This is a genomic window from Epibacterium sp. ABZ3_068, assembly GCF_056159265.1.
This window is the reverse complement of sequence record NZ_JBSWUV010000001.1, coordinates 2,517,070-2,632,412: the sequence shown is the minus strand read 5'-3', so window position 1 is coordinate 2,632,412 and position 115,343 is coordinate 2,517,070. Positions and strand designations below refer to the sequence as shown.

Genomic DNA, 115,343 nt, shown 5'->3' with positions numbered 1-115,343 from the left:
ACCGCGCAGCAGGCCAAACCAAAGGTCATCCAGTGCAGGGACCCGGTACGGGCCCAGTTGATGATGTCTTCCGAGGAGGTCAGGAGAAACCCCTTGTCCTGCAACTCGGTGTTCAGGGCCTGGGTGACGACTTCCTTGTCGACGCCAGCGGTATTGGCTCCGGTCATCACTCCCATTCCAGGGCTCCCTTCTTCCACTCATAGGCAAAGCCGATGGTCAAAACGCCCAGGAACACCATCATCGACCAAAAGCCGACATCGCTGATGTCCTTGAACCCGACGGCCCAGGGAAACAGGAAAGCGATTTCCAGGTCAAAAATGATGAACAGGATGGACACCAGATAAAACCGAACGTCGAATTTCATCCGGGCATCATCGAATGCGTTGAAACCACATTCATAAGCACTGACTTTTTCAGGGTCCGGGTTGCGAACGGCCAAAACAACCGCTGCTAGAATAAGTACAATTCCAAGCCCGACCGCAATGGCCAGAAACACGAGGATCGGGAGGTACTCCCGCAACATCTCTTCCACGAGTGGCTCCTTTCCGCGCACGCAGTTTCTTGCGCACCGTCAATTGGCGTGTTGACTTGGGCAGTGTCTACTCCCCTGCCACATGAGCGTCAACCAACGCATGGTTAATAGCTAACCGTTCTTTTAACAGCGCGACCGGGATGCGTCGCTTTTGATATTTCTGAGTATTTTCATAAGATTAGACAAATCAGCCATTCGCGCCTTGGGAGCCTCAAAAAAGGTGCTGAATTTCAACCTCTTACCGTCTCCAGGAGGGGGCTTCCTTGGCAAAGAACGCTGTGATCCCATCGGCCGCTTCGCCGTTTTCCCAACATTGCGTTAAAGCGTCAATTGTGCGCGATATCATAGCTTCCTGAACGTCCAAACCCATCTCACGGATCGTTTTCTTGGCCAGAGCAACCGCATTTGGGGCGCATTGCAGCAAAAGACTCACTTCATGTTCGACGGCATCGGACAAAGAGTCGCCGGACACCGCTTCAGAGAGCAGGTTGAGGCTAACCGCTTCCCGCGCCTCAAATATTCGAGCAGACAAAATGACCCGTCTGGCCTGCGACTCACCAATTTTGGCAACAACATAGGGTCCGATGGTGGCTGGGATTAATCCCAGCCGTGTTTCACTGAGGGACAGTTTGATGCCCTCCACACCAATTGCAACGTCGCAGATCGCAATCAAGCCCACACCGCCGCCAAATGCGTTGCCCTGGACCGCTCCAACAACCGGTTTTGACAGGCGGTCCCACTGCAACAGCATCAACGCCAAAGCGCGGGCCTCCTTTTGCCGCGTTTCGGCGTCGGCTTCCACCTGCGCTTGCATCCAGGTCAGATCCGCTCCGGCGCAGAAACTTTTCCCTGCACCCGTCAGCACGACAACCCTGACGGACTCATCCTGATCCAGAGCTTCGGCCAGATGTGCAAGCTCCCGGATCATCTGAGCCGACATGGCGTTGTGTTTGTCAGGGCGGTTCAGCGTGACGCGCACGACACCGCGATCATCGAGGTCAACTTTCAGGGTGTCGTACATGGGGACCTCCTCCTCTTTTTAAGAACTGCGCAGACTGCGGGCCTGCTCTGCCGCTTGTTGCAAAATCCCTGCGTCCAATCCGGTCTCAAACCCCAGGCGGACCAGATGTGCGTTTAATGTCTCAGTTGCCACATTCCCTGCTGAGCCGGGCGCATATGGACATCCGCCCAACCCTGCGACGGCACCATCAAAGACGCGCACACCCAGCGCCAGGGCGCAATCGACATTCTCCAGAGCATGGCCATTTGTATCGTGGAAATGCCCGGCCAGACGCCCTACGGGTACATGCTCGCGCACCGCCAGCAGCATCTTGGAGACGCTATCCGCCGTCCCCTTGCCAATCGTGTCCCCCAGTGAAATCTCGTAACAGCCCATGGCAAACAGCTGATCCGCCACTTGCGCCACCTGTGCCGGGTCGACGGCCCCGTCATAGGGGCAATCGGTCACGCAGGAGACATAGCCACGCACTGGTAAATCCACATGACGCGCCTCCTCCAGGATCGGGCGAAACCGGTCCAGTGTTTCCGAAATTGAGGCATTTACATTGGCTTTTGAAAACCCTTCCGATGCAGAGGCAAAGACGGCAATTTCATCCGCCCGGGAGGCAATGGCCGCAACGTAACCTTGCATATTGGGCACCAGAGCCGAATAGCGCACGTTGGGGGCGCGGGTGATCCCGGCAAGCACCTTGTCACTTTCGGCCATCTGCGGCACCCATTTCGGAGACACAAAGCTGCCCGCCTCAATCCGGCGGAAGCCAGCCCCCGACAGAAGGTTCACAAGAGCGATTTTGTCCTGCGCGGCAATGGCCTGCCCCTCGTTTTGCAACCCGTCTCGCGGCCCAACTTCAAAGATTTCTACCCGTTCGCCCATGGCGTCCTCCTATGATGTCTCCTGCGGGCGGATGAGCTGGATCAACGGTGCACCCACCGCAACCTGATCATCAACCGCCACCAGAACATCTTCGACCACACCATCCCGCGCTGCCAAGAGGGCATGTTCCATTTTCATAGCTTCCAGTATCGCAAGGCGCTCTCCTTCCGAGACCGCCTGCCCCGGTTTGGCAAAGACCGCCTTGACCAGCCCCGGCATGGGCGCGGTGATCGTGGATTCATCCCCGCCCGACGCGCCTTGCCGTGCCAATGGGTCGGCATACTCCAGAACAACTGAGGTTTCGCCAAAAACGGTGATCCGCCCGTCATGATGAGACACGGACGGCAGCGCCCGCCCGTTGCAGGTCCAGCGGTCGTGTTGCAGATGCAAATCCAGGCTCTTGCCCTCTACTACCCAGCGCTGATGGGTCGGCGACAGGACCATGACCTGCACGTCAAAGAACTGCTCGGCGTGGGTCAATTGCAGGCTTCGCTGCAAAGGGTCCCAAAGGGTAAAACCTGCAAACTGTGTCGCCTCTCGCAAGCCAAGCACCACCTGCCCCGCCGCCGCCAGCTGCACAGGCAGTGGTGCGTTCTGTTGTGTGAGATGCGCGGCATCCCGTTCGATCAGGCCGGTGTCCACCTCTCCCCTGGCAAACCCTTTGTGCCGACAAAGCGCTGTGAGAAAGTTGAGGTTGGTGGTCACGCCGGCAATCTGTGTGTCAGACAGAGCCTTGCGCAACTGAGCCAGCGCCATGTCACGCGTGGCGGCATGGGTGGTGAGCTTACTCACCATCGGGTCATACCATGGGCTGATGTCATCGCCTGCGCGCACCCCCGTATCTACCCGCGCGGCGTCTGGAAAGCTGGCACATGTCAAATGGCCGGTTGCAGGCAGGAACCCCGCAGGCACGTCTTCGGCATAGATCCGCGCCTCAAACGCATGGCCATTTATGTGCAACTCATCCTGCGCCATGGGCAACGTTTCTCCCGCTGCCACGCGCAATTGCCACTCAACCAGATCAACACCTGTAATCGCCTCGGTCACCGGGTGCTCGACCTGAAGACGCGTGTTCATTTCCATGAACCAAAACCGGTCAGGCCGCAGCCCGTCCGAGGCATCCACGATGAATTCGACCGTCCCCGCCCCTTTATAGCCAATGGTTTCAGCCGCACGGACGGCGGCCGAACCCATCGCCGCGCGCATGTCTGCCGTCATTCCAGGGGCTGGCGCTTCTTCGATCACCTTCTGATGGCGCCGTTGCAACGAACAATCCCGTTCGAACAGGTGAACCGCGCGGCTGCCGTCCCCAAAGATCTGCACCTCGATATGACGGGGGTAGGAAACGAATTTCTCGATCAAAACCGACGGGTTGCCAAAGGCGCTCTGCGCCTCACGCTGCGCACTTGCAAGCGCCTCCTGAAACGCGTCGGCCCCGTCAACACGGCGCATCCCCTTACCGCCGCCGCCTGCAACCGCCTTGATCAACACAGGGTATCCGATCTCGGCTGCGGCGCGGGCTAATGTTTCGACATCCTGCGACACACCATGATAGCCCGGCACCACAGGAACACCGGCGGCCTCCATCTCGGCTTTGGCGGCGTCTTTCAGCCCCATGGTGCGAATGGCTGAGGCAGAGGGGCCGATAAATATGAGCCCTGCCGCCTCCACCGCATCCACAAACGCAGGGTTTTCCGACAGAAAGCCATAGCCCGGGTGGATGGCCTGCGCTCCGCTGGCCTGCGCGGCCCCAATGATACGGTCGCCCAACAGATAGCTGTCTGCCGGGGCCGCGCCACCGATGTGAACAGCCTCATCGGCCAAATCCACATGCCGCGCCTCCCGATCCGCATCCGAGTAGACAGCTACGCAGGCGATCCCCATCCGGCGCGCGGTCTCAATGATCCGGCAGGCAATTTCGCCGCGATTTGCGATCAGAATTTTATCAAACATAGGCGACAGTCCTTGTTTGTGGAAACCTTGCCGGGGGCCAGCCCCCGGACCCCCGAAGTATTTATTAAAAAGATGAAACAGCGGGGCTTACATGCGGAACAAGCCAAAGCGGGTCTCCTCGATCGGCGCGTTGAGCGCCGCGCGTAAGGAAAGCGACAGCACCTCGCGCGATTTGCGGGGATCAATGATGCCGTCATCCCAAAGCCGGGCCGAGGCATAGAGCGGATGACTTTGACGTTCGAACATATCAAGCGTGGGCTGTTTGAACGCGGCTTCCTCCGCCGCACTCCAGGTCTCCCCGGCGCGCTCCAGCGCATCCCGTTTCACCGTGGCCAGTACGCCTGCGGCCTGTGGCCCGCCCATAACCGAGATCCGGCTGTTGGGCCAGGTCCACAGGAACCGGGGCGAATAGGCACGTCCCGCCATACCATAGTTACCAGCCCCAAATGAGCCACCGATCAGCAGGGTGACCTTGGGAACGGAGGTGGTGGCAACAGCTGTCACCAGTTTGGCCCCATGGCGCGCGATGCCTTCGTTCTCATACTTTCGCCCCACCATAAAACCGGTGATATTCTGCAAGAACACCAGTGGTATGCGGCGCTGTGAGCAGAGCTCGACAAAATGCGCGCCCTTCTGCGCTGCCTCTGAAAACAGCACACCGTTGTTGGCAAGAATCCCGACCGGGCAGCCGTCTATATGTGCAAAACCAGTAACCAGTGTTTCCCCAAAGCGCGCCTTGAACTCGTCCAAGCGCGAGCCATCCACCAATCGCGTGATCACTTCGCGCGCGTCATAGGGCGTGCGCAGATCGGCAGGCACAACCCCCAGGATTTCCGCCGGATCATAGGCGGGGGGTTCCGGGGTCTGCCAGGCAACGGTCTGCGGGCGACTGCGATTGAGCGCGCCGACCGCGCGACGGGCAAGCGCCAGCGCATGGGCGTCATCCTCGGCCAGATAATCCGCAACGCCCGACAGGCGCGTGTGCACATCCCCGCCTCCCAGATCTTCGGCCGAGACAATCTCTCCTGTTGCGGCTTTGACCAGGGGCGGGCCTGCCAGAAAAATCGTGCCCTGATCGCGTACAATGATCGAGACATCCGACATGGCCGGCACATAGGCGCCGCCTGCGGTGCAGGATCCCATCACGACGGAAATCTGAGCAATCCCCTTCGCGCTCATCCGCGCCTGATTGTAGAAAATCCGGCCAAAGTGGTTTCGGTCGGGAAAGACCTCATCCTGATTGGGCAGGTTTGCCCCACCGCTGTCGACCAGATAGACACATGGCAGGTGGTTCTCTTCGGCAATTTCCTGCGCGCGCAGATGTTTCTTGACGGTCATCGGGTAATAGGTGCCGCCTTTGACCGTGGCATCATTGCAGACCACCATGACATCCTGACCATGGATACGTCCGATCCCGGCGATTACCCCCGCACACGGCGCAGCACCTTCATACATCTCATGGGCTGCCGTTGCGCCAATTTCCAGAAAAGGCGCGCCGGGATCCAGCAGTTCTGCCACCCGGTGGCGCGGCAGCATCTTGCCCCGCGCCTCATGGCGGTCACGGGACTTTGCCCCTCCTCCCATCTGCGCCTGTTGCGCAGCTTTGCTGACCTCGGCCAGCATTGCCAAATGAACGTCCTGATTCTCGCGGAACTCCTGCGCCCCCGCATTGATCTGGGAATGTAGCTTCATAGCCCCCTCCTGCCCGCGCCCCGGCGCCGGCCAAATAGGTTCACCAAATTCACATGTTTTATTTCTTCAAAACATGAACTTAAGACAGATTTCTGTTGATCTAGATCAGTGTCGACCCGGGCTATCGGTACAAGTTTACGCTCATCAAAAGAACAAGAGGGATTAGACCCATGACCCGTATGATGACCGCGCTGTGCCTTGGTGTTGCCAGCCTGGCCCTCGCCGCTCCTGCATTTGCCCAATCCAAAGGGGACTGGACCCTTGGTGTTGGTGTTGTGAACGTGAACCCGAAATCTGACAACGGCACTCTGGCCGGCTTGGCTGCCGATGTGGACGATGCGACTGCGCTTCAGTTCACCGCCGAGTATTTTATTGCCGACAACATCGGTATCGAACTGCTGGCTGCATCGCCGTTTGAGCATGACGTCAATCTGGCCGGTGTCGGCTTCGCCGGTTCCGTGAAGCAGCTGCCGCCCACCCTGTCGGTCAAATACCACTTCCCGACCCAATCGAACTTCAAACCGTTTGTTGGCCTCGGCGTCAACTACACAACTTTCTTTGAAGAAGAATCCTCGCTTGGCACTCTGGAGCTGGATGACAGTTTTGGTCTGGCTGCGACCTTCGGTGCAGAATGGTTGGTGGGTGATCGCGGCGCGATCCGTCTGGACGTCCGTTACATCAACATTGAATCCGACGTCAGCCTGAACGGCAGCGAAATCGGCACCGCCGAAATCGACCCGGTTACCGTGGGTGTGGCCTACGTCCATCGTTTCTGATCTCTCCTGAGATGAGGTTCCAGACGGGCTCACCCTGCGGTGGGCCCGTTTTTTGATGCGCCTATTGCAGTGACGTCAATTCGCGACCAATCAGCATGCGGCGGATCTCGCTTGTGCCCGCGCCGATTTCCATGAGCTTGGCATCACGGAAAAGACGTCCCACCGGGTTGTCGTTCAGGTATCCGGCCCCACCCAAAGCCTGCACGGCCTGATGCGCCTGTGTCATCGCCACTTCGGACGCATAAAGACAGCAGGCCGCCGCATCCTGGCGTGTTACCGTACCGGCGTCACAGGCTTTTGCGACCTCATAGGTATAAGAACGGGCCGTATTCAGCGCGGTGTACATATCCGCTATCTTGGCCTGCATCAGTTGAAAATTCCCGATCGGCTGACCAAACTGCCTGCGCTCTTTTACATAGGGCATCACCTCATCCAGGCAGGCGGCCATGATACCGGTGCCGATGCCTGCCAGAACGACGCGTTCATAGTCCAACCCCGACATCAGAACAGCTACACCGCGTCCTTCCTGCCCCAACACGTTTTCAAACGGAACTTCCACATCGTCAAAGATCAGTTCCGCAGTGTTTGATCCGCGCATTCCCAGCTTGTCGAAATGCGCAGAGGTCGAAAACCCGGCCATGGCACTTTCAACAATAAAGGCGGTAATGCCGCGTTTCCCAGCCTCAGGGTCAGTTTTGGCATAGACGACCAAAGTGTGCGCATCAGGGCCGTTGGTGATCCAGTATTTGTTGCCGTTCAGGACATAGCGATCATTTCTAATTTCAGCCTTTAACGACATAGAGACCACGTCAGAGCCCGCCCCTGCTTCAGACATGGCCAGAGCACCGACATGGGTACCTGCGCAAAGGCCCGGCAGGTATTTGGACTTCTGCTCCGGCGTACCGTTCAGTTTAATCTGGTTAACGCAGAGGTTTGAATGCGCCCCATAGGACAGCGCAACCGAGGCACTGGCGCGCGCGATCTCCTCCACAGCAATCACATGCGCCAGATAGCTCATGGCTGATCCGCCGTACTCTTCGGAAACCGTCACACCCAAAAGACCCAGATCTCCCATCTCAGTCCAAAGCGCTGCAGGAAAACTATTGGTACGGTCGACTTCAGCAGCCATGGGCTTTACGCGCTCCCGCGCCCAGCGATGCACAACATCACGCAGGGCATTGACGTCCTCTCCCAAGTCAAATCGCATGCTTGCGGTAAACATTGGCCTCTCCTCCAAACCAAAGGGCACATCGCCGCCATTATTGAACGAATGTTCATTTATTTGTCAGAACAGGCGATCCGGTCAAGCCTTTCTTGGAAGAAGACGTGAGGTCACATTGGAATGGAAACGTGTGGCACACACCACACCGCCCAAAGAGCTCCCGCGCGTCGAGGCTGCAATGAATTGCAACGCCCTCCCCTTGGGCCGGGCAGCCCGCGCCAAAGGCGCGGGCTGCCCCACCGCGATGCGCAAAGCGCAGCGCAAAACCTGAGCGGGGCGCAAGCCCCGCACCGCAAGCTAATAAAGCAAAATGCCCGCTCAGCCGGACTGGTGGACAGCACCAACTTCGGCACGGATGATCCGCGCAATCTGTGCACAATCGTCAAGACTAAAGGTCAACGGCACCCGCATATCTATGATCCCACGTAAGATACGGTCGCTCGCGGGCAACTCCGGCACATCAGCATAGCGCCAGCTGTCATAGCGCGAGGTAAAGGCTGTTGGTTCCGGCACCCCAAACCACTTCAACTCAACCCCCCGATCCGCACAACGCGCGAGAACTGACTGCACCGCGTCCTCACTCCAATCCAAGAGCAGGAACTGGATGGATGAGCCCACATAGGTTTCCGCCTCCGGGCGTTCAATCACAGTCAGACCCGGAACATCGCTAAGCCCCGCCTCAATCACCTGGTAGCGTGCATTCCAGCGCGCCACCTGCTGCTCCAGATTGCGCAACTGCGGGCGCAGGATGGCAGCGCGCAGGTTGTCCATCCGGCCAGAGATATTCGGTGTCTCATATTTCACCCGCTCAAACACATCGGGCCCTGGTGCCGCAAGATGCCGTTCATACAGCATATAGGAGCCTGAGAGCATCACCATGCGCGCGGCCAACTCTTCGTCGTCGGTGATGATCAACCCACCTTCGCCCGAATTCACATGTTTATAGGTCTGACAGCTATAGCAACCAATCACCCCTTGCCGACCGGACAGAACCCCATTCCAGCGCGCACCCATTGTATGTGCGCAATCCTCGATCACCGCGACACCAGCCGCGTCGCAAAGCTCCACTAACAGGTCCATATCACAAAGGCGCCCCCGCATATGAGAGAGCATCAGCACCTTGGCACCACTCAGTTTTTTCCGCAGATCATCCAGATCGATGGTCAGAGCCTCATTTACATCGACATAAAGCGGACGCCCCCCAACCGCTGCGATGGCCCCAGGCACAGGCGCCAGGGTAAAGGCATTGGTCAATACCGGATCGCCAGGCTTTACCCCAACCGCGCGCAGGGCGGTTGCCAGAGCATACCCGCCAGAGGCCACCGCCAGCGCATATTTCGATCCCATCTGCGCTGCAAATTCCTGCTCCAGAAGGGCAGTTTCGCCCAATTCGCCCTCCGCCACGTTATACCGGTGCAAGCGTCCGCTGCGCATAACGGCCACTGCGGCCTCAATCGCCTCTTCGGGAATGGGTTCTTGTTGGGTGAAATTGCCTGTGAAACGCTCGCTCATATCAAACCTTCCGCTTATATTGACAGATGCGCCGCCATGACCTGATCGACCCGGTCAGGCAGCTCATCAAAATGGCCAATCAACCCTTCGGGTTTCAGCGCCGCCATATCCGCGCCTGATGGGCCAAACTCCACCAGGATCGAGGGCACCCCTGCATTGGCCGATGTATTACGATCCGTGTCGCTGTCCCCGATCAGAACCGTTTTTGCGGGATCGCCGCCCAAACGATTGGCTGCTTCGATCAGTGGCGCAGGATCCGGCTTGCGCACCGGCAACGTATCCGCCCCCACCAAAGAGCCGAACACATCACGCACGCCAAGCGCCTGCATCAGCTGTTCTGCCAGAGTTTCGGGTTTATTGGTACAAATACCGATCCCATAACCTCTCGCCTTAAGCACTTCGATGGCCTCCAACACGCCGGGATAAAGCACGGTATGTGTCGCGATTGCCTCTCGATACGCATCCAGCAAGACCGGGTAAAATTCATCCAGCAGCGGTTCTGCAAAGGCGTCAACACGCTTTAGCCCTACTGTCAGCATCCGCCGCCCCCCCCGCAAAGCAACACCTGCATCCTGCGGGTGGCTCAGCACATCGCCATGCCCCATTTTGCGAAAACAATGATTGGCCGCCGCCAAAAGATCGCCCGACGTATCCGCGAGCGTCCCGTCCAGATCAAAAATCACTGTTCGCATTTCTGCCCCTTTCGGCGTATTCCCGCCACTGGATGTTGCAGGTCGCAACCATGTTTGATGGCGCAAACGCTTGCGCCCTGTCCTCCAGCGGATAAAACGGTCGAAACCAAAACACAAAGAGAAATCGCGCATGAGCACCGCCCTTATCATCCTTGCCGCAGGCAAAGGCACTCGGATGAACTCTGACCTGCCAAAAGTGCTGCATCCGATTGCGCAGGCTCCGATGCTGGAACACGCTATGGCCGCAGGTCAAGCGCTTGTCCCGGAAAAGACCATTGTGGTTGCCGGACACGGCGCAGATCTGGTCCGCGCGGCAGTTGCCGGGATCGATGAAGAGGCGCAGGTCGTTCTGCAAGAAGAGCAGCTGGGCACCGGCCATGCCGTCCTGCAAGCGCGAGAGGCGTTGGACGGGTTCGCGGGCGATGCGGTGGTTCTGTACGGCGACACGCCTTTTGTGTCCGCTGAAACCATCGAACGGATGGTAGAAGCGCGCAGCCGCGCCGATCTGGTAATCCTCGGGTTTGAGGCGGCAGACCCGGCACGGTATGGTCGCTTGGTCATGCGGGGCGAGAGCCTGGAAAAGATTGTCGAATTCAAAGACGCCTCGGAAGCGGAGCGCGCCATCAACTTCTGCAACTCTGGTCTGATGGCCTGCAACGCAGAGCGTATGTTCGCGCTGCTCGACAAGGTTGGAAACGATAATGCCTCGGGTGAATTCTATCTGACCGATCTGGTGGAGATTGCGCGCGCTGAGGGGCTGACCGTAACGGCCATCTCCTGTGACGAGGCAGAAACGCTCGGCATCAACTCCCGTGCGGATCTGGCCCAGGCGGATGCAGTATTTCAGGCCAAAGCGCGTGCCGAACTGCTGGACCTGGGCGTGACCCTGATGGCACCGGACACCGTATACCTTGCGTTTGATACATATATCGGGCGGGACACGGTGATTGAGCCCAATGTTGTCTTTGGCCCCGGTGTGACCGTTGAAAGCGGTGCGCTGATCCGGGCGTTCTCGCATCTTGAAGGCTGCCATGTCAGCCGCGGGGCCAAAGTTGGCCCCTATGCCCGTTTGCGTCCCGGCGCAGAACTGGCGGAGGACACCCATATCGGCAACTTTGTCGAGATCAAGAACGCCGAGATCGGCGAAGGCGCCAAGGTCAACCATCTGAGCTATATCGGCGATGCGTCGGTGGGCCGGAAAACCAACATCGGTGCTGGCACGATCACCTGCAACTATGACGGGTTCATGAAACACCGGACCGAAATTGGCGCAGGTGCCTTTATTGGCTCCAACACCATGCTGGTGGCACCGGTCAAAATTGGGAATGAGGCCATGACCGCAACAGGTGCGGTGGTGACCAAAGATGTGGATGACGGCGATTTGGCCATTGGCCGCGCCCCGCAGGAAAACAAGCCCGGCCGGGCGCGTAAGCTGATGGACATGCTGCGCGCAAAAAAGGCCCGGATCACCAACAAGAGCTAAGAACAAAGGAGCCGAACCATGTGTGGAATCATCGGTGTACTAGGCAACCACGAGGCTGCTCCGATTTTGGTCGAAGGGCTGAAGCGGCTGGAATATCGCGGCTATGACAGTGCCGGGATCGCAACCGTGAACAACGGCACCTTGGGGCGCCGTCGCGCTGTTGGCAAACTGGTGAACCTGTCGGATGCTCTGGTTCATGATCCGCTGGCGGGGAAATCCGGCATTGGTCACACCCGCTGGGCCACCCATGGTGCGCCCACCGTGACCAACGCCCACCCGCACCGCTCCGGCTGTGTGGCTGTTGTTCACAACGGGATTATCGAAAACTACAAGGAACTGCGTGAGGAGCTGGCCGCAAAAGGGCTTGCCTATGAAACCGAAACCGATTCCGAAACCGTCGCCCTGCTGGCGGAGAGTTTTGCCCGCGAGGGGTTGTCCCCGGTGGATGCCGCAGCAAAGACCGTTGAGCGGCTGCATGGAGCCTTTGCGCTGGCCTTCCTGTTCGACGGCGAACAGGATCTGATGATCGCCGCCCGCAAAGGCTCTCCGCTGGCAATCGGCCACGGCGACGGAGAGATGTTCGTGGGATCGGACGCCATGGCGCTGGCGCCGTTTACGGACCAGATCACCTATCTGGAAGAGGGTGATTTTGCTGTCCTGACACGCACCTCTCTGGAGATCCGCAACAGCGAAGGCAAACTGGCAAACCGTGAAAAACGTCAGATCCAGCTGGATATGGCGCGGATCGAAAAGGACGGCCACAAGCACTTTATGGCCAAGGAAATCGCCGAACAGCCCACAGCCATCGACCGGGCGCTGGCGCATTACCTGACAGAAGACAACACACTCTCCCTGCCGGAGAACCTGGACTTTACCCAGGTTGAACGGCTGACCCTCGTGGCCTGTGGCACCGGGTATTACTCGTGCCTGGTGGCCAAATACTGGTTCGAACAGATCGCCCGCATGCCGGTTGAGGTCGACGTGGCCTCTGAATTCCGCTATCGCGAGCCGCCGATCAGCCCGGACACGCTGGCGGTGTTTGTCAGCCAATCCGGAGAAACGGCCGACACGCTGGCAGCGTTGCGTTATACCAGCGGCAAGGCCAAGCAAATTGCAGGTCTGGTCAACGTTCCCGAAAGCTCCATCGCGCGGGAAAGCGACATTGTCCTGCCGATCAAGGCGGGACCGGAAATCAGCGTCGCCTCCACCAAGGCCTTTACCTGCCAGTTGACCGTGCTTTTGCTGATGGCTCTGAAAGCTGCGGAACAGCGCGGGCTGAGCCTGCCCAACACTCTGCTTGATGATATGCGCGCCCTGCCCGGTCTGGTGCATCAGGCCATCGCAGCCGAGAACAACATTCAGGCCCTGGCCCGGGATCTGGCCAGCGCGCGGGATGTGATCTTCCTGGGGCGCGGCGCGCTTTACCCGATTGCCCTTGAGGGGGCACTGAAGCTCAAAGAGCTGAGCTATATCCATGCAGAGGGCTATGCCAGCGGAGAGCTGAAACACGGTCCAATCGCGCTGATCGACGAAACCGTTCCTGTGGTTGTTCTCGCCCCGCGGGACGCTCTGTTTGAAAAGACCGTTTCCAACATGCAGGAAGTCATGGCACGCGGCGGCAAGGTTATTCTGGTCACCGATGCCGAAGGCGCGCGTTTGGCAGGAGATGGCGTTCATGAGACCATCATCATGCCGCCTTTGTCAGATGTATTGGCACCGGTGCTCTATGCAATCCCGGCCCAGCAGATTGCCTATTTCACCGCCGTGGCCAAAGGCACCGATGTGGACCAACCGCGCAACCTCGCGAAATCCGTGACGGTGGAATAGGCGATGCAGTTCAGCGAAGCGCTGGCCGCCCTGGAAGCCCATATCGAGCCTGGCCGTGCGGAACAGATGTCCAGCTATCACAAGCAGTCGCGCGTGGTGCTGGGCATTTCCAACGGCGCGATCAATGATCTGACCAAGGGCTGGCGGCAGGCGCTGGATCTGGACGCACGCGTCGCTCTGGCCGATGCGCTGTGGCAGAGTGATATCTTTGAGGCACGCATTGCGGCGGGAAAACTCCTGACCCAGTCGCGGATCAAGGAGGATGATCCGGTCTGGGATCTGTTGCAGAGCTGGGTGACGGACTTCGACAGCTGGGCGATTGCGGATCACGCCTGTTCGGCCATTGGCAAACGTCTGGTCGCCGCTCCGGATCGTTTGGATCAGGTCGAACGCTGGACCGGGTCAGATCACATGTGGACCCGGCGCGCAGCCTTGGTGTCCACTCTGCCCTGGGCCAAACTGCCAAACCCGAAATCCGCGGATGATGCGGTGCGCGCCCGTGTTCTGGGCTGGGCCGCAGGGTATGTCGCAGACCGGGAGTGGTTCATCCAAAAGGCCATCGCCTGGTGGCTGCGCGATCTCAGCAAACATGCGCCCGATCTCACCCGCGCCTTTCTGGACGAACACGGTGCCGGTATGAAACCCTTTGCCCGCAAGGAAGCGGGCAAATATCTGAAAGAGACCTAGCCCAACGGCTGAACCGTCAACTCGACAAGCTCGGTCAGCGGCACGCCAAGGGCGCGCATTGCGTCAATCGACAGGCGGCTGCCCCCCTCTCCGGACAAAGGTTTCAGGGTCAGAACCAAAGAGGATCCATTGGCGGTGCGCACGCGGCCAGATCCGGCCTGGCTGACAAGCGCCGTTTCCAGCCACAATCCCGGAACTCCCGGATCGCCGAGGCTTGCAACGATTGTGCCACTGTTTCCAACCGCACCTTGCTGCGGCACGGCCGGGGTGAGAGGTTCAAGCGCTGCGCCAGCGTTTCCGCCCCCGGTGGCATCCAGTGGCGCATTATCCACCGACTGCCGAGGAGCCGGATCAGACGGGCGATCAAAGAGCCCGCCCCCGGACGTGCCATTCAGGATATCTGAATTCCATGCCACCCCGTTACATCCTGCGCAAACCAAACCTGCAGCCGCAGCAACAATCAGAAATCTCATACCCGTACCTCAAATTTCGGTAAAATTATTTTTCTCAGCATAACCCTATCGCTCCCCTTGTCGGAAGCTCTATTGCGATTTACCTAATTGTACATGACAGCGCCCCTCATTGATCCTTTCGCCCGCGCGATAACCTACCTGCGTGTATCCGTAACCGACCGGTGCGATTTCCGTTGCGTCTATTGCATGTCGGAAGACATGACCTTTTTGCCGAAAAAGGACCTGTTGACGCTGGAAGAGCTGGACCGCATGTGTTCCACCTTCATTGGCATGGGCGTAGAGAAGCTGCGGATCACCGGCGGAGAGCCGCTAGTGCGGCGTGGCATCATGACGTTTTTCCAAAGCATGAGCCGTCATCTTGAAAGCGGTGCCTTAAAAGAGCTGACGCTGACCACCAATGGTTCGCAACTCGGAAAATACGCTCAGGATCTTTATGACGCGGGCGTGCGACGGGTAAATGTCTCCCTGGACACGCTGGATGACGAGAAGTTCAAACAAGTGACCCGCTGGGGACGTCTTGCACAGGTGTTGGACGGGATTGATGCCGCGCAGAAAGCAGGCCTGAAGATCAAGATCAACGCAGTGGCCCTCAAAGGGTTCAATGAACCGGAATTGGCCACCATCACCAAATGGTGTGCAGAACGGGACATGGACCTGACGTGGATTGAAGTCATGCCCATGGGAGACATGGGAGCCTATGACAGGATCGGCCAGTATTGGTCCCTGAAAGAGGTGCGCCGCGCCTATGAGGATCACTATACTGTCACCGACCTGACAGAACGCACCGGAGGTCCTGCGCGCTATGTCCGGTTGGAGGAAACAGGCCAGAAGATCGGTTTCATCACGCCTTTGTCCCATAACTTCTGCGAAAGCTGCAACCGGGTGCGCCTGACCTGCACCGGCCAGCTGTACATGTGTCTGGGTCAGGAAGACATGGCGGATCTTCGTGCACCGCTGCGAGCTGAGGAACAGGATAACACCCTGCTACAAGAGGCGATCCGGGCCGCGATCAATTTGAAACCCAAAGGGCATGACTTTGACTATTCACGCCAGCGCGTGGATGGGCAGATGTCTCGCCATATGAGCCATACCGGCGGCTGATCCCATGCCCACATCCCTGCCTCCCGCCACCAAGGCGACGCCGCTTTTTGCGGCATATAGTGTTGCCTCTCGCCTGTTGGCCCCCATCGCCTGGCGCAAGGTCTCGGCCAAGCTGCGGGCCTATGGCCTGCCGGAACCGCGTGTGCGCGAACGTCTGGGTCATGCCTCCCTGCCACGCCCCAAAGGCCGGGTGATCTGGTTTCACGCGGCTTCTGTCGGAGAAAGCCTTTCGATCCTGACCCTGGTCAACCGATTGGGAGAGCGTGATCCGGCGCTTGAATTCCTCATCACCTCCGGCACGCCTACCTCAGCCGAGCTGATCGCAAAACGCATGCCACCGCGGTGCCGACATCAGTTCCCGCCGTTGGACCATCCGACCTATGTGCGCCGGTTTCTGCGCCATTGGCAGCCCGATCTGGCGGTTCTGGTCGAAAGCGAGCTGTGGCCCAACCTGATTGTAAAGACCCGCACCTTCGGCTGCCCGCTTGTGTTGCTGAACGCACGTCTGTCTCCAAAATCCGTGGCCAGCTGGCAAAAACGCCGACGCACCGCCAGCTTTTTGTTGTCGCAGTTTTCACAGTTTATCACCCAGAACCAAAACACCGCTGACAACCTCCGCAGCATTGGCGCGCCCGCTGACCGCATCCGCCCCGGCAGCAACCTCAAGGCGCTTGCGGCACCGCCCCCCGTGGATGCAGCCTTGCTTGCGGAACTGCAAAATGCACTGGGTGACCGCCGCACCTGGACCGCCTCTTCCACCCACCGTGGAGAGGAAGCCCCTGTGATTGCGGCCCATCTGGAGCTTTTGAAAACCCACCCTGATCTTTGCATGATCCTGATCCCCCGCCATCCCGAACGGGGGGACGAAGTCGAACAGATGTGCCGCGATGCTGGCCTGACACTGGCCCGCCGTTCCCGCGGGGAGGTATTGGAGCAAAACAGCCAAGTGTACCTTGCCGACACCTTGGGAGAAACCGGCACATGGTATGCGCTGTGCCCGCGCGTGTTTCTTGGCGGCTCGTTTCTGGACATCGGGGGCCACAACCCGTTTGAACCGGCCCACCATGGATGTGCGGTGACCACCGGACCCGGCTATTTCAATTTTGCCGAGACCTATTCCGACATGATTGCCGAGGGTGCGGCAACCGAAGTGGCAACCTCAGACGCACTGGCCCGCCAGATGACGGTATGGCTGACGGATGACACCAGGCTTGCAACCACGCGGGACGCTGCGCGCACTTTCATTTCCCGCCAGTCTGACCTATTGGATCAAACAGCAGATATGCTGCTGTCCCAGCTTTAGACCCAGACAATCGAGGCGCGAATGCCCCCTAAGAACTTCCGCGACATTGATGTCATCGCGCCCAGCTTCAAAAAACGCTACTCCGGCGTGACCTCTACCGTGATCCGGTTGGTGCCAATTCAGGCGCGTGAGATTGCAATCACCGCAACTTCACCACTTCTTCCGGCCGAGGTTCCAAATGTGCCGCCCAAGGCGCTCTTGACAATGTCCCGCTCAGGTCCGTCTGGTGCACGTGTCTGGCACGCCCGGCGCAACCTGGAAATGGTCGCGGGGCTCGCACTCAAATACCTGCTGCGCAAACGCCTGCGCCTGCTGTTTACGTCGGCCGCGCAACGGCGCCACACCGGCTTTACCCGCTGGCTGATCCGCCGGATGGACCATGTGATCGCAACCTCCGGCAAATCCGCAAGCTATCTGGAGCGCCAGGCAACGGTGATCCGCCACGGAGTGGATTGTGATCTGTTCCAGCCTGTCGCCGACAAAGCTGACCTGCGTACAGCACTGGATCTGCCCACAGATGGGCTTCTGGTGGGTTGTTTTGGCCGTATCCGCCATCAAAAAGGCAACGATCTTTTTGTGCAGGCCATGATCGAAGTCTGCAAAAGTCGGCCCGATGTGCGTGCCCTGATGATGGGCCGCGCCACAGCCGATAATGCTGAGTTTCTGCAGGGGCTGAAGGATCAGGTCGCTGCCGCCGGTCTAACAGAGCAGATCCTCTTTCGCGATGAAGTTCCTGTCGAAGATGTGCCGCGCCATTTCCAGGCGCTCGACCTCTATGTGGCTCCGCAACGCTGGGAAGGCTTCGGCCTCACCCCTCTGGAGGCAATGGCCTGTGGCGCGCCGGCAGTGGCAACGAAGGTCGGCGCGTTTGAAGAACTTTTGGTGCCCGGCAAGACCGGCACATTGTGCGAGATCGAGGATGTGAAGAAGATCACATCAGACGTCGCACATTGCCTTGCTGACCCTGCGCGCCTGGCTGCTATGTCCGACGCCAGCCGGTCGCATGTGGTGGAAAACTTCCGCCTCGAGGGAGAGGCTGCGGCCATCATAGAGATCTACCGCAATCTGCTCAGCCGATAACTGCGAGACCTGTCAGACATAACGCCCACCGGGATCCGGAACGGATCCCGGCCACGCCCAACTGTGTCGCCCTGCCTCTGGCAGGGCGTAAACAGGCGGGAGCCCCCCCGCCTGCTACAACAGGAAATCACGCCGCAGGCATACGCTGCTCAACGATTTCCGCCCACCAGCTGCATCCTGCCGGAATGGCGTCGTCGTTAAAGTTATATTCCGGGTGGTGCACAGGCGCAGTGTCACCATTGCCAACCAGGATATAAGCGCCCGGACGGGCTTCCAGCATATAGGCAAAGTCCTCGCCGCCCATAATCAAGGGCGCATCCTCGCAATGGCCCGAAACTTCCTGCGCAACTTTGGCGGCAAATTCGGTCTGTTCTTCAGAGTTCACCATCACCGGATAGCCGCGCATGTAGTTCACATCCGCCGTGCCACCAAATGTCGCGGCAACACCAGCGCAGATCTCCTGAATACGTTTCTCAGCGAGGTCGCGAATACCGGGATCCATTGTGCGCACGGTCCCTTTGATCTGAACCCTTTGTGGGATCACGTTGAACGCTTTTGACGACGTTTCAAACGACGTGACCGAAACCACAATCTGCTCGACCGGATCCGCGCTACGAGACGCAACGGTCTGCAACGCGATCACCGCCTGCGCCGCCATAACCGTTGTGTCGATCGTTTCATGTGGTTTGGCGGCGTGGCCTCCGCGGCCCTCAAAGGTGATATCAAACTGGTCCGTGGCTGCAAAGAACGCACCCGGCCGGATGGAGAAAGCCCCCACTGGACCGCCAGGCCAATTGTGCATGCCATAAACTTCCTGGATGTTCCAACGATCCATCATACCATCGTCGCACATCTCTTTGCCGCCCGCACCACCTTCTTCGGCAGGCTGGAAGATCACCACCGCGGTGCCGTCAAAATTACGCGTTTCAGCCAGATATTTGGCAGCCCCCAGCAACATAGCCGTATGCCCATCATGCCCACAGGCATGCATCGCACCCGGCGTCTTGGACGCATAGGAAAGCCCTGTCGCTTCCATGATCGGCAACGCGTCCATATCAGCGCGCAGGCCGATCACCTTGCCCTTGGTGTCCGTCTTGCCCTTGATCACCCCCACAACCCCTGTGCGACCAATACCGGTTACAATCTCGTCGCAGCCAAATTCCTTGAGCTTCTCCGCCACCAGCGCGCTGGTGCGATGCGTGTCATACAGGATTTCAGGGTTTTCATGGATATCCCGTCGCCAGGCGGTGATTTCCTCTTGCAGCTCCGCAAAACGATTTTTGACGGGCATGATAGGCTCCTTCTCAACGTCCAATGTCAATCTTTGGTCAGCTCCATTTCAGCGCTGACCGCCAAGGTCGGTTCCCTGCTCCCAGCAAGAAGCGCCCGAACCCCTCTTTCATCGTCGCGCAAACGCAGCAACGCAAAGATCGCATCTACACAAACGAATTGATAACAGATGAAGTAATCTCTTCTGAGAGGGTTGCAAGCCTAGCGCCACCCAATCCGTGAACCGGATCGGAGAACGCCAATAATTTAATCAATAACCGCAGTCAGTTGTCAGCACAAAATGACCCGGCTCAAGTTCGATATATTCCGATTTCTCGGGCCGATACCCAAGCTCGTGGATCGGCGACGGGATCGGTTTGAAGTTCAGCTCACGCTCTGATTTACGCTTCGTCGGGTCCGCAATCGGCACCGCACGCATCAGGGCTTGCGTATAGGCATGAAGCGGATTCGCAAAGACACGTTCACGCGGACCAATTTCAACCAGCCGTCCAAGGTACATGACACCGACCTGATGACTGACCCGTTCCACAACGGCCATGTCATGGCTGATAAAAAGGAATGACAGACCAAGATCCGCCTGCAACTCCATCATCAAATTCAGAACCTGCGCCTGAACTGAAACATCAAGTGCAGAAACAGCTTCGTCAGCAACAATCAACTTGGGATTGAGCGCCAAAGCCCGCGCAATGGCAATCCGCTGGCGCTGGCCGCCTGACATTTCATGTGGGTATCGTCGCATGAAGCTGCGTGGCAGCTGCACCCGGTCGAAGAGTTCTGCAACACGATCCTGAAGCGCGGATCCCGAAACAAGGCCATAATTGCGCAAAGGTTCAGCTACTTGGTCCAACAGCTGCATCTGTGGATTCAAAGAGGCAAAGGGGTCCTGAAAGATCATCTGCATCTGCTGCCGTGTCTTGTGCATTTTGCTGGCGGAATAGCCAAGGATATCCCCGCCCTCAAACTCCACTTTCCCGGCCATCGGCTCCACAAGGCGAAGCAGCGACCGCCCGACAGTGGATTTACCGCAGCCCGACTCACCCACAAGCGACAGGGTCTGTCCTTCGAACACCTTAAAAGACACATCTTCGACCGCATGAACATTTGACACGGTGCGTCGCAGCAACCCGCCTTTGACCGGGAAGCGGGCCACCAGGTTTTCGACATTCAGAAGCACCTTATCCGTGCCGACAATCGGTTGCGGCGTGACTTGTTCCTGCCCCATCAGGCGCATCGGTTCAGGATATTGCTTGTCCGCCATTTCCCCCAGCTTTGGCACAGCTGCCAACAGAGCCTTGGTGTATTCATGCTGCGGGTTTTCAAAGATCTGCTGAACCGGCCCTTCTTCGACCTTGTTGCCACGGAACATGACAACCACGCGATCAGCCATCTGCGCAACCACGGCCATGTCATGAGTGATAAACAAAACAGCCGTTCCGGTTTCCCGCTTCAGACGGTCCATCAATGCCAATATTTCCGCCTGGATGGTCACGTCCAAAGCTGTGGTCGGCTCATCCGCGATCAGGAGGCGCGGCTCGCAGGCCATCGCCATCGCAATCACGACCCGCTGTCGCATACCGCCGGACAGCTCATGTGGATACTGTTTCAGACGGCGCTCAGGCTCCGGGATCCGCACCTGGGTCAACAGCTCCAGCGCACGTGCCGCTGCCTGTTTTTTGGTCATGCCCTTGTGGACACGCAGCCCTTCGGTAAGCTGGCGCCCCACGGTGAACACCGGGTTCAGGGCGGTCATCGGCTCTTGAAAGATCATCCCGATTTCATTGCCACGGATCTGTTTCATCATGGCTTGCTCGGCCTTGGCCAGATCGGCTACGCCATGATCTTTGCGATCGAATTCAAGGCTCCCGCCGATGATTTCGCCACCGCCGAATTCAACCAGACGCATAAGGGACAGAGAGGAAACCGACTTGCCCGATCCGGACTCGCCAACCACACAGACCGTCTCTCCGGGCTGCACATCAAAGGAAACATCCTTGACCCCCAATACCGGACCGTCTTTGGTTTGAAATTCGACTTTTAGCCCTTTGATCCGGGCAATCGGTTGATCCAGCACGTTTTTTTCCCTGCTTTTTTATCCGGACTTATGCTGCCCGGGTGATTTCCATCGACTATGCCAATCTCTTTGGCGATTTCAACCAAATGATCAAATTTACGTCTCGTATGGGTTGCTTTTTCCAAAAACTCTGCTTTCGATGGCTGCACGGCACCACATGTGTCCGTCATTTAGGCAGCTTTGATACACGTTCAGCCCGTGTCGCTACCGCTCGCACCGGTATCGATACCAAGTGCGAACGGGAGATGTATCGAGGCGCCAAACATAAACAGGGCGGAAGCCCCAGCTTTAGAAAATAAAGCGGGACAAACAACGTCTGACAAGGAGAGTGCAATGAAAATCAAAAGCCTTCTGCTGGGTGCAGTAACTGCCACAGCTTTGGCCCCCGCAGCCTTTGCCGAACGCGGCAGCGACGGCCAGGTCAATATCATCTATTGGCAAGCGCCATCCATCCTGAACCCGTTCCTGTCAAGCGGCACCAAGGATACCGAGGCCTCCTCGCTGGTTCTGGAACCCTTGGCCCGATACAACCCACAAGGTGAACTGGTTCCGTGGCTCGCAACTGAAATCCCAACTGTGGACAATGGTGGCGTCAGCGAAGATCTGACAACCATCACTTGGAAGATCAAGCCAGGCCTGAAATGGTCCGATGGCAGCGATCTGACCTCTGCCGATGTGAAATTCACCTATGAATATTGCACCCATCCGGAAGGCGGCTGCGCGCAGCTGACAAAATTTGTCGGTGTGACATCTGTTGATACACCGGACGACCTGACCGTTGTTGTCACCTTCGAAGGTCCGACCCCGTCGCCTTATGGCCCGTTTGTTGGCGTCGAAAACCCGATCATTCAAGCCGCACAATTCAAAGACTGCCTGGGCGCAAAAGCACCTGAGTGCACCGATGCAAACTTTGGTCCAGTCGGCACCGGCCCCTTTGTGGTTGAAGAGTTCAAGCCGAACGACGTGATCACTTTCGTCGCCAATGAAAACTACCGTGACCCTGCAAAACCTGCCTTTGGTCGGGTATTGTTTAAAGGTGGCGGCGACGCAGCAGCGGCTGGTCGTGCAGTTATGGAAACAGGCGAATTTGACTACGCCTGGAACCTGCAGTTGGCTCCAGATGTCATTGCGCAGATGGAAGCTGGTGGTAAAGGCGCAGCTGTTGCTGGTTTTGGTCCGCTGCTTGAGCGCATCATGATCAACAGTACCAACCCTGATCCTGCACTTGGCCCGGATGAGCGTGCCGTTGTTCGCCCACACCCCTTTTTGAGTGACCCGGCGGTCTTTAAGGCACTGTCCATGGCCATTGACCGTCCACTGTTGGTGGAGATCGGGTACGGCAAAGCAGGTAAACCGAGTTGTTCTTGGGTTCCCGCCCCTGAAGCCTACGCCATCAACCCCGAAGGTTGTGACGTGCAGGATATAGTGAGCGCCAACAAACTACTGGATGATGCAGGCATCGTTGACACCGACGGCGATGGTATTCGTGAAAAAGACGGCGTGCCGCTATCCATGGTGTACCAAACATCAACCAACGCAGTGCGTCAGGACTTCCAAGCGCTGATCAAACAGTGGTGGAGCGAGATCGGTGTTGAAACCGAACTGCGCAATATCAACGCGTCCGTGTTCTTTGGTGGTGATCCCGGCTCTCCTGACACGTTCCAGAAGTTCTATGCAGACGTGGAAATGTACGCCAACACCTTTGCTGGTACTGACCCACAGACCTATTTCGGCCATGGCCTGTGTGATCAGGCTCCGTCGCCTGCGAACCAGTGGCAGGGTGAAAACATCTCTCGTTTCTGTGACGAAGAGTATGACGCGCTGCATTTGGAGCTGACCAAAACGGCGGACTTCGAAAAACGTGTGGAAATCGGCCAACAGCTGAACACCATGGTCTTCGAAAAAGGTGGTATGATCCCGCTGGTTCATCGCGGCCGTTTGTCTGGCGTGTCCAACACCCTCGGTGGTGTTGATCTGAACGTCTGGGACAGCGAGCTGTGGAACATCGCAGACTGGTACCGCATCAAGTAACATATGTTGTTTCATTCGGCCCCGGCTTTTGACCGGGGCCGAATGTTATTCGGACGTTACATTCTCGGCCTCTGCTAGGCATTGTGGTGTTTCGCCTGACTGACTAACAACAATAACCATAACAAAAATAAAGGCGTCCCCTCCGATGCTGACGTTTACGATTCGACGGCTGATCATTGCAGTACCAACGTTACTGTTTATCAGCCTGGCAATCTTTTTGCTTCTTGAGCTCGCCCCTGGCGACCCAATGGCTCAGGTTCCGTTGACCGTGCCTGCCGAAGTCAAAGAGAAAATGCGCCTTGCCCTGGGATTGGGCGAGCCCATGCACATCCGGTTCTGGAAATGGATTGTGCAATTCTTTTGGATAGAACCACAGGTTCTGATGGACTCGTTGTTTGGCACGTCCTTTTCCGAAGGCAAACTGCGGGTGATCTCCTGGCAGACCCGTTCGCCGGTGATGGACATCGTTGTGCAGCGCCTGCCCCAGACGCTGTGGGTTGTGGGCACCGCCTATGTGGTTGCTATCCTGATCGCGCTTCCCATCGGCATCTATTCGGCCTATCGCCAATACAGTTGGTTCGATCAGATGGGCACCTTTGTGTCGATGGTCGGCTTTTCAGTGCCGCCTTTCTTCTCGGGCGTTTTGGTGATTGTGATTTTCTCGGTCCAGCTGGGCTGGTTCCCGTCCATCTATGACACCACACATAAGGTCACAGATTGGGACAGTTTCCTGTATCAGCTGCAGCAGATGATCATGCCTGTCATGGTTTTGGCGCTGCAGATCACCGCGCAGCTCAGCCGGTTTATGCGGGCCTCCATGTTGGACAACCTGAACCAGGACTATGTGCGCACGGCGCGCGCCAAGGGTCTGGGTGAATATGTCGTGGTCATGGTACACGTCCTTCGCAACTCCATGATCCCCGTGGTCACCGTGATTGCATTGGGCATCCCTTCCATCTTTGGCGGCGCAATCATCACCGAACAGGTGTTCAAGGTGAATGGTATCGGCCAGCTTCTGATTGGTGCGATCCAGGCCAATGACCTGCCGATGGTGCAAACCCTGACCTTTATCTTTGCCGTTCTCATCGTGCTGTTTAACCTGATTGCCGATGTGCTGTATGGCATTCTCGATCCGAGGATCCGCTATGACTGAGTTGAGCAACCCCGTCCCCACCGCGCCACCGCGCAGCCAGTGGCTGGATATCTGGGACCAGTTCAAATCCCACCGAGGGGCCTTGATGGGGGGCCTCCTGTTTGCCTTCATTTTGCTGGCGGTGCTGGTCGGTCCGTTTGTCTATTGGAACGACGCGAAATTTGTCCCCACGGGACGTGATTTCTTGAAACTGCGGGACATGCGCCCGATCTACACAGCGCTTTGGGACAGCGGCGCCAAGATGGACTGGGCCTATCCGCTCGGCACCGACAACTTGGGGCGCGATACGCTGGCGCGTCTGATGTTCGGAGGCCGTGTGTCCATTGCTGTTGGCATGGCAGCCATGGTGCTGGCACTTGTTCTTGGCACGCTGGTGGGAGTGGTAGCAGGCTATTTCAAAAGGCTTGACGGCGTTTTGATGCGCCTGACCGACCTGTTTCTCGCGCTGCCGCTTCTGCCGATGATCCTGGTGGCCGCGGTTCTGTTCCGTGAGGCGCTGTCTCAGGCGATTGGCCCTGAGGGCGGTATCTTTGTCCTGATTGTTTGCCTGATCGGGATTACCAGCTGGATGCCAACAGCCCGGATCGTACGCGGCGATGTGCTGGCGCTGAAAGAACGCGAATTTGTGCTGGCTGCGCGTTCTGTCGGCACCACAAGCACCAAGATGGTGCTGCGTCACATCCTGCCAAATGTCCTGTCGCCCATCATGGTTTCAGCAACACTGGGCATTGCAACGGCGATTATCGCAGAAAGCTCGCTGTCGTTCCTTGGCTTTGGCTTCCCACCAGATTTCCCGACATGGGGGCGCTTGCTGAACGACTCCGTTGATAGGATGATCCTTTACCCAGAGCGGGTGATTTTTCCAGGGTTGCTGATCTCACTCACGGTGCTGAGCGTGAATTATCTTGGCGACGGGCTGCGCGACGCGCTTGATCCCCGCATCCGCGGCCGATAACACCCGCGCCAAGGACATGACAACGGCCCTCATTCAGCGAGAATGGGGGCCGTGTTTGTTTCCTCTTCCGTGTCTTTCAGACTGATCGCCAAAGCGTAGGGCAGCGTGTCCATCCGGCCCAGATAAATGTAATCCAACGAGATCCCGAACCGCGCGCAGATTGAAAGGGCGCCGTCCAGGGAGATCCGAAAATCACCGGATTCCCACTGCGAATAAGACTTTACCGAAACGCCTGCCTGTTCTGCAAAGCGTTTGCTTGAGAGATCGTAAAAACTTCGAACCAATCGCAGCCGGTTGGCAATCTCTGAAAAACGACCGTCCACTTTTTTGAGTGACATGGGTTTCACCGTTATTCTGACCAAACTCCGGTCAGAATAACCCAATAAGTTGACATCTAAGAATGACGCACATCACATAAGGTGAAATCAATGTAAACTTTTCTTGATCCGCTGAACCATCAACCAAACAATAAAAATAACAGGCAGTGTGACAACTGCGGTCAACGTCCCCTTGGAAATATCCAGCGCCTTGGTCAGCGGATACAAGGCATAGGACGCCAGAGAGACCGCATAGTAGCTGATCGCCACCACCGAAAGGCCTTCGACTGTGTGCTGCAGGCGTAACGCCAGATCAGCGCGGCGGTCCATACTTTCAAGCAAGGCCTGGTTTTGCGCACTGCGCTCAACATCGACACGGGTTCGCAACAACTCGCCCGCTCGCCTTGCCCGATCCGCCAACGCCGCCAACCGCGACTCAGTCGACTTCACGGTGCGCATTGCTGGCTCATACCGGCGCAGCATAAACTCTGCAAAGGTCTGATAGCCCTGAAACCGTTCCTCTCGTAGCAACTCGACCCGCTGAGAAACCAACGCCTGATAGGCTCCGGTTGCGCCAAAACGGAACGCAGATCGCGCGCCAAGGGATTCAAGCTCGGCAGCGACGGTCAGAAGCTGGTTCAACGTCGCCTCTGCCTTGACCGACTGTCCGGTCATCTGCTGCATCATCTCGCTCAGATGCGTGTCGAGCGCGCCGATGGTTGGGGCCAATCCACGCGCGCGCGAAAAACCCAGCATCGACATGGCGCGATAGGTCTCCACTTCGCACAGTCTCTGGACCACACGACCAATCCGTTTGGGTCCCGTGCCCTCACTCACGTAGACCGCAAATCGCATGTGGCCTGCGACATCGATACGGAAATCCCCCGCCAGAACCGCACTATCACCCAGAACGCGCGACACGGTTAAGCTTTCGGGGACCATCCAATGTTCCAGACTTTTGCGGATCTCCGCTTCCTCTGGCCGCTCCACCACCCGGATCATCGCGGATGCAATAACCTGCCCCGGCGCTTTGGCCATCCAATCGCTTGGAAACGCCTCAAAATCTGCAGGATCATACGGGCGATCCCCGACGCCTTCGCAATAGAGCATATAGCTGACAAATTCTGTGTGCTGCTCCCATTTGAGCTGGTACCGCCCAAGGGTCGCCGAATGATGCGTGGCACCCGGCACCGGGTGAGACACGCCGTAACGATCTAGAAGCTCCACCAGATGCTCCACGTCCTTTGTCCGGTCCCGCGCCACCGCTTCGGTCGGTTGCTTCACTGCAAAATAGATCACAGTGCTGGGCGCGCTGATCGCCGGGAAAGGGCGCGCGTGAAGCTCATTCGCCAATTGATAGCGCAGCGGGTGGTCCTGAATCGTGGTCATTGGCGGCTCCTTCGTCATTTCCGAACCCTAGTGCAGCCAAAATGATTTGTAAATAATACCTTTTGTTTCAATGAGTTAAGGGGATGCAAAAGTATACACAATGACAACACAGCGACACCCCATCTTCGACAGAGAAGTATAGGAAACCGACATCGCAGCTTTCACAACAACAGATCTCCCCCGCAGTTTTCCCAAGTAACGCATTGGAGAGAAACAAAAAGGGGGCGCAGCGGATATGTGCTACGCCCTCTCGGCTGATCCAAACCTACGGCCGGCTTTTCTGGTCAGGACGCAACCACCCTGGCCGCTGCAAACCCTGCAACACGCGCGCCATAGTCATAGGCCGACTTCAGATCCCCCGCACGCGGTGCTTGTTCAGGAGACGAATCCGCGGGTGAGGTTGCAAAGGCGCCGGCGCTTCCGCCCGCCCAGTTTCGGTCTTCCGGGGTGCTGTCCAACAGGTTTGCAGGCTTCTGGTTCAAAGACACCCACAACATCCCATGCTGGCCGGACAGGACGCGGAAATAGTTCATCGTCTCCCCTTTGTCGCCAAGATTGCTTCCGGAGTTGGTAAAGCCGCCTGCAAATTTATCGGCCCAAGCTTCTTCGTACCAGCGTTTGGACGTTTCATCAGCAAAGCGCTTAAACTGCCAGGGAACCCCACCCATGTAAGTTGGCGCGCCAAAGATCAGCGCATCTGCTGCATCTGCGGCTTCCCAGACCTCTGCTGAGACGACGCCGTCTTCGGGGATCGCCCACAGACGGGCCTCGCCTTTGGTTTTAGCGCCTTCCAGTACCGCTTCGGCCTGTTTTGCGGTGTGGCCGTAGCCCGAGAAATAAATGATTTCGATCCGTGCCATTTGCACTCTCCTTCTTGGTTGAAAAGAAGAGATGGCAGCCCTACTTTCAGAAAGTAAGTAATTACCAAAGAGTAACCGGTTACCAAAATGAAAGTAAAAGGCGCATCCTGTATCTCTTGCCCGATGGACCCGGTCTTGAAGGCCGTCACTGGGCGATGGACCACCACCATTCTGTGGCACCTGTCCAGCGAAGGCCCCTTGCGGTTTGGCGCACTGATGGGGCTGATGCCGGAAATTTCCGCCAAGGTTCTGACCGACCGGCTGAAAATGCTAGAGAGGAACGGCATCGTCCTGCGCACGCAAAAACCGACGATCCCTCCGGAAGTCAGCTACGAGATGACGGAACACGGGCGCGATCTGCATCAGGCCCTGCGGTCTTTGCATGAGGTGGCGCTGAAATGGGATGCGGAAGGCTGGAAACCCGGCGAAGGCTTCCCCGAAGACCCTCTGCCCCGCGCGGCGGAATAGGCTGCAAAAACAAAAAACCCCACCAGCCCGGCGGGGTTCTTTGTTTCGATTTTTGACCTCTTAGCTGATGAGCGTCAGCAGGCTGTCCAGCGAGGCCTTTGCGTCGCCGTAGAACATGCGGGTGTTCTCTTTGTAGAACAACGGGTTCTCGATGCCGGAGTAGCCTGTGCCCTGCCCCCGTTTGGAGACAAACACCTGTTTCGCTTTCCAGCATTCCAGAACCGGCATGCCGGCGATAGGCGAGTTCGGATCTTCCTGCGCCGCCGGGTTCACGATGTCATTGGAGCCAATCACAATCGCCACGTCGGTTTCCGGGAAGTCGTCGTTGATCTCTTCCATCTCCAGCACGATGTCATAGGGCACTTTGGCCTCGGCCAAGAGAACATTCATATGGCCTGGCAGACGCCCCGCAACCGGGTGGATCGCAAAGCGCACGTTCTTGCCTTTGGCGCGCAGACGACGGGTCAACTCCGCCACATTCTGCTGGGCCTGCGCAACCGCCATACCGTAGCCCGGAATGATGACAACGCTGTCGGCCTCTTCCAGAGCTGCGGCAACACCGTCCGCGTCAATGGCAATCTGCTCCCCTTCGACTTCCATCGCCGGACCTGTCGTGCCGCCAAAGCCGCCCAGGATCACGGACACGAACGACCGGTTCATCGCCTTACACATGATGTAGGACAGGATCGCACCTGACGAGCCCACCAGCGCGCCGACCACAATCAGCAGGTCGTTGCCCAGCGAGAAACCAATCGCTGCAGCCGCCCAACCCGAATAGGAGTTCAGCATGGAGACAACAACCGGCATATCCGCGCCACCGATGCCCATGATCAGGTGATACCCGATGAACAGCGCCGCCAGGGTCATGATGAACAGCGGGAAGAAGCCGCCGGTGCTCATGTACCAGATCAGCGCAATAACCGAGATTGCAGCCGCCGCGATGTTCAGCAGATGCCCACCCGGCAGTTTGGTCGCAGCCGAGGTCACCTTGCCCGACAGTTTGCCATAGGCGATCACGGACCCGGTAAAGGTCACCGCACCGATAAAGACGCCCAGGAACAGTTCAACCCGCAGGATGCCGATTTCCACGCCGTCTTTCTTGGCCAGAAGGGCTGCAAAGCCTTCCAGTGCCTTCTTGGCGCTGTCGTCCATCGCCAGAACACGGCCCAGCTCGATATGGGCGTTAAAGCCCACGAACACCGCCGCAAGACCAACCAGCGCGTGCATGCCGGCCACCAGTTCCGGCATCTGGGTCATTTCGACCTTGGACGCCAGCATATAGCCGATCAGGCCGCCACCTGCGATCAGCAGAACCGACAGAACCCACAGGCCCGATCCCGGACCGATGAGGGTTGCAAACACCGCCAGCGCCATGCCGACAATGCCATACCATACAGCGCGCTTTGCGCTTTCCTGACCAGAGAGACCACCCAAGGACAGGATGAAGAGAACAGCAGCCACAACATAGGCCGCAGTGGTAAATCCGAATTCCATCTACCCGTACTCCTTAGGATTTCTGGAACATGGCGAGCATACGCCGTGTCACGAGGAAGCCGCCAAAGATGTTGATCCCGGCCATAAAGACGGACAATGCGCCCAAGAGGATCACCAGGAAGGAGCCCGATCCGATCTGCATCAGCGCCCCTAGAATGATGATCGAAGAGATCGCATTGGTGACAGCCATCAGCGGTGTGTGCAAGCTGTGCGACACGTTCCAGATCACCTGGAACCCGATGAAAACAGACAGAACAAACACGATGAAGTGCTGCATAAAGCTGGCCGGCGCGATCAGGCCGACCCCCAGCAGAAGGGCCGCACCAACCGCCAACAGGGTCACCTGCTGTTTGGTCTGCGCCTTGAAGTCTGCCACTTCCTTGGCACGTTTCTCTTCAGGCGTCAGCTCGGGCACAACTTCCTTGGGCTTGGCCGCGATTGCCTTCACTTTTGGCGGCGGCGGCGGGAAGGTGATGTCACCTTCAAAGGTAACGGTCGCGCCACGGATCACGTCGTCTTCCATGTTGTGATTGATCTGACCGTCTTTTTCAGGGGTCAGATCGGTCATCATGTGACGGATGTTTGTTGCGTAAAGGTTGGAGGACTGGGTCGCCATCCGGCTTGGGAAGTCGGTATAGCCGATGATGGTCACGCCATTGTCGGTGACAACCTTCTGATCCTTGATGGTGCCTTCGACGTTGCCACCGCGTTCAGCGGCAAGGTCGACAATGACCGAACCCGGCTTCATCGCCTGAACCATATCTTCCAGCCACAGTTTCGGAGCCGGACGGTTCGGGATCAGCGCGGTGGTGATGACGATGTCGATGTCTGGTGCAATCTCGCGGAACTTGGCAAGCTGTGCGTTGCGGAATTCCTCAGACTGAACAGAAGCATAACCGCCGGTGGCTGCGCCATCCTGCTGCTCTTCTTCGAAATCCAGATAGACGAATTCAGCGCCCATGCTTTCGACCTGCTCCGCCACTTCGGGACGCACGTCAAACGCATAGGTGATCGCGCCCAGCGAGGTGGATGTCCCGATTGCGGCCAGACCAGCCACACCGGCGCCGACGATCAGAACCTTGGCCGGGGGAACCTTACCCGCCGCAGTCACCTGACCGGTGAAGAAGCGACCAAAGTTGTTGCCCGCTTCGATCACCGCACGGTAGCCCGCGATATTGGCCATGGAGGACAGCGCGTCCATCTTCTGTGCGCGCGAAATACGGGGCACCATTTCCATGGCGATGACATTTGCGCCCGAGGTTTTAGCAGCCTCCATACCCGCTTCATTCCCGGCTGGGTTGAAGAAGGAGATCAGCGTCTTACCCTTGTCCAGGTAGGTGAGTTCGGACTCATCTGGTTCGCGAACCTTGGCGACGATATCAACGGCCTTCCACAGTTCGGCTGCCCCGTCGATCACTTCGACACCGGCCTCTTTGTAGAGGTCATCGCTGAAACCCGCTGCCACACCGGCACCACTTTCAATTGCGCATTCATACCCCAGCTTCTGCAGCTGGCGCGCCGAGTCCGGGGTCATCGCAACCCGCGCCTCCCCGGCGAAAGATTCTTTTGGCGTACCTAATTTCACGTACGTTCCCCTTCGTTTGTCACGTCCTCACCCACTCCGGTTTGGATCGTAATTTTGAAATCCAGACCGCGAAACTCGACTTGCAAGTTCGCCGTATTCTTGGTGCAAGTCCAGCACCACTCTAAAAGGCCGCTAGATCCATCGTCGCGTCCTTTTCCTATATTTCGCCCAATCGTCCGGGAACTGAGACTTTAGCCGCAGCTCTTCCGCTCGAATAAACCTGTGTTGCAACACCCAAATGAACAGTGCCACGATGGCCAAAGACGCCCAGGTTCCAACCCAGACAACAACGCCAAGCAATACCAAAACATCGGATACATAGATCGGATTTCTGGTTAGCCTGAAAACACCGTTGGTCACAAGATAGGTAGCGTTATCATGGGGATGGACCGTTGTATGAAAGCGTCGCATCTGGAGGATCGCCGCCAATGTCACAGCCGCCGCAGCCCCCCACAGCAGCCAGATCATCGCCGAAGGAAACCAATGGCGCATCGGCGCGCCCAAGGGCAACCAACCACCTTGAACCCAGACAATTGCCATCGCCAACAAGAGCCAAACCGGAGGTATATCCAGCCACCGCTTTGCTAAATTTCCACTCACAATCGGACTCTTCCCCTATTCTCCACGCAATATAGTTTCGCGAACAAATGCAAATTGGTCTTGCGACAAGCTGTCACAGATTAGGGGAAAAGGAACAAAAACAGCTAAAAAGCGGCATGCGAAAGACGATTTCCGCAATGCAGCATTTTTGGCGACCAATATTCTGTTCTCGTCGAGCCTTAGCGCAGTTTTCACTTTCCGAAAAGCTCATGCATACACTGGTACACCAAAAATCATCCCCTGGCCACGCCAATTGCCCCGTTTTTCATCGCTTTGCAGAGATTTAACATAAGCCAGATTCAGGCGGTGCCCCGGTCGCCGACAGGCACCCCACCGCGAGTCGGGCAGCGCCATCGGCGGAGAATTGCGGAGCAAGACAGATGCCATCACACCGTAAAACAGCACGGCACATGGGCAAGCGGTTTAAGGGGGGTGTGGCACCATAGGATGGCAGGCGTGAAACACGCATCGCCCCGGGGCACACGACGACATCAGATCGCATTAGCGCTCTGGATCGAACAATGCAGCCGGGGCATTCAAACCGCTCAGGTTGAACGCACTTGCCCACAAACCCACCTGTCACATCTCCCAAGAGGTGGCCACAACACTATGTTTTGCGCAGCAAAGGACAGCTGATCCCCGCTACAGAAGGGGAAGCCTGACAGGGTTAGCGGCCTGCCCAACTGTGAACGGCCTCGCCGAAGGCCTCGAACAAGGGGCGTGAGACAGGATCGGTTGGCGCGCGGTATTCCGGGTGCCACTGGACCGCCATGGTAAATCCAGGCGCGTCCTTGATATAGATTGCTTCCGGCGTACCGTCTTCGGCCTGACCATCCACAACCACACGCTGCCCCGGCTCCTTAATGCCCTGCCCGTGCAAAGTATTTGTCATCACCTTGTCGCATCCGAACAGACGGGCAAACGGACCATCCGGCTGGAACATCACATGGTGACGCAGGGCAAATTTCTCTTCCAGGGTGCCATTCGGCGGCATCCTATGGTTCATCCGGCCCGGCAAATCGCGAATTTCAGGATAGAGCGTGCCGCCCATGGCCACGTTGACCTCTTGGAAACCGCGGCAGATGCCCAAAAACGGCTGACCGCGCTCCACACAGGCGCGCACCAAAGGCAAGGTGATCGCATCGCGCGCCCGGTCAAAGGCACCATGCGCCTCGGTCTCGGGCTCGCCATATTCACTGGGGTGAACATTGGGCCGTCCACCGGTCAACAAAAACCCGTCAAAAGTGTCCAGCAATTCCTCGACAGAGACAAATCGCGGATCCGACGGGATCATCAGAGGAAGGCAACCGGCCACATCGGCAACCGCCTCGGAATTCATGGTGCCGCCGGCATGTACCGGGTAGCTCTCATCCAGAAGGTAGGCGTTTCCAATAATCCCGACGCGCGGACGCGACATGTGGCACCTCTTTTTTGTCATTCCGTACTGCGTGCATCCTTTCACGCATGAGAGTTTTCCTACAGCTTTGGTGCGCTGTTTGACAACTCCACAGACCAGCGCAGGCGACTGTGGACAGGCGCACAAAATTAGCTGCGGCAGAATGCGTAATAAATTAGCATGACCCACCTCTATTGTCGCAGGTCTTTCTTAAAGACTGGCTAAACAGCCTTTCCACGTCGGTGTCAGGTTTCCGGAACAAAGCCAGCCGCTTCGATACCTGCGGCACCTGCGATGGCATCATTGTCGGACGTGTCGCCAGTGACCCCGACAGCGCCGATGATCTCTCCGGCGCTGTCACGCACCAGAACTCCGCCCGGAACCGGTACAACCTGCCCGCCGTAAACGCCGTTTACAGCCGCCATAAAATAGGCCTGTTGTTCGGCACGTGCCATCTGCGCGCTGCCAGACAGACCAAGCATCACCGCGCCATAAGCCTTGCCCTGTGCAATGCCGAAACGCCCCGGCGCGGCACCATCTTCGCGTTCGAATGCAAGGACATGCCCGCCCGCATCCAGAACCACAACCGAGAGCGGCTTTAACCCGATCTCGCGCCCTTTGGCACGTGTGGCGTCAATGATGGTTTTGGCCTGCGCTAATGAAATCGCCATGGTTCTCTCTCTGGTTCTGACGTGCAAAAGGGGCAAAATATGCGCTGCCCCTTCGGTTTGGTTTGAAAATCTCAGAGCTCAGCCTTCAACTGAAGGCGGCGTTTGTGCAGCACCGGCTCGGTATAGCCTGAAGGTTGCACACGGCCTTTGAACACAAGATCGCAGGCCGCCTGAAAGGCAATTCCGTCGAACCCCGGTGCCATCGGTGTATAAGACGGATCATGCGCATTCTGGCCATCCACTACGACGGCCATCTTTTGCATGGCAGCCATCACCCGCTCTTTGTTTACGACACCGTGGTGCAGCCAGTTCGCCAGCGCCTGGGAGGATATCCGGCAGGTCGCGCGGTCTTCCATCAGGCCCACATTGTTGATGTCCGGCACTTTGGAGCAGCCAACCCCCTGATCCACCCAGCGCACCACATAGCCCAAGATCCCCTGAGCGTTGTTTTCGATCTCTTTTGCGATGGTCTCGTCGCTCAGGTTTTCACCATGCATCACCGGGATGGTCAGCAAATCGGACAGGCGACCGCGCGCGCCGCCTGCTTTGATGTCCTCCTGAACGGCTGAAACTTCCACCGCATGGTAATGCATCACATGCAGCGTGGCGGCAGTGGGGGATGGCACCCAGGCACATGTAGCACCGGATTGCGGGTGACCGATCTTGGCCTCCAACATTTCCGCCATGCGATCCGGCATGGCCCACATGCCCTTGCCGATTTGCGCGCGCCCTTTCAGCCCACAGGCCAGTCCGATATCCACGTTGCGATCTTCATAAGAGGCAATCCAGGGCGTCGACTTCATCTCTCCCTTGGGCAGCATCGGCCCCGCTTCCATAGATGTGTGGATCTCATCTCCGGTGCGATCAAGGAAGCCGGTGTTGATAAAGGCGACACGCGATTTCGCCGCGCGGATACATTCCTTGAGGTTCACGCTGGTGCGGCGTTCCTCGTCCATGATCCCGATCTTGACGGTATTGCGCGGCAGGCCAAGCGCGTCTTCAACGTGATCAAAGATCTTGACGGCAAAGGCCACTTCATCGGGGCCGTGCATCTTGGGCTTCACCACATAAACCGAGCCGGTGTCGGAATTTCCGCCCTCTGCTTTCAGGTCGTGCATGGCAATCATCACAGTCACCATCGCATCCAGCAGACCTTCGCCGGCCTCACGCCCTTGTGCATCCAGGACGGCGGGTGTGGTCATCAAATGGCCCACATTGCGCACCAGCAACAGCGAACGGCATTTAACCGGGATCGCGGAGCCATCCGCTGCGGTATAGTGCACATCCTCATAGAGTTTGCGGGTAACGATCCGGCCGCCCTTGTCAAAGGTCTCGGTCAGATCGCGCTTCATCAAACCCAACCAGTTGGAATAGGCGACAACCTTATCGGCTGCATCAACACAGGCCACAGAATCCTCGCAGTCCATAATCGTTGACAGCGCGGATTCCAGGTTCACCGCCGCGATATGGGCCGGGTCGGTCTGGCCGATTTCGTTTTCTGCATTGATCAGAATTTCAATCTTCAACCCGTTATTCTGAAACAGGAAGCCTTTCCAATCACCCTGCTCCATATGGCCCAGATACTGATTTGTATCTTTCAGCGGGGCTTTGGCGACATCCGTCACCTCGGCCCAGCGGGTACCCGCCAACGGCAGGGCTTCATCCAGGAAGGCTTTGGCACGCGCAATCACCCGCGCCCCACGGTCCCGATCATAACCTGTGCCCGTTGGCAGGTCGCCCAGCGCGTCCGTACCATAGAGCGCATCATACAGATTGCCCCAACGCGCGTTGGCAGCGTTCAGCGCAAAGCGCGCATTGGTAATCGGCACCACCAGCTGCGGTCCGGACATCTGCGCGATCTCAGGATCTACATGCGTTGTCTCGATCTCAAAATCTTCACCTTCGGGCAGAAGATAGCCGATCTCACGCAGGAAAGCCTCATAGGCCGCCCCGTCATGAGGCTGACCTTTGTGTTCTACATGCCACGCGTCAATCTTGCCCTGTAATTCAGCACGTCTGGCAAGAAGCGCGCGGTTTTCACCCCCCATCCCGTTGACCAGTGCATCAAGCCCAGCCCAGAATGCCTCAGCCGTTACATCTGTGCCCGGCAACGCCCGGGTTTCAATAAAGCTGGCCAGTTCTTCTGCAACCTGCAAACCATTGATCGCGCGCATATCATTCTCCCCGCCATTCATGCTGTTCACCCAGATTTATGGGAAGTCGCCCCATCATTGCAATTAAACTGGTAAAGTAATTTTACCAATTCGCAAATAGGCTTTTCAAAAATATCAGATCTATGGGGCGCGGATCTGGTCGACCACAAGGGTAAGAGCCATCAAATCCTCGCCATACCCTTGCTGCGCCCGGCTATCGCTCCTACTGATAGAAAAACCGGCACGTGCCACGCAGAAACGACCACAGAACAGGATCCGACGCGATGAAAGACGCTTCCCCCGCCAGCGCTCCGCAGACCTTCTACCTCAAGGACTACACGCCCTTTGGGTTTGATGTGGAAGAGGTCGCACTGACCTTTCAACTGGCACCCGAAGCCACGCGGGTCATAAGCAAAATCCGCTTTGCCCCCAAAGCAGACGCAGCCGACCCACGCTTCTTTCTGCACGGCGAAGAGCTGAAACTGATCTGGGCCAAGGTAGACGGCACTGATGTTTCGCCCAGTTTGATCGACGGCGGTTTGGAATGCGCTGTGCCGGATCAGCCCTTCACCTGGGAAGCCGAGGTGGAAATCAACCCCAAGGGCAACACCGCTCTGGAGGGGCTTTATATGTCAAACGGCATGTATTGCACCCAATGTGAGGCCGAGGGCTTCCGCAAAATCACCTATTACCCAGACCGACCGGATGTGATGTCCACCTTTACCGTGCGTATCGAAGGTCGCGAACCTGTGCTTCTGTCCAATGGCAACCCCGGCGCCACGGGGGATGGCTTTGCGGAGTGGCATGATCCCTGGCCGAAACCGGCCTATCTGTTCGCGCTGGTGGCGGGTGATCTGGTCAATCATCCCGATCGCTTCACCACAAAATCCAGCAAGGATGTCGAACTGAATATCTGGGTTCGTCCAGGGGATGAGGGTAAATGCGCCTTTGGCATGGAAGCGCTGAAAAAATCCATGACCTGGGATGAAGAGGTCTATGGGCGCGAATATGACCTGGACATTTTCAACATTGTGGCCGTGGATGACTTCAATATGGGCGCAATGGAGAACAAAGGGTTGAACATTTTCAACTCTTCCTGCGTTTTAGCCTCTCCCGAGACGTCGACAGATGCGAATTTCGAACGGATCGAGGCGATCATCGCCCATGAGTATTTTCACAATTGGACCGGCAACCGGATCACCTGCCGCGATTGGTTCCAGCTGTGCCTGAAAGAGGGGCTGACCGTCTACCGTGACGCCCAATTCACGTCGGACATGCGCTCTGCCCCGGTAAAGCGCATCGACGACGTCATTACCCTGCGCGCGCGCCAGTTCCCCGAAGACGGCGGCCCGCTGGCGCATCCACCGCGCCCGGAAGAGTTTCAGGAGATCAACAACTTCTATACCGCTACGGTTTACGAAAAAGGAGCCGAGGTCATCGGCATGCTGAAGCGGCTGGTTGGCGATGACGCCTATTACAGGGCGCTGGACCTCTATTTCGACCGTCACGACGGGCAGGCCTGCACCATCGAAGACTGGCTGAAAGTCTTTGAGGACGCGACCGGTCGCGATATGGCTCAGTTCAAACTGTGGTACAGTCAGGCTGGCACGCCGCGGGTCAAAGTCACCGAAGCCTTTGAAGGGAACACGCTGACCCTCACCTTCGAACAGGCAACGCCCCCCACCCCCGGCCAGCCAGATAAAGCCCCGCGGGTCATCCCGATTGCAGTCGGCCTGCTGGGCGACAATGGCGATGAGATCCAGCCAACCAAAGTGCTTGAGCTGACCGGGACCAAACAGAGCTTTACCTTTGACGGGCTGGCCGCAAAACCCGTTGCGTCGATCCTGCGCGAGTTTTCAGCACCCGTTATCCTGGAACGCCAGATCTCCAATTCCGAACGCGCCTTCCTACTGGCCCATGACACCGACCCGTTTAACCGCTGGGAGGCGGGCAATGCGCTGGCCACTGACACGCGGTTGCGGATGGTTCTGGACGGGGCTGCGCCGGATGCGGACTATCTGGATGCGCTGATAAAACTGGTGCGCGACGACAGCCAGGATCCGGCTTTCCGCGCCCTGGTGCTGCAACCTCCAAGCCAAGCACAGATTGCGCAGATCCTGTTTGAACAGGGCCACACACCGGATCCCGACAAGATCTACGATGCGGCAGAGACATTCACCCAAAGCCTTGCCCAGGCTCTGTCGGACAGCCTGCCGCGCCTTTATGCGGACACAACTGTGGACGGCCCCTATAAACCCGACGCCGAAGGATCCGGCAAACGCGCGCTCAATGGGGCAATCCTCTCCCTGCTGACCCGGATGGACGCAGGTGCAGCAGCGGCGCGGCAGTTTGAATCCGCCGACAATATGACCCTTCAGTATGCAGCTCTTGCCTGCCTCCTACGTGCGGAAAAAGGCGACAGCCAATCCCAGGCGTTTTTTGACCAATGGAAAGACGACCGTCTGGTCATGGACAAATGGTTCGCCCTGCAGGTTGCAACCACCAAACCAGGGAAAACTGCAGACACCGCGCGTGCCCTATGTGCCCACCCGCTCTTTACCATCAAGAACCCGAACCGGTTCCGCGCGGTGATGGGGGCATTGGCCGGCCACCACGCGGGTTTCCATGCCATCAGCGGTGCTGGCTATGATCTCTTGGCAGAGAAACTTGCAGAGCTGGATGCCCTGAACCCGCAGACCACGGCCCGCATGTGCGCAGCCTTCCAAACCTGGACCAGATATGACTCCACACGTCAGGACCTCATTCGTGCAGCGCTTGAACGGATCAAAGCGATCAACGGCCTGAGCCGCGACACCAACGAAATGGTCAGCCGCATTCTGGAAGCCTAAGACATTGAACTGCGTCGCAATTTTGCGGCGCAGTTTCCACATCTTGGACAATCACCGCACTTCGGCCGAGATCGTTAAAATAGAAAGTACATTTTTTGCGCTGACGCTCCGGGAAATCCCCACAAAGGCCATTTTTGCGCCCCAAATTCCAAAGATCTTGAGCGGACCCATGATGCTGCCAATCTGCGGAAAAACTGCATGCTCAAAACACCTCGCCCTGCGGCGGCTACGCTGCTGCGTACCCTTGCTCCCCTGTCCAAGGCAACCTGCCCGATACGCGCACGCTTGCGTAAACTTTCGGGATTGGGACTGACTGCCAAACACAGAGCGGAGCTCTCGGAGACCGAAGATCTGTCAGACCGAGTGACGATCCCGGTGCAGACCCAAAGCGAGGATGAACGTCAAAGCCAGGAAGCGCGCGACACCGGACTGTTTCTGGCGCGTCAGGAACGCTGGGACGATGTCGTGTCGGCCATCAAAGACGCAGATCGCACCCGCGCGGCAACAGGTGCGGGCCTGCCGATTGCCGATCTTCTGGCATTTGGGGCGCGATCTGATGTGGTTCACGGCGTCGAACAGGCGCTCGAAATGTGCCTCTCCCCCGAAGCCCAACCGTTATTGGCTGGCGTCATGGCGCTGGAAGAGGCGCGTCTGGACATTGGAAGCGATGCGTTCATGGTCGCCTTGGTCGCATTGACCCATATGGACATCGGTTGGGCTTGGCGCAGCGAGGCTGCAATTACCCTTGCCGCCAGCACCTTTGAAAACCGGGCACAGGCCCATTTCAAACGCGCATGGGCTTTGATGCACCCCCTGGCCGAAGTGGCACAGGACAGCCCCTTTTTGCAGGGGGCTTATTGCGCTGCGATGGCGACGCAGGAGTTTCCCCCTGTAAAAGTGGCGGATGCCTTTGCCCGTTTGATCGACCTGGATCCTCTGAACTATCGCAATATGCGCGCGCTTGGGGCTGCCATGTCTCCGACCCGTTTGGGCCAGGCCAAAACGCTCGAGCTGGAGGCGCGCCGCACGGCTGCGCTGACCCAGTCGATTTGGGGCGCTGGTGGATATACATGGACCTACTTCGACGCGCTTGCCTCGCAGGATCAGGCCTGCTTGTCCTTGGATGTGCCGTTCTTCATGGAAGGGTTACGTGATATCGTCGAAAACCGCCCCTCACAAGAGACGGTCAACCTGTTGGTTGCCTTCTGCGCCATTGGTCTTGAGCATAAATGCGAAGCCACACCCCAAGCCGATACGGTGCGTCGTCAGATCGCCAAGGCGTCAGACTGGCTGGTGCGCAACCATTTGCAAGAAATCCACCCGTTTCACTGGGCCCATGCGTCCCTCGGGTTTGCCAACAATGCCGCCATCCCGTCTCCACGTCGGTTTTCGGCACGGGGCAAAGCCGACGCGCATCGTTTCCTGCAACAGTGCTTCCGCGAAGAACTGGCGCAAGGGCATCAGATTGAATTCTCGCCCACCGGACTGGAAGTGCACCCGACATAAGGGTCGGGTGCAAAGGGGCGCTGTTTCTATTTCTTTTTGAACGCATCCAAAAGAGCGGCTCCCAAAGCCCCGGTGTCAGAGCCCCCGTTTCGGGATTTTCCCGTGCTCCCTTTGGGCGGATGTGCAGACATCTGCCCGGATCGTCCCTGCCCCGAAAGAGCCTGTCCCGAAAGAGCCTGCCCCGCAGATCGACCCTGGCCGCGCGGCGCGGCACCGGTGCTGCGCCCGCCCCTGTCGGAACGTGCGTCACGTTCCTGTTTGGCCGAGGCTCCGCCATCCTTGCGCATTGTCAGCCCGATACGTTTGCGCGCAACGTCGACCTCCGTCACCGTGACCTTGACCACCTGCCCGGTTTTTACCACCTCATGCGGGTCTTTGACAAAGCGATCCGCAAGCTGGCTCACATGGACCAGCCCATCCTGATGGACCCCAATATCCACAAAGGCGCCAAAGGCTGCCACATTGGTCACGGTACCTTCCAGCACCATACCCGGTTTCAGATCCGTGATCTGCTCCACCCCATCGGTAAAGGTTGCGGTCTTGAAGGAAGGGCGCGGGTCACGTCCGGGTTTATCGAGTTCCGACAGGATGTCACGCACGGTCGGCAAGCCGAAAGTCTCATCCACAAAATCCTCAGCCCGGATCCCGGCCAGCGCGGCGCTGTCTCCCATAATCTCGCGGATATCACGCCCACAGGCCGATACGATCTTGCGCGCCACCGCATAGGCTTCGGGGTGCACGGCCGAAGCATCCAAGGGTTCCTTGCCATCTCGGATCCGCAGGAAACCGGCACATTGCTCAAAGGCCTTGGGGCCAAGGCGCGCCACTTTCAGCAGCTCGCGCCTGGATTGGAACGCACCGTTCTGGTCCCGATGGGCCACAACAGCCTCAGCCAGGCCAGGCCCCAGGCCCGACACCCGCGCCAGCAAGGGCGCTGAGGCCATGTTGAGATCGACGCCAACCGCATTCACCACATCCTCGATCACCGCATCCAGCGATTTTGACAGTTTGTGCTGGTCCACATCATGCTGGTATTGGCCGACCCCAATGCTCTTGGGTTCGATCTTCACCAGCTCCGCCAGCGGGTCCTGCAAACGTCGGGCGATCGACACGGCACCGCGCAAAGACACGTCCAGATCCGGAAACTCCCGCGCCGCCAACTCAGACGCGGAATAGACCGAGGCCCCAGCTTCAGAGACAACAACTTTGGTCGGCGCCTTCACTTTGGCAGGCAGGTTCTTCAAAACCTCAGCCACCATCCGCTCCGTTTCGCGGCTGGCGGTGCCATTGCCGATGGCAACCAGTTCAACGCCATGGGTCGCGATCAGTTTCAGAATCTCCACCTGCGCGCCCCGCAAGTCATTCTTGGGCTGAAACGGGTAAAGGGTCGCTGTGGCCACCAATTTCCCGGTTGCATCAACCACTGCCGCTTTGACGCCGGTGCGAATGCCCGGGTCCAACCCAAGCGTCGGTCGCGCACCGGCTGGCGCGGCAAACAGCAGGTCCTTGAGGTTGCGTGCAAAGACATCAATGGCCTCATCCTGCGCCCGCCCGCGCAGATCGCCTATCAGTTCCAGCATCAGGGACAGCGACAGCTTGACCCGCCAGGCCCAGCCCGCCACTTTGCGCAGCCAGATGTCACCTTTACCCTGCCCCTTTGCCCCCAGTTCCGCAGCTACCATCGCCTCTGCGCGCGACACACCATCTTCTCCGCCCGGTGCCACATCCACGGTCAACACACCTTCGTTCGATCCCCGCAGCATCGCCAGAGCCCGGTGCGAGGGTACTTTTGACCAGGCTTCGATATGATCGAAATAGTCGGAAAATTTTGCCCCTGCCTGCTCCTGCCCCTCTACAACACGTGCTGTCAGGACCGCCTCGCGCTGCATAAAGTCACGCAGGCGGCCAATCAGGGCTGCATTTTCCGTCAAACGCTCGGTCAGAATATCGCGCGCTCCGTTCAAGGCGTCCTTGACCGTTTCCACCGCCTCGCCAAGATACCCCTGCGCCAAACTCTCAGGATCGGCTCCCCGATCCGCCAGAATTGCCTCCGCCAAAGGCTCCAACCCGTTTTCACGCGCAATCATCGCCTTGGTCCGGCGCTTGGGTTTGTAGGGCAGGTACATGTCTTCCAACTGCGCCTTGGTCTCGGCACCCGCAATCGCTTTCGCAAGATCCGGCGTCAACTTGTCCTGGGATTTGATCGTATCCAGAATACTGGCCCGTCGCGCTTCCAACTCCCGCAAATAGGCCAGCCGCTCATCCAGCTTGCGCAACTGGCTGTCGTCCAGCCCACCGGTCACCTCTTTACGGTAACGCGCCACAAAGGGCACCGTTGCCCCGCCATCCAACAGGTCAACAGCTGCCGTCACCTGTTTGGCGGCAGCCCCGATTTCGGCTGCAATCGTCTGAGCAATACGTGTCTGGATGTCCACGGGTGGCCTCTCCTCTTTTGGGGCTGCGGACGGTCAGTAGTAGCCGCAGCAGTGATCCGGGCCAAGGGAGAATATTCCACAGATCTTGACCAACCCCGACATCAGCGAACGCCCGCCACGCAACACCCGCGCCAACGCCCGTCCGCCGTTGCGGGCGCGTGTTTCGAAGCAGCGCGCGCCAACAGCTGTTAATTCAATCTAAAGCAAGCGCGGTTAACGAGGGGGAGGCCCGCTCAGGGCGCCCAACTCGCGCCCGCTTTCCAATTTTTTGCGCGCACATAGAAATCGTAGCCAAGGTATGAGTTCATGAAAACCAAACTGCTTCAAATCATGGCCGCCGCCGCCATCACCCTGTCTGGTGCCGTCGCCCAAGCTGAAACATATATCGCATATACCGCCAGCTTGCCGCCTTACACAATTGCCGCGGACGCGGATATGCCCGGCATTTCGCATGAGCTGCTGACGGAAATGGCAAACCGCGCCGGTGTTGAAATCGACATTCAGTACCTGCCCTGGAAGCGAGCTCAAGCCACGGTTCAAAAAACTCCCAATAGCCTCCTGTTCACCGCCAGCCGATCGGCCGCGCGCGAAGATATCTATGGCTGGGTGGTCGAGATGGTCAGCCCGCGCGAAGCATTTGTGACGACTGGTGCCCCGGTGAACTCCCTTGAAGAAGGAGCAGCACTGTCACGTATCGCAATCCTCGCCGGGACACCGCGCGAACGGCGCCTGAACGAAGCAGGTTTCACCAATTTACAAGCCGCCAAAGACACACAAACGGCTGCGCGTCTTCTCGAAGGTGGGCGGGTAGAAGCATGGTACACGTTGGACCAGCGCGCTGCGTTCGTTTTCAAGTCCGAAGGCTTTGATCCCAGCCAGCTGACATTTGGAGAACCGACCAGAGTGAACAGCAACTGGCTCGCCTCCAACAAGGAATTCCCAGCAGACGTTTCGGCGACCCTCGCTGCCGCCTTGGACGAGATGCGTGCCGACGGCACCTATGACGCGATCCTCGCAAAATACCTGAACTGATCGCCCTCACCGGGCCGGACAGTTGAAAGCGGCGGGCCTCTGTGCTCGCCGCTTTTAGGTTTTCGAGATATGCACAGCCGGCAAAAGCGGGATGATGAACCGCACAGGCCTGCGCGCATTCCAAGTGCGGGATTTGAGTAAACAAGTCTCTGCCCCGGTCCCAAAGCATTGCGCAATTTGGTCAAGTCCAGCCCCAAGATCTGAATGCCCCCTTGCTCCTTGCTTCACTCGGGCCTAGAACCGCAGAGATACCGATGGACCACAGCAAAAAGGGCCAAAGATGCTCGACCTGACATATGAACTCCCCAAGCCCAAGGTAATCGCGGGTGCCAAGCATGACTGGGAATTGGTCATCGGCATGGAGGTGCACGCGCAGGTGAGTTCGAACGCCAAACTCTTCTCTGGCGCATCCACCAAATTCGGAGCTGAACCGAACTCCAACGTGGCATTTGTTGATGCGGCCATGCCCGGCATGTTACCTGTGATCAATGAATTCTGTGTGGAACAGACCGTGCGCACAGGTCTGGGCCTCAAAGCGGAAATCAACCTCTGGTCCGCTTTTGATCGCAAGAACTACTTCTACCCGGATCTGCCGCAGGGCTATCAGATCTCCCAGCTTTATCATCCGATTGTGGGCGAAGGCGAAGTGCTGGTTGAACTGGGAGATGGGACCGCGCGCAATGTACGCGTGGAGCGCATCCATATGGAACAGGACGCGGGCAAGTCGGTCCATGACATGGATCCGAACATGTCCTTTGTTGACCTGAACCGGACCGGCGTCTGCCTGATGGAGATCGTCTCCCGCCCTGACATCCGCGGCCCCGAAGAGGCCGCCGCCTATATCGCCAAGCTGCGCCAGATCATGCAGTATCTGGGCACCTGCGACGGCAATATGCAAAATGGCAACCTGCGCGCAGACGTCAACGTCTCGATCTGTCTGCCAGGCCAGTATGAGAAATTCCAGGAAACCGGCGACTTCTCCCACCTCGGCACCCGCTGTGAGATCAAGAACATGAATTCCATGCGCTTTATCCAGCAGGCGATCGAGGTTGAAGCCCGCCGCCAGATCCAGATCGTGGAAGCGGGCGGCGAGATCGAGCAGGAAACACGCCTTTATGACCCGGACAAGGGCGAAACCCGCTCCATGCGGTCCAAGGAAGAGGCGCATGACTACCGCTATTTCCCCGATCCCGACCTTCTGCCGCTGGAGATCGAACAGGCCTGGGTTGACGATATCGCCGCCAAACTGCCGGAACTGCCGGATGAGAAGAAGGCGCGCTTTATCGCGGATTTTGGTCTGACGGATTATGACGCCTCGGTTCTGACCGCCGAAGTGGAAGCGGCACAGTATTTTGAAGCTGTGGCCAAGGGACGTTCCGGCAAGCTGGCTGCCAACTGGGTGATCAATGAACTCTTTGGTCGCCTGAAAAAGGACGAAGACAAGTCCATTACCGAAAGCCCCGTCTCACCCGAACAGCTTGGCAGCATCATCGACCTGATCGCGTCCGACGCGATTTCCGGCAAGATCGCCAAAGACCTGTTTGAAATCGTCTATACCGAAGGCGGCGACCCGGCGCAGATTGTCGAAGAACGCGGCATGAAGCAGGTGACCGACACCGGCGCGATTGAAGCAGCCCTGGACGAAATCATCGCCGCCAACCCGGCACAGGTGGAAAAAGCCAAGGAGAACCCAAAGCTGGCAGGCTGGTTTGTCGGCCAGGTGATGAAAGCCACCGGCGGCAAGGCCAATCCCAAGGCGGTGAACGAGCTGGTCGCCAAGAAGCTGGGCAGCTAAACCAAGAGTTCTTACAATCAAAGGGTGCCCAGAGAGGCACCCTTTTTGTTTTTCACTTGAGCTTGCGCGCAGCCGCGGGCCTTTTTCAGATGCGTGTTAAAAGGACGTCCATTTGTCGTCATTTGCTGCGACAGCGACAGTCTCGTCTTGGTGCTCCACGAGTGTATCCAGCTCGGCTTCCATGCTCGCTTTAGGCGCAGCTTGTGCCTTTGTATTGCCGTCAGATGCTGAAGGTTCGGCGGTTTTAAACTTGGCAACAAAGCTGTTCAGCTTGTTCACATCAGTGCGCAGCAGATGTGAGGCCGCGGTGCTCTCTTCGACCATGGCGGCGTTTTGCTGGGTGACCTGGTCCAGTTGAGACATGCCAATGTTAATTTCCGAAAGTGCAGTGGATTGTTCGCGCGCGGATTCTGCAATTTGACCCACAAGACCTGAGATGTTTTTGACCTGGTCCACGATCACAGTAAGCGCCTCACCGGTAAGCCCTACCATTTGGACCCCTTTGCCAACCTGCTGACCACTTGTTTCGATCAGGGCCTTGATCTCCCGCGCCGCGTCCGCGGACCGCTGGGCCAGGCCGCGCACCTCTGAGGCGACAACCGCAAATCCGCGCCCTGCTTCACCTGCGCGCGCGGCTTCCACCCCGGCATTGAGCGCAAGGAGATTTGTCTGAAAGGCGATATCATCGATAACACCAATGATCTGTTTGATCTGGCTGGAGGAACTCTCGATCTCGGTCATCGCTTGAATGGTGTCGCGCACTACCTCACCGCTTTCTTCGGCCTTGCGGCGCGCGTCCTCTACGGTGCTTTCCACGTTCTCCACATGTTCAGTGGCAGAGCGAACGCTTGTTGTGACTTCCTCCAGCGCGGCAACGGTCTGCTCCAAAGTTGCCGCTTGCGATTCCGTGCGCTGCGACAGGTCATCCGCCGAGCTGGCCAGCTCTTGTGCGCCCCTGTCGATATTGCCGGCCGTATCACGTACCGTCACAATCACATCGTTGAGCCCAGACAGGGCGTCATTGATGCTGTATCGCAGCTTTTTGTGTTCTTCCGGGAAGTACTCCAGAACCTTGTTGCGGAAGTCGCCTTCAGACAGCTTTATCAGCGCAGCGCTCAACAGACGCACAACCTTAGCATTGCCCTTTTGAATCTCCACTTCGCGCGCTTGTGCATCCGCGCCTTTTTTCAGATTGATCTGCAGGTCGGCAATGGTCTTAGAGATAAAGCCGATTTCATCTGTCCGATTCTGGCCCACAATCTCCTGATCAAAAACGTCCTGTCCGATGAGCTCTAATTCACGCGTCAGCTGGATGATGCGTTTCATGACTTGGCGAACAAGGAACCAGACCAGCAAGCACAGCAATGCGCCGGATACTGCAACCTCGATTGTGCCAAACAGAATCGCGCGGTTGATAAACTGGTTCGCCTCAGCCCGATCAATTTCAAACACCAGCCCCCAGCTTTGACCGTTTGGGGGGGTAACGTGATAGCTTTCGGCCACAACCTCCGTGCCGCGCAGGCCTGTAGCTTTTGGCGTGTATACGTCCTGACCAGAGAGTGCTAAATCAATCTGCTCAAGCTCTGGCAATACCTGCAGAGCCGCATGTCCGCCATCGTGGCGTGACGGCGAAAGCGCACGGCGGTTACCATCAATCAGGTAGACCTCCCCTGTCTCTCCCAAAAGCTCGGAGTCCGACAGGATATGGTTCATCCGATCCAACGGCAGCTGTACCGCAACAACACCAGAGGGACGGCCGTCGATAAAAACAGGTGTCGACATAAACAAGGCTGGCGCACCAGCGCTTGGTGCATAGCTGTCAATTTCGGTCATGTACAATTGACCCGGTTGAAGTGTGCTTCCAGCCCTAAACACTTCACCAAGACCGCTGTCTGCGTATTTCCCCTGAACGAAATTCAGAGCAAAGTCATCTTCCTTAAATACCGAGTAGACAAGATTTCCGGCCGTATCGAAAAGGAAGAGATCGTAATATCCGCGTGCCCTTTGAAAAGACCGAAGCCCCACATGATGACGTTCATGAACAGTGGACCACTGCGAACCGTCGCCGGCATTGTCCAATTCGTCTTTCGCCCCAATAGGATGGGCGTTGTCGGTGATGTAAAGGCGACGCAGCTCGTCGTCGACGCCACTGCCAAATGACTGCCATGCCTCTGTAAACTCGACCAAGGCCGTTTGGATCGCAAAACTATCTGAAAGCGCAAGAACGTCGTTCTGGGTTTCGGTCAGAAAGTCTTCAACCGCGGCGCCCTTCTCATGCACGTAGCTCGCATAAGCTGCGCGATGATCCGCCTCTATCGCGTCAGAGGATTGCTTCAGCTGCAATACCCCAAGGGCAGACACAATCATCAGCACTGGGAGCGCAATTGTAATTGGCAATTTCCAGGCAAGCTTCCAATCTGGTATCTTAAACACTCAACAGCCCTCCGGGCAAACACAACCGACTCCTCCCTAGGTTGTTTTCCTTAAAATCTTGAGTGTCCGACTTGCTCAACCGTAAATATTACAAAAAAATTTACCCCCGCCCCTTCTAACCTGCTTAATACTTTCCTTCTGATCCCGGCGGACTAGGTTTCAGACCGTGTACTCGGGAGTTGACGACCCAACTGCAATCGCTAAACCTCAGAGACAAGATCCAGGAGATAACGCGATGCCCGCATTTGAATACAAGGTCGTCCCCGCGCCTGCCAAAGGCACCAAAGCCAAGGGCGTAAAGACCCCCGAGGCGCGGTTTGCCAATTCGGTGGAGATTACACTGAATGAAATGGCCACCGAGGGTTGGGAATATCTGCGGGCTGAATTGCTGCCGTCCGAGGAGCGTTCGGGGCTGACAAGTTCAACAACAAACTGGCGCAATGTTTTGATTTTCCGCCGCGCAATTGTGCAGCAGGAGTTTGAGGAGTCCTCCTCGAAAGGTATGGCACCCCCGTCCCAAATCGAACGAGAGCCATTGATTGATGCGGCACACCATCAGCGGACCGATCCCCCGTTGACCGCACAAGGGGATCAAATCGCCTTTGCCGGAGATCCCGAAGCCCCGCCGTCGGCAAAATCAGTACCCGGCCCGGGCGCTGTGCGCATGCTCAAAGACGATGGGGTTGAGGAAGTGAGCCCGGTTTCCGGCCTCACCTCTGCATTGAAACGGCGCGCCAGCCAACGCACCGAAGGCGAAAGCTGACCCGCCTGATCAACGGTTTAAGCACCGACGTCCAAGGCCAGCGCGTGGATTTTAGGCATCACATCTTTGAGAGCCGCGTGAATGGCGCGGTGCTGTGCGACGCGGGTTTTCCCGGCAAAATCCGCCGCACGAATCCGCACGTTGAAATGGCTCTCTCCGCGCCCGTCGTGCCCTGCATGGCCGCGATGGCTGTCGCTGTCGTCCACAACGTCCAACTCGCTTGGTTCAAAGGCTGCGCGCAGCGTTTTTTCGATTGTGTCCCGCATGCTCATTTTCCGCTCATCTCCATAAAAATTCTTCTACCCCCCTTCTATCTTTTGACCCTTGGATTAAACTGCTGTTCCCGAGTCGAATAGTGCGTCCAGAAGGTGACCCCCCATGAGCAAGTCAGATCCTTTCGGTTTTGATATGTCCGTTAGCTCTGCCAAAAAGAAGAACCCGCGGGGCCGTCGCAGTGCGTCTGGTGCCTCGGAAACGTCGGTGCGTCAATGCGATCATGAAGGCTGTGAAAAGCCTGGCAAGTTTCGCGCACCCAAGGCACCCGATGTATTGGATGATTTCTTCTGGTTCTGCCAGGAGCACATTCGCGAATACAATCAAAAGTGGAACTTCTTTGAAGGCACCACAGAAGCCGAGTTGAATGCGCAGCGTTCCAAGGACAAGGTCTGGGAGCGAGAGACAAAGCCCCTTGGCGATCCGGAAGCCCGGGCCTGGGCGCGGCTTGGCATTGAAGATCCGCATCAGGTTCTTGGCGGCAATGCCACCCAGAACCCGGGTCGCAGCGGTGGAGCGGTGGGCCGACGCTTGCCGCCGACCGAGCGGCGCGCGCTGGAGGTGCTGGAGGCGAAGGACGATTGGACCAAGGCCGAGATCCGCAAAGCCTACAAAAAGCTGATCAAGGTCCTGCACCCGGATATGAACGGCGGTGACCGCAGTCAGGAAGAACAGCTGCAAGAGGTCATGTGGGCCTGGGATCAGGTGAAGGACAGCCGCTCGTTCAAGTAACCGGGCGCGCAGCTGCTTGCCCCCTCGATCTTTGGGCAGGCCGTTTCTGTCTGTCACACACTTAAAAACGCGATTGCGCAGTTTACTGCGCAATTCACACCACAGGGCACACAAGAGTGCCGGTGATGCATTGGTGTCTCAAAACTTCAGAATATTTGTTACAATCGGTTGGTAACAGCAGAGGGTCGGCGCAGATTAGCGCATCTGCTGCTTGGCGTACTGATAACCGTTGGACAGATCCACTGAACTGCAGACAGGACCGATGACCGATATTTTCCACAGCCTCCACCAAATCTCACTTTGGACCGCCATTCTTTCTGCCATCGCTCTTGGTGCGCATCTGACGCTCAGCCTGAGGTTTCCGAACCTTGGCCTGTGGCCTGCCGCCGAAGGATGGCGTCACCATCTGGCCTTTGGGATCTTTCGCGTGTTTTGCGGAACCACGGTTGTCTTTGCCGTGTGCGAAATTTTTGTAAACGGGTTTGGCCATTGGGCACGCTATGTGGTCGGGCTGCCCATTATGGTGATCGCTTTTGGCATCACCCTGCGTGGCTATAAATTTCTTGGACTGGACAACACCTACTGTGAAAGCGATGGCCTGGTGACGGGTGGTATGTATGCCTATTCCCGCAATCCGCAGTATGTCACGTCGGTTCTGGCGACGGTCGGGCTTGGCATCACCTCGGGCTCGCTGATCACGCTGGGGTTTGCGGCGGCCTTGTTTGCGCTCTATTTCCTGTTTGTACTGAATGAGGAACGCTGGCTTCTCAAAGGGTATGGCCGGGCCTTTGCGGAATATATGCAGACCACCCCGCGTTTTGTTGATGAGCGCAGCCTGTTGCGCGTGCATCAGAACATCAAAGCTGCACTTTAATCCGAATAGCAGCACCCTGATCTGAAGCTCACCCTTACAAGCGTCATGCCGTCGCCGCCCGTAGCCCCCGCTGCGGGCGGTTTGCTGTCTCAATTGCACTGAATGCGACACTGGACATATGAAATCCCGGATGAATTGTATTAGGACGTTTGATCCCCTTGCCCTCCTCGCCCAGATCGGGCACCAATCGGCGGGAACAGATGCCTCCCCTGTTGGGGTGGAACGAGAACAAGGACGACGGGAATGAACGACGGCTTTCTGGACAGCACTGCAAAACCGACTGAAACAATTTCGGTCCGCGACACCTTTGGCATTGATACGGATATGACCGTCAAGGGCTTTGCCGAAAGCTCAAGCCGCGTGCCCGAACTGGACCCGACGTATAAATTTGACCCGGACACGACGCTGGCCATTCTGGCAGGCTTCAGCCACAATCGGCGTGTGATGATCCAAGGCTATCACGGAACCGGTAAATCCACCCATATCGAACAGGTCGCTGCACGTCTGAACTGGCCGTCTGTCCGCGTGAACCTCGACAGCCATATCTCTCGGATCGACCTGATTGGTAAGGACGCGATCAAGCTGCGTGACGGCAAGCAGGTCACTGAGTTCCACGAAGGCATCTTGCCCTGGGCGCTGCGCAACCCTGTTGCAATTGTGTTTGATGAATATGACGCGGGCCGCGCGGACGTGATGTTTGTGATCCAGCGGGTTCTGGAGCATGACGGCAAGCTGACGCTTCTGGACCAGAACGAGATCATCACCCCGAACCCGAATTTCCGCCTGTTTGCTACCGCAAACACCGTCGGTCTGGGCGACACCACGGGTCTTTATCACGGGACACAGCAGATCAACCAAGCCCAGATGGACCGCTGGTCGCTGGTTGCTACGCTCAACTATCTGAGCCACGACGCCGAAGCCGCGATCATCCTGTCCAAGGCCCCCCATTACAACACCGCCGAAGGCCGTAAGAAGATCAGCCAGATGGTGACCGTTGCGGATCTGACCCGGACCGCATTTATGAACGGCGACCTGTCGACCGTGATGTCTCCACGGACCGTAATCAACTGGGCCCAGAACTCAGAGATCTTCCGCGACGTGGGCTACGCCTTCCGCCTGTCGTTCCTCAACAAATGTGACGAGCTGGAGCGTCAGACCGTGGCCGAGTTCTACCAGCGCTGCTTTGACGAAGAACTCCCCGAAAGCGCGGCAAGCGTGAGCTTGGGGTGAACTGGTTAGGAGGGATATCAAGCCTTCTCCTGATTTTTTCAGGTACAGCAGCAGTTTTTGCGGCTGTACCGAGGACTCTAGACGAGCCATCAGGCCCCAATTTCAACTTGCCCCCAATCACTGAACTTCCAGCAGAGGAAGTAACTAAGCGCTGCGTTTCCCTGTCAAATGCGGTTTTTATCTACCGCCAAATCATGCGCAGTAATCCGGTATACGGAAAAAACGAAACTGCAGGCGAAGAGCTTAACTGGGTGGACGCCTTGGACACCATGATCAGAAAAACCGATGCAGCTAGCATTGAAGGTGCATACGATTATGTAGGCGACTACATGGAATTGTTTGGTCCTGTCATAGTACCATCAAAAATCATGCGGCTGGAAATTATCAGAGCTGAAAAGGCGACCTGCCTAAACGAATTTGGAAATGGCCATGAGTAAACCAAACGACAACCCGGCGGATCCGTTTAAAAAGGCCTTGGCGGAGGCCACTAAAGTCATGGCCGATGATACAGAACTGACGGTCAACTATACCGTCGATCCTTCTGGCATGTCCGGGGATACCATGCGTCTGCCGCAGGTCTCGCGCAGGATGACGCGGGATGAGGTTCTGCTGGCGCGCGGCACAGCCGATGCCCTGGCGATGAAACGTCGTTTTCACAATGCGGATCTCCACGCCAGATACGCCCCGCCCGGCGACATGGCACGTGAACTCTATGAAGCTATGGAAACCGCGCGTTGCGAGGCCATGGGCGCGCGCTACATGCCAGGCACCGCCTCCAATATCGACGTGAAGATCACTCATGAAGCCTTGCGAAAAGGCTATGACCAGGTCAAGACCTCGGCCGAAGCCCCGCTGGCGATCTCAGCCGGCTATCTGATCCGCCATCTGGCCACCGGGCGTCCGTTGCCTGCCGCGGCAGAGAACGTCATGGAGCTGTGGCGCGGCTTTATTGAATCGCAAGCCGGCGAAACGCTTGAAAACCTTGACGATACACTGGCTGATCAAACGGCTTTTGCAAAGTTTGCGCGGCAGATGATCAATGACCTCGGCTATGGTGATCAGTTGGGCGATGATCCCGACGACATGGGCGATGAAGACGAGACCGAAGCCGAAGAAGAAAATAGCGAAGAGGACGAAAATCCGGATTCCGCAGGGCAGGATGAAGACGAGCAAGACGACGTCGACGCCTCTCCCGAGCAGAGCCAGGAACAACAGCAGGACGAAAGCCAGGCCCAGGTTAATATGGATGACATGGCCGAGGAAGAGCTGACGGATGAGACAGAGATCCCGGAAGGCGAAGCGCCCCTGGATCCCCCACCGCCTCCGCCTGTGTCCGAAGCCGATCCCGACTACAAGGTCTTCCTGGACAGTCACGACGAGGAAATCTCCGCCGAGGATCTGGCAGAGCCGCAAGAGCTGGAACGCCTGCGGGCCTATCTGGACCAGCAGCTGGAACCTTTGAAGGGCGCCGTCAGCCGTCTGGCCAACAAACTGCAACGCCGTCTTCAGGCGCAGCAGAACCGGTCCTGGGAGTTTGACCTTGAGGAAGGCATTCTGGATGCCGGCCGTTTGGCGCGGGTTGTTGCCAACCCGACAACGCCGCTGTCATTCAAGATGGAGCGCGACACCGAATTCCGCGACACGGTGGTGACACTCCTGCTGGACAACTCTGGTTCGATGCGGGGGCGTCCGATCTCGATCGCGGCGATCTGTGCCGATGTTCTTGCGCGCACACTTGAGCGCTGCAATGTGAAGGTGGAAATTCTAGGCTTTACCACTCGCGCCTGGAAAGGCGGGCAAGCGCGTGAAGCCTGGCTGAACGATGGCCGCCCTCAGCAGCCCGGACGGCTGAACGATCTGCGCCACATCATCTATAAATCCGCTGATGCGCCGATGCGTCGGACACGGAATAATCTGGGCCTGATGATGAAAGAAGGGCTACTGAAGGAAAACATTGACGGAGAGGCCTTGGAATGGGCGCATCGCCGGATGGTGGGACGGCCCGAGGCGCGCAAGATCCTGATGGTGATCTCTGATGGGGCACCCGTAGATGATTCCACACTGTCGGTGAACCCGGCGAACTACCTGGAAAAACACCTGAGAGACGTGATTGCGATGGTCGAAAAACGCCGCCAGGTGGAGCTGCTGGCAATTGGTATCGGCCATGACGTAACGCGGTATTACGACCGCGCGGTGACGATCACCGACGTGGAGCAGCTTGCCGGCGCTATGACCGAGCAACTGGCAGCTCTGTTTGACAGCGATCCGCGGGCGCGGGCACGAGTAATGGGCATCCGCAAAGTCGGCTGATCACCTGCGGTGGGCGGGGAGGGCTCCCGCCCCTTGTCATTGCATCACGGATGCAGTTCCAAGGGTTGGGCGTAGCCGCGCTGTCGCGCGGCGGTGTCTTTACTACACCAACGGCTGCGACACAGACCGCGCCGCGCGCAAAGCGCGGCGCTTGGCCCAACTGTTTTGAACATTCTGTGAATGTCACAAAACGGGCGGGAGTGCCCTGTTCTGCGTTTGGGCAATAGCTTCATCACGACCGCTTGCGCGCTGCGGCGGCATAAGACACATTCTCTGGAAAGCAGCCCTTTGCTCTTTGCTGGCCAGTTTACAGACGGAAAACCCGGGAGACATTCTATGTACCAATCCTTTGACGTCACCGCCCGCCCGGAACAGGGACCTGCGCGGCTGGCCAAGCTGCGCTTGGAACTGGAACGGGCACAGCTAGACGGGTTCCTGGTCCCCCGTGCAGACGCCCATCAGGGTGAGTATGTCGCCGAGCGGGACGAACGGCTCGCCTGGTTGACGGGGTTCACAGGTTCAGCCGGATTTTGCGCCGCCCTTCGACACAGTGCGGGTGTCTTTATTGACGGGCGCTACCGCACACAGGTCAAACAGCAAGTTGCACAGGAATTCACCCCTGTCCCGTGGCCGGAGGTCTCCCTGTCTGACTGGTTAAAAGAGCAACTGCCCAACGGCGGTACGGTTGGCTTTGATCCCTGGCTGCATTCCGCGGGTCAGGTTGCTCAGCTCTCGAAGTCCCTAAACAACAGCAAAATTACTCTGGTTCAATGCGAAAACCTTGTGGACCGGATCTGGGACGATCAGCCCGTTTCTCCCCGGCACCCAATTGCTCCCCATCCGATTGAACGCGCGGGGGAAAGCGTTGCATCCAAAACCGATCGACTGGCCAAAGACCTCAAGTCCAAAGGGCTGGCAGCAGCCGTTATCACCCTTCCTGACAGCATCATGTGGCTTTTGAATATTCGCGGGTCAGACGTGGCCCATAATCCGGTCGCCTTGTGTTTTGCGGTGCTTCATGACAGCGGCCATGTCGACCTTTTTGTGGACGCAGAAAAACTCACGGATCCTCAGCTGACATTGGACGCGCGGGTTTCAGTTCAGGATCCTAAAGATTTTCTGACCTTTCTCGCCGCGATCAACGGCCAGGTTCTGGCCGATCAATCAACTGTTCCACAAATCATCGCCGACACGGTTGGGGATCGTCTCACAGGGGGCGACGATCCATGTCTCCTGCCCAAAGCCATAAAAAACACTGCCGAAGTAGAGGGCAGCGCCGCCGCACATATTCGCGATGGGGTTGCTGTGGTGGAACTGCTCGCCTGGCTCGATGCGCAGACGCCCGGCAGTTGCACGGAAATCGATGTTGTCAAACGATTGGAGGAGCTGCGCAGGCGAGACCCGTCGCTTCGGGAGATCAGCTTTGATACGATCTCGGGCACCGGCGCAAATGGAGCGGTCATCCACTACCGTGTGACCGATGAAAGCAATGCGACCTTGCAAGACGGGCATCTCCTGGTGCTGGACAGCGGCGGGCAGTATCTGGATGGGACAACCGATATCACCCGTACGATTGCAATCGGCACGCCCGGCGACGAGGAACGGGCCGCCTTTACCCGGGTTCTGCAGGGTATGATCGCCATGTCGCGGCTGCGCTGGCCGCGTGGGTTGGCCGGGCGCGATATCGAATGTGTGGGCCGGATACCTCTTTGGCTGGCAGAGCAGGACTTCAATCACGGGCTTGGCCATGGGGTTGGTGCCTACCTCAGCGTCCACGAAGGTCCGCAACGCCTCAGCCGTTTGAGCGATGTTCCCCTGCAGGAAGGCATGATCCTGTCGAATGAACCAGGTTATTACCGTGAAGGCGCATTTGGTATTCGCATTGAGAACCTAGTGGTGGTAGAAAAAGCCCCTGCCCTGCCAGAAGGCGACGCAGAGCGCGACTTTCTGTCATGGCGCACATTGACGCTGGTTCCGATAGACCGTCGGTTGATTGTCGCGGAATTACTGAGCGCAGATGAAAAAGATTGGTTGAACGGGTATCATTCCACGGTCGCCAAAACGCTTACGCCGCATCTTTCGCCCCACGCTGCAACGTGGCTGGCAGGGGCGACGCGGGAGGTTTGAAACCTTCCTGTTACAAACACCGGGCACAAGCCTGTAAAACTCTGAACGATTGAGGGATCAAAACATGAGCGATATCCGCATTCGCAAGATCGAAGGCACCTGGGTTGTGCGTTCTGGAGGCGCCGTATTGGGAGAGAGCACTCGGGTTCTGGAACTGACCGAAGGCGAAAAGGCGTCCGAGCTGTATTTCCCCCGTGAAGATATCGCGATGGCGATGTTGGACAAAAGCAGCAATGCAAAAGAAGACACAACCAAAGGCACCGCGACCTTCTATGACATCGTAAACTTGTCTTCGACCACCAGCAATGCTGCGTGGTCGTATGAAGACCCGGCAGAAGGATTGGAGCAGGTGAAGGATTATCTGTCCTTTGCCAAGCTCGAAAGTCTCAAGGTCGAGCAGGTTTAAGATCAGAAACCTTGGTCATTAAATAAAAGCGCGCTCTTCACAGGGGGGCGCTTTTTTAATGTGTCTATTGAACCAAAACGTGAACACGCCGAAATGACGTATAGAACGATCACGTAAATATCAGCTGAGAATCGAAAGAAACTGGCCTTAGACTTTACAACACAGGTCCCGTTTCACACTTGCGCTGCGCTGTTCACCAGAGGTCTGATGAAATTCCATCGCGCATTCAATTGCAAAGTCTATGAGTGAATCCAAAGCTATACGCGCGTATTCACTGTCAGAGTTTACGCTGATTTTCGTCGCCCGCTTTGGGTTTATGTCTTTTGGACACATTTCGCTTGTTTCCGCAAAATTGTGAATTGCTGCTCGTTCACGATTTATTTTTCTTGGTTAACGCGCGCAGATCAAATGAAAGAAATATTTAACCAAAGTGCGATGCAAAAAGATCACATGTTGTGATTGTGCGTGGGGTGAGAGTTTTTCCGCTCATCAAGGGGCTGCGAACAGGCGTAAATCAGCTGTGCTCTTCCGCGGCTGCGGCGACCAATGCGGAATTATATGCCTTGAGCGCATCGATATGAAACAGAGCCCCCAAGAGTTCAGGCTCATCCCCCTGGCCTGCATCTACAATCGGTAAGAATTCAAGATCGGGTTCGCGTTCAAAAAACGGCATCGCCCTGTCCAAAGTGGCTGCGGCAGATAAGAAAATTCCATCCGCCACCAATGTCCGGCACAACGCCTCGGACGGCCCCCGCGGATCATCCAACAAGCGCATGAGCCCACCGCAGTTCTGCAAGGCCAGCACATAGTCCTGCGGGCCGGCCGCACAGTGAATATCGCGGTTTTCCAGCTGTGTAAGGAAAAATGACCGATCCACCACCTGTGAAGCAAAGGCGGTCGAGACGGAAATCGCCACCATCACAGCCAAGCCAATCTGCCAGTCTCCGGTCAGCTCAAAGACGATCAGCGTGGTCGAAATAGGTGCCCCCAATACGGCAGCGGCGACAGCGCCCATCCCGGCAAAGGCATAAAGTGTGTGAACCCCCGACACCTCGGGCAGGACGCTTGTTGCGATCCAGCCAAAAGCCAAGCCGGTCAGCGCACCAACCATAAGCGACGGAGAGAACACACCGCCTCCCATCCGCCCCCCCATTGTAATGGCCACGGCTGCCGTTTTGATCGCGACAAACAGAACGCACTGCTGCACCGTCAGCTGCCCCATCAACGCAAGTGCAGTGGTTTCATAACCAACACCAATGATATGCGGATACCAGATTGCTATAAAACCAAGCATAGCCCCGGACACCGCAGGACGCAGCCAGCGCGGCAGGCCTGTCGCCTCTTGCACCGTCGTCATCACCCGTTCGGTAAAGAAGATGGACCGCATCAGCACCACAGCGACAATCCCACAAACGGCCCCCAACAGGAGAAAGGCCGGTAACTCCACATAGAACTGAAGCTCACCCGGGGTGACCAAATCAAATTCGGCCACATTCCCGAATTCCAAGCGATTGATAACGGTACCCGCAACCGAGGCAATGACAATCGGCGCAAAGGCGTGAACCGCAAAATGGCGCAGCACAACTTCCAATGCAAAAAGCGCACCGGCAATAGGGGCGTTGAAACTGGCCGAAACGGCACCAGCCACCGCACACCCCAAAAGATCGCGCCCCGTTATCCCATCGGCGCGTATCCAATTGCTGACCCATGTGGAAATGACGCCTGCCAGATGCACTACGGGCCCTTCCCGCCCCGAGGATCCACCTGTGCTCAGGGTAATGAGTGACGCAACCGCCGAGGCAATGCCGGCCTTACGCTCCACGCGACCATTGTTGAGCGCTGCGCCTTCGATCACATCCGCAACAGATCGAACGCGCGCATCAGGCGTGAAACGGTGCAGGACAACACCCACGATCAGCCCCCCGAGCGTCGGGATCAGCAGCAGCATGTACCACGGCAGGCCTTCGGCAAAAGAATGGATGAAATTCACATCTTCGGTGCCATAGGCCCAGGCCTGCAACGCATTGATCGCCTTGCGAAAGAACAGCGCAGCTGCGCCAGCAGCAACCCCGATGATCAGCGCGATAACCCAAAACTGAAACTGGCTGGGCCCGCGCTGACGCAAGACACGCCAAGAGGCGCGCATGGCCGCACGCAAGTCCCGAAAAAGGCTATTCAAGATAGTTTCAGTCAAACGGAGCACCGTTGATCGCATAAATTTCTTTGGCTGCCACTTTCAACCAGAGCACTTCTAAGACATCGTAAAAACCGGTAAGTCTTACAAGTCTTTCGAGTTGCGCTGGCAGAAACACGATCAGCTGTCCTGTAGCAGCAGCGCTTTGGCGGCTCCACGGGCTTCTTCGGTAATCGTATCACCGGCAACCATACGCGCGATCTCGTCCACACGCGCATCTTCGGGCAGCGACACAACTTGTGAAACCGTGATGCCGTCCAGAACTTGTTTCTGGACCCGCCAGTGATGCGCCCCCTGAGCGGCAACCTGCGGCGAATGGGTGACCACCAGAACCTGGCTCCCGTCAGCAAGGGCGCGCAAACGTCGCCCAACGGCATCCGCTGTTGCCCCACCCACACCACGATCAATCTCATCAAAGATCAGTGTCTTGCTCGAATCCTCACCGCGCAGACAAACCTTGAGCGCCAAGAGAAAGCGGCTGAGCTCGCCACCCGAAGCAATCTTGTTCAGGGGTCCCGACGGGGCACCTGGGTTTGTGGCAACTGTAAAGGCCACCGCGTCGCGCCCTTCGGCCCCGGGATCACAGGCTGTGATTTCGGTGCGAAACACAGCCCGTTCCATCTTGAGCGGTGCAAGCTCGGCCATAACAGCCTGATCAAGATCCGCCGCATGGTGGCGGCGGGCCGCGCTCAATCTATCGGCGGCCGCATCATAGGCGGATTGCGCAGCGCGCAAGGCAGCTTCTTGTTCAGAAAGATCCTGGTCCCCTGCATCCAGGGCTGTCAGTCGGTCCCGCAGGCAGTCTGCATAAGTTGCAAGCTCATCCGGCAGCACATCATGTTTACGCGCCAGAGCCCGGATCGCAAACAAACGTTCTTCGCAATTTTCCAGCTCGTTGGGGTCAAAATCCAGCCCGCTTAGGATTCGGCCGATCGCGTTTTCGGCGTCGCCCAATTCGGCCATAGCGCGATCCAGCGCAGCAAGTGGTTCGTCCAAACCTTCGGTCTCGTCACCGTTCACGCTTTCCAGCCACCGGTAGGCTTCGGATGTCGCTTGCTCAGCGCCTTCGGTCAACAGCGCATGGGCGCGGGCGATGTCACCACGGATCCGTTCCGCGTTCTGCATCTGGCGGCGACGAATGTCGAGTGTCTCTTCTTCGCCCGGTTCCGGGGACAGCTTGTCGAGTTCAGCAACAGAGTGGCGCAGGAATTCTTCTTCGGCGCGGGCGGCATCCAGAGCGGCGCGGGTGGCTTCAACCGCTTTTCGGGTCCGTGCGACCTCTGCCCAAGCGGCGCGCGTCTCTGCCAGCAAGGGGTCCACTTTGGCGAAATTGTCCAACATGGCCCGATGGCCACGAGGGTTGAGCAAGCCCCGGTCGTCATGTTGTCCATGCAGTTCCAGAAGGGTAGCGGACAAGGCACGCAAGACATCTCCGGAACAACGCCTGTCGTTGACCCATGCTGTTTTACGCCCGTCGGCTGTATTGATCCGGCGCAACAAAAGGCTGTCCCCCTGCGGCAGCCCCGCCTCTTCCAAAATCGCATGCGCCGGATGACCGTCAGGCAGATCAAATTCTGCTATGACCTCGCCTTGCTTTGCGCCCTGGCGCACCAACTCAGAACGCCCGCGCCAGCCCAGAACAAAGCCAAGCGAATCCAACAGAATCGATTTACCCGCGCCGGTTTCACCGGTCAGAACATTCAGACCGGGTTGGAACAGAAGCTCCAGATGATCAATGATCAGCAAGTCACGGATTTCAAGCGTGCGCAGCATGGTCCCGCCCCGTTCCTGTAAAAGCGGTTACAACCATTCCCCTTTGACCGACTGACGATAGATCTGGCTCAGCCAGTTGCCGCCACGATCTTTGAGTTTGAGGCCGTTAGAGGTGAGGAGCTTATAGCTGTCCTCATACCATTCAGTGGATTGATAGTTGTGCCCCAGAATGGCACCTGCGGTCTGCGCCTCATTGGTCAGCCCCAGCGACAGATAGGCCTCGACCAGACGATGTAGCGCCTCGGCCGTATGTGTTGTGGTCTGGAAGTCCTCGACCACCACCCGGAACCGATTGATCGCGGACGTAAAATGGCCCTGACGCAGATAATATCGACCGATTTCCATCTCTTTGCCCGCCAGATGGTCAAAGGCAAGATCGAATTTCAGAATGGCAGAGCTTGCATATTCGCTGTCAGGATAGACCTCGATCACGGTCCGCAACGCCTGCAAGGCCTGAAAGGTCAGCCCCTGATCGCGGCCGATCTCGTCGATCTGGTCATAATAGCTGAGCGCCAGAAGATACTGCGCATAGGCCGCGTCTTCATCGGTTGGATAAAAATCAATAAACCGCTGGGCCGCGCCCCGGCTGCTTTCATAGTCCTTACCGCTGTGAAAGGTGAACGCCTGCATGATCAGCGCCTGTTTGGCCCATTCAGAATAAGGGTAGAGGCGTTCGACCTCGGCAAAGAAATATGCCGCATCCTTGTTGCGCTTGCGTGCAAGCTCAAATTCGCCACGCTCAAAAATCTGCTGAGGCGTATAGATTTCGAGGTTTTCTGAACGCGCGGCCGCGTCACCGTCTGCACCGCCGCAGCCGGCGAGAACTGCCATCAGAAGAACTGAACCGGCAAATTTTGTGGCCGTTCTGATGCCGAACATATGTCTAACCTCGTCGTCATTCCAACCGGGGGCATCGCCCACCGTGCAGGGTCTAGCACAATCAATTGAGAGACAAAATGCCTTTCGCCCCGATCTCGTTCACTTGGCCCGGAATATGCCGCTTGGTCAAGGGTATGCTGCTCAAGACACCGCGACCTTTGGCCTGAAACAGCGCCAAAAAAGACCCGCAGCGCGGGCCTTCAATTCTTTGCATCACCTGCATTGGCTTTTTACAATCAGGCAACGCGGCGCTGTTGCGGAATCTCGTCCCAAACCAGCCCCTGCCCCGGCAGCCGTGCAATCATGATCGGATCGCAAAGAACCGGCTCCACAGCACCCGGAGTTGCGAACAACGCCCGCAAGAGTGTGTTGGTCAAGGAATGACCGGCGCGGTCGCCAATGTAGTGACCAAACAGCGGCCCTCCGGCAAGAGCAAGATCCCCCAGCGCGTCCAGCATTTTATGGCGCACAGGTTCATCGGCATGGCGCAAACCGCCACCGCTTTCGACGCTATTGCCATCAAAAACCACAGCGTTTTCACCCGGAACACCACCCAAAGCGAGACCTGCGGCCTGCATCGCCTCTACATCAGAGCGGCGGCAGAAGGTCCGGCACTCGCAGAGTTCACGCGCAAAAGCTCCGTTGCGCATGTCCAGGCTGCGGGCCTGCTGACCGATTGCTTCATCGGCAAAATCGATATTGAATTCGATCTTGAGACGATCTGCAGGTTTCAGCGTTGCCACTGCCCCTTCGTCATTGGAGACCGACACTTCTTTCTTCACGCGATAGGCCAGAACAGGCTGCGACTGACGTGCAACACCATGCTTCATGATACCACGTACGAAATGCGCGGATGACCCATCCATGATCGGTACTTCGGGACCATCCAGTTCGATCAACGCATTGTGCACACCACAACCAGCCAGCGCCGCCATGATATGCTCTACGGTAAAGACCGATACTTTTGCGTTGTTTACAAGACGGGTGCAAAGCGGCGAACGTTCTACAAGGTGCCAGATGGCAGGAATCAACGTGTCGCCCAAAGCAATATCAGTGCGTTTAAAAACTATGCCGTGGCCTGCTGGCGCGGGAAACAGCTTCATGCGGACTGGTTTGCCGGAATGCAAACCAAAGCCGTCGAACGTAACCGATGCTTTAAGCGTATTTTGCACACTGTGCCTCATTCGTTATCGCAATCGTATGGATCGCCTTTGCAAAAGAGTTAAGAGCTTCGCAGAAAAGTCACAATTCAATCTTTGTAACGGATTGAAACACGGCTGAAACACATAGGCAAAACACCGCTTACCACCAGTTAAGCCTCTGTTTTGCAAAAGAAAAGCCGCCCAAAGGGCGGCCTTCCAAATCGTAACATATGTAATATTCAGTTCGCCTGACGGCGCAAAAACGCCGGAATTTCGATCTTGTCCTGCTCAGGGTCGCTCTGACGCTGCGTTTGCGGCGCTGCGGCCTGCTGCGGCACAGCGGATTGTTGCAACGGCGGCTGTTGGCGCATCGGGGCGTTCTGACCGTGATCTGGTTGATTGTTGTTGGTCATCCGGTGGATGAGGGAATTCAAACCAAACCGACGCTGTTCTGCGGCGTCCTGCTGTGGTGCGGGCTCGGCCTGTGCGACCGGTTGCTGAACCGGAGGTGCCATACGTTGCTGCGGTTGCGCTGCCGCAGCGGCAGCTTGCAAGCGTTGCAGAGCTTCCGGCGACGGCGTGCCAGGTGCCGGAGCTTTGGGCGCGACGAAACCTGGGGCACTGCTCTCCGTCGCATCCGAACGGGGCTGGAACTCAGGAACGGCCGGACGATAGGCAGGCGGCGGCAAACCATCATCGCCCATTTCTTCCGCCCGCTCGATCACTTCCGGCTCAGCTTCTGCCGCGGCGGGCTCCATACCTTCAAAGAGGGAAGGCTCCTGCGGCTGAGCAACCGGTGCAGCGGACTGGGTCACAGCTGCGTCCAGCTCCAGCGGCGCGGGTGTTTCTTCCTTGGCTTCGGCAGAAACCGTCTTGGTCAACGGAGCGGACATGGGACGACGCGGCACCGGCATTTCCGTGTTCACATCGGTTGCGTCAATACCCGTGGCCACAACAGACACGCGCATTTTGCCATCCATTTCGGTGTCCAGGGTAGAGCCAACAATGATGTTTGCCTCTGGGTCCACTTCCTCCCGGATACGGTTCGCCGCTTCGTCCAGTTCAAACAGGGTCAGGTCATGGCTGCCCGTGATGTTGATCAGAACGCCTTTGGCACCGCGCAGCGAAATCTCATCCAGCAGCGGGTTGGCAATGGCCTTCTCGGCGGCCTGAACCGCGCGATCTTCGCCTTCGCCCTCACCGGTGCCCATCATCGCCTTACCCATCTCGTCCATCACGGCGCGTACGTCCGCAAAGTCGAGGTTGATCAGGCCGGGGCGCACCATCAGGTCAGTGACGCCTTTCACACCTTGGTACAGAACGTCATCCGCCATGGAGAACGCCTCGGTAAAGGTCGTCTTCTCATTGGCAAGGCGGAACAGGTTCTGGTTTGGAATAATGATCAGCGTGTCGACAACACGCTGCAGGGCGTCCACACCGTCTTCGGCTTGGCGCATGCGTTTCGCGCCCTCGAATTGGAAGGGTTTGGTCACAACGCCAACGGTCAGCACACCCAGTTCACGCGCCGCCTGCGCGATGATCGGGGCTGCACCTGTGCCGGTGCCGCCGCCCATGCCGGCGGTAATAAAGCACATATGCGCCCCCGCCAGGTGATCGACAATCTGTTCAATACTTTCTTCGGCTGCGGCCGAGCCAACCGACGGGCGCGCACCAGCACCCAGACCTTCGGTGACTTTGACGCCAAGCTGCACACGGCTTTTGGCCGAGCTTTGTTGCAGCGCCTGAGCGTCCGTATTGGCGACGACAAACTCGACACCGTCCAGCTCTTTGGCAATCATATTGTTGACAGCGTTTCCGCCGGCCCCGCCGACACCAAACACCGTGATCCGCGGCCGCAGTTCTTCTTGTCCGGGCATCGAAAGGTTCAAAGCCATGATCTATCCGCCTGTGTTCTTGCCCTACCGCAAAGGGCTTTTTCCTGTCCTAAATTAACGCAAGTCTACCGAACGACGAGTGACGCGTCATCCCCCAAAACAAAGACCACCACAAAATATGGCAGTTTTATGGTAAAAAAACGCGGCATTTCGCCGACGACAGCAGATATTGCGCATGTGATCCGGGCAGGCACAACGAACAAAAACACCGCAGGGCATGCCCACGTTGCCGAAATCTAAATTGCATGTGGCCTGCTCGACCGTCTTTGGTGCCACCATTCTGCGGCAATTAGGGAAGTCTTAGCGTTTTACAAGAGCGCTGTCACGCCCGATTACCAATTCTCTTTGAACCAACGCACCGCGCGCCGGAACGTGCCGCGTGTATGTTTGTCCACGGGTATCTCAAAATCCCACCATTCGTCCTGAGGGTGGGCTGCCAAAAGGCACAGACCAACAGCCGATGCAAAACTCGGCCCTGTTGCCGACTGAGGCAGGCCGTGCACGCGCAACGGGCGCCCAAGTCGCACCTGATGCCCCAGAATACGCGTCGCCAATCCATCCAGCCCCATGATCTGGCTGGAGCCGCCGGTCAGGACGATCTGTTGGCTGGGCAAATGCTCGAACCCGGCCGCATCCAGCCGCGCGCGAACCTCTTCCAGAATTTCCTCGACACGTGGCCGCATGATCCCAATAAGTTCTGCCCGGCTGACGGTGCGCCGATCATGTTCCCAATCGCCGGTTTCGCCACCGATGTCGATCATGTCTCGATCATCCGCACCGGTCGCCTGCACGCCGCCACAGAACGTCTTGATCCGCTCGGCGTTGGCGGTGGGAACGCTCAGCCCCATCGAAATGTCGCTGGTAATATGGTCCCCGCCCATTCGCACAGCATCGGCATAGATCATATGTTTTTTCATAAAGACAGAGATCGACGTGGACCCTCCGCCCATGTCGATACAAGCCGCACCGAGCTCTTGCTCGTCTTCGACCAGCGCGGAGAAGCCGGACGCGTAAGCCGATGAGGCAATGCCGGCCAGTTCAAGATCGCAGCGTTTGATGCAGTGAACCAGGTTTTGCACAATCAGTGCATCAACGGTCAGCATATGCATGTCAACTTCAAGCGCATGGCCAATCTGACCGCGCGGATCGCTGAGGCCAGAGCGATGATCAAGCGCAAAGTTGATCGGCTGGGCATGCAGGACCTCGCGGCCGCCCCCGTATTCCGGAACCTCACAGGCCGCAAGAACACGCGCCACTTCGTTCTCGGTGACCTCTTGCCCCTCCAGATCCACCTGCGCGTTCAACCCATATGACCGCGGGCGGGCTCCCGAGAAACAAGCGATGACGTGATCCACGCGAACAGCGGCCATCTTCTGGGCCCCCTGAACGGCGGTCCGAATGGCGCGTTCCGTCTCTTGCATGGCGGTGATTTCACCAAATTGAACCCCGCGAGATCGGGTTGTGTTGGCCCCGATAACCCGAAATCCAGATTGACCGGCAAGCGCGCCCACCGAACCATCTTCCCCCAAGCGGCCAGGCCCATCAAAACGCAGGATCAGACAGGCAATCTTGGAACTGCCCACATCCAAAATCGCCACCACCCCACGCTGCATCGCCAGACGACGCATCTGCCGCATTGCGCGTTGCGATTGATAGAGATCTGCCATGTTACGGATTGCCTGCGTTGCTTTGTTTAATATGCCACCAGTTCTCGACTGAGTATTCAGTCATACGCACAGTTGGACGCGCCGCCAAGCGCATATCCACAGCTGCGACGTCGCGGTCCAGAAGCTCCTGAACTTCGCTGACTGCAATCACGCGCTCCAGCGCAGACACCGGATCCTCGCTTGGCAGCAGGATGCGCTGATCCCGGTCCAGAACCACGTCCCACCGACGGTTGCCGACACGCACCAACCCGCGCACACGGGCCGTCAAAGGACGCGCCGCCGCAAAAAGCTGCAACGCTTCAGCGACATGTTCTTCGGCACCCGCTCCCACAACCAGAGGCAGCTGCGGATGCAAGTCACGGCTGCCAAGTTCCGCAACAAAGGCGCCCGTCTCATCCAGCAGAGCAAGCCCGTCGCGTGTCCGCCAGACAACTGCCGGGGTACGCTCCACCACATCGACCTGCAAAATGCCGCCGGGACGAATGCGGACCTTGGCGGTTTTGACCGGATCAAGCCCTTCGATCAGATCGCGCAGTTGCGGCAGTTCCAGATCGAACGAGCTGATCGGAAAGTCGATCGAGACGATCTCGCGAATATCCTCGGACAAGTCCCGTCCGGCCCCGTCGATGGCCATTACATTGACCAGAAATTCCGGCCTGTTCTCGAAATCCGCCCGCAGTTCATTTGCAGCCGTGACGATTACGTCCCGGCGCTCTTCATCCGCAAGAAAAATGCTGACGCCCGCCGCCAGAATACAAATCGGCACACCAAAGCGCAGCCCCACGCGGATACCGGGGGTCAGCATCCAGCGCTGAATGCGGTATTTCAGACGCGAAGGCGCCGGGTCAATCTTGTCGGCGCGATTGCGCTTAAATCGTTGGATCACCGATCGCACGATGCATCCTCCACCAGCGCAGCGCAGAGTTGGCCAAAACTCAGCCCGCAGTGTTCGGCCTGTTCCGGAGACAGCGACGTGGGCGTCATTCCCGGCTGGGTATTGACTTCCAGAAGGATCAGTCCCGCCGCGCCCTTACTGTCGTCCCAGCGGAAATCGGTTCGGCTTAACCCGCGGCATCCCAACGCCCGATGGGCCCGCAGCGCATACTCTAGACAAAGGTCCGAGATCTCTTCCGGCAAATCAGCAGGCACCACATGACGTGATCCACCCGGTTTATATTTGGCATCATAATCATACCAGCCATCCGTGAGGATATCAGTCACGGCCAGCGCCCGATCCCCCAGAACAGAGACGGTCAGCTCACGTCCGGGTACGAAGCTCTCTACCAGAACCCGATCCGGCATCTGATCACCCAATCGGGGCGGGCCATTACTGTCCTCATGCACCAGATAAATACCAACGCTGGAGCCTTCATTGTTGGGTTTCACCACATAAGGTGTCGCCATCACATGGGCGCGGGCTACATCTTCTTTGGCAAAAAGCGCGCTTTCCACAACCGGCAGACCAGCGGCACGGAAAGCCTCTTTGGAGCGTTGCTTATCCATCGCCAAGGCAGACGCCAATACGCCGGAATGGGTATAGGGGATGCGCAGCCATTCCAGGATACCTTGAACGCAACCGTCTTCGCCCCAGCGTCCATGCAGCGCATTGAAGACAACATCCGGCTGGACCCTGGTCAGCTCTTCGACCAGATCAACACCCGCATCAATCTCGGTGACCTCGTATCCTTCCCCACGCAGTGCGGTCGCGCATTCACGACCTGAGGACAGGGACACTTCGCGTTCAGCTGAAGGTCCGCCCATCAATACTGCGACTTTTGGGAGTGCTGTGCTCGTCCCACTCACCATACCGCGCCTCAAAAGCTCACGGGGCATTTGCGCCCCTTATTGTTTACTGCCCTGTTCGGGCAAAATTTACGGGGCGATGCCCCATTGAATCAGATCGCACAACCAATAGTTCACTCACCCAAGGAACCAAACCGCACAAAATGACCCATTAACCATTAAGCCACGAAAGTTAGCAAAAACCTAACACGCATTAACCAAGATATCGTTTTGGGCGAAATCCCGTTAGAGCGGTTCTCCAACTCTCATGATCTCCCATTCTAGCGTGATGCCAGAATCCTCGTAAACAGTTTTTCGCACCTCTTCGCCCAAACCTTCCAGGTCTGCGGCAGTTGCGCCACCGGTGTTGATCATAAAGTTGGAGTGCTTCTCGCTCATCTGCGCCCCACCCCGTGTTGCGCCACGCAGACCTGCGTTGTCGATCACCTTCCAGGCCTTCAGATCATGCACATCATCCGCCCGTCCCGTCGACGAAAACCCGGCCGGATTGCGAAAGGTCGATCCCGCGCTGCGGTCCTTGGTGGGCTGGGTTTCATCCCGCTTTTTCAGCTGCGCCTCCATACGGGTGTGCAACTCTGCGGAGTCGCCTGCCGGGCCTTCGAAGGTGGCCGAGACAAGCACCGCGCCCTCGGGCAAATCAGACTGGCGGTATTGGAAATTCAACTCTGCGGCGGAAATCTCGCGGATCTCGCCTTGGCGGGTGACGAGGGTGGCCGACTGGAACACATCCGCCACGTATGAACCATAACAGCCCGCGTTCATCCGCACCGCACCGCCGATGGATCCCGGAATGGTGCGCAAAAACGTCAGATCCACGCCCTGATCCGCCGCTTTTTTGGCCACATGGGCGTCCAAAGCCGCAGCCCCGGCGGTAACGGTCTGGCCATCCACGTCGATCTGATTGAACCCGCGCCCCAGCCGGATCACCACGGCGCGCAAGCCCCCGTCGCGCACAATAAGGTTCGACCCCACCCCCATGGGAAAGACCGCCACGCCGGGGTCCAGATCCCGCAGGAACTGCGCCAGATCGTCCACATCCGCAGGCTGAAACAACACATCCGCAGGGCCGCCCACACGCAACCACGTGAGGGTCGAGAGGTCGCGCCCCTCTGTCAACTTACCGCGCACTGTTGGAAGATCAGCCATACCCGCTCCATGCCCCACAGGGGTCTTCAAAAACTGCGGATGGGTTTAGGGCATGTGGGAAAGGGAGGAAAGAGCATAGTCACAGTAAACCGTCTGTCGCGCCAGCGGCAGGCACGCGACCGCCCTACAGAAATCCTTTTGCCAGGCCGCAAGGCCGGGCAGCGCCCGCCCCGCCCCCATTTTGCCGGAGGCAAACCTTTGGTTTGATGGCGGGCGCTTCGCACCCACCCCGGGACGGGCTCTGCCCTTAGCTCACATACGAAACGTCAGCCTCCGACGACAACGTTGAGGAGCTTGGTTGCATATTCGACCAAGCGACCATCATTGAAAGCACTGTCCAGAACAAGCCCCGCGCCACCGGTTCCTAACGTTTTAGCGCCTGCGCGGATCACATCATTCGCAATTGAGCCGCAGTATTTAATGATGGTAAGCGCGGCATCTCTGATCACTTCGCCGCATCGACGCAAGAGGTGCTTTTCAGGTTCGGGCTTTTCTAACTCTTCCGCAACAACGGCGAGGTTTTGTGTTAGATCTAAAACCGGCGCTTCTAGCGCCTGGACATCCTCCACCAATTCCGGCGGCTGGTTATGCGAGCGCATTTTAAGCGCTGCTATTTCCGCCTCAAGCGCTTCGGCGCGCTGCTGCCACGCTTTGGTTTCGTCAAGCAACGCAAAGCGGTTCTCAATCTCAGCAATCGCCTCGCTCACGTCCTTTGGCCCAGCCTTCCACACCTCAGAATCGATCAGAGCGATCTGCTCCAGCAGTTCCCAATTGGGCGGGTTGGAGACGGGGTCGAGCATCTGCTCGTACCAGTCCACCCAGAACCGCCAATCACCGGGTTGCCAGTTTTCTGCGCTCAGGATCTTGGGGCGCAGATCTGCCCACAGACCGGCAAGCGGATTTACATCACGCCAGAGCGGTGTTTGCAGAAGATCTTGCCCCGCTTCCAGATCCGCGCAATCCCGGCGGATGTTTTCCCACACGGCGGAGACGGAGACGGCGGAGACGGCGGAGACGGCGGAGACGGCGGAGACGGAGACGGCGGCGGAGACGGCGGAGACGGAGACGGCGGCGGAGACGGCGGAGACGGAGACGGCGGCGGAGACGGCGGAGACGGAGACGGCGGCGGAGACGGCGCGGGCGGCGGAGACGGCGCGGGCGGCGGAGTTGGCGCGGGCGGCGGAGTTGGCGCGGGCGGCGGAGTCGGCGGCGGTCTTTATTGCAGCGGTTGGTGATTTGCAGGCAACCGCTGCAATAAGATTTGAACGCAGAATTGGCAGAGCTGTCACATCACGTTTGCGCGCCGCCTCGGTCAGGCTCCAGTCCCAAAACACAGGCAAGACTCGCAATGCGCTGCGGGCGGCAATGGCGGTGGAAAACGCGCGCGGTCGGTCGGTCAGCCACGCTTTGAGGCTATCCCTGTCTTCAATCTCTGAAATCTCAACCACTGGCCGTTCAAATCCGTTGTGTGTCAATCCTGTGCCAGATTACACAACCGGGGCCTGTGGGCAATGAAAAGCGGTCTCGCGGCTCGTCAGCGCCGGGTGATCCAGCGCCAGAGGTAAATCACTGGCCAGCGCAGGATGGACATGCCCGCCAAGAGCAGCGCCAGCCCCCACCAGGGGCCGTTTTCATAGGTCACATAGCCGAGCAGCGGGATGCCGACGCCGATCAGCACATAGGCATAGGTCCAGTGGTTGTCCCGGCTCGGCAGCATGGCCAGTACATTGGCCAGCACCACCCAGAGACATGCAAGAAGCAGGGACAGGTTCACCGGGACCTCCTATGCCTGAAGCCGTGCAGGCAGGCCGTTGGCCCAGGCCGAAATGGTGCCTGCCCCAAGGCAGACCACCATATCACCGGGGCGGGCCTGTTCGCGGACAAGGCGTTCCAGATCATCCTCGGACAGGATGGCACGCGCATGGCGATGACCGTGGCGGATGAGGCCTGCGACCAGATCATCACGGCCTGCGCCTTCGATGGGCTCTTCACCGGCGGCAAAAACCTCGGCAATGGCGACGACATCGGCCTCGTTAAAGCAGGCGCAGAAATCGTCGAACAGGTTGGATAGGCGGGAATAGCGGTGCGGTTGGTGGACGGCGATGACACGGCCTTTGGAGGCCTGACGCGCGGCTTTCAGCACGGCGGCGATTTCCACCGGGTGGTGGCCGTAGTCGTCGATAATGGTGACGCCGTTCACTTCGCCCACTTTGGTGAAACGTCGGTTGACGCCGCCGAATTTGGCCAATGCCTCGCGGATTTCAGACGAGCGCATGCCCAGATGACGGGCAACGGCCACGGCTGACAATGCGTTTGAGACATTGTGGTCGCCGGGCATCGGCAGGGTGCAGCCCTCGATAATCGTGTCCTCGGCCTGGAGGTGAATGTCGAAATGGGCAACGCCGCCTTTGTAGGTCAGGTTCACCGCGCGCACATCGGCCTGGGCGTTGAAACCGTAGGTCACAACCCGGCGGTCCGAGATCCGGCCCACCAGCGCCTGCACTTCGGGATGATCGGTGCAGCAGACGGCAATGCCGTAGAAGGGGATGTTGGAGACAAAGTCATAAAACCCCTGACGCAGGTTTTCGATACTGCCCCAGTGCTCCATATGTTCAGGGTCGATATTGGTGACCACGGCGATGGTGGCTGGCAGGCGGTTGAAGGTGCCGTCGCTTTCATCCGCCTCAACCACCATCCATTCGCCCTGCCCCATGCGCGCGTTGGAGCCATAGGCGTGGATAATGCCGCCGTTCACCACGGTGGGGTCGAACTTCCCGTGCACCATGAGTTCCGCCATCATGGTGGTGGTGGTGGTCTTGCCATGGGTGCCCGCAATCGCGATGTTGGATTTCAGGCGCATCAGCTCGGCCAGCATCTCGGCCCGGCGTACCACGGGCAGACCTTTCAGCCGGGCTTCGTCCAGCTCCGGATTGCCCGGTTTGATCGCGGAAGAGATCACCACAACGGATGCGTTTTCCAGGTTTTCCGCGCGCTGGCCTTCAAAGACGGTTGCGCCCAGGGTTTCCAGGCGCTGGGTGATTTTGGACGTCTTCAAGTCCGAGCCTTGCACAATATAGCCCAGGTTCAACAGAACTTCGGCAATGCCCGACATGCCAATGCCGCCGATACCCACAAAATGGATCGGGCCTACGTCGCCGGGGAGTTTGGTTGCCGGGTTCATGTCTCTCTTTATCCTTCCTCTGCCAGACGCTCGACCTCGGCCACCAGACGATCTGTTGCGTCGGGGATGCCGGTGGAATGCGCTGCAATGGCCATTTGAAGTGCGGCCTTGGGGTTACTCAGAATTGCGGTGATGTGCTTTGTCAGCACGGAAACGTCAAGGGCACTTTCAGGCATAAGAACCGCCGCCCCGGCGTCAACTAGGCCGCGTGCATTTGCGGATTGATGATCCCCCGCCGCGGCTGCATATGGAATCAGGATCGAAGGGCGCCCAATGACCGAGATATCCGCAACAGACGAGGCACCTGAACGGGAAATAACAAGCTGTGCTTCGCTTAGCCGTTTGGGCACATCGTGGAAGAATGGCTGAACATCGGCGTTGATTGCATGTTCCGCGTAATAGGCTGAAACACGTTCGTGATCTTCGTCACGCGCCTGATGCGAGATCCGCAGGTGACGCAGGATTTCCATAGGCATATTGGCAATCGCCGGTGGGACCACGTCCGAAAGAATACGTGCGCCCTGACTGCCACCCATCACCAGAATTTCCATCGGGTAATCACCCGGCGCAATATAGCCGGCACCAGCGCGTTCCAAGACGGCGGACCGCACGGGATTTCCCACATGGACACCTGTCGCCCCTTCGGGCAGTTCGGTTGGCCAAACACCACAGGCCACTTGCGCAACACGTTTGGCAAAGATCTGATTGACCCGACCAAGCACACCGTTTTGTTCGTGGATCATCCGGGGACGTTTGAGCAAGGTCGCCGCACCAAGCGCCGGGATCGAGGGATATCCGCCAAAGCCAACAACAACATCCGGCTTGTCGCGCATCATCTGCAACGCCATGGACAGCGTTCCCTGCAAAATCTTGGGGCCGACCATGGCCTTGGCCAGCACCCCACCGCGCGCAAAAGTCGATGAGGAGGCCTGCACAATCTCACAGCCCTGCGGAAAGGCCCCGGTATAGCGTGCGCCGCGCGGATCGGTGGAAAGCTTTACCCGCCACCCTCGTTGCAACATCGCCTCGGCCAAGGCCTGCGCCGGGAACATATGTCCGCCGGTTCCACCAGCCGCCATCAAAAGCAATTTCTGCGTCATGCTTTATGTCTTTCGCAAACCCATTACCCCCGGCCACCGCCGCGCAGAAAATCGGCGATTTCGCCCTGCGGCCTGCTGCGGGTGAAGGCCAGAAGCATACCTACTGCGATTCCGCCAGCAATCAAAGAAGAACCGCCGTAGCTGACAAAGGGGAGCGTCATGCCCTTGGCTGGCAACAGCCGTACGGCAACCCCCATGTTGATCATCGCCTGCACGCCGAAGGTGCAGACCAGCCCCGTTCCGGCAAGGCGTGTGAACGTATCGCGCTCCTTCATCAGGCGGAACAGCGACCGGACGACCACAGACATGTAAAGCGCGATAACGATCACAACCAGAACAAGGCCATATTCCTCGGCTGCGACAGCGATAATAAAGTCTGTATGCGCGTCTGGGAGCGACCATTTCACCTGCCCCTCCCCGACACCAACCCCAAACAGACCGCCTTCGCGGATAGCGTTGGTCGCATAGCCAAGCTGCGTGGTCGGGTCGACATCGGGGCTCAGGAAGCCATCAATGCGGCGCGCAAAATGTTCAGACGACGAATATGCAACAATGCCGCCCAGGACGACAACGCTGGCCATAACCACAAGCAACAGCATCGGAGCGCCGGCTACAAAATACATCACGCCCCAGCCAAACAACACCAGGCAGGACTGGCCAAAGTCCGGCTGCATCACCAGAAACATCACCACAGTCATACATAGACCAAACGAGATAAGCGTGCCCGGCGGTCCATTGATTTGCTGACTTGCCGCAATCAGCCAGGCGGCCACAACAATGAATGTCGGTTTCAGGAATTCGGAAGGCTGCACGGAGGCAAAGCCAAGACTGTACCAGCGCACCGCCCCTTTGCCAAAATCCGTACCCAGAAATGGCAGCAGCATCAGCGCGACAAAGGCGCCCGCAAAGCCAAGCACCGCAAGCCGCCGCACCATTGTTGGCGACATCATAGAGGTGATGATCATCGCCCCCAGTGCCATCAAGCCAAAGGCCGCCTGCCGCTGGACATAGTGGAAATTGTCAAACCCGTTGCGCGCAGCCAAAGGGACCGAGGCCGCAAGCCCCAGCAAAAGCCCAATGACAAACAACAACAAGACACATGTCACGGTCCACTTATCAAGTGTCCGCCACCACTTAGGGAGAATGGGTTCGCCGGTTTGTACCGGAACCGCGCCATAGACCATTTCAGTCATGGATTTACCGCCGCCGTTTCTGCCGCCGTATTCGTGTCAAAGACACGCGACCGGGATCTGTTATTACTGCCTCAAAACGCCCTCTTGTGAGGGTCATTAAGGGGACTGTAACCACAAACTTCGCATCAGGCCAGCCTCTTCCTCTTGCCTTTGGCAGTAAATCGCGCCAATGCCCCTTTATGCAGTATGAAACGGTCATTCTTGGCGCTGGGGCAGCCGGCATGATGTGTGCGGCGCACGCAGGGGGCAAGGTGCTGGTTGTCGACCACGCCAAAAGCCCAGGCGAAAAGATCCGCATATCAGGCGGCGGACGCTGCAACTTCACCAATATGTATGCCAGTGCCGAAAATTACCTGTCGCAAAACCCGCATTTCTGCAAATCGGCCTTGGCGCGTTACACCCAGTGGGATTTTGTTGCCCTGGTGGAGCGTCACGGCATCGCTTGGCATGAAAAAACCTTGGGCCAGTTGTTCTGCGATGGCTCCGCCAAGCAGATCGTTGCCATGCTGGTACAAGAATTAAAGCAGGCCGGAGCCGATCTGTGGTTGGAAACCTCCGTTCACGCGGTCACTCGGACACCGGACGGGTTTGACGTAACGCTCATACAAGGGAACAAAACCACTCGTATAGCCTGCCGCAATCTGGTCCTGGCCACCGGCGGCAAGTCGATCCCCAAAATGGGCGCCACCGGGCTTGCCTATGATATTGCACAGCAATTTGACCTGCCGCTGGTCGACACCCGTGCAGGCCTCGTGCCCTTTACATTCCCCGAGGAGCGGTTCAAACCGCTTGCCGGTGTCGCCCTGCCCGCCCGGCTGTCAAATACGCGTGCGCGCTTTGATGAAGCCCTGCTTTTCACCCATCGAGGCCTGTCTGGTCCGGCGGTATTGCAGCTGTCATCCTATTGGCACGAGGGAGAGGCATTTACAGCAAATCTGATCCCGGATGGAACGCTGTTTGAAAAACTGCGCGACCAACGCCAGACATCCGGCCGCAAGGCTTTGACAACCGAGCTGTCCAAACATCTCCCGGCCCGGCTGGTGGAGTTCCTGGCACCGCAACTAAACCTCTCCGGCCGCCTTGCGGATCATTCTGACGCAGCCCTGAGCGAACTGTGCAACGCGCTGTCTTCCTGGAACCTGAAACCTTCAGGTACCGAAGGGTATCGCACCGCCGAAGTAACATTGGGTGGCATTGCAACCGACGCGCTGTCCTCCAAGACAATGGAAGCAAAAAGCCAGCCCGGCCTTTATGCAATAGGCGAAGCGGTGGATGTAACCGGCTGGCTTGGCGGATATAATTTCCAATGGGCCTGGGCGTCCGGATTTGCAGCAGGCAGCGCGATCGCCCAAGGGTAACCTTCCGCTTCGGAGCCGCCTTCGCTGGCTCCCAATGGCATGAGGCCCCGCAGACGTGCAAGAGAAATTGCCGAGGGGCCCCACCGCACGGTGGGGATGCGGCCATTTTACTTGCAGGGCAAGGCGGCTCAGGCAGGCAGGGATCCTGCGCAAGGCGGGGACACCGCGGAAAGTTCCGCTTTGGAGAGCCCCGAAGCGCTCCTTCACCCCGTCCCCGGCCTATCCTTTTGCGGCCAATCCGTCCCTAAGGTGCTTTTGGACTTCGGCAATAAAGTCCTCACCCCTTTTTTCAAAGCTGTTATATTGGTCGAAACTTGCCGCGGCAGGGGCCAGCAGAACAGTTTCACCGGAACTGGCATCCGTCATTGCCTGCGCAACCGCTTCCTCCATTGTGGTGCAGACGTCGGCCTCTACATCCAGCTGCATGGCAAAATTGGCGGCCTCTCGACCGATGACATAGGCCTTTTTGACGTTTCCGGTTTGCCCTCTCAACGCGCCCACTCCGCCTTCCTTTTCCAAACCTCCGCAAATCCAGCGGATATTCTTGAACGCACTCAAGGCCTTGATCGCGCTGTCCACATTTGTGGCCTTGCTGTCGTTTACATATCGCACCCCATTGACCTCTGCGATGGTCTGGCTGCGGTGCGGCAGTCCGGGATAGCTGGCAAGCCCCACCTCGATCTGGCGCGGAGACAGGCCCAAAGCGCGCGCAGCGGCATAGGCGGCACAGGCGTTTTGGTGGTTATGCGCCCCGGGCAGCCCGGGCATTTCGCGCAAATCAACCGCGCCCGCCTGCCGCCCTTTGCGATATTCACTGAGGAAGCCCTTGCGCACAAAAACATTCCAGCCAGGCCCCGACAGTTTTTGCCCTGAAGACACCCGGATCACCCGGTCATCCGCAGGCCCTTCAGACAACTGCCCGGCCAGGAACAGACCTTCGTCCTCATCCACACCAATCACTGCCCGATCCGGTCCACCCTCGGCAAAGAGTCGGCGTTTGGCGGCAAAATAGCCGCCCATTCCGTGGTGGCGGTCCAGATGATCAGGACTGAGGTTGGTAAACACGGCCACATCCGGCGTCAGCGCGCGCCCCAGGTCTGTTTGATAACTGGACAGCTCCAGCACAACCACACCGCCATCACCCGGCGGGTCGATGTCCAGCACACCACGGCCGATGTTCCCAGCCAGCTGGCTCTCGCGCCCGGCCTCCTCGAGGATGTGGTGCAGCAAGGCGACTGTCGTCGATTTGCCGTTGGATCCTGTAACCGCAACGACCTTGGGCATCTGTTCAAACTGGTCCCAGGCGCGTGTCGCAAAGGAGCGAAAGAACAGGCCAATATCATTATCCACAGGCACACCAGCGGTCAGCGCCTTGTGCACAACCGGGTTGGGCGTCGGATAAAGATGCGGAATACCGGGCGAGACCACAAGGCAGGCGATATCATCAAAGGCATCATCACGGGTCAGTTTACGACAGGCAAAACCTTCGTCTTCGGCCTTTTCACGGGCGGCGGCATTGTCATCCCAGCAAATCGCTTCCGCTCCGCCTGCGCGCAACGCGCGCGCTGTGGCCAGTCCCGACCGGCCAAGCCCCAGAACCGCGACCTTTGCGCCTTTAAAACCAACCACCGGGATCATGCGGTTCCCCTTTTCTGCCAAGCCGTTTCTCTTCAGCGGCAACCCTGTACCGAGATCACAAAGACTTGCAAGGGAGCGCAACAAAAAAGGGCCGCGTGCGCGCGACCCTTCTTCACAACTTCGTCTGGAAGCTCAGCGGACCTTCAGCGTCGCCAGACCGATCATCGCCAAGATCAGCGCGATGATCCAGAATCGGATGACGATGGTCGGTTCGGCCCAGCCCTTCTTTTCGTAATGGTGGTGGATCGGAGCCATCAGGAAGACGCGTTTGCCAGTGCGTTTGAAGTAGAGAACCTGAATGATGACCGACAGCGCCTCAACCACAAAAAGCCCACCGACAATGGCCAGAACCAATTCATGTTTGGTGGCAACCGCAATGGCGCCCAAAGCGCCGCCCAGGGCCAGCGATCCGGTGTCGCCCATAAACACAGCCGCAGGCGGTGCATTATACCACAGGAACCCAAGCCCTGCCCCAAAGAGCGCCATGGTAAAGATAAAGATCTCGCCCGTGTTTTCCACGTAGTGCACGTCAAGATATTGCGTGAAATCCGCACGCCCCACCACATAGGCGATCACACCAAGGGTGACCCCTGCGATCATCGCGGGCATAATCGCCAGCCCATCCAGACCGTCCGTGAGGTTCACCGCATTTGCCGAACCGACAATAACGCAGATCCCAAACGGGATGTACAAAAGCCCCATATTGATCAGCGTGTCTTTAAACACAGGCAGTGCAAGCTGGTTCTGCAGGCCTTCCGGGTGGAAATATGTCGCCCAAAGGGTTGCCAGCAGTGCAATCAGCACCCCAAGTGCGAGACGGAGCTTGCCCGACACACCTTTGGTGTTCTGCTTGGAGACTTTGGCGTAGTCATCGGCAAACCCAATCAGACCAAAGCCCAGAGTGACCAGAAGCACCATCCAGATATAAGGATTGTCCCAGCGCCCCCACATCAGCGTGCTGGTGACAAGCGCGCCAACAATCAAGAGGCCTCCCATCGTGGGGGTTCCCGCCTTGGACAGATGCCCTTCGGGGCCGTCGTCGCGGATCGGCTGACCTTTTCCCTGTTTCTTGCGCAGGACGTTGATCAGGGGCTTTCCGAACAGAAACCCAAAGATCAACGCCGTCAGGAACGCTCCGCCTGCCCGAAAGGTGATATAGCGGAACAGGTTAAAAAAGTCGCCCCCGTCTGACAGCGCAGTCAGCCAATATAACATGCCTTGGTGGTCCTATTCACGAATGGTTGTTTGTGGAATTTGCGCGGGCATCGCTCATATCTCGCAGCGCGTCAACAAGCTTTCCCAAGCCAACGCTCAAAGAGCCCTTGGCCAGCAACACATCGCCGGCCTTCAGTTGCGACGGGAGGTGTTCAATCGCCTCAGAGGTTGTCATCCAGGCCGCGCCGCGTTTGTTCGGCGGAAGGGAGGCGTGCAGATGCGACATCAGGGGACCAACACAATGGACCGTGTCGATACGCTCCAGCGCCTCCAGCTCAGCAAGGCTCGCATGCATTGCAGCCTCGCCTGCTCCCAGTTCTTTCATGTCGCCCAGCACGGCTATTCTACGCTCTGCCCCTGCGGCAAGCGCCAGCACAGACAGAGCTGCGCCAACAGAGGTTGGATTGGCATTGTAACTGTCATCCAGAACGGTCAGCGCGCCGCCGCTCCACGCCAGCTCCAGCCGAGCCCCGCGCCCCTTGACCGGCGACCAAAGCGCCAGGCTGTTCACAGCTTGCGCAACATCCGCGCCCAAAGCCTCTACGCAAGCCAGGGCACCAAGGGCATTCATGGCAAAATGTGCACCAAGTGATTGGATCGTAAGCGTATAGCTATGGCCCGAGATCTGAACCGCCGCCAATGTGGCCTGCCCTTCGGTCCGCAGGGAAACCAGCCGATGGCTGTTCGAGGACAGCCCAAACCACCGCGTTTCGCAGCCAAGGTCCCCGGCCGTCTCGGCAAGCGTGGCAGCTGTATCGACATCTCCGTTGAGAATCGCCACGCCGCCTGGCTGCAACCCGGTCAGGATCGCGGCTTTTTCACGCGCGATACCGGCCACGTTTTCAAAGGCTTCCAGATGGACTGCGGCCACCGTTGTGATCATGGCCACATGGGGTCGGGCCTGTTGCGCCAAAGGGGCGATTTCTCCGGGGTGATTCATTCCGATCTCGATCACCGCATATTCTGTGTCACGCGGCATGCGCGCCAGCGTCAAGGGCACACCCCAGTGGTTATTGTAGCTTGCCACAGCGGCATGGGTCTTACCCTGATCGCCAAGCATGGAGGTCAGCATTTCCTTGGTCGACGTTTTGCCAACCGAGCCGGTGACAGCGACAACTTTGGCGTTGGTGCGGGATCGCGCGGCCCGCCCCAAGGCTTCCAACGCACGCTGGACATCCTCCACGATCAAAAGCGGTGCATCTGCAGCAACACCGGACGGGATATGCGTAACCAAGGCCGCTGCAGCCCCTTTTTCGAGCGCTTGCGCGACAAAATCATGCCCGTCTCGCGCGGCCTTGAGCGCGACAAACAGGTCTCCGGGTTGCAGGGTGCGGGTGTCAATCGAGATCCCGGCCACCGACCAATCGCCCTGAACCTGACCGCCCGTTGCGGCTTCTGCTTCCTTGGCCGTCCACAACATCACGCCATCCTCCCGTCCAAAGCAGCAACTGCGATACTGGCCTGTTCCACATCATCAAACGGCAGGATCGTATCACCGATCACCTGACCACTTTCATGACCTTTGCCGCAGATGATCAATGCATCCCCTGCCCCCAGCATATCGACGCCACGCAGGATCGCCTCGGCCCGGTCGCCGACATTCAGCGCATCCGGCGCGCCGGACATGACTGCGGCCCGAATGGCAGCAGGATCCTCGCTGCGCGGGTTATCATCCGTAACGATGACCGCATCCGCATGTTCCTGAGCAGCCTCCCCCATAAGCGCGCGCTTGGACGTATCCCGGTCCCCGCCCGCACCGATGATGGCGATCAATCGCCCCAGCACATGGGGACGCAAGGCTTTGATTGCCGTTTTGACAGCATCAGGCGTATGGGCGTAATCCACAAAAACGGTGGCACCGTTGTCACGCGTTGCCGCCAGCTGCATACGCCCCCGCACGGTGGACAAATGCGGCAGAGTTTCAAAGACACGTTGCGGATCTTCGCCGCTTGCAATCACCAAGCCCGCTGCCAACAAAACGTTTTCAGCCTGAAAGCCGCCGATCAGGCTTAACCTCACCACATAGGGTTTTTCATGCCATGAGAAGCGAATATCCTGCCCGCTGGCGTCATAGCGCGTACCAACCAGCGCAAGATCACCAAGGCCCAGGCCCACAGTCATGATTTCCTGGCCCTTGGCCGCTGCAATTGCCCGCATCTCTACACCGCGCGGGTCATTCATATTCAGAACGGCAACGCCATCCTCAGAAAGCACATTTCGAAACAGGCTGGCCTTGGCGGCGAAATAAGCCTCGAAACTTTCGTGATAATCCAGGTGATCCTGAGTGAAATTGGTGAACCCTGCGGCAACCAGGTTCACCCCGTGTAGGCGCCTTTGATCCAGTCCGTGGGATGAGGCCTCCATTGCGGCATGGGTAATCCCGGCTTCTGCTGCATCTGCGAGGGCCGCGTGCAGGGTGATCGGGTCCGGTGTTGTGTGTTGCAGCTTGCGGGTCCAGGCGCCTTCTATGCCGGTCGTTCCGACATTGATCGCCTCATATCCCAGTTCGCTCCAGATCTGACGCACAAAGGTCGCCACCGAGGTTTTCCCGTTGGTTCCTGTCACCGCCACCATCGTCTGCGGCTGCGCGCCAAACCACAGGGCGGCGGCACCCGACAGCGCCTGACGCGGGTCTTCAACGATAACCTGGGCCACATGGCTGTGATCCAGAACTTCGGCCGCAAGCGCCGCCCCTTCCACATCGGTCAGGATCGCCGCCGCCCCCTGTTCAACTGCGGTTTCAATAAAACGCGCGCCATGGACCTGACTGCCCGGCAATGCGGCAAACAGGAAACCGCTGCTCACGTTGCGGCTATCAGTTGCCAGACCGCGGATAGTGGGATCCGCCCCCCCTCGGGCCGTCAGCCCCAATTGGCTCAGCGCAAGCTCACTCGCTACGGTCATTCTTACCCTCACTGGTCAGTTTGAGGTCAGCGTTATACCCGTGACCTTGGCAGGTTCAACGTGTGGCCGGAGCCCAAGCAGCGGCGCAAGGCGCGAAATCATCTCGGCTGCGACTGGAACAGCTGTCCAACCGGCGGTTCTCCGCTGCTCGCCATGCGCCACGATCTCTGGTTCATCCAACGTAACAACCAGCACATATTTCGGGTCATCAACCGGGAACATCGTCGCAAAGGTGGCGATAACCTTGTCATCATAATATCCACCCTGCGGACGCGGCTTGTCTGCGGTGCCGGTTTTACCCGCCACCTGATAGCCCGGAACTTCGGCAAAAGATGCGGTGCCCTCTGTCACAACCTTGCGCAGCATTTCCCGCGCATCTGCCGCAGCTTTTTCTGACATGACCCGATGGGCATATTGCGGTCCCTGTTGTTTCAGAACCGTCGGGGCCACATAATGCCCGCCATTGGCAATCGCCGCATAACCCGCCGCAAGATGCATCGGGCTGGTTGAAATCCCGTGCCCATAGGAAATGGTCATGGCAGAAAGCTCAGACCAATTGGGAGGCAACAGGGGCTTGCCGCCCTGTGCCTCGACAATCTCAAACGGGGTTGGTTCCAAAAGACCAAGACGTCCCAGGAAAGACTTCTGCTGCGCGACACCGATCTGCTGGGCCAGTCGCGCGGTGCCGATGTTGGACGATTTGACAATGATCTTGGAGACCGTCAACTCTTTGCCGTAATAGTGAAAATCACGGATCGCATGTTTCCCCCAACGCAGAGGGCCGCGAATGTCGATCACGGTTTCCGGGCGCACCAGACCAAGGTCAACCGCCTGCGCCGCTGCAAAGATCTTGAAAGTCGACCCCAACTCATAAACGCCCTGAACGGCCCGGTTAAAGAGCGGGCTGACCGAGGGGTCAAACCCATCCGTGGGGGGACGTGGGCGGTCGTTTGGGTCGAAATCCGGCAAGGACACCACCGACACAACCTCACCCGTATGAACATCCATCAGGATCGAGGTCGCCCCCTTGGCGTTCATCAGGTTCATGCCCCCGGCCAGGACCTGCTCAGCTGCGGACTGCACCGTGAGATCAAGCGACAGCTCAAGCGGGTGATTCCCGTTTGCGGGGTCACGCAGGTAATCGTCAAACTGCTTTTCAACACCGGCAACACCGATCACTTCCGCAGCGCTGACGCCTTCTTTGCCAAACCCTGCACCCCCCAGAACATGTGACGCCAGACGCCCGTTCGGGTAAAGCCGCATCTCACGCGGGCCGAACAACAGACCGGGATCACCGATGTCATGCACGGCCTGCTTCTGTTCGGGGCTGATCCTTTTCTTGATCCACAAGAACTTGCGCTTCCCGGTGAAGTCTTCAATCAGCTTGTCGCGCTCCAGATCCGGAAAGATCTTTACCAATTCATCGGCTGCATAGACCGGGTCGATCATCTGCGGCGGCTGCGCATAGAGTGAGTGAGTCTCGAAATTTGTTGCCAGGATACGCCCGTGTCGGTCCACAATATCCGCACGCTGCATCGCGATGGAGCCACCGGCCACATTCGCCAGAGGCTCCTGCGGTTCTGCCGTGGCCATCATGCCCATCCTTCCCGCAATTGCGGCATAGGCGCAGATAAAGAAGACCCCCAGAACCAACAAACGTCCCTCAGCACGCTGACGGTACTTTACGGACATTTCCGCATGGCGCTCACGCAGGTTTTCACGCTCGATGACATCCGGGTTTTCACCTTTTGCGCGGGCGGCAAGAACACGGGCTAACGGACGCAGAGGTTTGCGGATCATGGTTCTCTCCCGGCATTCAACGTCGAAACGACGACGCCGTTTTCAAACTCCACCTCGCTCTGAGGAAAGGCGATTTGATCCACCTGACCAAATTGGTCCGGCCGCAATGGCAACAGACCCAACCGGTCGAAATTAAGCTCTGCCAGCTCCCGCAGGCGGTCCGGGCGGTTCAAATAGGCCCATTCGGCACGCAAAACGCTGAGCCGCGCTTGCGACGCTCCGATCTGACGCTGCAAGGAGCGCGTGTCTTTCAATGCCTGTTGGGTGGCGTAGTTTTCCTGATACGCCCACACCGCCAGACCAAGGACCGCAATCACGGTTGCCATATAAAGGAGTGTTTTCATCTGCGCCCCTCTCTCAGCTGTGGCATGCCCAATTCTTTCGGCGAAATTCCTTCCGGGGACGCATCCGTACGTCGGCCCACCCGCAGCCGTGCAGAACGCGCCCGCGGGTTTTCTTCCAGCTCCTGATCATCCGGCCCGACGGCCTTGCGTGTCACCAGTTCAAACTGGTTCGGCGTCTCGACCAGTTCAGGCGCATAGCGGTTGGCCCGCCCAGTCCGCCCTGCACGGTGCTGGAAAAAGCGTTTCACCATGCGATCTTCGACGGAATGGAAGGTAACCACCGCCAGAAGCCCACCGGGTTTCAGCGCCCGTTCAGCAGCCAGAAGACCGGCGAAAAGCTCTTCATATTCGCCATTTACCGCAATACGCAGGGCCTGAAAGCTGCGGGTCGCGGGATGTGACTGGCCGGGCTTCGGACGCGGCAGGCAACCTTCGATAATCTTGGCAAGCCGCAGAGTTGTTGTGATCGGCTCAACCTCGCGCTCCCGCACTATGGATTTCGCGATCCGGCGGCTGGCGCGTTCTTCCCCAAAGGTAAAGAGGATATCCGCCAGCTGAACCTCTTCCAGCTCGGCCACCAGATCTGCCGCACTTGGCCCGTCCTGGGACATACGCATATCCAAGGGGCCGTCTTTCATAAAAGAGAAACCGCGCTCTGCCAGATCCAGCTGCATCGAAGAAACGCCCAGGTCCAGAACAACCCCGTCCAGGTCCGAAGCATATTCGTCCATTTTGGAGAACACGCCTTGCTGCAGGGTAAGACGGTCACCGTATTGACCCTTCCAACTTGCGGCCATTTCAAAGGCCAGCGGATCGCGATCCACGCCGATCACATGATCTGCACCTGCCTCAAGAAGGCCCCGGCTGTATCCGCCTGCACCAAAGGTGCCATCCAACCAGATACCAGACACCGGAGACACCGCCGCCAGAAGCGGTCTTAGCAAGACTGGAATATGTGGTGCATCCCCCCCGGTCTGCGTCATAGCACCGTCACCTTAGGCATCGAGAAACTCCGTCGGGTCAAAATCTTCAGGCAGTTCTTCCATCCATTTTTCTTCCAGGGCCAGTTCTTCCGCTTCATAGGTTTCCGGCTTCCAGATCTGGAATGTATCGCCCGCAGCGATAAAGAAGGCCTCTTTGTCGAGCTCGATCTTATTGCGCAACTTGGCAGGCAACACCAGGCGACCGGTCTCATCCACATTTGTCGGGAAGGATTGCCCGTGAAACATGCGTTGCAGCATCTTGCGCTGCATCGAGCCACGCGGCAAGGCGTCGATCTTGTCGTCCACCTCATTGATCGCTTCGATTGTGTAAACTTCCAGGAACTTGCGGCGCTGGTCACCATAGACAATCACCAGTTCAGGATTGCCACCGGGTTCACAGTTCGGGTCTGATGCCTCAAGCACACGGCGAAAGGAGGCCGGAATCGACACCCGCCCCTTCGTGTCCACCTTGTGGTGGCCCTCGCCTCTGAACCTGCGACCCAAACGACCGCTCCTTTACTGCGCCTTTTGGCGCTGTCCCTTCCCCCAAAATGAAAAGGGGCGGGTTGATCTGCTGCCACTGATCAACCCGCCTCCACAGCCCGCTGAGCGGGTGTCCGACTGCGCGCGCCACCTGGGGGGATGTCTGCTCGCCCGCGCGCCGGATCTCTCTTTTTTCGAAAAAGCGAAGGCCTGTATGAAACCTGCTATTTATAGTTTTGGTCGGGGTCGTTTGCTGCCCCAGCTCTCCGTCTCTCGATGTAGAAAGGGATACTATGGGAATTAATGGGCTGACAACCATTAATTTCCAGACACGCCCGTGATCCGGACCTTCAACTCACCCAAAGCGCACCGACTGAAGCCACATTTCCGCCACAGTCTAGCCAATGTAGGCCCAAAGGTACCTCACAGAACTACATATTGTGCAGATATTGCGATGCCAAAAAAATCCCATAATTTCCCGCACCAAAAATCGCGCGGTGGCAATCGGCGCAAATGTTCGCAAAACGTTCTAAAAAATGGGTGATTTTGGGTAGTTCAACGCATCAAAAGTGATTCGTTTTAGACAAATGCCACCGAATGCCCATATTTTCCCATTTGGCCCATGAATTCCCAGATTTATGACGGATGCCGGAAATCTCGTCGCGCCCGTGGCGGTCCCACGGTTTCCCATGGGTGCCATGATTTCCCAAAATCAGAGCAGCATCCCACTCCAGCCCATTCGTGAGCAAAGTTGAGACGCCCCGATGTCAAAAACGGAGTTAGGCAACGCCACCGCGAACCAGCCCTTCGGCTATGCGCATATAGGCGTCGGCCATGGCACCATCCCTTAATGCAATCGGCCGCCCCTCATCCCCGGCCAAGCGGGTCTCAAGATCAATCGGCAAAGCCCCCAACAAGGGAACTCCCAACCTGTCCGCCTCCGCAGCAACGCCCCCATGCCCAAAGATGTGGTGTTCACCACCGCAATCGGGGCAGGTGAAGAAGGACATGTTCTCAATCAAGCCAAGGACCGGCGTTTTGAGCTTGGCAAACATATCAAGCGCCTTACGCGCATCCAAAAGCGCAACATCCTGCGGCGTACTGACCACAATCGCGCCTGTGGGCTCGGACTTACTGCACAACGTCAGCTGAACATCCCCGGTGCCAGGCGGAAGGTCCACCAGAAGCACATCCAACTCTCCCCAGTTCACCTGGGTCAGCATCTGCTGCAAGGCCCCCATAAGCATGGGCCCCCGCCAGATTATGGCTTCACGCTCCGCCACCATCAAACCCAGGGACATCAAGGTCACACCATGTGCCGTCAGCGGTTCTATCATCTTGCCGTCCGAGCTTTCCGGACGCCCAGAAACTCCCATCATGCGGGGCTGGCTCGGACCATAGATATCGGCATCCAGCAGCCCGACACGCCGCCCCTGCCGTGCAAGCGCAACCGCAAGGTTCGAGCTGACGGTCGATTTCCCCACGCCGCCCTTACCTGAACCGATCGCCAAGATACGCTTTACCCCCTTGGGCCGCATCGGGTCCGCCTGGGGAGCCATATGTCCGCCAAATTTCACACCCTTCCCCGCGGCAGGCGCTGAAGGCTTAGACTGGTGCGCAGTCATAACAATGGAGACGGAGGTTACACCGTCAACTTCCATTACCGCCGCCTCAGCCGCGCGGCGCAGCGGCTCCATCTGTGCCGCAACCTCGGGACTGGGGGCCTCGAACACCATTGACACCTGCCCCCCGTCGACGCGCAGTGCGCGCACGATGTCATTTGTGATCAGAGTCCCCTCCCCCGGATAGGGCAAGCGATTCAGCGCCTCTCGAATCAAATCATCCATCTTTCACACACCATTTCTTTGCGTCGCACTCCATATAGTGACGCTTGAAGCAAGTCCCAACCAGCAATGGACGGCCAAAACCCGAGCCATGTGCCACAAAAGCACAGCAAAATATCAAAAAGGGGGCATAGAAAACAAGCCACGGCACGTTTTTACAGGCCCCTATCTTGCAAACTCAACAGACCCATGCGCCGACCGCATAGCGGACTTGCCAACAAGACCGTTGTGCAAGCGCAGCATTTGTTTATTTTCAATATCAACAGCGAAGACAACACGACACACGGACACAGACCTTAGACATGGCAACTGCACTGAACACCACGCCGATGACACTTTCAAACACTGCTGGCGCAGGGTTTGTTGCGGGTTTGGTCGCGAAGGCAAAGGCATACATGGTCTACCGCAAGTCGCTGAACGAACTTCGCGCTCTGAACAACCGCGAACTGGCTGATCTTGGCCTGTCCCGCAGCATGATTAAACGCGTCGCCCTTGAAGCGGCCTATGACAATATTTAACTGAGAGATCAGGTCCTTCCTCCTCCTCCCTAGGACCTGTCTTTAGCGGTGGCATCCTCCTCCTCCCTGATGCCACCGCGACCTATAACGGCCAAATGGCCAGACATACATCGGGGCACTCCTCCTCCCTAGTCCTGATGTTTACAAGAACGGCGGCACCCCTCCTCCTCCCTGGTGCCGCCGTTTTTTCGTTTTAAGGGAGCGTGCTTTCCACAATAGGTTCAGTTGATGGTTGCGAAGACTGCGCGCGCATCATGATTTGCACGCGTGCGCAATTATTCCGAGATGTTATCGAAAATATCACAACCTCAACATGCCACCCTGACTGCAGCCGCTTCGGATAGCGGCAACACATTGGCGACGCTTGGGGTGGAGGCTTGGGGTATCAGGCGCGGTGCAGGCTAGAACGGAACATCCGAATCTGACGTGACATATCGCGCAATCACTTTCTTGGGTCCCGCCTTTTCAAAGTCGACTTCCAGCTTATCGCCCTCGATGCCGATCACAGCGCCATAGCCGAATTTCTGGTGAAAGACCCGATCGCCAAGCATAAACGCGGAAACGGCATTGAGGTCGATCACCTGATGGCGGGCCTCCTTGGGTTGCGTAAATCCCCGCTCGCCGGACCGGGCCTGCATACGCTTCCAACCCGGAGAGTTATAGCCATCTGCCTGGGCGACGCGCTCATCAATGGTCGATTGCACAGGCGCAGCAGCCCCATAGCCGCCCCCATAAAGGCCCGGCGGGGTCAGCACTTCAACATGGTCTTCGGGCAGCTCATCCACAAACCGTGAAGGCAGCTGCGATTGCCACTGACCAAACACGCGGCGATTGCCCGCAAAAGAAATCGTGCAGACCTCCTCGGCGCGGGTGATTCCCACATAGGCCAGGCGGCGCTCCTCTTCGAGCCCTTTGAGCCCGCTTTCATCCATAGAGCGCTGTGACGGAAAAAGGCCATCTTCCCAGCCCGGCAAGAAAACAGCTGGAAATTCCAGACCTTTGGCGGCGTGCAGTGTCATTATACTGACTTTTTGCTCTGCGTCCTGACTGTCATTGTCCATAACAAGGCTGACGTGTTCCAAGAATCCTTGGAGATTTTCAAAGCTTTCCAGCGCCTTGACCAATTCCTTGAGGTTCTCCAGCCGCCCCGGAGCCTCCGGCGTCTTATCGTTCTGCCACATGGTGGTATAGCCGCTCTCATCCAGGATGATCTCGGCCAGTTCCATATGTGTCATGTCGCCATCTCCGGCCAATCGGCCCCAGCGGCGAATATCCTCGACCAATGTGCGCAGGGCGGCACCGCCCTTCCCCTTGATCATACCCGATTCAACCGCCAGCCGGGCGCCTTCGACCAGCGAGACAGCATTGGCCCGCGCCACGCTTTGAATGGTCTGCTGCGCCTTGTTGCCAAGGCCACGTTTGGGCGTGTTCACAATCCGCTCGAACGCCAGATCATCATCCGGGGAGGTCACCACCCGGAAATAGGCCATCGCATCACGGATCTCCATCCGTTCATAGAAACGCGGGCCACCAATGACGCGGTAGGGCAAGCCAATGGTCAGAAAACGGTCTTCGAACGCGCGCATCTGGTGGGAGGCGCGGACCAAGATGGCCATCTGGTCCAGATCCATCGGTCGCACGCCGCGACTGCCCCGCTGCATCGATTCGATTTCTTCCCCGATCCAGCGCGCCTCTTCCTCGCCATCCCAATGACCAATCAGGCGGACCTTTTCGCCGCCGGTTGCCTCGGTCCACAGCTCTTTTCCCAAACGTCCCTGGTTGCCCCGGATGACATTGGAAGCGGCGGCCAGGATATGTTCTGTTGAACGATAGTTTTGCTCCAGCCGCACGGTTTTTGCGCCGGGAAAATCATTTTCAAACCGCAGGATGTTGCCCACTTCGGCCCCGCGCCAGCCATAGATCGACTGGTCATCATCCCCCACACAACAGATATTGTGATGCGCGCTCGCCAAAAGTCGCAGCCACAGATATTGGGCGACGTTGGTATCCTGATATTCGTCCACCATGATAAACCGGAACCAACGCTGATACTGCGATAATACATCCGGGTGGGTCTGAAAAATCGTCACCATGTGCAGCAACAAGTCGCCAAAATCGACTGCATTCAGCTCCAGCAGGCGGCGTTGGTACTGCTTATAAAGGTCAGCGCCCCGGTGATTATAGGCCCCCGCATCCGTCGTGGGCACCTTCTCTGGTGTCAGCGCGCGGTTTTTCCAGTCATCAATAATGCCTGCCAGCATCCGCGCAGGCCAGCGTTTGTCATCAATACCATTGGCCTGGATCAGCTGTTTCAACAGGCGGATCTGATCATCCGTATCCAAAATGGTGAAGTTCGACTTCAGATGCAGCGGCGGGCGCGCCTCTTCTATAACTCCGTTGCCATCATCCATGGCAATCAGCTCCGCATGGCGACGCAACAGTTTCACGCAGATCGAGTGGAAGGTGCCAAGCCAGGGCATGCCCTCGATCGCCTGCCCCATCATCGCACCAACACGGTTTTTCATCTCCCGCGCGGCTTTATTGGTAAAGGTCACCGCCAGAACCTCGTTCGGGCGGGCGCTGTTGGTGTTCAGCAGGTGAACGATCCGAGTGGTCAGAGCTTTGGTCTTGCCCGTACCCGCCCCGGCCAGCATCAATACCGGCCCTTCAAGACATTCCACAGCCTCCCGTTGGGCCGGGTTCAGCCCATCCAGATAAGGCATCGGGCGTGCGGCCATGGCACGGGAGGAAAGCGATGCGCCCTCAAAGGCGTCCATTTCGTCAAAGCTGCTCATACTGGTGATCCTAACGTGATTCAATCACAGCGAAAAGAGGATGTTCACAGTCTGTTCACTCCTTTTTTTCCGCAATCAGCGCTTTGCGCCATGTTTGGGGCAACGCAAGCCACCATATACCATTGCGCGCCCCCTAATCCAAAGTGGCTTTGGCCAATCCTTGTGCACCGAGTTACAGCACAAACTTTGGGATACGATCAGATTACATCTTAAACGTGCGCAGCAGACGGATGCGACGCTTTTACCTCAGTTGGAGAGCTTCATGCACAGATTGATATATCTCAGCCAGGCAACAAAGCCGATGAGCGCCCCGGAAATCGCAACCCTGGCGGCAAAATCACAGCAAAATAACGGAAAGGTTGGGGTTACAGGCCTCCTGGTTTTTATACAAGGCCGGTTCTTTCAGGTGCTGGAAGGCCCGCAAACCGCATTGGACAGCTGCTTTAAGCGCATCCAGTTGGACAAACGCCACGCGGACATGCGCCTTATCAGCAGCTCAGAAACCAGTGAACGCGCCTTCCCGGACTGGAAGATGAGCCTGTTTTACCCGGACCAGTTACCGCCCCAAGCCCAACAGGCCGTTTTGTCGATCAATGAACTGATGCCGATGAACAGTGAGGCACGTGGGAATGACCCCGAGGTGCGCCTGCGTGTGCGGGATTTTCTGGCAAGTTTCCAACGTCTGGCCGCAGCATAGCATTTGGATACGTGCCGGTTTCTCTGCCTCGAAGGACAGTTCGCGCTCGACAGCAGACGGGTTTAATGGCCTATTTCGGGCATGAATCTCGACCAGGCCTACCCCGCGCTCACAGACCTGCGTGTCAAAGCTCAGAAACGCATTCCCAAATTTGTTTGGGAATATCTGGACTGTGGCACTGGCAGCGAAGAAACCAAGAACCGCAATCGGCAAGCCCTTGACCGTGTTGGCTTTGTTCCTTCGATCCTGCACGGCCCCCTTGATTGCGATTTAGGGGTGGACTGGCTCAACACGCGCCTGCCCCTTCCAGTTGGGATTGCGCCGGTTGGCATGTCAGGCTTGATCTGGCCCGGAGCGGAAACCCTTCTTGCGCAAGCTGCACGCCGTGCCAACATCCCCTATTGCCTGTCGACGGTTGCAAGCCAAAGCCCCGAAGATCTGGGCCCCCATGTGGGAGAGCACGCCTGGTTCCAACTTTATCCGCCCAAAGACCCGGACATCCGCAAGGATATGCTGAACCGCGCAAAATCATCGGGTTTTGGCACATTGGTTCTGACCGTCGATGTGCCTGTTGCATCCCGTCGTGAACGTCAGACCCGCTCTGGCCTCACCCAGCCGCCGCGCCTGACGCCCCGCTTGCTTGCACAGGTGGCACAGTGCCCGGCCTGGGCATTGGGGATGGCGTGCAGAGGCATGCCGCGCATGCGGACGCTCGACGCATACACGACCACACCAACCACCGCCCGCTCCTCGACCGCGCATATCGGATATCTGCTGCGCACCTCGCCGGATTGGGAGTATGTGTCCTGGTTGCGGGACAATTGGGACGGACCGCTGGTGGTAAAAGGCGTTCTGCGACCAGAAGATGCCACAGCACTGGAGCGCGCCGGTCTGGACGCCATCTGGGTGTCAAACCATTCAGGTCGGCAGTTCGATGCAGCGCCCGCATCCATTGAAGCTCTGCCCGCCATTCGCGACGCGACAAAACTGCCGTTGATCCTGGACAGTGGCATAGAGACTGGACTGGATATTCTGCGCGCCTATGCACTTGGCGCTGATCTTGTCATGATGGGGCGCGGCTTTCACTTTGCGCTTGCTGCATTGGGCGCCGACGGCCCGGCCCATTTGCTCAAAATTCTCTCAGAAGACCTCAAAGCCAATATGGGGCAACTGGGCATCTCAGAGCTTTCGGAGACTGGCACGCTCGAACACTACGATTTGACCTAACCGGGCACAAATCGTCTCCGGATTGTACCCGTCTTTGTACCCCGAATCTGGCGCCGGAACCTTCCACAAACAGATTGGCACGCGAACAAAAATGTTACCGCTACCACACCTGAATTCACTTACAAAAACCGCCGTGATTCGGAGCGTTTGCAACGTTATTGCGCTAACGCAAATCTCCAAATGTAAAAAATACACGAAATTTGGATCCCGGAATGTTTCGATACATTTTTATTCCTGCTCGATAAGTGCCTTATTTTTGGGACGAAAGTCGCAAGCCTGCGAGAGAATACCGCATAATACGAGTATACCGAACGGGATGTTCCGCCTAACACTCTGCCAGAACCGATTTTACCGGGGGAAGAAATGACCGAGTTTAACAAAATCCTGATCGCGAACCGTGGCGAGATCGCCATCCGCGTGATGCGTGCCGCAAACGAGATGGGCAAGAAAACCGTCGCCGTTTACGCGGAAGAGGACAAACTGGGGCTGCACCGCTTCAAGGCGGATGAGGCTTACCGGATTGGCGAAGGCCTCGGACCCGTTGCGGCCTATCTGTCGATTGATGAGATTATCCGTGTAGCCAAGGAGAGTGGCGCAGACGCGATCCACCCCGGCTACGGCCTTTTGTCTGAAAACCCGGATTTTGTGGACGCCTGTTCCCGTAACGGCATCACCTTTATCGGCCCCAAAGCCGAAACCATGCGCGCCCTTGGCGACAAAGCCAGTGCGCGCCGGGTGGCGGTCGAAGCGGGCGTTCCCGTCATTCCCGCCACCGAGGTTCTGGGCGATGACATGGAAGCCATCAAGAAAGAAGCGGCGGATGTCGGCTATCCCTTGATGCTCAAAGCGTCCTGGGGCGGCGGCGGTCGCGGCATGCGCCCGATCTTTGGCGAAGACGAGCTGGAAGAGAAGGTTCTCGAAGGGCGGCGCGAAGCCGAAGCGGCCTTTGGCAACGGCGAAGGTTATCTGGAGAAGATGATCACCCGTGCCCGCCACGTCGAGGTTCAGATCCTGGGTGACAAACATGGCGAGATCTATCACCTGTGGGAACGCGACTGTTCGGTTCAGCGCCGCAACCAGAAAGTGGTCGAACGTGCTCCCGCCCCCTATCTGACCGACGCCCAGCGCGCAGAAATCTGTGAATTGGGTCGCAAGATCTGTGCCCATGTGAATTATGAATGCGCAGGCACCGTTGAATTCCTGATGGATATGAACACGGGCAAGTTCTACTTTATCGAGGTAAACCCCCGGGTTCAGGTGGAACACACCGTGACTGAAGAAGTCACCGGCATCGACATTGTTCAATCGCAGATCCTGATCGCCGAAGGGAAACCGCTGGCGGAAGCCACCGGCAAAGCCAGCCAGGATGAGATCCGCCTGAATGGACACGCGCTGCAAACCCGCGTAACCACAGAAGATCCGCTGAACAATTTCATCCCCGATTATGGCCGCATCACGGCCTATCGTTCGGCAACCGGAATGGGCATCCGCCTCGATGGTGGCACCGCCTATTCGGGGGGCGTCATCACCCGGTACTACGATTCGCTCCTGACCAAGGTCACCGCCTGGGCGCCAACACCGGAAAAAGCCATCGCCCGCATGGACCGTGCCCTGCGCGAATTTCGTGTGCGCGGCGTGTCGACCAACATCGCCTTTGTCGAAAACTTGCTGAAGCACCCGACCTTCCTGTCCAATGAGTACACAACGAAGTTCATCGACGAGACGCCAGAGCTGTTCCAGTTCAAGAAGCGCCGCGACCGCGGCACGAAGGTTCTGACCTATATCGCGGACATCACCGTCAACGGACATCCGGAGACAGAAGGCCGCGCCCGCCCCTCTGACGATCTGAAAGAACCCCGCGCCCCCAAAGTGGAGCCGGGCAACACCCCCTATGGCACCCGTAATCTGTTGGAGCAAAAAGGCGCTCAGGCCGTTGCCGACTGGATGAAAGCGCAGCGCCAGCTGCTGCTGACCGACACCACCATGCGCGACGGACACCAATCACTGCTGGCGACCCGTATGCGGTCCCATGACATGATCAAAGTGGCCCCGGCCTATGCGCAGAACCTCAGCCAGCTGTTCTCGGTGGAATGCTGGGGCGGGGCGACCTTTGACGTCGCCTATCGCTTCCTGCAGGAATGCCCCTGGCAGCGACTGCGCGACCTGCGCGAGGCCATGCCCAACCTGATGACCCAAATGCTGCTGCGCGCCTCCAATGGCGTTGGCTACACCAACTACCCGGACAATGTTGTGCAGGAGTTTGTACGTCAGGCGGCAGTGACAGGTGTCGATGTCTTCCGCGTTTTTGACTCCCTCAACTGGGTGGAAAACATGCGTGTGGCGATGGACGCTGTGGTCGAAAGCGGCAAAATCTGCGAAGGCACCATCTGTTACACCGGCGACATTCTGGACCCGGCCCGCGCCAAATATGACATCAAATACTATGTCGGCATGGCCAAAGAGCTGGAAGCGGCAGGTGCCCATGTTCTGGGCCTCAAAGACATGGCTGGCCTGTTGAAACCCGCCTCTGCACGGGTTCTGGTCAAAGCACTGAAAGAAGAAGTCGGCCTGCCGATCCACTTCCACACCCATGACACCTCTGGCATTGCCGGCGCGACCATCCTCGCAGCTGCTGACGCAGGTGTGGACGCTGTGGACGCAGCGATGGACGCTTTCTCTGGCGGCACGTCGCAACCCTGCCTTGGCTCCATCGTTGAAGGGCTCAAGAACACCGACCGCGACACCGGTTTGGATATTGGCAAGATCCGCGAGATTTCAGGCTACTGGGAGCAGGTGCGTGCGCAATATGTCGCCTTTGAAAGCGGCCTGCAGGCCCCCGCGTCCGAAGTCTATCTGCATGAGATGCCCGGTGGTCAGTTCACCAACCTCAAGGCACAGGCACGCTCTCTGGGTCTCGAAGACCGCTGGAGCGAGGTCGCCCAGACCTATGCGGATGTGAACCAGATGTTTGGCGATATTGTCAAAGTGACGCCATCATCCAAAGTTGTGGGTGACATGGCACTGATGATGGTCAGCCAGAACATAACCCGCGCGGACGTGGAAAGCCCGGACACCGATGTGGCCTTCCCCGACTCCGTTGTGGACATGATGCGCGGCAATCTCGGCCAGCCTCCGGGGGGCTTCCCTGAAGGCATCGTGAAAAAGGTGCTGAAAGGCGAAGCGCCCAATACCACCCGTCCGGGCGCCCATCTGGAACCGGTTGATCTGGAAGCCACCCGCGCGGAGCTTTCCAAAGAACTGGAAGGGTTTACCGTCGATGACGAAGATCTGAACGGTTATCTCATGTATCCCAAGGTCTTCCTGGATTACATGGGCCGCCACCGGCTGTACGGCCCTGTCCGGGCTTTGCCGACCAAGACCTTCTTTTATGGTATGGAGCCGCGTGAAGAGATCACCGCCGAGATCGACCCGGGCAAGAAGCTGGAAATCCGCCTGCAGGCGATTGGTGAAACCGACGACAAGGGCGAAGTCAAAGTCTTCTTTGAACTCAATGGCCAACCCCGTGTGATCCGAGTTCCAAACCGCAAGGTAGCCGCGAGCCAGGCCGCCAACAAAAAAGCCGAAGCAGGCAATGCAAACCACATCGGCGCGCCGATGCCGGGTGTTGTGGCCTCTGTTGCGGTTCAGCCGGGTCAGGAGGTCAAAGAGGGCGATCTGCTGCTGACCATCGAAGCCATGAAGATGGAAACCGGCATCCACGCGGAACGCGACGCAACAATTTCTGCGGTACACGTTCAAGCTGGCGGTCAAATCGACGCCAAAGATCTTCTGATCGAACTGGAATAAACGCGACGCCTCTGAATTCAGAAGAAGGCCGCAGTCCGCTGCGGCCTTTTTTTCTTGGCCAGCTGACGCTCTTAGAAGCAACACACCATCGCGTGCACTTTGGATCCCCAAAGAGCCAGGCTGACAGTCACGGCCAGGCAGGCCAATTTAAAATTCTCCCAAGTCTTCATCTGTGTTTCCCTCAGCTCAAATCCTGTTTTGAAAGGCTTTTCGTTCCACGCCGTGGCCAGAGACATCCGTCGAAGTTTTTTACAAAATCCCCAATTTCGCTCTTGCGCTCTGCGTGTTGAAACCTTAAATCACCGCTCACCGAAACGGAGTGCGGGCGTAGCTCAGGGGTAGAGCATAACCTTGCCAAGGTTAGGGTCGGGCGTTCGAATCGCCTCGCCCGCTCCATTCGGAATTCTTCAGAAATTCAACGACTTACCGAAAGCGATCAGACGGCACCCGTGATCAAAGCGCTTCTGTATGGCGCTCAAATTTTCGTGGTAAGAAATTCTGATTTCATTCACCAGAATCTGTTTTTTGCCTTGCAGAGCCTGCGCCCTTCCCGTATTCACTCCCTCACCGAAACGGAGTGCGGGCGTAGCTCAGGGGTAGAGCATAACCTTGCCAAGGTTAGGGTCGGGCGTTCGAATCGCCTCGCCCGCTCCATTCGGACAAACAACCGCCCACTTGGGCGGTTTTGTTTTTTCTCCCCGTCTCAGCCCTTGATCGGAATCGCCCGGACCGATAGGAACAGAGGGCGAACAATCATCACCCTGATCCAGTAGAGAAGAACGAGGCAGGATGCTTACATCGGTGGAACTTTGCGCAGGTGCAGGCGGACAGGCCCTGGGATTGGAACGGGCCGGTTTCGATCACACAGCGTTGGTAGAAATCGACAAGCATTGCTGCGCCACTCTGCGCCACAACCGCCCACAGTGGAACGTGCTGGAAGAAGACGTGCGCGACTTCAAAGACCGCGCGGGCGAATACAGGGGGATCGACCTACTGGCCGGCGGCTTGCCCTGCCCGCCGTTCTCTGTGGCAGGCAAACAACTGGGTGAAAAAGACGAGCGTAACCTGTTTGATGATGCCATCGATATCGTCGATGCCACGCGCCCCCGTGCCGTCATGATTGAAAACGTACGTGGCTTTCTGGACGCCGTATTTCTGGACTACCGTGAGAAGCTGAAGAAGCAACTGTCGAAGTTGGGATATGAGACCGACTGGCGGTTACTCAACGCCTCAGATTTTGGCGTCCCACAGCTGCGCCCGCGTGTGGCGATTGTTGCATTACGCAAGGAATTCAGCGGACAGTTCTCCTGGCCGGACCCTCTGCCCCACAACCCCAGAACCGTGGGCGAAACGCTGATTGATCTCATGAAGGAACGCGGCTGGCGCGGGGCCGACGCCTGGAAAGAGCAAGCCAATGAAATCGCGCCGACGATTGTTGGTGGCTCTAAGAAACATGGCGGCCCGGATCTGGGGCCAACCCGTGCCCGACGAGCCTGGGCGGCTCTTGGTGTAGAGGGCCGCACCATCGCCAATGAGGCGCCTGACCCGTTTCACAATGACATGCCGCGCCTAACCTGCCGCATGGTGGCTCGTATTCAGGGGTTCCCGGACGAGTGGCACTTCACCGGCGCAAAAACCAATGCCTACCGCCAGATCGGAAACGCCTTTCCGCCCCCTGTCGCTGCTGCCGTTTCAAAACAGCTGAGCAAGGCGATTGTGCGCCCCAATTTGCGCTCGGTCTCAGCCTAAGCTACGTGCAGACCTAACTGCTCTGACAATATGTTCAGAGCGTCACAGGCCCAATGCGAGGCTTCACCCCATGAAACGCTCCCTTCCCACCAACACCCTTGCGCCTGGTCATCCGGATTTTGACCGGCTGACGTCTTTGGCACATGAGATCACTTCGCGGGCCGGTGGCCAACTGGAACTTGAATGCAGCTTCCCTCAGATGTTGCGCGACTGCATTGACGCTGTGATCATGACCGCCAAGACCGGACGCCGCAGTTATGAAGAGCTGGAAAAAACCGAAAAGACATATATCGGCACCCGCGTTGAAATAGAGCTGCGCGCGATGCTGCGCCTGCGCAAGGGGCGGCTGGATACGGAAATCCTTGGCCAGGATGTCGATATCAAGAACACAATGGGCAGCAACTGGATGATTCCAACCGAGGCCGTCGACCAGGCCTGCATCCTGGTGGCCGCCGACGAAACACGTGCCATGTGCTATTTGGGCCTCATCGTCGCCCGCCCCGACTACCTGACGCTGGGCAAAAACAAGGATGCGAAACGCAGCGTATCAGCGGAAGGGTTTCGCCATATTCTTTGGCTTCTCAAGGAACACCCCTACCCCGCGAACTTTTGGCGCACCGTGCCCGCTGAAGCCGTTGAACAGATTTTCGCAGGGCAATCCGGCAACGCACGTATGGCCGAACTGTTCCGCCAGCTTCCGGCACGCCCCATTTCACGGGACGTGATCGAGGCTGTTGCCCGGCAAAAGGACTTCACCCGACGTATCCGCAAGGACAATGGGCGCGGCACGCGGGATATACTGGAGCGCGAGGGTATTGTTCTCTTGGAAGGGCGTACAGATGCGCAGCTGATCAAGGCCTTGGGGCTGCCAGAGTGTGGTCAAAGCAGCTTTATTTCCTTTCGACCAGACACACCGCAAGCGCGGCAAATGGCATTCCAGGCAGGTTTTCATCAGTTGCCTGAGCCGGGACAAGGCTGACGACCTGCAGAAGTTGAAATTTTTCAGGCTGAAACACCATTTTCCCCTTGCGCTTCCCCAGCGCAGACCGTAAATCCCCGCTCACCGAAACGGAGTGCGGGCGTAGCTCAGGGGTAGAGCATAACCTTGCCAAGGTTAGGGTCGGGCGTTCGAATCGCCTCGCCCGCTCCATTCGGACAAAAAGAGCCGCCCGCTTGGGCGGTTTTTTTGTATCAAAATTAGTTCAGATTGCTGAAATCCGTCCAAGAGATTTGCCGACGTCTGTGCGCCCTCTAAAAGAGGAGACTGGATAGCTCCAGAGCTCCAACGCTTCAAAACACATTCAATTTCATAGTTGTACCTGGCCTTACTTTGAATCTCGAAAAGGCCAGACCCAATGCAAAAGGCGTCAATAAAACGCCCTTGCCATCTTGGATCCAAAATCCACCCCTCCGAAAAATCATAAATCTGTATCTCTTTTTTTCGTGAATTTCTGTGAGACTGCGTTATTATTCACCTGTAACGAGTTTATTGGTGCAATACAGACCGGGCGTGCAATTGTTCCCCGCACGCCCGGTTTGCACGTAACAAGTGATTGTTTTCCCTGGCAAGCGCCGTGTGACGGTTGATTGTGTTGGTTATTTTGTGATTTCAGGTCACACGGTGGTTGCCAAGCGCCGCCAAACTATCCGAAGAAATCTAAATGCCGGTAATCCACTTCCCAAGCACGGGATTTCGGCACGTGAAGAGGCTGAACAATCTTCACCTCTTTTAGCGCTCCTAGAACGACAAGACTTGAGCCACCTCCACCTCAGCGCCTATAAGCACGGCGCAGGATTGGAAGGATCAACATGCGTACAGCACACATCAGCCGCAAAACGGCAGAGACCGAAATCTCGGTGGACATCAACCTTGATGGCAGCGGTGCCTTCGACAACAAGACCGGCGTGGGCTTCTTTGACCATATGCTGGACCAGCTGGCCCGCCATTCCCTGATCGACATGACAATCCGCGCCAAAGGGGATTATCACATTGATGATCATCACACTGTGGAAGACACCGGCATCGCGCTTGGACAGGCGCTGGCGCAGGCATTGGGCGACAAAAAAGGTATTCGTCGCTATGGCGCATGTCACCTGCCGATGGACGACGCGCAGGTTCGATGTGCGCTGGACCTGTCAGCGCGCCCGTTTCTTGTTTGGAATGTCGACCTGCCCTCGCAGAAAATCGGCACCTTTGACACCGAGCTGGTGCGCGAATTTTTCCAGGCTTTCTCGACACAAGGCGGCGTGACCCTGCACATCGACCAACTGCATGGGTTCAACAGCCATCACATTGTTGAGGCGGCATTCAAGGCCGTCGCGCGTGCACTGCGAGAGGCGGTGGAAACCGATCCGCGCAAGGCCGATGAGATCCCATCGACCAAGGGTGCCCTTTGATGCTGACTGCGATCATCGACTATGAAAGCGGCAATCTACACTCGGCGGAAAAAGCATTCCAGCGGATCGCCAAGGAAGTGAATGCCGGGGATGTTGTTGTAACGTCAGACGCAGAGGTTGTGGCCCGTGCGGACCGGCTGGTTCTGCCCGGAGATGGCGCCTTCCCTGCTTGTGCCGCTGAGCTGCGCGGGCACAAGGGGATCTATGACGCGATGGTAGAGGCCGTCGAGGTAAAGGGCCGTCCTTTTCTTGGCATCTGCGTGGGCATGCAGCTGCTGGCGACCACGGGGCATGAGTATCGGGATACAGACGGCATTGGCTGGATTGGCGGCGATGTTGTGAAGATTGAACCCAATGATCCGACGCTCAAAGTGCCCCATATGGGGTGGAACGATCTGGTGATTGATAACGGCCACCCGGTGTTCGCGGGCATCAAATCCGGTGATCACGTCTACTTTGTTCACTCCTATCACTTCCGGGTCACCACCCCGGCCGAAAGGCTGGCACATGTGGACTATGCCGGTGATGTGACCGCCGTTATTGGCCGGGACAACATCCTTGGCATGCAGTTCCACCCCGAGAAAAGCCAGGACGTGGGCCTGCGGATGATCGGGAACTTCCTGACCTGGGCTCCTTGAACCGCGATCAAACAGTCTCTCCCCGGCGGACCGCCATGGGAGAGACACCATAAGCCCGCCGAAAGGCTCTCGAGAACGCTTCTCCCGAGGCATAGGCGTAGCGGCGCGCCACGACATCCACACGCGCACCGTTTTTCAGGTCCCTCTGTGCCAGAAGCAAGCGCCAGCGTCGCAGATACCCGATGGGTGTCTCTCCTACAGTTGCGGCAAAAAGCTCTGAAAAGCGAGAAAGCGACAATCCGGCTTCTTCCGCAAGGCTGGCATTATTCCAGTTCTGTCCCGGCCGGTCATGAATGGCAACAACGGCACGACTGATGCGCGGGTCAGCCAGCCCCGCCAGCAGACCGGGTTCGGTTGCGCCGCGTTGCAACAGATCCCTGAGCATGCGCACAATCAACACTTCGGCCAGACGGTTCACCACAGATTGCGCACCGCAACGTCCGTCTTCGGTTTCCCCCCGTATCATCTGCACCACCCCAAGCGCATCGGGATTGGGCATCAGATCATAAACCACCACATCCGGCAGAGCGTGCAGGAATGGGTTCACCTCTCCGGCCCACTGCACAAACCCGGACCAAAGAACCGCATCCTTGAATTGGTAAGCGCCTGCATCTTTGGTGACATAAACAACCTGCTGCGGCATGCCATCATCAGCCCCGGTGACATATAGATTTTCCCCCTGTTCCCCAGCTCGCCGAACGGAGAGGTGGAACTGCGTCATCAACGTTGTCAGCCGGTCCAATTTTCGGTCTTTCAATCAGGTTTTTCGGATTTTTCTACCAATAGCATGTGCAACATGTACGGACAACATATATGGCAAAGGAGCCCCTCCATGTTGATCCCTCGCGCCAAAGTCCCTGCCCTCTCGGTCCCGACCGTGAGCCACGGGACATTTGATCTGACAACTGAAACCGCTGAACGCGGCACGGTAATCTGCTTCTTTCGCGGGCTGCACTGCCCGATCTGCGCCAATTATTTGAAAGAGTTTGAAAAGCAGGTCGACGCCTTTGCGGAACGGGGTGTTGCGTCGATCGCAATCAGCTCGGATGGAGAAGAGCGCACCCGCCAGATGGTGGAAGCGGTCGGAGCCGAGAAGCTGCGGTTCGGCTATGACCTCTCGCTGAGCGTTGCCCGCGAATGGGGACTTTATATTTCCACCAGCCGCGGCAAAACCTCGATCGGTATTGAAGAGCCCGCGCTGTTTTCCGAACCCGGCCTCTTCATGGTGACGCCGGAACAGACGCTTTATTACGGTGCGGTTCAGACCATGCCTTTTGTGCGCCCGCATTTCAAAGAACTTGTTGGCGCCCTGGATTTCGCCATCCCCAACAATTATCCGGCGCGCGGGGAATATACCGGCGAAGTTTAAACATGCCCCCTCGGGCCGCCCCCCTCCCTCGGCCCGAGGGAACCTGTGCTGTCAGCGCCACCCCTTCCGTCTCACTGTGACACAAATCGGTTGCGAATATGGACAGAACAGCTGCAATCGGGCAAAGGTGCTGAACCGTTTCAACTGCCTAAAGACCCTGCACAGATCGTGTTTGTCCGACTTGAAAAATTCGACCATGTGGAAGGCCAGCACCGCTATTGCTCGGTCAGCCTTGGGCAGACGTTGCTGGGAGACTGGTGCGTCGAACTGACAAGCGGGCCATTGGGGGATGCCGGTGGCAGTATCCGGCGCAGTTATTTCAAATCATACAGCGACGCACTGGAACAGGCACAGATCTGCCGCGCCCGCCAGATCAAGCGCGGCTTTGTGCCAATCCCCGTACAACTGGGATTATTGTAGTTACTTCACCCTTGCCCAGGTCTGCTTGGAACACAGCAAACCACCAGCGACACAGCCTTTGAGCGCGAGCTGATTGCCGTCCAGGGTCATTTTTCCCAGATAGATTTTGTCGTTGGACGGGCGCCAGACTTTCCCCTGATACGAACCATCCCCTTGGGGCATCATATCCATGACCAGGGTCCGCCCCTGATTTGGCGAAACAAACAGGCTGCCGTCTTCATATGTTGCAACAATGTTGCCGCAGATCGCAGGCCCACAGGACACCATTTCGATATGCGCATAGATACCGTCATCGGGCTCTGTCTTCCATGTTCCCAAGACCGGATCAGCCTGCGCTACCGTGGCCAGGGTTGCGCCAAATAAACCTATCAAAAAACGTTGCAATCTTACCTCCATCACATTGCGCAGACACTGTCCGACAACGATTGGGCAGGCAAGCCTAACTTCAGGTCACGTTGCATTCCAGCCCCGCCTTGTGCAAAAGACCGCTAACTGAATTTTGCACAGGGCGCGCTGCCATGATCCTTTACCCCGCGATTGACCTCAAAGACGGCCAGGCCGTGCGTCTGCTGCATGGCGACATGGACAAGACCACCGTATTTAACGACAACCCTGCCGCGCAGGCGCTGGAGTTTGTAAAGGCCGGTTGTGAATGGCTGCATCTGGTAGATCTGAACGGTGCCTTCGCCGGTGAACCGGTCAATGCGGCCCCAGTCGAAGAGATCCTGAAACAGACCAAAGTACCCGCACAGCTGGGTGGTGGCATTCGCGACATGAAGACCATCGAACGTTGGATCGACAAAGGTCTGGCCCGCGTGATTCTGGGCACGGTGGCGGTGGAAAACCCAGATCTGGTCCGCGAAGCTGCAAAGGAATTCCCGGGCAAGGTCGCTGTGGGGATTGATGCGCGAAACGGTCGGGTGGCCACCAAAGGCTGGGCCGAAGAGACAGATGTCATGGTCACCGATCTTGCCAAGTCGTTTGAGGACGCCGGTGTGGCCGCGATCATCTATACAGACATCATGCGCGACGGAGCAATGAAGGGGCCAAATGTGCAGGCCACTGCAGAGCTCGCCAATGCGGTTTCAATCCCGGTCATCGCATCCGGCGGTGTTTCCTCGCTCGACGACCTGCACGCGCTGAAGTCCTGCGGCGCGGCCCTGAACGGGGCCATCTCTGGCCGGGCGCTGTATGACGGGGCAATTGACCTGGCCGAAGCGCTGGCTGTTTTAAAAGCCTGAGACAGCATTGGAAAAGACCAAATGGGGGCGGTGCGGAATTGCGCCGCCCCTTTTGTGTTTGTGACCTTATTCGCCCGCAGCCTTGGCTGTCAGCTTACCAAGGGCCCCGGCCATCTTGGCCAGATACTCAGCCTCGGTTGATACGCCGTCCAGCTTACCCAGCATGGCTTTGGGGTCTTCGTAAGACAGCCATACGTCGCCGGCAGCATCGGCATAGACCAAGACTTTCAATGGCAGATAAAGACCGGCCAGCGAATCGTCCTGCATGGCAGGCGTTCCAAGTTTCGGATTGCCAAAGATCAACAGTTCAGACGGTGCCAGTTCAAGCCCGGCCTTTTCAGCACCACCGCCGTGATCCACCCGTGCGAACACCGTGGCACCCGCGCCATTCACTGCCGCCTCAAGCGCATCCATCGTTGTGGGCACATCATGCGCCGACTTGACCTGCGCGATGTCTCCCGCCTGCACCAACCCCGGCATGACGATTGCTCCTACAAGTGCTGCTTTCAATTTATTCATGAAAATCTCCCTCTCAACAGCGCAGCCAATACGCACTGCGCACTGGTGTTTTAGGATGCAACCTCATAGAAACATCCCGAAAAGGCACAGGATCACGAAAATATGCTCAAGACCCGCATCATCCCCTGTTTGGACGTGGCCGATGGCCGAGTGGTCAAAGGTGTGAACTTTGTCGGCCTGCGCGATGCGGGTGACCCGGTGGAAAGCGCCAAGGCCTATGACGCGGCCGGTGCGGATGAGATCTGTTTTCTGGACATCCATGCGACGCATGAAAACCGCGGCACCATGTTTGATGTGGTCCGGCGTACGGCGGAACAGTGTTTTGTGCCGCTGACGGTCGGCGGCGGTGTGCGGACAAAAGACGATGTGCGCGCGTTATTGCTGGCAGGGGCTGACAAGGTTTCGTTCAACTCAGCTGCCGTAGCAAACCCGGATGTGATAGCCGAAAGCGCCGATCAATTTGGCAGCCAGTGCATTGTCTGCGCGATTGATGCCAAGACGGTAGCGCCCGGCAAATGGGAGATCTTCACTCACGGCGGGCGCAAGGAAACCGGGATTGATGCTGTGGAGTTTGCCAAACTGGTGGCTGCAAAAGGCGCTGGTGAAATCCTGCTGACTTCGATGGATCGGGACGGCACCAAATCGGGCTTCAACCTGCCACTGACCAAAGCCATTTCTGACGCTGTGAATGTGCCCGTCATCGCTTCGGGCGGGGTTGGCAATCTTGACCATCTGGTGGAAGGCGTCACCAAGGGCGGCGCTTCTGCGGTGCTGGCAGCGTCCATCTTCCACTTTGGCGAATACACCATCCAAGAAGCCAAAGAGCACATGCAGGCTGCTGGCATCCCGATGCGTCTAGGCTGAAGGAAATAATGATGACCCTGCTCCACGATCTGGAAACCACCATCCTGTCGCGCAAATCCGCAGATCCCTCCAGCAGTTGGACAGCCAAACTGTTGGCAAAAGGCCCGGAAAAATGCGCCGAGAAATTTGGCGAGGAAGCCATTGAGGCCATTATCGAAGCGGTGAAGGATGACAAGGTCAAGCTCGCCTCGGAAGGGGCAGATGTCCTGTACCACTTCCTGGTCATGCTGGCCGCACGTGATGTGGCGCTTGATGACGTACTAAATGTTCTGGCACAGCGTCAGGGGCTTAGCGGCATAGAAGAGAAATCTGCACGCCCCACAACGTAATCTCTCCACAGCCCCGGCTCTGCCCGCAAGGTCAAGACGGCATCAGACGTGGGTATTCAATCTTTGGGCATCGGTTCTGGATAACGGTGACCCCTTGCGCCCGTGCCGTCTCTGCGGCCTCCTCATGGGTGATCCCAAGCTGCATCCAGATTGTCTGAAGGTTCGGAAAACAGGCCAGAGCCTCCTCAACAATCCCCGGAACTGCATCTGGCTGGCGGAAGATGTCGATCATATCCACATCACCGTCAATCTCCCTTAAACTGGCCCGCACGACCTCACCAAACAGGATCTTTCCGGCCTGACCTGGATTTACCGGAATTATGCGGTACCCTTTCTGCCGAAGAAACGCACCGACGTAATGGCTGGGCCGATCTGGTTTCATGGAGGCCCCAACCAAGGCGATGGTTTTGGCGTTTATGAGAGCCTGCAGCATGAGTTCATCAGATGAATGCAGCATTGGAAATCCTCAGTTCAACACTCAGCAGACCATAAACAAAAAAATGCGCCCAGTCGACACTGGGCGCTAAGTACGGAACGAGGGACAGTGAAAGATCTGCGGTGGTTCCATTCCGCAGTCCTAAGACTATATTTGGTGCGGTTTTTGAAGAATTAAAGGGGGACTCTCAGAATCGTGAGCAAAGGAATCGTAAAGAAAGCTCTGCAACACTGCCCCTCATGATCATCACTCACGCAGAATGTCCGGCCAGTTTTCTTGCGCCTCGCGAAGGCGCTCATCGGCCGAGAGAACCCAACGAGCGTAAACCTCGGGACTGTGCAGCATATAAAGCGCGCCGTCGCGAATCTCAAAACTATGCGGATCGCCAGAGACCAGCTTGCCCCGCGAAACCCCATAAGCGCAGTAGCCCCCGAAACGGGGCGCATAGGCGCGCGGGTTGGCCTCGAACATTGCCTGATGCTCTGCGGTCGAAAACAGCCAGGTTACACCTTTCCACATGACCGAATAGGTCATCGCGCCATGTATCGGCTCCTCCTCCATGAAGAAGGAAACCGGATCATAGCCGTTCATCGCGTAGCCGAGATCATGATAATAAATCGAATGCGCCAGAACACGCTGTTCCGCAAAGACCGTAACAGGCGCGAGTGAAAGCACCAATCCCATCAAAGAAGCCGTCAGTCGCAGCATCAGCTAATATTACCTTTATTCGACAAACACTTGAATGCGTTTGATCACATTCAAGGTTCCAGCATGCCGGATCCGTGCCTCGAATCAAGCCCGGTCGCGATTATGTGATAGGTAAGCACAGTTGAATTTACCAACGCGTTGAGATGAGCAAAGCTCATCCCTAGTTTTTCGGCGTTTTTGACTAAGACTCACCTTTTGCGTCAGGTTTCATGCACCACGCAGCGACGCATAAAGGGCAATCGCTGCGGCATTTGAAACATTCAACGAGCCGAATCCCCCGGCGGCATCAATCTTGACCAGCTTGTCCACGGTTTCTTTGGTCTTCTGGCGCAGCCCCGGCCCTTCGGCACCAAGAACAAGCGCGACGGGATCACCGGTGCGCCCCTCTAGTACCTGTTCAATCGTTTCTTCCGCTTCGCCATCGAGCCCCAATACAAGAAAGCCCATCGACTGAAGCTCGGTGATTGTGTCCGCCAGGTTGCGCATCCGCAGATAGGGTTGGCGCTCCAATGCACCGCTTGCGGTTTTTGCCAGCGCCCCGGTTTCGGGAGCGGAATGATGGCGTGTGCCGATCACAGCGCTTGCGCCCAGAACTTCCGCCGAGCGGAGAATGGCCCCGACATTGTGCGGATCCGTCACCCGGTCCAGCAACAGTACACGCGGCACTTCTGCCCCGATGCAATTCTCTGCCAGCCCGCCCCAGCTGAGAGGTTTTACCTCGAGTACTGCGCCCTGATGCACCGAATTCGGATCGATGGGAGCCCGGAACGTGCGCGGGTCGACAATCTCGGGCTCAATCCCGCTTTCGGCAATGGCATCCGACAGCTTGTCCCGCGCGTTCAGCGTCACCATCAACCGCAGCTTTTCCCGTTTGGGATTGAGCAACGCATCGCGTACCGCATGCAAACCAAACAGCCATACGGTTTCCGCTGCAGAGGCTTTTTTAGACTGTTCTTTTTCGACGACCCACTTGGGTTTCTTGGACATTTTCCACTCCGGACAAAAAATTTCGGGTCATCGCAAAAATCTTGTGGTTTTCGTGTTGACGCCAGCAGTTGGCGGTATTAATCACGCCTCCACATCAGGTGCAACACAGACCTGATCGTGGGCGACAGGCCGCAAGGTGTGGCAGGGGACTGTAACTCCCTCGCGGAGACGCACGCCTGGTTCGATTCCAGGGTCGCCCACCATTTTCTCTTTTTTGCACGAAATGTCAAAAAGATGAAAATGGTGGTCATGTTTTTAGCAACAAAAACATCCCCGATTTATCCACAGGAAAATATTAACAGACCAGCTGCGTGAAGCGATTGTTTTTAAAAAACATTATTACTCCGCATAGTGGTGTTTACGCTTGGTCAACGCAATTTTGCACCCAAGCAACCAAAGCCTCCAGATTCGAAGGCATGGGCTGTGCAATTCCACCGCTAAACTCGTTAAAAGCGTCGACATTCATACCATTCACCCCAGAAATGACCGGTATTCCCCGCTCAAGCGCTTCGGCAAAGACAACGCGCATTCCGCGCCCGTCCGCCTCGTGCTTGCCAAATTTATTGACCAGCAGCACTTGGGGCTCTGGCGCGGTGTTCAGACGTTCCTGAACCAGGGACACCGCCCGTTCGAGCGCTTCGGGGTTCAGGCGACAGCCGCGTGATTCTTTGCCCAATGATTGAGAAATACGGATGGTTTCTCCATCGGGCAAAACCTTCACATCCATATCGCACAGTTCCGTGTCGCAGATTTCCTGATTGGTCTGCACAATCCCGGCAGTTTCAATACCGAGCCCAGCGAGCCGCGCGGCAAGCGCGCTCAACAAACGATCCGTTGCCCCACGTTCCGGGTTCATCACATAGGCCAGATGCATGCTGCGGATCCTTGTCTCTTTGGTATATGCGTAGCGCTTTGTCAGGCTAGCAACACATTCAAAGAGTCGCCAGAGGGCGCGACAAAGCGCCCTCTGATTGATCTATAGTCCCAGTGCGCGACGCCGCTCACTGGCAAACCCCTGCACAATCCGATCTGCCACAAAGGCCAGAATTGCCATCGCAGCCCCGGCAGACAGTCCCAGTCCGACGTCCGCCTTGTTCAACGCGAGATAGATCGACTGCCCCAACCCCGTGGTGCCGATCAGCGCGGCAATCACCAGCATCGCAAAGGCATAAAGGATCGTCTGATTTAGCCCCAGAAGGATAGACGGCATCGCATAGGGCGCGCGCACGTGCCAAAGCATCTGCCATTTGGTGGCGCCCGATGCGGTTGCACCTTCGATCATCTCATCCGGAGTTTCCACCAACCCCTGCCGGGTATAGCGGATCATCGGCACAATTGCGTAAGCGATGATCGCCAGAAAGGCCGAAAACTCGCCAATCTGAAACACCATCAGGATTGGGATCAGAAAGACGAACAACGGGATCGTCTGCAGCATGTCACAGATAGGCTGCACCACCCGCCAGGCCGGAGTCCAGATCGCACAGATCAGGCCGGTCATACCTCCGATCACAGCGCAGGCCAGAACGGATACACCCGAAAGATAAAGCGACAAAAGCGCACGATCCCAAAGCCCCGCCACAAGAATGGACGCCAGAAGCACCACAACCAGCGCGGCCAACCGGCCTCCGCCTGCGCTCCACCCCAAGCCACCAGCTGCCACCAGCACAAAGGGCCACGGAAGTTGCGAAACGCCCGTTTCCAATGTGCCGACAAAAACCAGAAGCAGCAATGCCGCCATAACCCGCCCTGAGACCACCAAGGCAAGCGCCCCAATGCCGGCCGCTCCAAAGAGCCAAAGGCTCATGGCGGGGGTCCAGGCAAATCCCCAGGTAAAGGGCAGCACCGCCTGATCAAATCCGATCCGAAGCGGCAGAAGCACATAAAACAGCGCGTTGTTCTTGAAGGCTGTCAGGGCTTCGGCATTGCCCGTGGTAAAAGCGGTCAGCCCGCTATCCAGCGCCTGCGAGACCGGAGAAAGCAGCGTTTCATCCGGGGATACCACAACATCGCCATAAAAAACGGCCGACACCACGGCCCCCAACGAGATCAGGGCCCAGCCGAGCTTGGCATCATATTGCGGCAGACGGTCCTGGGCGAGCGTCGCGCTCATGCGGTCGATCAGAATGGCGAAGACAACAATCACCATGCCCGCCATCAGGCTTTGCCCAAACCATCCCTTGCGCATGGTCAGCAGGACTTCCCAGCCAATGTCGTTGAAACCGCCAATCACGGCTGCGATAATGACCATCGACAGGGCGGCCATCAGACATTGGTTTACACCAACCATGATCTGGGTTGCAGCCGCGGGCAGTTCCACTTGAAACAGCTGCTGTCGGCGGGTGCCGCCCGCCATAATTGCGGCCTCTTTGATCTCGGGCTCAATCCGCTGCAGTCCCAAAAGCACGTTCCGCGCCATCGGAGGTGCAGCGTAGATCGCAGATGCAACGAGCCCCACCACCGGACCAAAGCCAAACAACACCAACAGCGGGGTGAGATAGGCGAAGGTCGGCACCGTTTGCATCACATCCAAGACCGCCTCAACCGGGGCGCGCAGGCGTGGACATTCGTTGGCAAGGATTCCGATCGCCGCCCCCATCAAAAGGGCCAGGGGAACGGAAACAGCAACCAATGCCAGCGTGTTCATACCTTCCTGCCAATATCCGGAGGCCAGCACAAACCCCATGCCGGCCGTAGCCAGTGCCAGCATTTTCCAGCCGCCGGTACGCCACCCCAAGGCCAAGACGCAACCGACAATCAACGGCCATGGCGTCGCCGTCAGCACGGCTTTTACCCAATCCGTCGGATAGGACATAAGCGTGGAGAAACTGCGCGCAACCGGCTTGATCGCCGCCAGAACAGCCCCAACTCCAGAGCCAACCCAATCCGTCATCGGCAGTTGCCAGACTTTGGGATAGACCGAGATCCACGGCAGCACGCCCTCCAGGGCCAGACACAACGCCCCAACAACCACAGCCAGAGCTGCGGCCTTTACACCCGTCGTGACCTGGATAGTCATGTGCGCTCCACCTGCAACGCCGCCGCCAGATCAGATGGGTTCACCACACCAACCAGACCGCCTTCCGCATCCCGCACAGGTACGGGTTCATACAATTCCATGCAGCGGGCCAAAGCCGCATCAAGCGTCATATCAGCGCGCAGCCCCGGATCATCGGCCCCATGCACCATGCCGTTGCCACTTGCCATGACCGAGGCAACCTTGGCGTGCTGTCCCTTGGCAACGTCCTTGGAGAACTCGCGCACGTAATCATCAACCGGGTTCAACACGATCTCGGACGGGGTGCCGATCTGGACAATCTTACCATCGCGCATAATCGCGATACGGTCGGCCAGTTTCAGGGCCTCGTTTATGTCATGCGTGATAAACACAATGGTGGTTTTCAACTTTGCCTGAATTTGCAGGAACTCGTCCTGCAGCTGTCGCCGGATCAGCGGATCAAGCGCCGAAAACGGCTCATCCAGGAACCAGACAGAACAATCCCCAACCAGCGACCGTGCAATCCCGACACGTTGACGCTGCCCCCCGGACAGCTCACGGGGGAAGCGGTTTTCGCGCCCGTCCAGCCCAACAAGATTGATGACCTCGCGCGCCTTGGCCTCACGCTCTTTGCGGCGCACACCCTGCACGCGCAGCGGATAGGCCACATTGTCAACAACCGTCATATGGGGAAACAGGCCAAAGTGCTGGAACACCATACCCAGCTTGTTGCGGCGCATTTCGATCAGCCGCTTGGAGCTGGCTGCCACGATGTCTTCCCCTTCGATCAGGATCTGACCATGGGAAGCATCCAGAAGACGTGAGATGCAGCGAATGAGCGTCGATTTACCCGACCCCGAAAGCCCCATGATGACGAAGAGTTCGCCTTCTTTGACCTCGAAGTTCGCGTCCTGCACCGCCGGAACCAGACCTTTTGCGCGCAAGGCATCCGCAGCGGCGGCAGAGGTTTGGTGTTGGGAGAGCGCATCGCTCAGGGCCTGCTCTGCCCCTGGACCAAACACCTGCCAGACATTCTGGCAGGTGATTGCGTTTTTCTGTTCATCCGTCACGGTGTCAGGCTCACTTGACCGCAGAGTCAACAACTGGGCGCCACTTGGATTCATTTTCCGCCATCCAAGCTGCGACAACTTCTTCAACCTTGCCGCCGTCCACATCAACCGCACCCATCATTGGCTGCTGGTCTTCAACCGCCAGGGTGTAATTCGACAGGATCTCGTAAGCTGCAGGCCATGTTTCTGCCAGACCGGACCACCCCGCCTTGAAGATGCGTGAAGGAGAGAAGTCGCAATCGTTGACCGCGTTCGGGTTCGGCCCCCAGGATGGATCATTAAAACATGCGTCTTCGCCTGCAGGCAGGTCCACGAATTTCACATCATAAGCGGACATCGCCCAGTGCGGCTGCCAGAACGTGATCAGCAAAGGTGTTTTCCGCTCGGTTGCGGCTTTCAGTTCCACAATCAGGGCAGCCTCGGACCCAGCAGGTACCGCTTTGAAAGGCAGTTCCAGACCGGTCATCCGATCTGCACCCGGAGTGCCCCAATCCGCAGGATAGTCCACAAGCCGTCCCGCCGGCAAAGTTTCAGCCGTTGCAAACAGCGGCGCGCAGGCTTTGAGCGCTTCCCATGCCGGCAGGCCTGGGCAGAGTTCTGCAACGTGAGCTGGGTAGGCAATGCCTTCTTTGGCGGCCAACTCCAGATCACCCAGTTCAACCACGGTGCCTTCTTCGACTTTCACCGCGTATTCGTCAGAGACGTTCGAAGACCAGATCTCAAGTGTGGCATGGATGTCACCATCTGCGATGGCCTGAAACTGGTTCATCATGCCTGCGGCGACAAATTCAACCTCATATCCTGCGGCTTTCAGCATCTCACCTGCAATATGAGTGGTGACATGCTGCCCGGTCCATTCGTTGACGGCCAGTTTGATCGGCTTATCCACGGCACCCAGATCAGCGGCCGAGGCCATGCCTGCAACCGTCAATGCCCCCAAAGTCGCTGCGAAAGTGGTACGCATCATCATAAAATCTCCCTGCGTTATTTGGCATTTCATGCAGCCGACCCTGTCGACCTTTGCCTTATGGCAATCAGCCTGCGCCGGATCCGCGCACATTCCCCAACGAAATTACGACACTTCAGCGCGGGAATGCGACCCCAAAACACAAAAGCGGGAAACTTCTTAAACGAAGGATCAATTTTCTAATGATTGGTTTGAAGATTTCCGCGGCGCGTGCGCTTAAACTTTGCGCGCAATCAGCCAAACCGTGTCATAGGTCAGCGGCAAACGGCCGTTTTCTCCAAACAGAGCGCGGTATCTCTCTTCAAAGGCGACCAGCTTTCCCTTGCTCCACTGCTGCCCGGAGCGTGCGTTGACACCTGTGTCGCGCAGATGCCGCAACACCTGCTGCGCGGTATCAAAATTCAACACGATGGGGGCTTGGTTCAGGGTCATGAGTTCAAACCCCTTTGGCAGCCAGCCTGCCAGTGTATCCGCATCCGAATAGTTCGGCGCCGCCGCATCCGAGCCAAGTCGTACCAGCTCTTTAAAATGCGCTGTTCCAAAACTCGACAAAGCCATCCAGCCGCCCGGCGCAACAGCACGGCCAATTCGGTCCAGCGTCCTTGGTCCGTCCTGGACCCATTGGAGCGTGGAGGCCGACATCACCAGATCCTGCGCATCCGTCAAGGTCAGCTGCTCAACCGCACCGGGGAGAAACTGAACATTGGAACAATGGGCTTGGCCAATGGATCGAACCGGCCTCTCGGCGTCAGCCACCAGATCATTCAGTGTCAGGTCGCGAACCGTTGCGCGATCCAGAAGTGCCTGTGTCAGATGGCCTGTGCCGCAGCCGAATTCAAAAACACGCTCAAATGCAGCCCCACCGCGGGCCTTAAAAAGATGGGCCACCAGGGTTTTGGCGATCTGTTTTTGCGCAATGGCCGCGTCGTGATAGGTGGACAGCCCCCGACCAAAGCTCTCGCGCAGCCTTTTCCGGCTGTCTTGCTGATTGGGATGATCCCTCATGCCCAAAACGCCTCCCAATCCGGGAAATGCGCAAAGGGAGCGTGGGGGGCGTCCAGAACTTTGGGGTCCTGCTCCGCCCATGCCCGCAACATGTTTTGCAGTGGAAAGATCAGATCACGCTCGGCCACCCATACGCGATCAAATGTCACCATAGGCGCGTCCCCCCGGTTCTCGACAGCGATCAACTCGGCCCGAAGGTCGTCGACAACAATCCCTGTTTCTGGCTGGCGCACGCCGAACACCCGCTCCTGAAACTGCTGAAAACTGGCCTGGCTGAGCCCCTCCACCGTGCGCCGATAGGCCAGCGGAGGAATACCACAGCGCCGAGACACAGGTGCAAGACTGCCGCACAGGGCCGCTTTGCGCGCAAAGGGGTCGTGACGTCCAACTTGCCAGTGCCCATAGGCAGCTACGCCAAAGGACCAGGCCACAAGGTCAACGCTGTCGTAACAGCTCAGATCCGGAAGATCCGCGTCCAGATCCCGGTAATCATCCAGGAAATAGACATCCCGATCCGCAGCCAGATCCAAAAACGGCGCAGCCCCCACAGCCCAGCCGCCAAAGACCACAACGGCCTCTGCCCGGTCAGCCTTATGGAGCCAGCGCCCCTTCACCTAAAGCTCCCGCGCCAAGCGCAG

Annotated in this window: 99 protein-coding genes and 4 tRNA genes (2 of these 103 only partly in view); 42 read left to right on the top strand and 61 right to left on the bottom strand. The window is 57.7% G+C overall.

Annotation, left to right across the window (positions count from 1 at the left end; genetic code table 11):
* The 6 genes from ACXAEW_RS12505 to ACXAEW_RS12480 form a co-directional block, all read right to left on the bottom strand.
* A protein-coding gene (locus ACXAEW_RS12505; RefSeq protein WP_474941626.1) for a NuoB/complex I 20 kDa subunit family protein crosses the window boundary here: on the bottom strand, positions 1–176 show its 5' portion. It extends 358 nt beyond the left edge of the window; the window shows 176 of its 534 coding nt (coding positions 1–176); its start codon is at positions 174–176; the stop codon falls past the left edge of the window.
* Positions 167–532 (bottom strand): NADH-quinone oxidoreductase subunit A, encoded by a 366-nt coding sequence (locus ACXAEW_RS12500; protein ID WP_215267483.1) that lies wholly within the window; start codon positions 530–532, stop codon positions 167–169. The genes ACXAEW_RS12505 and ACXAEW_RS12500 overlap by 10 nt, the downstream gene beginning before the upstream one ends.
* Positions 533–770: 238 nt before the next feature.
* Positions 771–1,553: a crotonase/enoyl-CoA hydratase family protein gene (locus ACXAEW_RS12495; protein WP_474941625.1), complete on the bottom strand. Its 783-nt coding sequence runs from the start codon at positions 1,551–1,553 to the stop codon at positions 771–773.
* An 18-nt stretch (positions 1,554–1,571) separates the two neighbouring features.
* Positions 1,572–2,426 carry a hydroxymethylglutaryl-CoA lyase gene (locus ACXAEW_RS12490; RefSeq protein WP_474941624.1) on the bottom strand — a complete coding sequence of 285 codons (855 nt, stop codon included), beginning with the start codon at positions 2,424–2,426 and terminating at the stop codon, positions 1,572–1,574.
* A gap of 9 nt (positions 2,427–2,435) precedes the next feature.
* Complete coding sequence (locus ACXAEW_RS12485; protein WP_474941623.1) at positions 2,436–4,379, bottom strand: acetyl/propionyl/methylcrotonyl-CoA carboxylase subunit alpha; 1,944 nt, start codon at positions 4,377–4,379, stop codon at positions 2,436–2,438.
* Between the two features lie 87 nt (positions 4,380–4,466).
* Entirely contained in the window at positions 4,467–6,071 is a 1,605-nt protein-coding gene (locus ACXAEW_RS12480; protein WP_474941622.1) for a carboxyl transferase domain-containing protein, read from the bottom strand.
* A gap of 170 nt (positions 6,072–6,241) precedes the next feature.
* Between ACXAEW_RS12480 and ACXAEW_RS12475 the strand changes: the two genes are divergently transcribed.
* Positions 6,242–6,847: an OmpW/AlkL family protein gene (locus ACXAEW_RS12475; protein WP_474941621.1), complete on the top strand. Its 606-nt coding sequence runs from the start codon at positions 6,242–6,244 to the stop codon at positions 6,845–6,847.
* Between the two features lie 61 nt (positions 6,848–6,908).
* Here ACXAEW_RS12475 and ACXAEW_RS12470 read toward each other — a convergent pair whose 3' ends face one another.
* A complete protein-coding gene (locus tag ACXAEW_RS12470; RefSeq protein WP_474941620.1) occupies positions 6,909–8,069 on the bottom strand; it encodes an isovaleryl-CoA dehydrogenase in 1,161 nt (386 codons plus the stop codon).
* Between the two features lie 130 nt (positions 8,070–8,199).
* On the opposite strand from ACXAEW_RS12470, the gene ACXAEW_RS12465 reads away from it, so the two are divergent.
* Positions 8,200–8,340 carry a hypothetical protein gene (locus tag ACXAEW_RS12465; protein ID WP_474941619.1) on the top strand — a complete coding sequence of 47 codons (141 nt, stop codon included), beginning with the start codon at positions 8,200–8,202 and terminating at the stop codon, positions 8,338–8,340.
* A 47-nt stretch (positions 8,341–8,387) separates the two neighbouring features.
* Here ACXAEW_RS12465 and ACXAEW_RS12460 read toward each other — a convergent pair whose 3' ends face one another.
* Positions 8,388–9,581: a DegT/DnrJ/EryC1/StrS family aminotransferase gene (locus ACXAEW_RS12460; RefSeq protein ID WP_474941618.1), complete on the bottom strand. Its 1,194-nt coding sequence runs from the start codon at positions 9,579–9,581 to the stop codon at positions 8,388–8,390.
* Between the two features lie 14 nt (positions 9,582–9,595).
* Positions 9,596–10,273: an HAD-IA family hydrolase gene (locus tag ACXAEW_RS12455; protein WP_474941617.1), complete on the bottom strand. Its 678-nt coding sequence runs from the start codon at positions 10,271–10,273 to the stop codon at positions 9,596–9,598.
* Positions 10,274–10,403: 130 nt separating this feature from the next.
* Between ACXAEW_RS12455 and glmU the strand changes: the two genes are divergently transcribed.
* Genes glmU through ACXAEW_RS12440 form a run of 3 tightly spaced genes read left to right on the top strand, consistent with a single transcriptional unit; the run spans position 10,404 to position 14,270 of the window.
* Positions 10,404–11,756, top strand: coding sequence for a bifunctional UDP-N-acetylglucosamine diphosphorylase/glucosamine-1-phosphate N-acetyltransferase GlmU (glmU, locus tag ACXAEW_RS12450; protein ID WP_474941616.1), 1,353 nt, complete (start codon positions 10,404–10,406; stop codon positions 11,754–11,756).
* Positions 11,757–11,774: 18 nt separating this feature from the next.
* Positions 11,775–13,583, top strand: coding sequence for a glutamine--fructose-6-phosphate transaminase (isomerizing) (gene glmS, locus ACXAEW_RS12445; protein WP_474941615.1), 1,809 nt, complete (start codon positions 11,775–11,777; stop codon positions 13,581–13,583).
* A 3-nt stretch (positions 13,584–13,586) separates the two neighbouring features.
* Complete coding sequence (locus ACXAEW_RS12440; protein ID WP_474941614.1) at positions 13,587–14,270, top strand: DNA alkylation repair protein; 684 nt, start codon at positions 13,587–13,589, stop codon at positions 14,268–14,270.
* Here the strand turns inward: ACXAEW_RS12440 and ACXAEW_RS12435 are convergent.
* Positions 14,267–14,743 (bottom strand): hypothetical protein, encoded by a 477-nt coding sequence (locus tag ACXAEW_RS12435; RefSeq protein ID WP_474941613.1) that lies wholly within the window; start codon positions 14,741–14,743, stop codon positions 14,267–14,269. The genes ACXAEW_RS12440 and ACXAEW_RS12435 overlap by 4 nt on opposite strands.
* A gap of 93 nt (positions 14,744–14,836) precedes the next feature.
* Here ACXAEW_RS12435 and moaA point away from each other — a divergent pair, with 93 nt between their 5' ends.
* From moaA to ACXAEW_RS12420, 3 genes are read left to right on the top strand one after another with little or no spacing between them, the layout of a single operon-like run.
* The gene (gene moaA / locus ACXAEW_RS12430) at positions 14,837–15,844 is read left to right on the top strand and encodes a GTP 3',8-cyclase MoaA (RefSeq protein ID WP_474941612.1); all 1,008 of its coding nucleotides are present in this window, start codon (positions 14,837–14,839) and stop codon (positions 15,842–15,844) included.
* Positions 15,845–15,848: 4 nt separating this feature from the next.
* The gene (locus ACXAEW_RS12425) at positions 15,849–17,147 is read left to right on the top strand and encodes a 3-deoxy-D-manno-octulosonic acid transferase (protein ID WP_474941611.1); all 1,299 of its coding nucleotides are present in this window, start codon (positions 15,849–15,851) and stop codon (positions 17,145–17,147) included.
* Between the two features lie 21 nt (positions 17,148–17,168).
* Positions 17,169–18,227 carry a glycosyltransferase family 4 protein gene (locus ACXAEW_RS12420; protein ID WP_474941610.1) on the top strand — a complete coding sequence of 353 codons (1,059 nt, stop codon included), beginning with the start codon at positions 17,169–17,171 and terminating at the stop codon, positions 18,225–18,227.
* A 127-nt stretch (positions 18,228–18,354) separates the two neighbouring features.
* Here ACXAEW_RS12420 and ACXAEW_RS12415 read toward each other — a convergent pair whose 3' ends face one another.
* Entirely contained in the window at positions 18,355–19,518 is a 1,164-nt protein-coding gene (locus ACXAEW_RS12415; protein ID WP_474941609.1) for a M20 aminoacylase family protein, read from the bottom strand.
* A gap of 249 nt (positions 19,519–19,767) precedes the next feature.
* On the bottom strand, positions 19,768–21,588 hold the full coding sequence (locus ACXAEW_RS12410; protein WP_474941608.1) for an ABC transporter ATP-binding protein: 1,821 nt from the start codon (positions 21,586–21,588) through the stop codon (positions 19,768–19,770).
* Positions 21,589–21,921: 333 nt separating this feature from the next.
* Here ACXAEW_RS12410 and ACXAEW_RS12405 point away from each other — a divergent pair, with 333 nt between their 5' ends.
* The 3 genes from ACXAEW_RS12405 (at position 21,922) to ACXAEW_RS12395 (ending at position 25,727) form a co-directional block, all read left to right on the top strand.
* Positions 21,922–23,619 carry a peptide ABC transporter substrate-binding protein gene (locus ACXAEW_RS12405; RefSeq protein ID WP_474941607.1) on the top strand — a complete coding sequence of 566 codons (1,698 nt, stop codon included), beginning with the start codon at positions 21,922–21,924 and terminating at the stop codon, positions 23,617–23,619.
* A 145-nt stretch (positions 23,620–23,764) separates the two neighbouring features.
* On the top strand, positions 23,765–24,772 hold the full coding sequence (locus ACXAEW_RS12400; RefSeq protein WP_474941606.1) for an ABC transporter permease: 1,008 nt from the start codon (positions 23,765–23,767) through the stop codon (positions 24,770–24,772).
* Positions 24,765–25,727, top strand: a complete 963-nt coding sequence (locus ACXAEW_RS12395) for an ABC transporter permease (RefSeq protein WP_474941605.1) — start codon at positions 24,765–24,767, stop codon at positions 25,725–25,727. Before ACXAEW_RS12400 ends, ACXAEW_RS12395 begins: the two co-directional genes overlap by 8 nt.
* Before the next feature lie 29 nt (positions 25,728–25,756).
* Here ACXAEW_RS12395 and ACXAEW_RS12390 read toward each other — a convergent pair whose 3' ends face one another.
* The 3 genes from ACXAEW_RS12390 to ACXAEW_RS12380 all read right to left on the bottom strand — a co-directional run bounded on the left by ACXAEW_RS12390 (position 25,757) and on the right by ACXAEW_RS12380 (position 28,293).
* Positions 25,757–26,065 carry a helix-turn-helix transcriptional regulator gene (locus ACXAEW_RS12390; protein WP_474941604.1) on the bottom strand — a complete coding sequence of 103 codons (309 nt, stop codon included), beginning with the start codon at positions 26,063–26,065 and terminating at the stop codon, positions 25,757–25,759.
* 87 nt (positions 26,066–26,152) lie between these two features.
* Positions 26,153–27,433, bottom strand: coding sequence for a DUF3422 family protein (locus tag ACXAEW_RS12385; RefSeq protein ID WP_474941603.1), 1,281 nt, complete (start codon positions 27,431–27,433; stop codon positions 26,153–26,155).
* Positions 27,434–27,717: 284 nt separating this feature from the next.
* Positions 27,718–28,293: a flavodoxin family protein gene (locus ACXAEW_RS12380; RefSeq protein ID WP_474941602.1), complete on the bottom strand. Its 576-nt coding sequence runs from the start codon at positions 28,291–28,293 to the stop codon at positions 27,718–27,720.
* Between the two features lie 87 nt (positions 28,294–28,380).
* Between ACXAEW_RS12380 and ACXAEW_RS12375 the strand changes: the two genes are divergently transcribed.
* The gene (locus ACXAEW_RS12375; protein ID WP_474941601.1) at positions 28,381–28,761 is read left to right on the top strand and encodes a winged helix-turn-helix transcriptional regulator; all 381 of its coding nucleotides are present in this window, start codon (positions 28,381–28,383) and stop codon (positions 28,759–28,761) included.
* Positions 28,762–28,821: 60 nt separating this feature from the next.
* On the opposite strand, the gene ACXAEW_RS12370 is transcribed toward ACXAEW_RS12375, so the two are convergent.
* The 6 genes from ACXAEW_RS12370 to ACXAEW_RS12345 form a co-directional block, all read right to left on the bottom strand.
* The gene (locus ACXAEW_RS12370) at positions 28,822–30,255 is read right to left on the bottom strand and encodes an NAD(P)(+) transhydrogenase (Re/Si-specific) subunit beta (protein ID WP_153214465.1); all 1,434 of its coding nucleotides are present in this window, start codon (positions 30,253–30,255) and stop codon (positions 28,822–28,824) included.
* Between the two features lie 13 nt (positions 30,256–30,268).
* Positions 30,269–31,840 carry a Re/Si-specific NAD(P)(+) transhydrogenase subunit alpha gene (locus ACXAEW_RS12365; protein ID WP_474941600.1) on the bottom strand — a complete coding sequence of 524 codons (1,572 nt, stop codon included), beginning with the start codon at positions 31,838–31,840 and terminating at the stop codon, positions 30,269–30,271.
* A gap of 132 nt (positions 31,841–31,972) precedes the next feature.
* Complete coding sequence (locus tag ACXAEW_RS12360) at positions 31,973–32,440, bottom strand: methyltransferase family protein (RefSeq protein ID WP_474941599.1); 468 nt, start codon at positions 32,438–32,440, stop codon at positions 31,973–31,975.
* A 667-nt stretch (positions 32,441–33,107) separates the two neighbouring features.
* The gene (locus ACXAEW_RS12355) at positions 33,108–33,857 is read right to left on the bottom strand and encodes a gamma-glutamyl-gamma-aminobutyrate hydrolase family protein (protein WP_474941598.1); all 750 of its coding nucleotides are present in this window, start codon (positions 33,855–33,857) and stop codon (positions 33,108–33,110) included.
* Positions 33,858–34,081: 224 nt separating this feature from the next.
* Positions 34,082–34,507: a GlcG/HbpS family heme-binding protein gene (locus ACXAEW_RS12350; protein WP_474941597.1), complete on the bottom strand. Its 426-nt coding sequence runs from the start codon at positions 34,505–34,507 to the stop codon at positions 34,082–34,084.
* A gap of 71 nt (positions 34,508–34,578) precedes the next feature.
* Positions 34,579–36,681 (bottom strand): malate synthase G, encoded by a 2,103-nt coding sequence (locus ACXAEW_RS12345; RefSeq protein WP_474941596.1) that lies wholly within the window; start codon positions 36,679–36,681, stop codon positions 34,579–34,581.
* 263 nt (positions 36,682–36,944) lie between these two features.
* Between ACXAEW_RS12345 and pepN the strand changes: the two genes are divergently transcribed.
* Positions 36,945–39,509, top strand: coding sequence for an aminopeptidase N (pepN, locus tag ACXAEW_RS12340; protein WP_474941595.1), 2,565 nt, complete (start codon positions 36,945–36,947; stop codon positions 39,507–39,509).
* Between the two features lie 198 nt (positions 39,510–39,707).
* Positions 39,708–41,015 (top strand): hypothetical protein, encoded by a 1,308-nt coding sequence (locus tag ACXAEW_RS12335; protein WP_474941594.1) that lies wholly within the window; start codon positions 39,708–39,710, stop codon positions 41,013–41,015.
* A 26-nt stretch (positions 41,016–41,041) separates the two neighbouring features.
* Here the strand turns inward: ACXAEW_RS12335 and ACXAEW_RS12330 are convergent, their stop codons facing one another.
* Positions 41,042–43,450 (bottom strand): Tex family protein, encoded by a 2,409-nt coding sequence (locus ACXAEW_RS12330; protein ID WP_474941593.1) that lies wholly within the window; start codon positions 43,448–43,450, stop codon positions 41,042–41,044.
* 306 nt (positions 43,451–43,756) lie between these two features.
* Between ACXAEW_RS12330 and ACXAEW_RS12325 the strand changes: the two genes are divergently transcribed.
* A complete protein-coding gene (locus ACXAEW_RS12325) occupies positions 43,757–44,482 on the top strand; it encodes a substrate-binding periplasmic protein (RefSeq protein ID WP_474941592.1) in 726 nt (241 codons plus the stop codon).
* A gap of 280 nt (positions 44,483–44,762) precedes the next feature.
* Positions 44,763–46,277, top strand: coding sequence for an Asp-tRNA(Asn)/Glu-tRNA(Gln) amidotransferase subunit GatB (gene gatB / locus ACXAEW_RS12320; protein ID WP_474941591.1), 1,515 nt, complete (start codon positions 44,763–44,765; stop codon positions 46,275–46,277).
* 96 nt (positions 46,278–46,373) lie between these two features.
* Here the strand turns inward: gatB and ACXAEW_RS12315 are convergent, their stop codons facing one another.
* Positions 46,374–48,710: a methyl-accepting chemotaxis protein gene (locus ACXAEW_RS12315; protein ID WP_474941590.1), complete on the bottom strand. Its 2,337-nt coding sequence runs from the start codon at positions 48,708–48,710 to the stop codon at positions 46,374–46,376.
* A 235-nt stretch (positions 48,711–48,945) separates the two neighbouring features.
* On the opposite strand from ACXAEW_RS12315, the gene ACXAEW_RS12310 reads away from it, so the two are divergent.
* Positions 48,946–49,473 (top strand): DUF4177 domain-containing protein, encoded by a 528-nt coding sequence (locus ACXAEW_RS12310; RefSeq protein WP_474941589.1) that lies wholly within the window; start codon positions 48,946–48,948, stop codon positions 49,471–49,473.
* Between the two features lie 17 nt (positions 49,474–49,490).
* Here ACXAEW_RS12310 and ACXAEW_RS12305 read toward each other — a convergent pair whose 3' ends face one another.
* On the bottom strand, positions 49,491–49,745 hold the full coding sequence (locus ACXAEW_RS12305) for a BolA family protein (protein WP_474941588.1): 255 nt from the start codon (positions 49,743–49,745) through the stop codon (positions 49,491–49,493).
* A gap of 106 nt (positions 49,746–49,851) precedes the next feature.
* Here ACXAEW_RS12305 and ACXAEW_RS12300 point away from each other — a divergent pair, with 106 nt between their 5' ends.
* The 7 genes from ACXAEW_RS12300 to ACXAEW_RS12270 all read left to right on the top strand — a co-directional run bounded on the left by ACXAEW_RS12300 (position 49,852) and on the right by ACXAEW_RS12270 (position 57,425).
* On the top strand, positions 49,852–50,478 hold the full coding sequence (locus ACXAEW_RS12300; protein WP_474941587.1) for a DnaJ domain-containing protein: 627 nt from the start codon (positions 49,852–49,854) through the stop codon (positions 50,476–50,478).
* A 262-nt stretch (positions 50,479–50,740) separates the two neighbouring features.
* Positions 50,741–51,352, top strand: a complete 612-nt coding sequence (locus ACXAEW_RS12295) for a methyltransferase family protein (RefSeq protein ID WP_474941586.1) — start codon at positions 50,741–50,743, stop codon at positions 51,350–51,352.
* A gap of 243 nt (positions 51,353–51,595) precedes the next feature.
* Complete coding sequence (gene cobS, locus ACXAEW_RS12290) at positions 51,596–52,582, top strand: cobaltochelatase subunit CobS (protein WP_474941585.1); 987 nt, start codon at positions 51,596–51,598, stop codon at positions 52,580–52,582.
* Positions 52,579–53,019, top strand: coding sequence for a hypothetical protein (locus ACXAEW_RS12285; RefSeq protein ID WP_474941584.1), 441 nt, complete (start codon positions 52,579–52,581; stop codon positions 53,017–53,019). The genes cobS and ACXAEW_RS12285 overlap by 4 nt, the downstream gene beginning before the upstream one ends.
* The gene (cobT, locus tag ACXAEW_RS12280; protein ID WP_474941583.1) at positions 53,012–54,892 is read left to right on the top strand and encodes a cobaltochelatase subunit CobT; all 1,881 of its coding nucleotides are present in this window, start codon (positions 53,012–53,014) and stop codon (positions 54,890–54,892) included. Before ACXAEW_RS12285 ends, cobT begins: the two co-directional genes overlap by 8 nt.
* A gap of 336 nt (positions 54,893–55,228) precedes the next feature.
* Positions 55,229–57,019, top strand: coding sequence for an aminopeptidase P family protein (locus ACXAEW_RS12275; protein WP_474941582.1), 1,791 nt, complete (start codon positions 55,229–55,231; stop codon positions 57,017–57,019).
* A 64-nt stretch (positions 57,020–57,083) separates the two neighbouring features.
* Positions 57,084–57,425, top strand: coding sequence for a DUF427 domain-containing protein (locus ACXAEW_RS12270; RefSeq protein ID WP_474941581.1), 342 nt, complete (start codon positions 57,084–57,086; stop codon positions 57,423–57,425).
* 514 nt (positions 57,426–57,939) lie between these two features.
* Here ACXAEW_RS12270 and ACXAEW_RS12265 read toward each other — a convergent pair.
* The 14 genes from ACXAEW_RS12265 to ftsW form a co-directional block, all read right to left on the bottom strand.
* Positions 57,940–59,628: a chloride channel protein gene (locus ACXAEW_RS12265; protein WP_474941580.1), complete on the bottom strand. Its 1,689-nt coding sequence runs from the start codon at positions 59,626–59,628 to the stop codon at positions 57,940–57,942.
* 111 nt (positions 59,629–59,739) lie between these two features.
* Positions 59,740–61,392 (bottom strand): DNA repair protein RecN, encoded by a 1,653-nt coding sequence (gene recN, locus ACXAEW_RS12260; protein WP_474941579.1) that lies wholly within the window; start codon positions 61,390–61,392, stop codon positions 59,740–59,742.
* 27 nt (positions 61,393–61,419) lie between these two features.
* Positions 61,420–62,271: an outer membrane protein assembly factor BamD gene (locus ACXAEW_RS12255; protein WP_474941578.1), complete on the bottom strand. Its 852-nt coding sequence runs from the start codon at positions 62,269–62,271 to the stop codon at positions 61,420–61,422.
* Positions 62,272–62,507: 236 nt separating this feature from the next.
* Positions 62,508–63,455: a UDP-3-O-acyl-N-acetylglucosamine deacetylase gene (gene lpxC / locus ACXAEW_RS12250; RefSeq protein WP_474941577.1), complete on the bottom strand. Its 948-nt coding sequence runs from the start codon at positions 63,453–63,455 to the stop codon at positions 62,508–62,510.
* A 197-nt stretch (positions 63,456–63,652) separates the two neighbouring features.
* A complete protein-coding gene (ftsZ, locus tag ACXAEW_RS12245) occupies positions 63,653–65,308 on the bottom strand; it encodes a cell division protein FtsZ (RefSeq protein ID WP_474941576.1) in 1,656 nt (551 codons plus the stop codon).
* A gap of 332 nt (positions 65,309–65,640) precedes the next feature.
* A complete protein-coding gene (gene ftsA, locus ACXAEW_RS12240; RefSeq protein WP_474941575.1) occupies positions 65,641–66,975 on the bottom strand; it encodes a cell division protein FtsA in 1,335 nt (444 codons plus the stop codon).
* Between the two features lies 1 nt (position 66,976).
* Positions 66,977–67,870, bottom strand: a complete 894-nt coding sequence (locus ACXAEW_RS12235) for a cell division protein FtsQ/DivIB (protein ID WP_474941574.1) — start codon at positions 67,868–67,870, stop codon at positions 66,977–66,979.
* Positions 67,858–68,736 (bottom strand): D-alanine--D-alanine ligase, encoded by an 879-nt coding sequence (locus ACXAEW_RS12230; RefSeq protein WP_474941573.1) that lies wholly within the window; start codon positions 68,734–68,736, stop codon positions 67,858–67,860. The genes ACXAEW_RS12235 and ACXAEW_RS12230 overlap by 13 nt, the downstream gene beginning before the upstream one ends.
* Positions 68,737–69,003: 267 nt before the next feature.
* A complete protein-coding gene (gene murB / locus ACXAEW_RS12225; RefSeq protein ID WP_474941572.1) occupies positions 69,004–69,924 on the bottom strand; it encodes a UDP-N-acetylmuramate dehydrogenase in 921 nt (306 codons plus the stop codon).
* 266 nt (positions 69,925–70,190) lie between these two features.
* The gene (locus tag ACXAEW_RS12220) at positions 70,191–71,258 is read right to left on the bottom strand and encodes a hypothetical protein (protein WP_474941571.1); all 1,068 of its coding nucleotides are present in this window, start codon (positions 71,256–71,258) and stop codon (positions 70,191–70,193) included.
* 200 nt (positions 71,259–71,458) lie between these two features.
* On the bottom strand, positions 71,459–71,698 hold the full coding sequence (locus ACXAEW_RS12215; protein ID WP_474941570.1) for a DUF2484 family protein: 240 nt from the start codon (positions 71,696–71,698) through the stop codon (positions 71,459–71,461).
* A gap of 9 nt (positions 71,699–71,707) precedes the next feature.
* Positions 71,708–73,105 (bottom strand): UDP-N-acetylmuramate--L-alanine ligase, encoded by a 1,398-nt coding sequence (gene murC / locus ACXAEW_RS12210; RefSeq protein ID WP_474941569.1) that lies wholly within the window; start codon positions 73,103–73,105, stop codon positions 71,708–71,710.
* Positions 73,106–73,113: 8 nt separating this feature from the next.
* Entirely contained in the window at positions 73,114–74,205 is a 1,092-nt protein-coding gene (locus tag ACXAEW_RS12205) for a UDP-N-acetylglucosamine--N-acetylmuramyl-(pentapeptide) pyrophosphoryl-undecaprenol N-acetylglucosamine transferase (RefSeq protein ID WP_474941568.1), read from the bottom strand.
* Positions 74,206–74,228: 23 nt separating this feature from the next.
* The gene (gene ftsW / locus ACXAEW_RS12200) at positions 74,229–75,398 is read right to left on the bottom strand and encodes a putative lipid II flippase FtsW (protein ID WP_474941567.1); all 1,170 of its coding nucleotides are present in this window, start codon (positions 75,396–75,398) and stop codon (positions 74,229–74,231) included.
* A gap of 179 nt (positions 75,399–75,577) precedes the next feature.
* On the opposite strand from ftsW, the gene ACXAEW_RS12195 reads away from it, so the two are divergent.
* A complete protein-coding gene (locus ACXAEW_RS12195; protein ID WP_474941566.1) occupies positions 75,578–76,756 on the top strand; it encodes a BaiN/RdsA family NAD(P)/FAD-dependent oxidoreductase in 1,179 nt (392 codons plus the stop codon).
* 219 nt (positions 76,757–76,975) lie between these two features.
* Here ACXAEW_RS12195 and murD read toward each other — a convergent pair whose 3' ends face one another.
* From murD to ACXAEW_RS12150, 9 genes are all read right to left on the bottom strand, one after another.
* A complete protein-coding gene (gene murD / locus ACXAEW_RS12190) occupies positions 76,976–78,394 on the bottom strand; it encodes a UDP-N-acetylmuramoyl-L-alanine--D-glutamate ligase (RefSeq protein WP_474941565.1) in 1,419 nt (472 codons plus the stop codon).
* Between the two features lie 132 nt (positions 78,395–78,526).
* Complete coding sequence (gene mraY, locus ACXAEW_RS12185; protein ID WP_474941564.1) at positions 78,527–79,609, bottom strand: phospho-N-acetylmuramoyl-pentapeptide-transferase; 1,083 nt, start codon at positions 79,607–79,609, stop codon at positions 78,527–78,529.
* Positions 79,610–79,625: 16 nt separating this feature from the next.
* A complete protein-coding gene (locus tag ACXAEW_RS12180; protein WP_474941563.1) occupies positions 79,626–81,032 on the bottom strand; it encodes a UDP-N-acetylmuramoyl-tripeptide--D-alanyl-D-alanine ligase in 1,407 nt (468 codons plus the stop codon).
* Positions 81,029–82,513 (bottom strand): UDP-N-acetylmuramoyl-L-alanyl-D-glutamate--2,6-diaminopimelate ligase, encoded by a 1,485-nt coding sequence (locus ACXAEW_RS12175; RefSeq protein ID WP_474941562.1) that lies wholly within the window; start codon positions 82,511–82,513, stop codon positions 81,029–81,031. The genes ACXAEW_RS12180 and ACXAEW_RS12175 overlap by 4 nt, the downstream gene beginning before the upstream one ends.
* 15 nt (positions 82,514–82,528) lie before the next feature.
* Positions 82,529–84,313 carry a peptidoglycan D,D-transpeptidase FtsI family protein gene (locus tag ACXAEW_RS12170; RefSeq protein ID WP_474941561.1) on the bottom strand — a complete coding sequence of 595 codons (1,785 nt, stop codon included), beginning with the start codon at positions 84,311–84,313 and terminating at the stop codon, positions 82,529–82,531.
* Positions 84,310–84,657: a cell division protein FtsL gene (gene ftsL / locus ACXAEW_RS12165; protein ID WP_474941560.1), complete on the bottom strand. Its 348-nt coding sequence runs from the start codon at positions 84,655–84,657 to the stop codon at positions 84,310–84,312. Before ftsL ends, ACXAEW_RS12170 begins: the two co-directional genes overlap by 4 nt.
* Positions 84,654–85,640 (bottom strand): 16S rRNA (cytosine(1402)-N(4))-methyltransferase RsmH, encoded by a 987-nt coding sequence (rsmH, locus tag ACXAEW_RS12160; RefSeq protein ID WP_474941559.1) that lies wholly within the window; start codon positions 85,638–85,640, stop codon positions 84,654–84,656. Before rsmH ends, ftsL begins: the two co-directional genes overlap by 4 nt.
* 12 nt (positions 85,641–85,652) lie before the next feature.
* The gene (gene mraZ / locus ACXAEW_RS12155) at positions 85,653–86,144 is read right to left on the bottom strand and encodes a division/cell wall cluster transcriptional repressor MraZ (RefSeq protein WP_474941558.1); all 492 of its coding nucleotides are present in this window, start codon (positions 86,142–86,144) and stop codon (positions 85,653–85,655) included.
* Between the two features lie 758 nt (positions 86,145–86,902).
* Complete coding sequence (locus ACXAEW_RS12150) at positions 86,903–87,970, bottom strand: Mrp/NBP35 family ATP-binding protein (RefSeq protein ID WP_474941557.1); 1,068 nt, start codon at positions 87,968–87,970, stop codon at positions 86,903–86,905.
* Between the two features lie 299 nt (positions 87,971–88,269).
* Between ACXAEW_RS12150 and ACXAEW_RS12145 the strand changes: the two genes are divergently transcribed.
* Positions 88,270–88,485: a DUF1127 domain-containing protein gene (locus ACXAEW_RS12145; RefSeq protein WP_474941556.1), complete on the top strand. Its 216-nt coding sequence runs from the start codon at positions 88,270–88,272 to the stop codon at positions 88,483–88,485.
* Between the two features lie 401 nt (positions 88,486–88,886).
* On the opposite strand, the gene ACXAEW_RS12140 is transcribed toward ACXAEW_RS12145, so the two are convergent.
* Positions 88,887–91,280, bottom strand: a complete 2,394-nt coding sequence (locus tag ACXAEW_RS12140; RefSeq protein WP_474941555.1) for an ATP-dependent helicase — start codon at positions 91,278–91,280, stop codon at positions 88,887–88,889.
* 262 nt (positions 91,281–91,542) lie between these two features.
* On the opposite strand from ACXAEW_RS12140, the gene ACXAEW_RS12135 reads away from it, so the two are divergent.
* The 10 genes from ACXAEW_RS12135 to hisH all read left to right on the top strand — a co-directional run bounded on the left by ACXAEW_RS12135 (position 91,543) and on the right by hisH (position 101,795).
* Complete coding sequence (locus ACXAEW_RS12135) at positions 91,543–91,977, top strand: BLUF domain-containing protein (RefSeq protein WP_474941554.1); 435 nt, start codon at positions 91,543–91,545, stop codon at positions 91,975–91,977.
* A gap of 81 nt (positions 91,978–92,058) precedes the next feature.
* Positions 92,059–93,204 carry an alpha-hydroxy acid oxidase gene (locus tag ACXAEW_RS12130; protein ID WP_474941553.1) on the top strand — a complete coding sequence of 382 codons (1,146 nt, stop codon included), beginning with the start codon at positions 92,059–92,061 and terminating at the stop codon, positions 93,202–93,204.
* Positions 93,205–93,567: 363 nt separating this feature from the next.
* Entirely contained in the window at positions 93,568–97,011 is a 3,444-nt protein-coding gene (locus ACXAEW_RS12125) for a pyruvate carboxylase (protein ID WP_474941552.1), read from the top strand.
* Between the two features lie 321 nt (positions 97,012–97,332).
* Positions 97,333–97,407, top strand: a tRNA-Gly gene (locus ACXAEW_RS12120).
* Between the two features lie 183 nt (positions 97,408–97,590).
* Positions 97,591–97,665, top strand: a tRNA-Gly gene (locus tag ACXAEW_RS12115).
* Between the two features lie 135 nt (positions 97,666–97,800).
* Positions 97,801–98,760, top strand: coding sequence for a DNA cytosine methyltransferase (locus tag ACXAEW_RS12110; RefSeq protein WP_474941551.1), 960 nt, complete (start codon positions 97,801–97,803; stop codon positions 98,758–98,760).
* A gap of 70 nt (positions 98,761–98,830) precedes the next feature.
* Positions 98,831–99,739 carry a NaeI family type II restriction endonuclease gene (locus tag ACXAEW_RS12105; protein ID WP_474941550.1) on the top strand — a complete coding sequence of 303 codons (909 nt, stop codon included), beginning with the start codon at positions 98,831–98,833 and terminating at the stop codon, positions 99,737–99,739.
* 96 nt (positions 99,740–99,835) lie between these two features.
* Positions 99,836–99,910 (top strand) — tRNA-Gly (locus ACXAEW_RS12100).
* A gap of 659 nt (positions 99,911–100,569) precedes the next feature.
* Positions 100,570–101,157, top strand: a complete 588-nt coding sequence (hisB, locus tag ACXAEW_RS12095) for an imidazoleglycerol-phosphate dehydratase HisB (RefSeq protein ID WP_474941549.1) — start codon at positions 100,570–100,572, stop codon at positions 101,155–101,157.
* On the top strand, positions 101,157–101,795 hold the full coding sequence (gene hisH, locus ACXAEW_RS12090; protein ID WP_474941548.1) for an imidazole glycerol phosphate synthase subunit HisH: 639 nt from the start codon (positions 101,157–101,159) through the stop codon (positions 101,793–101,795). Before hisB ends, hisH begins: the two co-directional genes overlap by 1 nt.
* Before the next feature lie 7 nt (positions 101,796–101,802).
* On the opposite strand, the gene ACXAEW_RS12085 is transcribed toward hisH, so the two are convergent.
* A complete protein-coding gene (locus tag ACXAEW_RS12085; protein WP_474941547.1) occupies positions 101,803–102,537 on the bottom strand; it encodes a helix-turn-helix domain-containing protein in 735 nt (244 codons plus the stop codon).
* A gap of 90 nt (positions 102,538–102,627) precedes the next feature.
* On the opposite strand from ACXAEW_RS12085, the gene ACXAEW_RS12080 reads away from it, so the two are divergent.
* Both ACXAEW_RS12080 and ACXAEW_RS12075 read left to right on the top strand, forming a co-directional pair.
* A complete protein-coding gene (locus tag ACXAEW_RS12080) occupies positions 102,628–103,164 on the top strand; it encodes a peroxiredoxin-like family protein (protein WP_474941546.1) in 537 nt (178 codons plus the stop codon).
* A 90-nt stretch (positions 103,165–103,254) separates the two neighbouring features.
* A complete protein-coding gene (locus tag ACXAEW_RS12075; RefSeq protein ID WP_474941545.1) occupies positions 103,255–103,584 on the top strand; it encodes a WGR domain-containing protein in 330 nt (109 codons plus the stop codon).
* Here ACXAEW_RS12075 and ACXAEW_RS12070 read toward each other — a convergent pair whose 3' ends face one another.
* The gene (locus tag ACXAEW_RS12070) at positions 103,585–103,980 is read right to left on the bottom strand and encodes a DUF2147 domain-containing protein (RefSeq protein WP_474941544.1); all 396 of its coding nucleotides are present in this window, start codon (positions 103,978–103,980) and stop codon (positions 103,585–103,587) included.
* Positions 103,981–104,102: 122 nt separating this feature from the next.
* Here ACXAEW_RS12070 and hisA point away from each other — a divergent pair, with 122 nt between their 5' ends.
* Positions 104,103–104,825, top strand: coding sequence for a 1-(5-phosphoribosyl)-5-[(5-phosphoribosylamino)methylideneamino]imidazole-4-carboxamide isomerase (gene hisA / locus ACXAEW_RS12065; protein ID WP_474941543.1), 723 nt, complete (start codon positions 104,103–104,105; stop codon positions 104,823–104,825).
* Positions 104,826–104,891: 66 nt separating this feature from the next.
* On the opposite strand, the gene ACXAEW_RS12060 is transcribed toward hisA, so the two are convergent.
* The gene (locus tag ACXAEW_RS12060; protein WP_474941542.1) at positions 104,892–105,344 is read right to left on the bottom strand and encodes a DUF302 domain-containing protein; all 453 of its coding nucleotides are present in this window, start codon (positions 105,342–105,344) and stop codon (positions 104,892–104,894) included.
* Between the two features lie 102 nt (positions 105,345–105,446).
* Here ACXAEW_RS12060 and hisF point away from each other — a divergent pair, with 102 nt between their 5' ends.
* Together hisF and ACXAEW_RS12050 are read left to right on the top strand one after the other, a co-directional pair.
* The gene (gene hisF / locus ACXAEW_RS12055; protein ID WP_474941541.1) at positions 105,447–106,208 is read left to right on the top strand and encodes an imidazole glycerol phosphate synthase subunit HisF; all 762 of its coding nucleotides are present in this window, start codon (positions 105,447–105,449) and stop codon (positions 106,206–106,208) included.
* An 11-nt stretch (positions 106,209–106,219) separates the two neighbouring features.
* A complete protein-coding gene (locus tag ACXAEW_RS12050; RefSeq protein WP_474941540.1) occupies positions 106,220–106,537 on the top strand; it encodes a phosphoribosyl-ATP diphosphatase in 318 nt (105 codons plus the stop codon).
* A gap of 31 nt (positions 106,538–106,568) precedes the next feature.
* Here ACXAEW_RS12050 and ACXAEW_RS12045 read toward each other — a convergent pair whose 3' ends face one another.
* From ACXAEW_RS12045 to rlmB, 3 genes are all read right to left on the bottom strand, one after another.
* Entirely contained in the window at positions 106,569–106,994 is a 426-nt protein-coding gene (locus ACXAEW_RS12045; RefSeq protein WP_474941539.1) for a CoA-binding protein, read from the bottom strand.
* 225 nt (positions 106,995–107,219) lie between these two features.
* A complete protein-coding gene (locus tag ACXAEW_RS12040) occupies positions 107,220–107,681 on the bottom strand; it encodes a YHS domain-containing (seleno)protein (protein WP_474941538.1) in 462 nt (153 codons plus the stop codon).
* A 207-nt stretch (positions 107,682–107,888) separates the two neighbouring features.
* Complete coding sequence (rlmB, locus tag ACXAEW_RS12035) at positions 107,889–108,668, bottom strand: 23S rRNA (guanosine(2251)-2'-O)-methyltransferase RlmB (RefSeq protein WP_474941537.1); 780 nt, start codon at positions 108,666–108,668, stop codon at positions 107,889–107,891.
* A 119-nt stretch (positions 108,669–108,787) separates the two neighbouring features.
* On the opposite strand from rlmB, the gene ACXAEW_RS12030 reads away from it, so the two are divergent.
* Positions 108,788–108,871 (top strand) — tRNA-Tyr (locus ACXAEW_RS12030).
* A gap of 155 nt (positions 108,872–109,026) precedes the next feature.
* Here ACXAEW_RS12030 and ACXAEW_RS12025 read toward each other — a convergent pair.
* From ACXAEW_RS12025 to bioA, 7 genes are all read right to left on the bottom strand, one after another.
* On the bottom strand, positions 109,027–109,542 hold the full coding sequence (locus tag ACXAEW_RS12025; protein WP_474941536.1) for a DUF2478 domain-containing protein: 516 nt from the start codon (positions 109,540–109,542) through the stop codon (positions 109,027–109,029).
* A gap of 102 nt (positions 109,543–109,644) precedes the next feature.
* Positions 109,645–111,684 carry an ABC transporter permease gene (locus ACXAEW_RS12020; protein WP_474941535.1) on the bottom strand — a complete coding sequence of 680 codons (2,040 nt, stop codon included), beginning with the start codon at positions 111,682–111,684 and terminating at the stop codon, positions 109,645–109,647.
* Positions 111,681–112,733, bottom strand: coding sequence for a quaternary amine ABC transporter ATP-binding protein (locus ACXAEW_RS12015; protein ID WP_474941534.1), 1,053 nt, complete (start codon positions 112,731–112,733; stop codon positions 111,681–111,683). Before ACXAEW_RS12015 ends, ACXAEW_RS12020 begins: the two co-directional genes overlap by 4 nt.
* 10 nt (positions 112,734–112,743) lie before the next feature.
* Complete coding sequence (locus ACXAEW_RS12010) at positions 112,744–113,700, bottom strand: ABC transporter substrate-binding protein (protein ID WP_474941533.1); 957 nt, start codon at positions 113,698–113,700, stop codon at positions 112,744–112,746.
* A gap of 216 nt (positions 113,701–113,916) precedes the next feature.
* Entirely contained in the window at positions 113,917–114,705 is a 789-nt protein-coding gene (locus ACXAEW_RS12005) for a methyltransferase domain-containing protein (protein WP_474941532.1), read from the bottom strand.
* Positions 114,702–115,319 (bottom strand): pimeloyl-ACP methyl esterase BioG family protein, encoded by a 618-nt coding sequence (locus ACXAEW_RS12000; protein ID WP_474941531.1) that lies wholly within the window; start codon positions 115,317–115,319, stop codon positions 114,702–114,704. Before ACXAEW_RS12000 ends, ACXAEW_RS12005 begins: the two co-directional genes overlap by 4 nt.
* Positions 115,320–115,343: the 3' portion of an adenosylmethionine--8-amino-7-oxononanoate transaminase gene (gene bioA, locus ACXAEW_RS11995; RefSeq protein WP_474941530.1), read on the bottom strand. It continues 1,269 nt past the right edge of the window; 24 of the gene's 1,293 nt are visible here — the last part of the coding sequence; the start codon falls outside the window, past its right edge; the stop codon is at positions 115,320–115,322. It lies immediately after the preceding gene.

What these genes read in the sequence shown, in the direction of transcription:
- ACXAEW_RS12495 (WP_474941625.1), bottom strand. Translation starts at nt 1,553, where the DNA reads ATGTACGACACCCTGAAAGTTGACCTCGATGATCGCGGTGTCGTGCGC.
- ACXAEW_RS12490 (WP_474941624.1), bottom strand. Translation starts at nt 2,426, where the DNA reads ATGGGCGAACGGGTAGAAATCTTTGAAGTTGGGCCGCGAGACGGGTTG.
- ACXAEW_RS12485 (WP_474941623.1), bottom strand. Translation starts at nt 4,379, where the DNA reads ATGTTTGATAAAATTCTGATCGCAAATCGCGGCGAAATTGCCTGCCGG.
- ACXAEW_RS12480 (WP_474941622.1), bottom strand. Translation starts at nt 6,071, where the DNA reads ATGAAGCTACATTCCCAGATCAATGCGGGGGCGCAGGAGTTCCGCGAG.
- ACXAEW_RS12475 (WP_474941621.1), top strand. Translation starts at nt 6,242, where the DNA reads ATGACCCGTATGATGACCGCGCTGTGCCTTGGTGTTGCCAGCCTGGCC.
- ACXAEW_RS12470 (WP_474941620.1), bottom strand. Translation starts at nt 8,069, where the DNA reads ATGTTTACCGCAAGCATGCGATTTGACTTGGGAGAGGACGTCAATGCC.
- ACXAEW_RS12460 (WP_474941618.1), bottom strand. Translation starts at nt 9,581, where the DNA reads ATGAGCGAGCGTTTCACAGGCAATTTCACCCAACAAGAACCCATTCCC.
- ACXAEW_RS12455 (WP_474941617.1), bottom strand. Translation starts at nt 10,273, where the DNA reads ATGCGAACAGTGATTTTTGATCTGGACGGGACGCTCGCGGATACGTCG.
- glmU (WP_474941616.1), top strand. Translation starts at nt 10,404, where the DNA reads ATGAGCACCGCCCTTATCATCCTTGCCGCAGGCAAAGGCACTCGGATG.
- glmS (WP_474941615.1), top strand. Translation starts at nt 11,775, where the DNA reads ATGTGTGGAATCATCGGTGTACTAGGCAACCACGAGGCTGCTCCGATT.
- ACXAEW_RS12440 (WP_474941614.1), top strand. Translation starts at nt 13,587, where the DNA reads ATGCAGTTCAGCGAAGCGCTGGCCGCCCTGGAAGCCCATATCGAGCCT.
- ACXAEW_RS12435 (WP_474941613.1), bottom strand. Translation starts at nt 14,743, where the DNA reads ATGAGATTTCTGATTGTTGCTGCGGCTGCAGGTTTGGTTTGCGCAGGA.
- moaA (WP_474941612.1), top strand. Translation starts at nt 14,837, where the DNA reads ATGACAGCGCCCCTCATTGATCCTTTCGCCCGCGCGATAACCTACCTG.
- ACXAEW_RS12425 (WP_474941611.1), top strand. Translation starts at nt 15,849, where the DNA reads ATGCCCACATCCCTGCCTCCCGCCACCAAGGCGACGCCGCTTTTTGCG.
- ACXAEW_RS12420 (WP_474941610.1), top strand. Translation starts at nt 17,169, where the DNA reads ATGCCCCCTAAGAACTTCCGCGACATTGATGTCATCGCGCCCAGCTTC.
- ACXAEW_RS12415 (WP_474941609.1), bottom strand. Translation starts at nt 19,518, where the DNA reads ATGCCCGTCAAAAATCGTTTTGCGGAGCTGCAAGAGGAAATCACCGCC.
- ACXAEW_RS12405 (WP_474941607.1), top strand. Translation starts at nt 21,922, where the DNA reads ATGAAAATCAAAAGCCTTCTGCTGGGTGCAGTAACTGCCACAGCTTTG.
- ACXAEW_RS12400 (WP_474941606.1), top strand. Translation starts at nt 23,765, where the DNA reads ATGCTGACGTTTACGATTCGACGGCTGATCATTGCAGTACCAACGTTA.
- ACXAEW_RS12395 (WP_474941605.1), top strand. Translation starts at nt 24,765, where the DNA reads ATGACTGAGTTGAGCAACCCCGTCCCCACCGCGCCACCGCGCAGCCAG.
- ACXAEW_RS12390 (WP_474941604.1), bottom strand. Translation starts at nt 26,065, where the DNA reads ATGTCACTCAAAAAAGTGGACGGTCGTTTTTCAGAGATTGCCAACCGG.
- ACXAEW_RS12385 (WP_474941603.1), bottom strand. Translation starts at nt 27,433, where the DNA reads ATGACCACGATTCAGGACCACCCGCTGCGCTATCAATTGGCGAATGAG.
- ACXAEW_RS12380 (WP_474941602.1), bottom strand. Translation starts at nt 28,293, where the DNA reads ATGGCACGGATCGAAATCATTTATTTCTCGGGCTACGGCCACACCGCA.
- ACXAEW_RS12375 (WP_474941601.1), top strand. Translation starts at nt 28,381, where the DNA reads ATGAAAGTAAAAGGCGCATCCTGTATCTCTTGCCCGATGGACCCGGTC.
- ACXAEW_RS12370 (WP_153214465.1), bottom strand. Translation starts at nt 30,255, where the DNA reads ATGGAATTCGGATTTACCACTGCGGCCTATGTTGTGGCTGCTGTTCTC.
- ACXAEW_RS12355 (WP_474941598.1), bottom strand. Translation starts at nt 33,857, where the DNA reads ATGTCGCGTCCGCGCGTCGGGATTATTGGAAACGCCTACCTTCTGGAT.
- ACXAEW_RS12350 (WP_474941597.1), bottom strand. Translation starts at nt 34,507, where the DNA reads ATGGCGATTTCATTAGCGCAGGCCAAAACCATCATTGACGCCACACGT.
- ACXAEW_RS12345 (WP_474941596.1), bottom strand. Translation starts at nt 36,681, where the DNA reads ATGCGCGCGATCAATGGTTTGCAGGTTGCAGAAGAACTGGCCAGCTTT.
- pepN (WP_474941595.1), top strand. Translation starts at nt 36,945, where the DNA reads ATGAAAGACGCTTCCCCCGCCAGCGCTCCGCAGACCTTCTACCTCAAG.
- ACXAEW_RS12335 (WP_474941594.1), top strand. Translation starts at nt 39,708, where the DNA reads ATGCTCAAAACACCTCGCCCTGCGGCGGCTACGCTGCTGCGTACCCTT.
- ACXAEW_RS12325 (WP_474941592.1), top strand. Translation starts at nt 43,757, where the DNA reads ATGAAAACCAAACTGCTTCAAATCATGGCCGCCGCCGCCATCACCCTG.
- gatB (WP_474941591.1), top strand. Translation starts at nt 44,763, where the DNA reads ATGCTCGACCTGACATATGAACTCCCCAAGCCCAAGGTAATCGCGGGT.
- ACXAEW_RS12310 (WP_474941589.1), top strand. Translation starts at nt 48,946, where the DNA reads ATGCCCGCATTTGAATACAAGGTCGTCCCCGCGCCTGCCAAAGGCACC.
- ACXAEW_RS12305 (WP_474941588.1), bottom strand. Translation starts at nt 49,745, where the DNA reads ATGAGCATGCGGGACACAATCGAAAAAACGCTGCGCGCAGCCTTTGAA.
- ACXAEW_RS12300 (WP_474941587.1), top strand. Translation starts at nt 49,852, where the DNA reads ATGAGCAAGTCAGATCCTTTCGGTTTTGATATGTCCGTTAGCTCTGCC.
- ACXAEW_RS12295 (WP_474941586.1), top strand. Translation starts at nt 50,741, where the DNA reads ATGACCGATATTTTCCACAGCCTCCACCAAATCTCACTTTGGACCGCC.
- cobS (WP_474941585.1), top strand. Translation starts at nt 51,596, where the DNA reads ATGAACGACGGCTTTCTGGACAGCACTGCAAAACCGACTGAAACAATT.
- cobT (WP_474941583.1), top strand. Translation starts at nt 53,012, where the DNA reads ATGAGTAAACCAAACGACAACCCGGCGGATCCGTTTAAAAAGGCCTTG.
- ACXAEW_RS12275 (WP_474941582.1), top strand. Translation starts at nt 55,229, where the DNA reads ATGTACCAATCCTTTGACGTCACCGCCCGCCCGGAACAGGGACCTGCG.
- ACXAEW_RS12270 (WP_474941581.1), top strand. Translation starts at nt 57,084, where the DNA reads ATGAGCGATATCCGCATTCGCAAGATCGAAGGCACCTGGGTTGTGCGT.
- recN (WP_474941579.1), bottom strand. Translation starts at nt 61,392, where the DNA reads ATGCTGCGCACGCTTGAAATCCGTGACTTGCTGATCATTGATCATCTG.
- ACXAEW_RS12255 (WP_474941578.1), bottom strand. Translation starts at nt 62,271, where the DNA reads ATGTTCGGCATCAGAACGGCCACAAAATTTGCCGGTTCAGTTCTTCTG.
- lpxC (WP_474941577.1), bottom strand. Translation starts at nt 63,455, where the DNA reads ATGAGGCACAGTGTGCAAAATACGCTTAAAGCATCGGTTACGTTCGAC.
- ftsZ (WP_474941576.1), bottom strand. Translation starts at nt 65,308, where the DNA reads ATGGCTTTGAACCTTTCGATGCCCGGACAAGAAGAACTGCGGCCGCGG.
- ftsA (WP_474941575.1), bottom strand. Translation starts at nt 66,975, where the DNA reads ATGGCAGATCTCTATCAATCGCAACGCGCAATGCGGCAGATGCGTCGT.
- ACXAEW_RS12230 (WP_474941573.1), bottom strand. Translation starts at nt 68,736, where the DNA reads ATGGGCGGACCTTCAGCTGAACGCGAAGTGTCCCTGTCCTCAGGTCGT.
- murB (WP_474941572.1), bottom strand. Translation starts at nt 69,924, where the DNA reads ATGGCTGATCTTCCAACAGTGCGCGGTAAGTTGACAGAGGGGCGCGAC.
- murC (WP_474941569.1), bottom strand. Translation starts at nt 73,105, where the DNA reads ATGAACCCGGCAACCAAACTCCCCGGCGACGTAGGCCCGATCCATTTT.
- ACXAEW_RS12205 (WP_474941568.1), bottom strand. Translation starts at nt 74,205, where the DNA reads ATGACGCAGAAATTGCTTTTGATGGCGGCTGGTGGAACCGGCGGACAT.
- ftsW (WP_474941567.1), bottom strand. Translation starts at nt 75,398, where the DNA reads ATGACTGAAATGGTCTATGGCGCGGTTCCGGTACAAACCGGCGAACCC.
- ACXAEW_RS12195 (WP_474941566.1), top strand. Translation starts at nt 75,578, where the DNA reads ATGCAGTATGAAACGGTCATTCTTGGCGCTGGGGCAGCCGGCATGATG.
- murD (WP_474941565.1), bottom strand. Translation starts at nt 78,394, where the DNA reads ATGATCCCGGTGGTTGGTTTTAAAGGCGCAAAGGTCGCGGTTCTGGGG.
- mraY (WP_474941564.1), bottom strand. Translation starts at nt 79,609, where the DNA reads ATGTTATATTGGCTGACTGCGCTGTCAGACGGGGGCGACTTTTTTAAC.
- ACXAEW_RS12175 (WP_474941562.1), bottom strand. Translation starts at nt 82,513, where the DNA reads ATGACCGTAGCGAGTGAGCTTGCGCTGAGCCAATTGGGGCTGACGGCC.
- ACXAEW_RS12170 (WP_474941561.1), bottom strand. Translation starts at nt 84,313, where the DNA reads ATGATCCGCAAACCTCTGCGTCCGTTAGCCCGTGTTCTTGCCGCCCGC.
- ftsL (WP_474941560.1), bottom strand. Translation starts at nt 84,657, where the DNA reads ATGAAAACACTCCTTTATATGGCAACCGTGATTGCGGTCCTTGGTCTG.
- rsmH (WP_474941559.1), bottom strand. Translation starts at nt 85,640, where the DNA reads ATGACGCAGACCGGGGGGGATGCACCACATATTCCAGTCTTGCTAAGA.
- ACXAEW_RS12150 (WP_474941557.1), bottom strand. Translation starts at nt 87,970, where the DNA reads ATGGATGATTTGATTCGAGAGGCGCTGAATCGCTTGCCCTATCCGGGG.
- ACXAEW_RS12145 (WP_474941556.1), top strand. Translation starts at nt 88,270, where the DNA reads ATGGCAACTGCACTGAACACCACGCCGATGACACTTTCAAACACTGCT.
- ACXAEW_RS12140 (WP_474941555.1), bottom strand. Translation starts at nt 91,280, where the DNA reads ATGAGCAGCTTTGACGAAATGGACGCCTTTGAGGGCGCATCGCTTTCC.
- ACXAEW_RS12135 (WP_474941554.1), top strand. Translation starts at nt 91,543, where the DNA reads ATGCACAGATTGATATATCTCAGCCAGGCAACAAAGCCGATGAGCGCC.
- ACXAEW_RS12130 (WP_474941553.1), top strand. Translation starts at nt 92,059, where the DNA reads ATGAATCTCGACCAGGCCTACCCCGCGCTCACAGACCTGCGTGTCAAA.
- ACXAEW_RS12125 (WP_474941552.1), top strand. Translation starts at nt 93,568, where the DNA reads ATGACCGAGTTTAACAAAATCCTGATCGCGAACCGTGGCGAGATCGCC.
- ACXAEW_RS12110 (WP_474941551.1), top strand. Translation starts at nt 97,801, where the DNA reads ATGCTTACATCGGTGGAACTTTGCGCAGGTGCAGGCGGACAGGCCCTG.
- ACXAEW_RS12105 (WP_474941550.1), top strand. Translation starts at nt 98,831, where the DNA reads ATGAAACGCTCCCTTCCCACCAACACCCTTGCGCCTGGTCATCCGGAT.
- hisB (WP_474941549.1), top strand. Translation starts at nt 100,570, where the DNA reads ATGCGTACAGCACACATCAGCCGCAAAACGGCAGAGACCGAAATCTCG.
- hisH (WP_474941548.1), top strand. Translation starts at nt 101,157, where the DNA reads ATGCTGACTGCGATCATCGACTATGAAAGCGGCAATCTACACTCGGCG.
- ACXAEW_RS12080 (WP_474941546.1), top strand. Translation starts at nt 102,628, where the DNA reads ATGTTGATCCCTCGCGCCAAAGTCCCTGCCCTCTCGGTCCCGACCGTG.
- ACXAEW_RS12070 (WP_474941544.1), bottom strand. Translation starts at nt 103,980, where the DNA reads ATGGAGGTAAGATTGCAACGTTTTTTGATAGGTTTATTTGGCGCAACC.
- hisA (WP_474941543.1), top strand. Translation starts at nt 104,103, where the DNA reads ATGATCCTTTACCCCGCGATTGACCTCAAAGACGGCCAGGCCGTGCGT.
- ACXAEW_RS12060 (WP_474941542.1), bottom strand. Translation starts at nt 105,344, where the DNA reads ATGAATAAATTGAAAGCAGCACTTGTAGGAGCAATCGTCATGCCGGGG.
- hisF (WP_474941541.1), top strand. Translation starts at nt 105,447, where the DNA reads ATGCTCAAGACCCGCATCATCCCCTGTTTGGACGTGGCCGATGGCCGA.
- ACXAEW_RS12050 (WP_474941540.1), top strand. Translation starts at nt 106,220, where the DNA reads ATGACCCTGCTCCACGATCTGGAAACCACCATCCTGTCGCGCAAATCC.
- ACXAEW_RS12045 (WP_474941539.1), bottom strand. Translation starts at nt 106,994, where the DNA reads ATGCTGCATTCATCTGATGAACTCATGCTGCAGGCTCTCATAAACGCC.
- ACXAEW_RS12040 (WP_474941538.1), bottom strand. Translation starts at nt 107,681, where the DNA reads ATGCTGCGACTGACGGCTTCTTTGATGGGATTGGTGCTTTCACTCGCG.
- rlmB (WP_474941537.1), bottom strand. Translation starts at nt 108,668, where the DNA reads ATGTCCAAGAAACCCAAGTGGGTCGTCGAAAAAGAACAGTCTAAAAAA.
- ACXAEW_RS12025 (WP_474941536.1), bottom strand. Translation starts at nt 109,542, where the DNA reads ATGCATCTGGCCTATGTGATGAACCCGGAACGTGGGGCAACGGATCGT.
- ACXAEW_RS12020 (WP_474941535.1), bottom strand. Translation starts at nt 111,684, where the DNA reads ATGACTATCCAGGTCACGACGGGTGTAAAGGCCGCAGCTCTGGCTGTG.
- ACXAEW_RS12010 (WP_474941533.1), bottom strand. Translation starts at nt 113,700, where the DNA reads ATGATGCGTACCACTTTCGCAGCGACTTTGGGGGCATTGACGGTTGCA.
- ACXAEW_RS12005 (WP_474941532.1), bottom strand. Translation starts at nt 114,705, where the DNA reads ATGAGGGATCATCCCAATCAGCAAGACAGCCGGAAAAGGCTGCGCGAG.